86 protein-coding genes and 5 pseudogenes are annotated in these 104,091 nt (G+C 71.4%); 45 read left to right on the plus strand and 46 right to left on the minus strand.

The window, feature by feature from the left end; all coding sequences use genetic code 11:
• The first annotated feature begins 144 nt into the window (after positions 1-144).
• From ACTG9Q_RS26780 to ACTG9Q_RS26790, 3 genes are read left to right on the plus strand one after another with little or no spacing between them, the layout of a single operon-like run.
• A complete protein-coding gene (locus tag ACTG9Q_RS26780; RefSeq protein WP_455575680.1) occupies positions 145-1,146 on the plus strand; it encodes a hypothetical protein in 1,002 nt (333 codons plus the stop codon).
• Between the two features lie 5 nt (positions 1,147-1,151).
• A complete protein-coding gene (locus ACTG9Q_RS26785; RefSeq protein WP_455575681.1) occupies positions 1,152-1,787 on the plus strand; it encodes a hypothetical protein in 636 nt (211 codons plus the stop codon).
• Positions 1,788-1,834: 47 nt separating this feature from the next.
• Positions 1,835-2,503, plus strand: a complete 669-nt coding sequence (locus tag ACTG9Q_RS26790; protein ID WP_455575682.1) for an HD family phosphohydrolase — start codon at positions 1,835-1,837, stop codon at positions 2,501-2,503.
• Positions 2,504-2,544: 41 nt separating this feature from the next.
• On the opposite strand, the gene ACTG9Q_RS26795 is transcribed toward ACTG9Q_RS26790, so the two are convergent.
• Positions 2,545-3,483: a heme o synthase gene (locus ACTG9Q_RS26795; RefSeq protein ID WP_455575683.1), complete on the minus strand. Its 939-nt coding sequence runs from the start codon at positions 3,481-3,483 to the stop codon at positions 2,545-2,547.
• 311 nt (positions 3,484-3,794) lie between these two features.
• Here ACTG9Q_RS26795 and tkt point away from each other — a divergent pair, with 311 nt between their 5' ends.
• The 11 genes from tkt (at position 3,795) to ACTG9Q_RS26850 (ending at position 23,080) form a co-directional block, all read left to right on the plus strand.
• Positions 3,795-5,903 (plus strand): transketolase, encoded by a 2,109-nt coding sequence (tkt, locus tag ACTG9Q_RS26800; protein WP_455575684.1) that lies wholly within the window; start codon positions 3,795-3,797, stop codon positions 5,901-5,903.
• Complete coding sequence (tal, locus tag ACTG9Q_RS26805) at positions 5,900-7,027, plus strand: transaldolase (RefSeq protein WP_455575685.1); 1,128 nt, start codon at positions 5,900-5,902, stop codon at positions 7,025-7,027. Before tkt ends, tal begins: the two co-directional genes overlap by 4 nt.
• Before the next feature lie 52 nt (positions 7,028-7,079).
• Complete coding sequence (locus tag ACTG9Q_RS26810) at positions 7,080-8,696, plus strand: glucose-6-phosphate isomerase (protein ID WP_455575686.1); 1,617 nt, start codon at positions 7,080-7,082, stop codon at positions 8,694-8,696.
• Positions 8,693-10,240: a glucose-6-phosphate dehydrogenase gene (gene zwf, locus ACTG9Q_RS26815; RefSeq protein WP_455575687.1), complete on the plus strand. Its 1,548-nt coding sequence runs from the start codon at positions 8,693-8,695 to the stop codon at positions 10,238-10,240. Before ACTG9Q_RS26810 ends, zwf begins: the two co-directional genes overlap by 4 nt.
• Positions 10,237-11,418 carry a glucose-6-phosphate dehydrogenase assembly protein OpcA gene (gene opcA / locus ACTG9Q_RS26820; RefSeq protein WP_455575688.1) on the plus strand — a complete coding sequence of 394 codons (1,182 nt, stop codon included), beginning with the start codon at positions 10,237-10,239 and terminating at the stop codon, positions 11,416-11,418. The genes zwf and opcA overlap by 4 nt, the downstream gene beginning before the upstream one ends.
• Positions 11,415-12,158: a 6-phosphogluconolactonase gene (pgl, locus tag ACTG9Q_RS26825; protein WP_455575689.1), complete on the plus strand. Its 744-nt coding sequence runs from the start codon at positions 11,415-11,417 to the stop codon at positions 12,156-12,158. The genes opcA and pgl overlap by 4 nt, the downstream gene beginning before the upstream one ends.
• Positions 12,159-12,380: 222 nt before the next feature.
• Positions 12,381-18,602, plus strand: coding sequence for a hypothetical protein (locus ACTG9Q_RS26830; RefSeq protein ID WP_455575690.1), 6,222 nt, complete (start codon positions 12,381-12,383; stop codon positions 18,600-18,602).
• The gene (locus ACTG9Q_RS26835; protein ID WP_455575691.1) at positions 18,599-20,764 is read left to right on the plus strand and encodes an MBL fold metallo-hydrolase; all 2,166 of its coding nucleotides are present in this window, start codon (positions 18,599-18,601) and stop codon (positions 20,762-20,764) included. The genes ACTG9Q_RS26830 and ACTG9Q_RS26835 overlap by 4 nt, the downstream gene beginning before the upstream one ends.
• A 609-nt stretch (positions 20,765-21,373) precedes the next feature.
• Positions 21,374-21,589, plus strand: coding sequence for a hypothetical protein (locus tag ACTG9Q_RS26840; protein WP_455575692.1), 216 nt, complete (start codon positions 21,374-21,376; stop codon positions 21,587-21,589).
• A gap of 275 nt (positions 21,590-21,864) precedes the next feature.
• Positions 21,865-22,764, plus strand: a complete 900-nt coding sequence (locus ACTG9Q_RS26845; RefSeq protein WP_455575762.1) for a serine/threonine-protein kinase — start codon at positions 21,865-21,867, stop codon at positions 22,762-22,764.
• A 106-nt stretch (positions 22,765-22,870) separates the two neighbouring features.
• Positions 22,871-23,080, plus strand: a complete 210-nt coding sequence (locus tag ACTG9Q_RS26850; RefSeq protein ID WP_455575693.1) for a hypothetical protein — start codon at positions 22,871-22,873, stop codon at positions 23,078-23,080.
• 26 nt (positions 23,081-23,106) lie between these two features.
• Here ACTG9Q_RS26850 and ACTG9Q_RS26855 read toward each other — a convergent pair whose 3' ends face one another.
• The 3 genes and pseudogenes from ACTG9Q_RS26855 to ACTG9Q_RS26865 form a co-directional block, all read right to left on the minus strand.
• Positions 23,107-24,090, minus strand: coding sequence for a glycerophosphodiester phosphodiesterase family protein (locus ACTG9Q_RS26855; protein ID WP_455575763.1), 984 nt, complete (start codon positions 24,088-24,090; stop codon positions 23,107-23,109).
• Positions 24,091-24,105: 15 nt separating this feature from the next.
• Positions 24,106-25,143: pseudogene (locus ACTG9Q_RS26860) on the minus strand (glycerophosphodiester phosphodiesterase family protein); the annotation flags it as partial.
• Between the two features lie 83 nt (positions 25,144-25,226).
• On the minus strand, positions 25,227-26,537 hold the full coding sequence (locus tag ACTG9Q_RS26865; RefSeq protein ID WP_455575764.1) for a helix-turn-helix transcriptional regulator: 1,311 nt from the start codon (positions 26,535-26,537) through the stop codon (positions 25,227-25,229).
• 359 nt (positions 26,538-26,896) lie between these two features.
• Here ACTG9Q_RS26865 and ACTG9Q_RS26870 point away from each other — a divergent pair, with 359 nt between their 5' ends.
• Together ACTG9Q_RS26870 and ACTG9Q_RS26875 are read left to right on the plus strand one after the other, a co-directional pair.
• Positions 26,897-27,304, plus strand: coding sequence for a hypothetical protein (locus ACTG9Q_RS26870; RefSeq protein WP_455575694.1), 408 nt, complete (start codon positions 26,897-26,899; stop codon positions 27,302-27,304).
• Positions 27,305-27,358: 54 nt separating this feature from the next.
• Complete coding sequence (locus ACTG9Q_RS26875) at positions 27,359-28,159, plus strand: Scr1 family TA system antitoxin-like transcriptional regulator (RefSeq protein ID WP_455575695.1); 801 nt, start codon at positions 27,359-27,361, stop codon at positions 28,157-28,159.
• Positions 28,160-28,174: 15 nt separating this feature from the next.
• Here the strand turns inward: ACTG9Q_RS26875 and ACTG9Q_RS26880 are convergent, their stop codons facing one another.
• The 3 genes from ACTG9Q_RS26880 to pabB form a co-directional block, all read right to left on the minus strand.
• A complete protein-coding gene (locus ACTG9Q_RS26880) occupies positions 28,175-28,483 on the minus strand; it encodes an MOSC domain-containing protein (RefSeq protein WP_455575765.1) in 309 nt (102 codons plus the stop codon).
• Positions 28,464-28,625, minus strand: coding sequence for a hypothetical protein (locus ACTG9Q_RS26885; protein ID WP_455575696.1), 162 nt, complete (start codon positions 28,623-28,625; stop codon positions 28,464-28,466). Before ACTG9Q_RS26885 ends, ACTG9Q_RS26880 begins: the two co-directional genes overlap by 20 nt.
• Positions 28,626-28,716: 91 nt before the next feature.
• Positions 28,717-30,765: an aminodeoxychorismate synthase component I gene (gene pabB / locus ACTG9Q_RS26890; protein WP_455575697.1), complete on the minus strand. Its 2,049-nt coding sequence runs from the start codon at positions 30,763-30,765 to the stop codon at positions 28,717-28,719.
• Positions 30,766-30,982: 217 nt separating this feature from the next.
• Here pabB and ACTG9Q_RS26895 point away from each other — a divergent pair, with 217 nt between their 5' ends.
• Entirely contained in the window at positions 30,983-32,146 is a 1,164-nt protein-coding gene (locus tag ACTG9Q_RS26895; protein ID WP_455575698.1) for a sensor histidine kinase, read from the plus strand.
• A gap of 81 nt (positions 32,147-32,227) precedes the next feature.
• On the opposite strand, the gene ACTG9Q_RS26900 is transcribed toward ACTG9Q_RS26895, so the two are convergent.
• The 9 genes from ACTG9Q_RS26900 to uvrC all read right to left on the minus strand — a co-directional run bounded on the left by ACTG9Q_RS26900 (position 32,228) and on the right by uvrC (position 41,185).
• Positions 32,228-32,569, minus strand: coding sequence for an RNA polymerase-binding protein RbpA (locus ACTG9Q_RS26900; RefSeq protein ID WP_455575699.1), 342 nt, complete (start codon positions 32,567-32,569; stop codon positions 32,228-32,230).
• Positions 32,570-32,620: 51 nt separating this feature from the next.
• The gene (gene secG, locus ACTG9Q_RS26905) at positions 32,621-32,854 is read right to left on the minus strand and encodes a preprotein translocase subunit SecG (RefSeq protein ID WP_455575700.1); all 234 of its coding nucleotides are present in this window, start codon (positions 32,852-32,854) and stop codon (positions 32,621-32,623) included.
• Between the two features lie 118 nt (positions 32,855-32,972).
• Entirely contained in the window at positions 32,973-33,758 is a 786-nt protein-coding gene (gene tpiA, locus ACTG9Q_RS26910) for a triose-phosphate isomerase (RefSeq protein WP_455575701.1), read from the minus strand.
• Positions 33,758-34,945 carry a phosphoglycerate kinase gene (locus tag ACTG9Q_RS26915; protein WP_455575702.1) on the minus strand — a complete coding sequence of 396 codons (1,188 nt, stop codon included), beginning with the start codon at positions 34,943-34,945 and terminating at the stop codon, positions 33,758-33,760. Before ACTG9Q_RS26915 ends, tpiA begins: the two co-directional genes overlap by 1 nt.
• On the minus strand, positions 34,945-35,949 hold the full coding sequence (gene gap / locus ACTG9Q_RS26920) for a type I glyceraldehyde-3-phosphate dehydrogenase (RefSeq protein ID WP_455575703.1): 1,005 nt from the start codon (positions 35,947-35,949) through the stop codon (positions 34,945-34,947). The genes ACTG9Q_RS26915 and gap overlap by 1 nt, the downstream gene beginning before the upstream one ends.
• Positions 35,950-36,287: 338 nt before the next feature.
• Positions 36,288-37,274 (minus strand): DNA-binding protein WhiA, encoded by a 987-nt coding sequence (gene whiA / locus ACTG9Q_RS26925; RefSeq protein WP_455575704.1) that lies wholly within the window; start codon positions 37,272-37,274, stop codon positions 36,288-36,290.
• A 94-nt stretch (positions 37,275-37,368) separates the two neighbouring features.
• A complete protein-coding gene (locus ACTG9Q_RS26930; protein ID WP_455575766.1) occupies positions 37,369-38,319 on the minus strand; it encodes a gluconeogenesis factor YvcK family protein in 951 nt (316 codons plus the stop codon).
• A gap of 5 nt (positions 38,320-38,324) precedes the next feature.
• Positions 38,325-39,236, minus strand: a complete 912-nt coding sequence (rapZ, locus tag ACTG9Q_RS26935; protein ID WP_455575705.1) for an RNase adapter RapZ — start codon at positions 39,234-39,236, stop codon at positions 38,325-38,327.
• Positions 39,233-41,185, minus strand: coding sequence for an excinuclease ABC subunit UvrC (uvrC, locus tag ACTG9Q_RS26940; RefSeq protein WP_455575706.1), 1,953 nt, complete (start codon positions 41,183-41,185; stop codon positions 39,233-39,235). The genes rapZ and uvrC overlap by 4 nt, the downstream gene beginning before the upstream one ends.
• 141 nt (positions 41,186-41,326) lie before the next feature.
• Here uvrC and ACTG9Q_RS26945 point away from each other — a divergent pair, with 141 nt between their 5' ends.
• Entirely contained in the window at positions 41,327-41,719 is a 393-nt protein-coding gene (locus ACTG9Q_RS26945; protein ID WP_455575707.1) for a hypothetical protein, read from the plus strand.
• Positions 41,720-41,771: 52 nt separating this feature from the next.
• On the opposite strand, the gene ACTG9Q_RS26950 is transcribed toward ACTG9Q_RS26945, so the two are convergent.
• The 7 genes from ACTG9Q_RS26950 to rpe all read right to left on the minus strand — a co-directional run bounded on the left by ACTG9Q_RS26950 (position 41,772) and on the right by rpe (position 46,994).
• The gene (locus tag ACTG9Q_RS26950) at positions 41,772-42,254 is read right to left on the minus strand and encodes a Rieske (2Fe-2S) protein (protein WP_455575708.1); all 483 of its coding nucleotides are present in this window, start codon (positions 42,252-42,254) and stop codon (positions 41,772-41,774) included.
• 89 nt (positions 42,255-42,343) lie between these two features.
• Positions 42,344-42,772 (minus strand): PH domain-containing protein, encoded by a 429-nt coding sequence (locus ACTG9Q_RS26955; RefSeq protein ID WP_455575709.1) that lies wholly within the window; start codon positions 42,770-42,772, stop codon positions 42,344-42,346.
• Entirely contained in the window at positions 42,769-43,266 is a 498-nt protein-coding gene (gene ribH, locus ACTG9Q_RS26960) for a 6,7-dimethyl-8-ribityllumazine synthase (protein ID WP_455575710.1), read from the minus strand. The genes ACTG9Q_RS26955 and ribH overlap by 4 nt, the downstream gene beginning before the upstream one ends.
• Entirely contained in the window at positions 43,263-44,531 is a 1,269-nt protein-coding gene (locus tag ACTG9Q_RS26965) for a bifunctional 3,4-dihydroxy-2-butanone-4-phosphate synthase/GTP cyclohydrolase II (protein WP_455575711.1), read from the minus strand. Before ACTG9Q_RS26965 ends, ribH begins: the two co-directional genes overlap by 4 nt.
• Complete coding sequence (locus ACTG9Q_RS26970; protein WP_455575712.1) at positions 44,528-45,148, minus strand: riboflavin synthase; 621 nt, start codon at positions 45,146-45,148, stop codon at positions 44,528-44,530. Before ACTG9Q_RS26970 ends, ACTG9Q_RS26965 begins: the two co-directional genes overlap by 4 nt.
• 13 nt (positions 45,149-45,161) lie before the next feature.
• A complete protein-coding gene (ribD, locus tag ACTG9Q_RS26975) occupies positions 45,162-46,157 on the minus strand; it encodes a bifunctional diaminohydroxyphosphoribosylaminopyrimidine deaminase/5-amino-6-(5-phosphoribosylamino)uracil reductase RibD (protein WP_455575767.1) in 996 nt (331 codons plus the stop codon).
• Between the two features lie 183 nt (positions 46,158-46,340).
• Complete coding sequence (gene rpe / locus ACTG9Q_RS26980; RefSeq protein ID WP_455575768.1) at positions 46,341-46,994, minus strand: ribulose-phosphate 3-epimerase; 654 nt, start codon at positions 46,992-46,994, stop codon at positions 46,341-46,343.
• Between the two features lie 131 nt (positions 46,995-47,125).
• Here rpe and ACTG9Q_RS26985 point away from each other — a divergent pair, with 131 nt between their 5' ends.
• The 3 genes from ACTG9Q_RS26985 to ACTG9Q_RS26995 are packed head-to-tail and all read left to right on the plus strand — an operon-like array spanning position 47,126 to position 48,863.
• Positions 47,126-47,755 (plus strand): MOSC domain-containing protein, encoded by a 630-nt coding sequence (locus ACTG9Q_RS26985; protein ID WP_455575713.1) that lies wholly within the window; start codon positions 47,126-47,128, stop codon positions 47,753-47,755.
• Positions 47,755-48,186 (plus strand): NUDIX hydrolase, encoded by a 432-nt coding sequence (locus ACTG9Q_RS26990; protein WP_455575714.1) that lies wholly within the window; start codon positions 47,755-47,757, stop codon positions 48,184-48,186. The genes ACTG9Q_RS26985 and ACTG9Q_RS26990 overlap by 1 nt, the downstream gene beginning before the upstream one ends.
• A complete protein-coding gene (locus ACTG9Q_RS26995; protein ID WP_455575715.1) occupies positions 48,183-48,863 on the plus strand; it encodes a DNA alkylation repair protein in 681 nt (226 codons plus the stop codon). The genes ACTG9Q_RS26990 and ACTG9Q_RS26995 overlap by 4 nt, the downstream gene beginning before the upstream one ends.
• Before the next feature lie 45 nt (positions 48,864-48,908).
• Here the strand turns inward: ACTG9Q_RS26995 and pheT are convergent, their stop codons facing one another.
• From pheT to infC, 6 genes and pseudogenes are all read right to left on the minus strand, one after another.
• Positions 48,909-51,449 (minus strand): phenylalanine--tRNA ligase subunit beta, encoded by a 2,541-nt coding sequence (gene pheT, locus ACTG9Q_RS27000; RefSeq protein WP_455575716.1) that lies wholly within the window; start codon positions 51,447-51,449, stop codon positions 48,909-48,911.
• The gene (locus ACTG9Q_RS27005; protein ID WP_455575717.1) at positions 51,450-52,517 is read right to left on the minus strand and encodes a phenylalanine--tRNA ligase subunit alpha; all 1,068 of its coding nucleotides are present in this window, start codon (positions 52,515-52,517) and stop codon (positions 51,450-51,452) included.
• 106 nt (positions 52,518-52,623) lie between these two features.
• Entirely contained in the window at positions 52,624-53,448 is an 825-nt protein-coding gene (locus ACTG9Q_RS27010) for a TrmH family RNA methyltransferase (RefSeq protein WP_455575769.1), read from the minus strand.
• Positions 53,445-53,822, minus strand: coding sequence for a 50S ribosomal protein L20 (gene rplT / locus ACTG9Q_RS27015; protein WP_455575718.1), 378 nt, complete (start codon positions 53,820-53,822; stop codon positions 53,445-53,447). Before rplT ends, ACTG9Q_RS27010 begins: the two co-directional genes overlap by 4 nt.
• 65 nt (positions 53,823-53,887) lie before the next feature.
• On the minus strand, positions 53,888-54,082 hold the full coding sequence (gene rpmI / locus ACTG9Q_RS27020; RefSeq protein WP_455575719.1) for a 50S ribosomal protein L35: 195 nt from the start codon (positions 54,080-54,082) through the stop codon (positions 53,888-53,890).
• A gap of 227 nt (positions 54,083-54,309) precedes the next feature.
• Positions 54,310-54,888 (minus strand): annotated as a pseudogene (gene infC / locus ACTG9Q_RS27025) (translation initiation factor IF-3); the annotation flags it as partial.
• A gap of 284 nt (positions 54,889-55,172) precedes the next feature.
• Here infC and ACTG9Q_RS27030 point away from each other — a divergent pair.
• Entirely contained in the window at positions 55,173-55,436 is a 264-nt protein-coding gene (locus ACTG9Q_RS27030; protein WP_455575770.1) for a DUF1844 domain-containing protein, read from the plus strand.
• Here the strand turns inward: ACTG9Q_RS27030 and ACTG9Q_RS27035 are convergent.
• A complete protein-coding gene (locus tag ACTG9Q_RS27035; RefSeq protein ID WP_455575720.1) occupies positions 55,417-56,094 on the minus strand; it encodes a response regulator in 678 nt (225 codons plus the stop codon). The genes ACTG9Q_RS27030 and ACTG9Q_RS27035 overlap by 20 nt on opposite strands.
• The gene (locus ACTG9Q_RS27040; protein WP_455575721.1) at positions 56,091-57,689 is read right to left on the minus strand and encodes an ATP-binding protein; all 1,599 of its coding nucleotides are present in this window, start codon (positions 57,687-57,689) and stop codon (positions 56,091-56,093) included. Before ACTG9Q_RS27040 ends, ACTG9Q_RS27035 begins: the two co-directional genes overlap by 4 nt.
• Positions 57,690-57,795: 106 nt before the next feature.
• On the opposite strand from ACTG9Q_RS27040, the gene ACTG9Q_RS27045 reads away from it, so the two are divergent.
• Positions 57,796-59,145 (plus strand): cation:dicarboxylate symporter family transporter, encoded by a 1,350-nt coding sequence (locus ACTG9Q_RS27045; protein WP_455575722.1) that lies wholly within the window; start codon positions 57,796-57,798, stop codon positions 59,143-59,145.
• A gap of 100 nt (positions 59,146-59,245) precedes the next feature.
• On the opposite strand, the gene ACTG9Q_RS27050 is transcribed toward ACTG9Q_RS27045, so the two are convergent.
• From ACTG9Q_RS27050 to uvrA, 3 genes are all read right to left on the minus strand, one after another.
• Positions 59,246-61,621: a YcaO-like family protein gene (locus tag ACTG9Q_RS27050; protein WP_455575723.1), complete on the minus strand. Its 2,376-nt coding sequence runs from the start codon at positions 61,619-61,621 to the stop codon at positions 59,246-59,248.
• Positions 61,611-61,832: a hypothetical protein gene (locus tag ACTG9Q_RS27055; protein WP_455575724.1), complete on the minus strand. Its 222-nt coding sequence runs from the start codon at positions 61,830-61,832 to the stop codon at positions 61,611-61,613. The genes ACTG9Q_RS27050 and ACTG9Q_RS27055 overlap by 11 nt, the downstream gene beginning before the upstream one ends.
• A gap of 101 nt (positions 61,833-61,933) precedes the next feature.
• Complete coding sequence (gene uvrA, locus ACTG9Q_RS27060; RefSeq protein WP_455575725.1) at positions 61,934-64,786, minus strand: excinuclease ABC subunit UvrA; 2,853 nt, start codon at positions 64,784-64,786, stop codon at positions 61,934-61,936.
• 262 nt (positions 64,787-65,048) lie between these two features.
• Between uvrA and ACTG9Q_RS27065 the strand changes: the two are divergent.
• A pseudogene (locus tag ACTG9Q_RS27065) lies at positions 65,049-65,675 on the plus strand (maleylpyruvate isomerase N-terminal domain-containing protein); the annotation flags it as partial.
• Here the strand turns inward: ACTG9Q_RS27065 and ACTG9Q_RS27070 are convergent.
• Entirely contained in the window at positions 65,651-66,865 is a 1,215-nt protein-coding gene (locus ACTG9Q_RS27070; protein ID WP_455575726.1) for an acyltransferase family protein, read from the minus strand. The pseudogene ACTG9Q_RS27065 and the gene ACTG9Q_RS27070 overlap by 25 nt on opposite strands.
• Before the next feature lie 157 nt (positions 66,866-67,022).
• On the opposite strand from ACTG9Q_RS27070, the gene ACTG9Q_RS27075 reads away from it, so the two are divergent.
• Both ACTG9Q_RS27075 and ACTG9Q_RS27080 read left to right on the plus strand, forming a co-directional pair.
• A complete protein-coding gene (locus ACTG9Q_RS27075) occupies positions 67,023-67,700 on the plus strand; it encodes an MBL fold metallo-hydrolase (protein WP_455575727.1) in 678 nt (225 codons plus the stop codon).
• On the plus strand, positions 67,697-69,043 hold the full coding sequence (locus ACTG9Q_RS27080; RefSeq protein WP_455575728.1) for a restriction system modified-DNA reader domain-containing protein: 1,347 nt from the start codon (positions 67,697-67,699) through the stop codon (positions 69,041-69,043). Before ACTG9Q_RS27075 ends, ACTG9Q_RS27080 begins: the two co-directional genes overlap by 4 nt.
• Positions 69,044-69,260: 217 nt before the next feature.
• Here ACTG9Q_RS27080 and ACTG9Q_RS27085 read toward each other — a convergent pair whose 3' ends face one another.
• Positions 69,261-69,845, minus strand: a complete 585-nt coding sequence (locus ACTG9Q_RS27085) for a DUF7711 family protein (RefSeq protein WP_455575729.1) — start codon at positions 69,843-69,845, stop codon at positions 69,261-69,263.
• Positions 69,846-69,972: 127 nt separating this feature from the next.
• On the opposite strand from ACTG9Q_RS27085, the gene ACTG9Q_RS27090 reads away from it, so the two are divergent.
• Positions 69,973-72,882, plus strand: a complete 2,910-nt coding sequence (locus ACTG9Q_RS27090) for an NACHT domain-containing protein (protein WP_455575730.1) — start codon at positions 69,973-69,975, stop codon at positions 72,880-72,882.
• 153 nt (positions 72,883-73,035) lie between these two features.
• Entirely contained in the window at positions 73,036-73,410 is a 375-nt protein-coding gene (locus ACTG9Q_RS27095) for an FKBP-type peptidyl-prolyl cis-trans isomerase (RefSeq protein ID WP_455575731.1), read from the plus strand.
• A gap of 36 nt (positions 73,411-73,446) precedes the next feature.
• Here the strand turns inward: ACTG9Q_RS27095 and ACTG9Q_RS27100 are convergent, their stop codons facing one another.
• Positions 73,447-74,190: an alpha/beta fold hydrolase gene (locus ACTG9Q_RS27100; protein WP_455575732.1), complete on the minus strand. Its 744-nt coding sequence runs from the start codon at positions 74,188-74,190 to the stop codon at positions 73,447-73,449.
• Between ACTG9Q_RS27100 and ACTG9Q_RS27105 the strand changes: the two genes are divergently transcribed.
• Positions 74,189-75,445 (plus strand): cytochrome P450, encoded by a 1,257-nt coding sequence (locus tag ACTG9Q_RS27105; protein ID WP_455575733.1) that lies wholly within the window; start codon positions 74,189-74,191, stop codon positions 75,443-75,445. The two genes, ACTG9Q_RS27100 and ACTG9Q_RS27105, sit on opposite strands and share 2 nt — an antisense overlap.
• Positions 75,446-75,477: 32 nt before the next feature.
• Positions 75,478-76,539, plus strand: coding sequence for a hypothetical protein (locus tag ACTG9Q_RS27110; RefSeq protein ID WP_455575734.1), 1,062 nt, complete (start codon positions 75,478-75,480; stop codon positions 76,537-76,539).
• Between the two features lie 179 nt (positions 76,540-76,718).
• Here the strand turns inward: ACTG9Q_RS27110 and ACTG9Q_RS27115 are convergent, their stop codons facing one another.
• Positions 76,719-77,246 carry a hypothetical protein gene (locus tag ACTG9Q_RS27115; RefSeq protein ID WP_455575735.1) on the minus strand — a complete coding sequence of 176 codons (528 nt, stop codon included), beginning with the start codon at positions 77,244-77,246 and terminating at the stop codon, positions 76,719-76,721.
• Positions 77,247-77,441: 195 nt separating this feature from the next.
• A complete protein-coding gene (locus tag ACTG9Q_RS27120; protein ID WP_455575736.1) occupies positions 77,442-78,446 on the minus strand; it encodes a Gfo/Idh/MocA family oxidoreductase in 1,005 nt (334 codons plus the stop codon).
• 177 nt (positions 78,447-78,623) lie between these two features.
• On the opposite strand from ACTG9Q_RS27120, the gene ACTG9Q_RS27125 reads away from it, so the two are divergent.
• Together ACTG9Q_RS27125 and ACTG9Q_RS27130 are read left to right on the plus strand one after the other, a co-directional pair.
• Positions 78,624-79,022: an SSI family serine proteinase inhibitor gene (locus ACTG9Q_RS27125; RefSeq protein WP_455575737.1), complete on the plus strand. Its 399-nt coding sequence runs from the start codon at positions 78,624-78,626 to the stop codon at positions 79,020-79,022.
• Between the two features lie 186 nt (positions 79,023-79,208).
• Positions 79,209-80,459 (plus strand): nitric oxide synthase oxygenase, encoded by a 1,251-nt coding sequence (locus ACTG9Q_RS27130; RefSeq protein WP_455575738.1) that lies wholly within the window; start codon positions 79,209-79,211, stop codon positions 80,457-80,459.
• A 43-nt stretch (positions 80,460-80,502) separates the two neighbouring features.
• On the opposite strand, the gene ACTG9Q_RS27135 is transcribed toward ACTG9Q_RS27130, so the two are convergent.
• Positions 80,503-82,392 (minus strand): beta-propeller domain-containing protein, encoded by a 1,890-nt coding sequence (locus ACTG9Q_RS27135; RefSeq protein WP_455575739.1) that lies wholly within the window; start codon positions 82,390-82,392, stop codon positions 80,503-80,505.
• A 155-nt stretch (positions 82,393-82,547) separates the two neighbouring features.
• Here ACTG9Q_RS27135 and ACTG9Q_RS27140 point away from each other — a divergent pair, with 155 nt between their 5' ends.
• Together ACTG9Q_RS27140 and ACTG9Q_RS27145 are read left to right on the plus strand one after the other, a co-directional pair.
• Positions 82,548-83,132 (plus strand): DNA-binding protein, encoded by a 585-nt coding sequence (locus tag ACTG9Q_RS27140; RefSeq protein WP_455575740.1) that lies wholly within the window; start codon positions 82,548-82,550, stop codon positions 83,130-83,132.
• Between the two features lie 19 nt (positions 83,133-83,151).
• Positions 83,152-83,804: pseudogene (locus tag ACTG9Q_RS27145) on the plus strand (RES family NAD+ phosphorylase).
• Here the strand turns inward: ACTG9Q_RS27145 and ACTG9Q_RS27150 are convergent.
• On the minus strand, positions 83,801-85,732 hold the full coding sequence (locus tag ACTG9Q_RS27150) for a S9 family peptidase (RefSeq protein WP_455575741.1): 1,932 nt from the start codon (positions 85,730-85,732) through the stop codon (positions 83,801-83,803). The pseudogene ACTG9Q_RS27145 and the gene ACTG9Q_RS27150 overlap by 4 nt on opposite strands.
• A gap of 66 nt (positions 85,733-85,798) precedes the next feature.
• Positions 85,799-86,809 (minus strand): TerC family protein, encoded by a 1,011-nt coding sequence (locus tag ACTG9Q_RS27155; RefSeq protein ID WP_455575742.1) that lies wholly within the window; start codon positions 86,807-86,809, stop codon positions 85,799-85,801.
• A 343-nt stretch (positions 86,810-87,152) separates the two neighbouring features.
• Here ACTG9Q_RS27155 and ACTG9Q_RS27160 point away from each other — a divergent pair, with 343 nt between their 5' ends.
• From ACTG9Q_RS27160 to ACTG9Q_RS27195, 8 genes are all read left to right on the plus strand, one after another.
• Positions 87,153-90,020, plus strand: a complete 2,868-nt coding sequence (locus tag ACTG9Q_RS27160) for an alpha/beta fold hydrolase (protein ID WP_455575743.1) — start codon at positions 87,153-87,155, stop codon at positions 90,018-90,020.
• A 119-nt stretch (positions 90,021-90,139) separates the two neighbouring features.
• Positions 90,140-91,021 (plus strand): ABC transporter permease, encoded by an 882-nt coding sequence (locus ACTG9Q_RS27165; protein WP_455575771.1) that lies wholly within the window; start codon positions 90,140-90,142, stop codon positions 91,019-91,021.
• Positions 91,022-91,204: 183 nt separating this feature from the next.
• Positions 91,205-92,281, plus strand: coding sequence for a J domain-containing protein (locus ACTG9Q_RS27170; RefSeq protein ID WP_455575744.1), 1,077 nt, complete (start codon positions 91,205-91,207; stop codon positions 92,279-92,281).
• A gap of 349 nt (positions 92,282-92,630) precedes the next feature.
• Complete coding sequence (locus tag ACTG9Q_RS27175; RefSeq protein WP_455575745.1) at positions 92,631-92,780, plus strand: hypothetical protein; 150 nt, start codon at positions 92,631-92,633, stop codon at positions 92,778-92,780.
• Positions 92,781-93,107: 327 nt separating this feature from the next.
• Positions 93,108-93,293, plus strand: coding sequence for a hypothetical protein (locus ACTG9Q_RS27180; RefSeq protein ID WP_455575746.1), 186 nt, complete (start codon positions 93,108-93,110; stop codon positions 93,291-93,293).
• Entirely contained in the window at positions 93,290-93,598 is a 309-nt protein-coding gene (locus tag ACTG9Q_RS27185) for a hypothetical protein (protein ID WP_455575747.1), read from the plus strand. Before ACTG9Q_RS27180 ends, ACTG9Q_RS27185 begins: the two co-directional genes overlap by 4 nt.
• 77 nt (positions 93,599-93,675) lie before the next feature.
• Positions 93,676-93,849 carry a hypothetical protein gene (locus ACTG9Q_RS27190; protein WP_455575748.1) on the plus strand — a complete coding sequence of 58 codons (174 nt, stop codon included), beginning with the start codon at positions 93,676-93,678 and terminating at the stop codon, positions 93,847-93,849.
• A gap of 106 nt (positions 93,850-93,955) precedes the next feature.
• Entirely contained in the window at positions 93,956-95,170 is a 1,215-nt protein-coding gene (locus tag ACTG9Q_RS27195) for a hypothetical protein (protein WP_455575749.1), read from the plus strand.
• Positions 95,171-96,932: 1,762 nt separating this feature from the next.
• Here the strand turns inward: ACTG9Q_RS27195 and ACTG9Q_RS27200 are convergent.
• Positions 96,933-98,081 carry a DUF3103 family protein gene (locus ACTG9Q_RS27200; protein ID WP_455575750.1) on the minus strand — a complete coding sequence of 383 codons (1,149 nt, stop codon included), beginning with the start codon at positions 98,079-98,081 and terminating at the stop codon, positions 96,933-96,935.
• 755 nt (positions 98,082-98,836) lie between these two features.
• On the opposite strand from ACTG9Q_RS27200, the pseudogene ACTG9Q_RS27205 reads away from it, so the two are divergent.
• A pseudogene (locus tag ACTG9Q_RS27205) lies at positions 98,837-99,857 on the plus strand (IS5 family transposase).
• A 19-nt stretch (positions 99,858-99,876) separates the two neighbouring features.
• Here the strand turns inward: ACTG9Q_RS27205 and ACTG9Q_RS27210 are convergent.
• The 3 genes from ACTG9Q_RS27210 to ACTG9Q_RS27220 are packed head-to-tail and all read right to left on the minus strand — an operon-like array spanning position 99,877 to position 101,278.
• Positions 99,877-100,641 carry a hypothetical protein gene (locus ACTG9Q_RS27210; protein ID WP_455575751.1) on the minus strand — a complete coding sequence of 255 codons (765 nt, stop codon included), beginning with the start codon at positions 100,639-100,641 and terminating at the stop codon, positions 99,877-99,879.
• On the minus strand, positions 100,638-100,838 hold the full coding sequence (locus ACTG9Q_RS27215) for a hypothetical protein (RefSeq protein WP_455575752.1): 201 nt from the start codon (positions 100,836-100,838) through the stop codon (positions 100,638-100,640). Before ACTG9Q_RS27215 ends, ACTG9Q_RS27210 begins: the two co-directional genes overlap by 4 nt.
• A gap of 14 nt (positions 100,839-100,852) precedes the next feature.
• Positions 100,853-101,278, minus strand: a complete 426-nt coding sequence (locus ACTG9Q_RS27220) for a VOC family protein (protein ID WP_455575753.1) — start codon at positions 101,276-101,278, stop codon at positions 100,853-100,855.
• A gap of 149 nt (positions 101,279-101,427) precedes the next feature.
• Between ACTG9Q_RS27220 and ACTG9Q_RS27225 the strand changes: the two genes are divergently transcribed.
• Together ACTG9Q_RS27225 and ACTG9Q_RS27230 are read left to right on the plus strand one after the other, a co-directional pair.
• On the plus strand, positions 101,428-102,666 hold the full coding sequence (locus ACTG9Q_RS27225; RefSeq protein WP_455575754.1) for an Rv0361 family membrane protein: 1,239 nt from the start codon (positions 101,428-101,430) through the stop codon (positions 102,664-102,666).
• A 13-nt stretch (positions 102,667-102,679) separates the two neighbouring features.
• On the plus strand, positions 102,680-103,849 hold the full coding sequence (locus tag ACTG9Q_RS27230; RefSeq protein ID WP_455575755.1) for a TIR domain-containing protein: 1,170 nt from the start codon (positions 102,680-102,682) through the stop codon (positions 103,847-103,849).
• Positions 103,850-104,091: the final 242 nt, after the last annotated feature.

The raw sequence follows: 104,091 nt of genomic DNA on the forward strand, positions 1-104,091 counted from the left end.
TTACACACAGCCTCACCCGTTTTCCGCATATGCCCCCGCGATCGCTACGCGTAAAGTGACAGCTCGCGCCCGTTCGGATACTGAAAGCAGCGAACGCTGCCCGCTCCAGTGCTGCGCGGACGTCCGCAGAGGAGGTGACCTACCTTGCCCGCGGACGGCAAAGCCATCCGCTCCCACCCGATCCAGGAGATCTTCTGGACCAGGACGGGCTTGCTGCTCGCCACGCTCATCGTGGTGTCCGGCCTGGCATTCACGGTGTCCAGCGCACTGGGACCAGGCACCCTGAAGTCCCTGCTGACCGCACTGGGCACCGGAACCATGGTGTCCGCCCTCGTGAGCTTCGGCCAAACCCTGATCACCGCGAAGGCCGCCCGTGAGGCGATGCTCAAGCCGATGGTCGAGGAGAGCCGCCGAGCGCTGCGCGAGCTGTCCGACGAGTACCGCGCGCTGAACCAGGAATTCTTTCCCACGCACGTGTTCGAGGCGAGCGTCGACCCCGACCCGGCCTTCAACGCGCTGATGATGAAAGACCTGCGCCGCGCGCGGCAGTACTGGTTCCGCGGGTTCTCCGGGCGCTACGCCGCGGTGCGGCTGCTCGCCGCGCACGCGGAGTGGGAGGTGCGCGCCGTCGTCGCCGACCCGCGCGAGCGCAGCGCGATCAGCGGCCGGGCGCGGTACCTGGCCCGCAGGGAGGGCTCCGACACCGACCTGGACCAGATCAGGGAATGGCTGCACGAGGAGATCCGCATCGGCCTGGTCGGGCTGTTCCTGGCCCGGTCGAGGTGCACCCGCATCGATGTCACGGTGGTCGCCGACCCGCCGCTCGACCGGGTCGAGATGTTCGACGACAGCGTCTGGATCACGCTGTACAGCGACCCGGCGGCCCCATCGCCCTACCCGCGAACGCTGCGGTTCGCCGAGAGCTCGTTCATCCACGGCATGGAGCGCGCCGACTTCGGCAGGCTGCACGCCACCCGCGACGCCCGCAGGCTGGTCATCACCCCGGACACCAGCCGCGCGGAGTTCGCCGCGCAGTTCGCCCGGATCACGGGAACCCCGCTGACCGACGAGGGCTTCGGAGAACTGGAGGCCGCGTTCCACGGCTTCCGCCGGGACTTCTCCGCCAAGGCCGAACTGGAGAGTTGATACCTTTGCTGACCCGCGTCCACGCGCTGCCCGACCTGGCGGGGGGACTGTGCGCCACCCCCGGTTTGCAGGCGGGCTGGGAGACCGCGCACGCGGTGTTCGAGTCCTGGGTGGACGGTCGAGCGCCCAGAGCCGCCATAAGACGCCACCTGAGCGAGCTGTCCGCCGCCGAGGCCGCGGCGCTGGTGTCGCGCTCGCGGGAGACCACCACGCACTTCGCGTGGTGCCTGCGCGACGAGCCCGAGGAACCGTTCTCGTTCTGGCTGCACGAGTACAAGCCCCAGCGCGACTGGCGCGCGGGCTACGCGGACTCGGTGCACAACCACCGCTACCACTTCTGCACGGTCATCCTCAGCGGCGGCTACCGCCACGAGCGCTTCGACACCGACATCGACCCGGCCACCGGCCTGGTCAACGAGGTGCGGATGACCCGCGGCGCCCACTACGACACCGGCACGGCGGGCTACCTGCTCGCCGAGGAGTTCCACCGCATCCCCACCGCCGCCGACGGCACCATGACGTTCCTGGTCAAGTCCCGGCCAGTGGCCGATTGGAGCCTCTCCTACGACCCGGCGACCCGCGTCGGGCACCGGCACGTGCCGGTTGAATGTCGACTTCAGGAGCTAACGAGGAGTATCTGACACCACTTACCATCACCCCACCCGCACACCCAACGGGAGGGGTTGCTTTGTCCGCGCCAACCATCACGTCCACCGTTTCCCGCTCGATCATCACCGACGTCGAGCACCAGGTCCGTGACCTGTGCGAACGCCACGCCCGCCGCCTGCCGTTCCACGGCTGGCACCACATCGGCTTCGTCAGGGACAAGGCCGTCGAGTTCGCCGCGGCCAACGGCTCCGACGCCGCCGTCGTGGAGACCGCCGCCCTGGTCCACGACGTCAACTACCTGGTGCGCCGCAACTCCACCGCGGCGGCGGGCAGCGGCCTGCGCAGGCACCTGCTCGCCGCCGCGGGCGTGCGCCCGGCCACCGTCGACTGGATCGACGCGGTGGTCGACGAGGCCGAGATGCGCACCCGCCACCGCCACATCACCCTGGAGGCCCAGGCCCTGAGCGACGCCGACACCCTGTTCAAGGCCCTGCCGGTGACCCCGGTCGTCCTCGCCCACCGCTACCTCACCGAGAACGGCATCTCCCTGCGCGACCTGGCGGACAAGATCGTCGGCGAGCAGTGCGACGTCCACGACCAGGGCTTCTACTTCTACTCCCCCACCGCCGCGGACCTGTACTCCCGCTGGGCGGGTGCCAACCTGCAACTGTGGCAGTGCATCAAAGAGTCCCTGGAGGACCCGACCGTCGAGCGACTGCTGGCCGCGGTGGACTCCCCCGCGGGCTGAACCGCGCGCCGCTGCCCGCGACCGCGGCCCCGGGACCTGGTCTAGAAGGGCCAGCCGAGCACCGGCAGGCCGAGTGCCGAGTCGACGGCGAGTGCCAGGAACACCAGGGTCAGGTAGCTGTTCGACAGGTGGAACAGCTTCATCGGGTTGGCGGGCTCGTCCCGGCGGATGGCGGTGTGCAGGCGGTGGGCGTAGACCAGGAACCAGGCCCCGGCCAGCACCGCGAACGCCAGGTACACCCAGCCGGTCGCGGGCAGCAGCAGCATCGTCCACGCCACCATCACCCACGAGTAGATGACGATCTGCTTGGCGACCTGCACCGGGGTGGCCACGACCGGCAGCATCGGCACGCCCGCGGCGGCGTAGTCGTCGCGGAACTTCATCGCCAGGGCCCAGAAGTGCGGGGGGGTCCAGAAGAAGATGACGCCGAACATGACCAGCGCGGGCCAGCCGATGTCGCCGGTCACCGCCGCCCAGCCGATCACCACCGGCATGCACCCGGCGGCGCCGCCCCAGACGATGTTCTGCGCCGTGCGGCGCTTGAGCACCATGGTGTAGACGAGGACGTAGAACAGGATCGCGCCGACGGCCATGGCCGCGGCCAGCAGGTTCGTGGTGGTCCACAGCCAGGCGAAGGACAGCACGCCGAGGACCACGCCGAAGACCAGCGCGTTGCGGGCGGGCACCACGTGCTGGGCCAGCGGGCGGGCGCGGGTGCGCTTCATCAGCGCGTCGATGTCGGCGTCGACCACGCAGTTCAGGGCGTTGGCGCTGCCCGCGGCCATCGTCCCGCCGACCAGCGTGGTCAGCACCAGCCACGGCGAGGGGATGCCGCGCTGGGCGAGCAGCATCGCCGGGACGGTGGTGACCAGGAGGAGTTCGATGATCCGAGGTTTGGTCAGCGCGACGTAGGCGCGGACGGTGGCCCGTCGGGACGGGGCGGCGGGCGCGTCGGTGGGCACGGGGGTCACCGACGGCATCTCACTCCTCGAACGTGGCGGGCACACGATCCTGAGACGCAGGTCACCGGGGTCGCGCGGGGTTTGCGGCCAGCGCCGCTGGGGTAACGCGGCACGGTACGGAATGGTAACCGCGCGGCGTCCGGGTGCCCGTATCGGGTGGCCGGGACACCTCGAGGTCGGACGGAGATCACAGAGATCCCCCTGGCGCACTAGGCTGACCCGCGGACCAGGGATGACCTGCGGGTCGTGGCACACCGGCCGCCCGTGATCGATCAAGGCCGGCAGGGCGACGAGCCGCCAAAGACTATGGAAGTGGGAGCGCGAAGTCCGTGTCCGCCAGCAGTGACGTCCCAGCAGACCTGACCACAGCCTCGGTGCCCGAGGACTGGACCGACCTCGACCGGCGGGCGGTGGACACCGTCAGGGTGCTCGCCGCGGACGCCGTCCAAAACGTCGGCAACGGCCACCCCGGCACCGCCATGAGCCTGGCCCCGCTGGCCTACGGCCTCTACCAGCGGGTGATGCGCCACGACCCCAGCGACCCCGAGTGGATCGGCCGGGACCGCTTCGTGCTCTCCTGCGGCCACTCCAGCCTCACCCTCTACCTGCAGCTGTTCCTCTCCGGCTACGGCCTGGAGATCGAGGACATCAAGGCGCTGCGCACGTGGGGCTCCAAGACCCCGGGCCACCCCGAGCACGGCCACACCGCGGGCGTGGAGATCACCACCGGCCCGCTGGGCCAGGGCCTGGCCTCCGCGGTGGGCATGGCGATGGCCGCCCGCCGCGAGCGCGGCCTGTTCGACCCCGAGGCCGCACCGGGCGAGAGTGTCTTCGACCACTTCGTCTACGTCGTCGCCTCCGACGGCGACATCGAGGAGGGCGTCAGCTCTGAGGCCTCCTCCATCGCCGGTCGCCAGGAGCTGGGCAACCTCGTCCTGTTCTACGACGACAACCAGATCTCCATCGAGGACGACACCGCGATCGCGCTGTCGGAGGACGTGGCCGCGCGCTACGCCGCCTACGGCTGGCACGTGCAGGTCGTCGACGGCGGCGAGAACGTCACCGGCATCCTGGCCGCGGTCGAGGCCGCCAAGGCCGAGACCGCCAAGCCCTCGATCATCGTGCTGCGCACGGTCATCGGCTACCCGGCGCCGAACCTGATGAACACCGGCAAGGCGCACGGCGCCGCGCTCGGCGACGCCGAGGTCGCCGCGGTCAAGGAGATCCTGGGCTTCGACCCGGCCCGCACCTTCGAGGTCGACCCCGAGGTGCTCGCCCACACCCGCCAGGTCGCCGAGCGGGGCAAGGCCGCCCGCGCGCGCTGGGAGGAGAGCTTCGGCGAGTGGGCCGCGGCCAACCCCGAACGCCGCGCGCTGCTGGACCGCGCCACCGAGTACCGGATGCCCGATGGCTTCGCCGAGGCGCTGCCGAGCTGGGAGCCCGACGCCAAGGGCGTCGCCACCCGCAAGGCCTCCGGCGAGGTGCTCAACGCCATCGGCGGGCTGCTGCCGGAGCTGTGGGGCGGCTCGGCCGACCTCGCCGAGTCGAACAACACCACCATCAAGGGCGCGGACTCCTTCGGCCCCGAGTCGGCCTCGACCAAGGCGTGGAGCGCCAACCCGTATGGGCGCACGCTGCACTTCGGCGTCCGCGAGCACGCGATGGGCTCGATCCTCAACGGGATCGTGCTGCACGGCCCGACCCGCCCGTACGGCGGCACGTTCCTGGTGTTCAGCGACTACATGCGCCCGGCGGTGCGGCTGGCCGCGGTGATGGGCCTGCCCGTCACCTACGTCTGGACGCACGACTCCATCGGCCTCGGCGAGGACGGCCCCACGCACCAGCCGATCGAGCACCTGGCCGCGCTGCGGGCCATCCCGAACCTGGTCGTGCTGCGCCCCGGCGACGCCAACGAGACCGCCGCGGCGTGGCGGGCGATCCTGGCCCAGTCCACCCAGCCGGTGGGCCTGTGCCTGACCCGGCAGAACCTGCCGGTCCTGGAGGGCACCCGGGAGAAGGCGGCCGAGGGCGTCGCCCGCGGCGGCTACGTCCTGGAGGACTCCGAGACCGTCCCCAAGGTCGTGCTGATCGCCACCGGCTCCGAGCTGCAGATGGTCGTCGAGGCGCGCAAGGTCCTGGAGGCCGACGGCATCCCGACCCGCGTGGTGTCCATGCCGTCGATTGAGTGGTTCGACGCGCAGGACGAGGCGTACCGCGACACCGTCCTCCCGCCGACCGTGCACGCGCGGGTGGTCGTCGAGGCGGGCATCGCCCAGCCGTGGCACCGCTTCGCCGGGCGCGCGGGCGAGATCGTCTCGATCGAGCACTTCGGCGCGTCGGCGGACTACCAGACGCTGTTCCGCGAGTTCGGCCTCACCACCGAGGCCGTCGTCGCCGCCGCCCGCCGCTCCCTCACCGCGATTGGAGACACCAAGTGAGCGACAAGACCGACCTGCTCGGCAAGCTGTCCGACGCGGGGGTGTCCATCTGGCTGGACGACCTGTCCCGCGAGCGGCTGCAGTCGGGCAACCTCGACGAGCTGATCCGCGACAAGCACGTCGTCGGGGTCACCACCAACCCGACGATCTTCGCCTCCGCCCTGGCCGACGGCGCCGCCTACGACGAGCAGGTGCGCGAGCTGGCCGCCCGCGGCGCGTCGCTTCCGGAGGCCGTCCGCGAGCTGACCACCGCCGACGTGCGCCACGCCTGCGACAAGTTCCGCGACGTCTGGCAGGCCACCGACGGCGTCGACGGCCGGGTGTCCATCGAGGTCGACCCGCGCCACGCCAAGGACGCCGACGCCACCGCCGCCGAGGCGCTCGACCTGTGGAAGGCGGTGGACCGGCCGAACCTGCTGGTCAAGATCCCGGCCACGCACGAGGGCCTGCCCTCGATCAGCCGCACCCTGGGCGAGGGGGTCAGCGTCAACGTCACGCTGATCTTCTCCGTCGAGCGGTACCGGGCGGTCATGGACGCCTACCTCGCCGGGCTCGAGCAGGCCAAGGCCAACGGGCACGACCTGCGCTCGATCCACTCCGTGGCGTCGTTCTTCGTGTCCAGGGTGGACAGTGAGGTCGACAAGCGCCTCGACGCCATCGGCACCGACGACGCCGTCGCCCTCAAGGGCAAGGCCGCGCTGGCCAACGCCCGCCTGGCGTACGCGGCGTTCCAGGAGGTCTTCGGCGGGGAGCGGTTCGCCGCGCTGGCCGCCGACGGCGCCCGCGCGCAGCGTCCACTGTGGGCCTCGACCGGGGTGAAGAGCCCCGACTACCCCGCCACCCTCTACGTCGACCAGCTCGTCGTCGCCAACACGGTGAACACGATGCCGGAAAAGACCCTGCACGCCGTCGCCGAGCACGGCAGGATCTCCGGTGACGCCTTCGCCGACACCGTCACGGGCACCGCCGCCCAGGCGGGCGAGGTCTACGCCGCGCTGGAGCGGGTGGGCATCGACGTCGACGACGTGTACCTGACGCTGGAGAACGAGGGCGTGGAGAAGTTCGAGAAGTCCTGGACCGAGCTGCTGGAGACGGTCCAGGGCCAGCTCGACGCCGCCAAGTAGGAACCGGCAAGTAGAACCGGGCAAGCCGAACAGGAGAGGGCTGACGCCGCAGATGGCAGAGCACCCCGGAGAAGTCGCAGTAACGATCACCGACGAGCGGCTGTCCGAGGAGGCCGCCGCGCTCATCGGGCAACTCGTCTCCGGACGGGTGGCCTCGGCGCTCACCGCGCAGGACCCGACCCTGTGGGGCGAGGCCGCCGAGGCCGAGGCGGCCGTCCGGCTGGCCTGGACGACGCTGCACGAGACCTCGCGGCCCCTGCTGGCCGAGATCGACGCCCTCCGCGCGGAGCTGCGCGCGGAGGGCGTCGACCGGGTCGTGCTGGCGGGCATGGGCGGCTCGTCGCTGGCCCCGGAGGTCATCACCGGCACCGCGGGCGTGCCGCTGACCGTGCTGGACACCACCGACCCCGACCAGGTCGCCGACGCGCTCGCGGGCGACCTGGACCGCACGGTGGTGGTGGTCTCCTCGAAGTCGGGCTCCACTGTGGAGACCGACAGCCACCGGCGGGTCTTCGCCGCGGTGTTCGAGGCCAACGGCATCGACGCCGCGTCGCGGATCGTGGTGGTCACCGACCCCGGCTCGCCGCTGGAGGAGCTGGCCACCGAGGCCGGGTACCGGCGGGTCTTCCAGGCCAACCCGAACGTCGGCGGGCGCTACTCGGCGCTGACCGCGTTCGGCCTGGTGCCCGCGGGCCTGGCGGGCGCGGACGTCGCGGCCCTGCTGGACGAGGCCGCCGCCGCGGCCAAGTCGCTCTCGCGCGACGCCGAGGACAACCCGGCCGTGGTGCTGGCCGCGGCGCTGGCCGCCGCGCACGGGCGCGGCGCGGAGAAGGTGGTGCTGGCCGACACCGGCTCGGGCATCGCGGGCTTCGGTGACTGGGCCGAGCAGCTGGTGGCCGAGTCCACCGGCAAGGGGGGCACCGGCCTGCTGCCGGTGGTCGTCGAGGGCCCGGACGCCCCCGGGTTCGCCGACGCGGGCGAGGACGCGACCGCGGTCGCCATCGGCCCGTCCGGCGGCGGGTCCGCGCTGGCCACCTCGGGCAGCCTCGGCGGGCTCATGCTGCTGTGGGAGTACGCCACCGCGCTGGCCGGGCGGCTGCTGGGCGTCAACCCGTTCGACCAGCCCGACGTCGAGGCGGCGAAGAAGGCCTCCCGCGCGCTGCTGGACAACCCGACCGAGGAGGCGGGCCCCGGCCAGTCCTTCCTGGACGGACCGGTCGAGGTGCACGGCGCACCCTCGGGGGTCAGGACCCTGGTGGAAGCGCTCAAGGTGTTGAGCAGCGCGGCGCCGGAGTTCGGCTACATCTCCATCCAGGCGTACCTGGACCGCATCACCGACGCCTCGGCGATGGTGCTGCGCGCGGAGCTGGCCAGGCGCACCGGCCTGCAGACCACGTTCGGCTGGGGACCGCGGTTCCTGCACTCCACCGGGCAGTACCACAAGGGCGGGCACCAGAACGGGGTGTTCCTGCAGCTGACCGGCGCCGTGGAGAACGACATCGACGTACCCGACCGCCCGTACTCCCTGGGCGTGTTGCAGCGCGCGCAGGCCGTCGGCGACGGGCAGGTGCTCGCCGGGCTGGACCGCCCGGTGCTGCGCCTGCACCTGACCGACCGGGCCGCGGGCTTGGCGCACCTGGTGCACGCGCTGGCCGAGGTGCAGAAGTGACCGCGACGACGGACCGTGGCGGCTGGACCAACCCGCTGCGCGACGAGCGGGACAAGCGGCTGCCGCGCATCGCCGGGCCGTGCGGCCTGGTGATCTTCGGCGTGACCGGCGACCTGTCCCGCAAGAAGCTCATGCCCGCGATCTACGACCTGGCCAACCGCGGCCTGCTGCCGCCGGGCTTCTCGCTGGTCGGCTTCGCCCGGCGGGACTGGGCCGACCAGGACTTCGGGCAGGTCGTCTACGAGGCGGTCCGCAAGTACGCGCGCACCCCGTTCCGGGAGGCGGTCTGGGACCGCCTCGCCGAGGGCTTCCGGTTCGTGGCGGGCACCTTCGACGACGACAACTCCTTCGACAACCTGGCCAAGACGGTGGCCGAGCTGGACCGCGTCCGCGGCACCAGCGGCAACCACGCGTTCTACCTGTCGATCCCGCCCGGGGCGTTCCCGGTCGTGACCAAGCAGCTGGCGCGCAGCGGCCTGGCCTCGCCCGCCTCGCCGGACGAGTGGCGCCGGGTGGTCATCGAGAAGCCGTTCGGGCACGACCTGGCCAGCGCCAAGCAGCTCAACGACATCGTCAACGACGTCTTCCCCGAGGAGGCGGTCTTCCGGATCGACCACTACCTCGGCAAGGAGACGGTGCAGAACCTGCTGGCACTGCGCTTCGCCAACCAGCTGTTCGAGCCGATCTGGAACGCCAACTACGTCGACCACGTGCAGATCACCATGGCCGAGGACATCGGCCTCGGCGGGCGCGCGGGCTACTACGACGGCATCGGCGCCGCGCGTGACGTCATCCAGAACCACCTGCTGCAGCTGCTGGCGCTGACCGCGATGGAGGAGCCGGTCTCCTTCTCGCCGCGGGCGCTGCGCATGGAGAAGATCAAGATCCTGGAGGCGACCCAGGCCACCGGGCCCTTCTCCGAGACCACCGCGCGCGGGCAGTACGCGGGCGCCTGGCAGGGCGGGCAGAAGGTGCCCGGCCTGTTGCAGGAGGAGGGCTTCGCCAAGGACTCGACCACCGAGACCTTCGCCGCGATCACCCTGGAGGTGAACACGCGGCGCTGGGCGGGCGTGCCGTTCTACCTGCGCACCGGCAAGCGCCTGGGCAGGCGGGTGACCGAGATCGCGGTGGTGTTCAAGCGCGCGCCGCACCTGCCCTTCGACCAGACCTCCACCGAGGAGCTGGGGCAGAACGCCCTGGTCGTGCGGGTGCAGCCGGACGAGGGCGTGACGATGCGCTTCGGGTCCAAGGTGCCCGGCACCACCATGGAGGTCCGCGACGTGTCGATGGACTTCAGCTACGGCCACTCGTTCACCGAGTCCTCCCCCGAGGCCTACGAGCGGCTGCTCCTGGACGTGCTGCTCGGCGAGCCCTCCCTGTTCCCGGTGAACAAGGAGGTCGAGCTGAGCTGGGAGATCCTGGAGCCGGTGTTGAAGTACTGGCAGACCGCGGGCAAGCCCGAGGACTACCCGGCGGGCACCTGGGGCCCGCCGTCGGCCGACCAGATGCTGGCCAGGACCAACAGGCATTGGAGGCGGCCGTGATCTTCGACCTGCCCTCGACCACCACGTCGCAGGTCAACCAGAAACTCGTCCAGGTCCGCGAGCAGGGCGGGGCGAACACCCTGGGCCGGGTGCTCACGCTGGTCATCGTCACCGACGACGGCGAGCGCACCGAGGGCGCCATCGACGCGGCCAACGACGCCAGCCGCGAGCACCCGTGCCGGGTGATCGTGGTGGCCCGCGGCGCCAAGCGGGCCGCGGCCCGGCTGGACGCCCAGATCCGCGTCGGCGGTGACGCGGGCGCCAGCGAGGTGGTCGTGCTGCGGCTCTACGGGGCCCTGGCCGACGAAGGCGCCTCGTGCGTGATCCCGCTGCTGCTGCCGGACGCGCCGGTCGTGGCGTGGTGGCCGTTCGAGGGCCCGACCAGGCCGGTCGACGACCCGATCGGGCGGCTGGCCACCCGGCGGATCACCGACTCCGCCGCCGAGCGCAACCCGATCAAGGCCCTGGAGGTGCGCCAGAAGAACTACGCCGAGGGCGACACCGACCTGGCCTGGACCCGGCTGACGCTGTGGCGGGCGCTGCTGGCCGCGTCGCTGGACCTGCCGCCGTACGAGAAGGTGCTGGGCGCGACCGTGACCGGCGAGGCGGACTCCCCGTCGACGGACCTGCTGGCCGCGTGGCTCGCCGCGCGGCTGCGGGTGCCGGTGCGCCGGGTCAAGGCCACCTCCGGCGAGGGCATCGTCTCGGCGACGCTGGAGCGGCGCTCGGGCGTGGTCGAGCTGGAGCGCCCCGACGGCCGGGTCGGCACGCTGACCCAGCCGGGGCAGCCCGCGCGGCGGGTGGCGCTGCAGCGCCGCCAGATCCGCGACTGCCTGGCCGAGGAGCTGCGGCGGCTGGACCCCGACGAGATCTACGAGAGCACGCTCAAGTCGCTGGGCAAGGTCGAGCGCGCCCGCACGGCGCCGAAGACGAAGCCGCCCGCGGCGCCCGAGTCGCCCGCGACCGAGGCGGACAAGCCCACCCCGACGGCCCGCAAGGCCAAGGAGGTGGCCGCCGGGCGCAGCGGCCCGGCGGAGAAGGCGGCGAAGCCGAGCGAGCCCGACAAGAAGTCGAGTGAGCCCGACAAGAAGTCGAGTTCATCGGAGAAGAAGTCGAGCGAGCCGGACGCGAAGCCGGGTCCGTCCGACAAGAAGTCCAGGAAGGTCAAGGCATCGTGACCCACGTCGTGGTGCACCGGACCCCGGAGCTGCTGGCCGCGGCGACCGCGGCGCGGCTGATCACCCGCCTGGCCGACGTCCAGGCCGCGCGCGGCGCGGCGTCGGTGGTGCTGACCGGCGGCGGCACCGGGATCGCGGTGCTCAAGTGCGTCAACGAGTCCGCGGCCCGCGACGCCGTGGACTGGTCTCAAGTGGACGTCTACTGGGGTGACGAGCGGTTCCTGCCCGCGGGCCACCCCAACCGCAACGAGACCCAGGCCAGGGCCGCCCTGCTGGACCACATCCCGGTCGACCCGGCCCGCGTGCACCCGATGGCGCCGTCGGACGGCCCGCACGGCGACGACCCGGACGCGGCGGCGGCCGCGTACGCAGACCTGCTGGGCGGCTCGTACGACTTCGACGTGCTGCTGCTGGGCGTCGGCGAGGAGGGCCACACCCTCTCGGTGTTCCCCACCTCGCCCGCGGTCCACGAGGCCGAGCCCACGGTGGTGGCGGTGCGGGACTGCCCGAAGCCGCCCCCGACCAGGGTCAGCCTGACGCTGGCCGCGGCCCGCCAGGCCGCCGAGGTCTGGCTGGTCACGGCAGGCGCGGGCAAGGCAGCCGCGGTCGCGACGGCCCTGTCCGGCGCGGACGAGGTCGAACTGCCCGCGGCGGGCGCCCACGGCCGGGAGCGCACGCTCTGGCTGCTGGACACCGCCGCCGCGGCGAAGGCGGCAGGCGCAGCTCCACCGGTGGCATAGCCGCTCGTTCCCAATACCCGGGTGCCGTGTGCAGGCACCCGGGTATTGGGCGTCGCTCGGCGACCAGAACCTGATGTCACGATTGAATGAAGATCCACTACGGATACGACTGGTCCGGTAACTCCGCGTTGAAAATGTCGATGTATCCCGCGAACTGGGAGCGACGGTGCCCACTGGTTGATGCCGCTCCCCAGGGGCGCAACCGTGGTGAGGAGCCCGGCATTGAGCGATCTAGGCCACGAATTCCACGTCCGCGATGAAAGCGGCTGCGGCTCGCTGACCGCTGACGAGGTTCGTGTTCTACGAGCGGCAAAGCTGGCCAAGTCGGCTGCGGGTGCCATCGCGCCGGTCGACCTCCAAGCGGAGATCCGGCGACTTCCCCCGCAGACTTCCGCGTTCGTCAGGCAGCAGCTCAAACTCCGCAAGAGCGCTCCGCTCGGAGTTTACTCTCAAACACTGCTGGCCAGGCTGACTCGCGCACCTGACGACCTCACGATCAAGATCCTGCACGACGTGCTCCCCGCGGTGGTGACCTTCACCTGGTTGACCGAGGAGCTTGATCGAGCCGAACTCGTCGCGTTGCTTTCCGGCGATCCTGACCGGCTGCGGTTTCTCGCCGATTCCGAGATCCTTGTCGAACTCCTCGGCCACAACGAAGGCAGTCCGCGGGGGTCCACCTGGGTGGCCGGGTGGGCAGCGATGGCCAGTGCGGGGCACGCGGGCTCCACAGCGGCACTCGCCTGGCTCGTCGCGGACCCACCGGACTTCTGGGGTGCCGACCAGCTTTCGGCGATCGAAACCGCGTGGGGTCGCCTTCGGGAGCGGGAACCAGAACTTCCGGAGCGGCCGATTCCGCTTTACCGGCTGACACAGGTGGTCAAGCAGATGGACGAATCTGGCTCGTTCGCGTTGAATCCCGACTTCGAAGACTGGGCCGATGGCGACGCACCACCCTCGGTCGAGCCGGACAGCACCTGGACCGAAGGCAGACTGGACGAACTGAGCGCTCGTCATGCCGAGATCGGCCAAGCGGTGGCCGCGGTCCAGACCGATGTGCTGCCCGAGTTGAGCGTGAGCCTGGGAACAGGCCGGATTCCCGATCCAGAACGGGTGTCCACCTTGCTCGACGTGATCGGCTTGATGACCGCTCTCTTCGACGACATCGCCTCTGCTGGGCACGGTGAGCCACCGGAATCGCTTGAGCACGCCCGGGCGCTGCTAGACGATCTCGCCGCCACCAGCGCGTCGAATGCCTTGCTCGACCGCATCCGGTTGTTGACCGGACTACGCGCTCCCGACTATTTCGCCGCCGAAGCCGCGGCGATCGCGGACCTCGCGGCCGGAGTCGACCAGGACACCGACCCTGTCCTGCTTACCAGCTTGGACGCTTTCCTCGCGATCGTCGAACTTGCCGGGACCGACCCGCAGCGCGGTGCCGAACTGGCCCGAGTCGTCCAGGTGGGCCTCCCCTCGGCGATGCCGCTGTTGATGTCGGCGAACACCGGAGACCTGGAGGTCGCGAGCCTGCCTCACCAGGAAAGCGACGGGAACGTAAGCGACGGGACTCACCGGGAGGACGTGAACGAGGGGCAGGGTGACCCACGCCCGGTTCTCCTCGACGCCGAAGCGCCGGATGCGTCCGGCGAGCCAGTGCGTGACGCCGCTCCTGCGGCCGAGGTCGCGAACGCGGAAACCGACGTCGCCCAGACCGAGGGCGACGGTGAGCTCTCGCTGGACCACGACGACGACCTGGCAACGGTGATCGCTGATCTCTCGTTCACCATTCCGGCCCCGCAGACCCCCGAACCGGCCGCGGCAGCGAGTCCGAACGCCCCGAACCCGAACTTCGTACCCGGCGCTGATCGCGGTGCGCCGCAGCCGGACCTCGCCGTGGCACCCGAGGACGCGCCAGGCCAGCACACCGAACTGCTGTCCCGACTGCTCCGCGATCGGAAGTTCGCGTTGGCATCCTGGCTCAGCGACGCACTCGACCAGCCTCCCGCCGACAGCGCCGTGTTCCGCCTCACCGCGCACGGGGTCGCGATCCGCTCGTCCCTCGGGTCGAACGCCGCCGCTTTCGCCGACATCGCCAAGGGGCTCGACGCCGACGACCTCCACGACCGGCTCGGGCTCCAGATGCTGGTGTACGCGGCCTCCGTACGCGCGGGCCTGCTGTCCCCGATCGCCAGCGCGGCCACCGTGCTGCGGGACGTCACCACCAGCATCGTGAAGACCGGCCACGCTGTCGAGAACCTCACCGACGCCCTGCTCACCGCGTTCTACAGCGGGGTCTACCTGACTCCGCAAAGCGCGGGCGCGGTGGTTGAGGCCGCGGGTGCCGAGGCCGAGCACGAGAGGCTCGCGGCTACCGCGCGGTCCATGCTGAAAGGGGGGCCGTCCCGGACCATTCGCTACGTCGCCGCGACCGAGCTGTGGCAGTCGTGGATATCTCCCACCGGTTACCTCGGCAGGCCCCTGGCCATCCTCGCGTCCGGCTCCCAGTCGGCCGAGGATGTGAGCATCGTCCGCGCCCAAGTCGCCGAGCTTCGATCGCGCCCGAACGTGGAGGCTGCCCTCGATCGGGACAGCCTGGTGCTGCGGACCACGAAACGTCGCCCGCGCAAGATCGAGGCGCGCGCCAGGGACAAGATCCTCGACTGGACCAATGACGTCACCGAACTGCTCGCCATGTGGGTGGCGGCGACCGACAACCTCAACCGGCCCGCCACCGGAACGTGGATGGCCGATCCGATGGCCGACCTTCGCCGCCGTGTCACCGCGACCCGGGCCACGGCCATCGCCGAACTGGCCACGTTGACCGGAAGCGGGTCGCCAACGCGGGACGCCGCGATTGACATCGGGCTTGCGCTGCTCAGCGAAGCCTTGGACTTGCTGGGAGCACCAGTTGCGCTCAACGAGGTCGAGGTGGCCGCGGATCGCGTCATCGCCGGGCAGCTGGCACTCGCGATGGACCTGCCACTCGACGTGACCCTCGCACCGTTGCGGCCGGTCACGGTTGACGATGTCGCCGCGGCCTCGGAAGCGCTCGCCGCCGCCGAACGCGGCTGGACCGCCAGTTTTGCCGGTCGCCTGGCGCGCCACGATCACGTCGGCGCGCAGATCCTCGTCGAGACGTTGCGCCCGACCGACCCACGCCTGGCACAGCGGTTGTCCGCCGAACGCGACAGCGCGGTGACCCGGTCGATCGAGAAGCTCGACGGAAAGGTCGTCGACCTGCTCCAGCGAATCGACTCCGACCGTCGCTTCGGCCGCCTCAACTACGACCAGTGGACCGATCTGTCCAGTCGTGCGCGTGCCTACGAGGCCGGTTCTCGTGGCACCCGAAGGGATTTCGACACCATGATGGCCGCCCTCGATGAGATCGAGACGGGCCGGGACACCGCTGTCGGCGCCGCCTGCGAAGCCGCCCGAGAAGCACTCGCAGGCCTCAGGATCAGCGCCGACGATCTCGACCGAATCCGCGGCTGTATCGACCAGGGCGACATCACCACGGCCAACGAATTCCGCGAAACGCTCCGCAGCGGCCGCGACCTCCCGGCCCCTAAGGCCGAACTCCAGCACCTGACCCGCTTCTACCCGGCGTTTCCTGAGCTGTTCGCGGGCGCGGGCGGCTCCGGTCGCGCCGGCCGGATGCGCGAGTTGAGCGACGTGATCAAAGCGGGCGTGAACCCGGTGGACACGCCGCTGGCGGATCTGCTCAACAAGGCCGACATCGATGTGTCGACGATTCTGCGACCCACGACCACGGCGCGTCGGCTCGAGAACTGGATCGCGCTGGCCGACGCCAAAACGCTGGCTGAGAGAACCAACCACGTCAAGGCGATTCTCGAACAGCTCGCGTTCTTCGTCGAGACGATGGAACTTCAGCGCAAGCTCACGGGGAAGTCGCAGCGGTCGTCTTGGGCGCACCTCACCGGGGCCCGCGCCACCTCGGGCAAGGCGCTGATTCCCGCCTACGGGTCCCGCATGAGCCCGTCCGGGGACTCGTTGCGGTTGCTCGCGGTATGGGGATCACCCACACCTCCGGAACTCATCGAGTTGTTGCGCTCCGAACCAGTCGATCAGTCGATCATCGTGCTCTACTTCGGGACACTGGACCCAGCAGCGCGCCGTGAGCTGGCCACTCTGTTCCACCGGGGCAGGAAACTGCCGCCCGCTGTCGTGATCGACGACGCGGCGTTCGCCTACCTCGCGGTGCAGCCGGAGGCAGGCCGCGACATCACCATGTCGATCACTCTGCCGTTCACCACGGCGTTCCCGTTCACTCCGGACGTCGCGGGTCTCGTGTCGCCGGAGATGTTCTACGGCCGAACCGAAGAACGCGACAAAGTCGTCGACATGATGGGGCCCTGCATCGTCTACGGCGGCAGGCAGCTGGGAAAGTCCGCACTGCTGCGGGCGGCGGCGAGGGAGTTCGACGACAACAATCTCCGGCACGCCATCTACCAGTCGATTTTCAAGGTCGGGCAGTCCCATCCGGTGGACTCGGTCTGGCTGGAGCTGTGGCCCAGCCTGGCCGACAAGAAGATCTTGCCTGATGACGTCCCCACGAGCGACGTCGCAGCCACGCTCATCAAGGGGATCAGGAGTTGGATCAAGAAAATTCCCGGTCGTCAGCTGCTGTTGTTGCTCGACGAGTCCGACTTCTTCCTCGACGGCGACGCGACCGACAGCGGGTTCACCCATGTCAGCCACTTCAAGGAGCTGATGGAGTCGACGGACCGGGCCGTCAAGGTCGTGTTCGCGGGACTCCACAAGACAGCCCGGTTCGAGCGGTTGGCGAACCACCCGCTCGCGCACTTCGGTGACCCGGTGTGCGTCGGCCCATTGGCGCCGCAGCCCGCCTATGACCTTCTCACCCAGCCGCTTCGCGCGCTCGGCTACCACTTCGAGAGCAACGACGAGCAGGCCGCGCGCGTGATCGCGCTCGCGAACAACCAGCCCGCGCTGATCCAGCTCTTCGGCGACCAGCTGCTGCGCAACCTGTACAAGGTCTCTCTCGCGACCACAGCTCCGCCGCACGTGGTGACCGGTTCGGACATCGTCGCTGTCTGGTCTGACAGTGCCCTGCGCACCTCATTCCGGAAGCGGTTCGAATGGACGCTCAACCTCGACCCGCGCTACAAGATCATCGCCTACAGCGTCGCGTTCCACGCCCACTCCAGCGGTGTCGGCTCGACCCTGACCCCGGCCCGGCTGCGCAGCGAGTGTGAGCAGTGGTGGCCGCAGGGCTTCGCCGCCGGAGCCGTGCGCACCGGTGAATTCCACGCCCTGCTCGATGAGTGCGTCGATCTCGGCGTTCTGTCGTACGCCGATGGCGGTTACCGGCTTCGCACCCCGAACATCCTGGACCTCCTCGGCTCCCGCGACGACGTCGACGAGGTGCTCGAGCAAGCTGAGTCGACGCCACTGCCGGAGAGTTTTGACGGCTCCCTCATGCGGCCGTCGTACTGTGGCGGCCCGACTCGTGGACCGCTGACCTCCCAGCAGATCGCCGACCTGCTTGCGCAGCGAAGCCAGGTGCGCCTCATCGCGGGTTCCCCCGCCCTGACCGTCCAGCGATGCGCGAAAACCCTGCGATACGAGAACCGTGGCACCAACCACCTGATCGACGCTTCCCTCTCACAGCTGCGCAAAACCTGCGACAGGGCGACGCTGCACGCGGCGGGCAGGCATGCGGTCGTCGTGGTCGGTGTTCCAGACTCAGCAACACACCGCGACGTGCTGGCCGCGTGGAACGAGTCACGAGAACTCATCGCGGCGCACTCGGGCGGAACGCTCGGCATCGTCATCATCACCACCGCGGCTCATGTGCCTGCGTGGCTGACGGCGGTGGACCAGTCCGACGCATCGTCGGCGGTAGTCGGCCTGCGTCGGTACGGCAGCACCGACCTGCGCTTGTGGCTCAACGAGTCTTCCTTGCCATTCCAAGATGACGCCTCGCGAAACGAGCTGCTCGCGGTCACCGGCGGGTGGCCCGTCAACGTCAATCGTGTCACCGATGAGCTCACGAACAACCCGGAGTCGCCGACGCGTGATCCGCTGGGCAGGATTCGGTCATATTTGGCCGATCCGGTCCATGCGGACAACCTGGTGGCCCAGTCTGGAATCCGAGCCGACAAGGTGCTTTCCCAAGCCTGGTCGGTCCTGTGTGGTCACTACGTCAACGACCTCGCCGATGCCGCCACTTTCGCCGACTACCTGAGGTTGCACGCTGAGAGCGCTGAACCGGGAACCGAGGCGTTGAGCGCGGACGCGCTGCGCACCTACGGCTACCCCGACACCGATGGCGTCGTCGCCGTGCTGACGACGCTCGGTGTTCTGGCAACCGCGGCGGATGGGCTGCTCCAGATCGAGCCGGTGATGGCACAGGCCACGCTCATCGCCGGGGCCGACAGACCAGGCCAGGTCGGCAGTAGATGAGCGTGGAACAACGGAGATTACTGCGCACCCTCCTACGCGAAGCGGCCGTCGAACTGCTCCACACGCCTGCCTTCGTGGATCGCGACATTGATCCGGCCCGGTTCACCACCGCCAACACCAGCCAGCTCCTCCAGGTGATCGCGCGCTCCGAGCGGCTACGCGCCACGCTCGCCGAAAGACACGATTCCGACCTCGCCAATGCCCATCCCCTGCTTCGGGACCTCGTCGCGCCGGAGCCGCGACTCGCGGAGTCAGCCGCGGTGGCGCTCGCGGCCGATCCGAACCGGGTCGACGCCAAGCCCTGCATCGTCGCAACGGAACGAGCGGAGAAAGCAGGCAAAGAAGAACGAGCGGCACGTCGAGCAGCAAGGGACCTTGCCCAAGCACGGGCCGCTCGTGACCGGGCCCGGGCCCAGTTCGACTACGCCGTGGGTGAGCGCGACGCCGCCCGAGCGGATCTGTCGGCCATGGAATCCGACCTGGCGGACGCGCTGGCCGTGATCCAAGCCCTGCGCGCCGAACTCGTCGTCACGCGGGGCCGAACCGCTGCTCTGGCCACCGACGTCTCCCATGCGGCAAAGGTCCTGATCGAAGCCACCAGTCCCCGGCAGACCAGCAGTGACGCCGCCGACCGCGACCCTCGTGACTCCGAGCTGCTGCCGGAACCAGCCACGGCGTCAGTCGACAACGCCCACCCCGTGGTCAGGGACGCACTGAACCGAGCACTCCTGACGGACGCGCAGTTCCTGGCCGTTCTTGGCGAGATCGTCCACCCGACGCCACCCGTGCCGGAATCACGGCAGCCTGCCGAGGCGGGGCTGCTGACCCGCGACCGCGGAATCACCTTGACCCCATTGGGCGGCGACACCGACATCGGCGGTTCCTGCATGCTTGTCGAGGTCGGCGGCGTGCGCATGTTGGTGGACGCGGGTATGCGCCCCAAGCGCCCGATGAACGACGCGGGCCCGCGCGATATCCACGTGGCCAGAGCGGGCCGGATCGACGCGATCGTCATCACCCACGCCCACAACGACCACGCGGGCTATGTGCCCGCGCTCATGGCTGACCACTCCGACATCGACCTGCTCTGCACACCCGACACAGCCGCGCTCTTGCCGACGATGTGGGCCGACTCGGTCAAGGTGTTCAGCCGGGACGTCGACAACACCTACGGCGAACCCCGCGCGGTTCCTCCATACACAACGGTCCAAGTCCAAGAGGCGCAGCGCCGCATCCGGGAGGTGGTGTGCGGTCGAACGGTCGAGATCGCTCCTGGGGTCACGGTTGAACTGTTCCCCGCGGGACACATTCTGGGCGCCGCGGGGGTCGTCATCTCGGCGGGGCCGGACCGCGTCACGATCACCGGCGACGTCAGCGACCTCACCCAGGCCACCACCCCAGGGCTGGTCGTGCCTGATTCCGCCCGCGACTGCGACCTGCTCGTCATCGAATCCACCAACTGCCGCGACGGTGGCTCGCACCGCAACACCGAGGTCGACAACTTCGTCTCGACCGTGTCGGAGATCGTCGGCTCCGGCGGGCGCGTGCTGGTGCCCGCGTTCGCGCTCGGCCGGGCACAGGAAGTCGCGCTCACCCTGCGGGACAGGCTTCCCGACGTCCCTGTCCTCATCGACGGCATGGCAAAGGAGATAACCCGGATCTACGAGCGGCAAACCGCGGACGGGGACAGGCCGCTCAAGATCTTCGGGGAGAATGTGCGCGAGGTGCCCGTCGAACGGCGAGCAGAACTGATCACCTCATTCCGGCGCGGCGTCATCGTGACGACGTCCGGAATGCTGAACGGCGGACCCGCCGTCCAGTGGGCACGGAAGATCCTGCCCGATCACACGGCCGGGCTGCTGGTCGCGGGCTACCAGGACGCCGAATCGCCGGGGCGGGCGTTGCTCGACCTCACGAACGGATCGAGCCCCGCGTTCGAGCTCGACGGCCGACGTGTCGACGTGAACGCACGGGTAGCGAAGTTCGGCCTGTCGGCGCATGCCGACCGCGCGGGCCTCACCTCGATCATCGACGCCATCGCGCCCGCCGAGGTGATGCTCGTCCACGGCGTGCTCGGCGCGCAGCGGGAGTACGGCGCATACCTCAGAAGCCGCGGCCATCGCGTTGTCCCGACGAAGGCGTGGCGAGCGCGGCGCCTATGATGGCAGGTGACGTATGGGGCTGGCCGCGTTCGACCACACCGTTCACGCCCAGCCACCGTGCCAGGTGTTTGGTGCCAACGCACGAAGCGGAAGCTGGCATGATCGCCGGTGGTGCGGCGGGTGCTCCGGCCCACCACTACCTGCACGACGACCGGCCATGCGGGGCGCGCGTGTGCCCGGAGTTCGCCATTTCGTTCACCTGCCTTAGGTTCTCGATTCGACACGGCTGAGAACGCCCACCGAACACGGAATCCGACTCAGTCTCGCCAGTCGGGCTCGCACCTGGCCGCGATCCTGGATCGCAGCTTCTTCAGCGCCCGATGCTGCGCGACTCGGACGGCGCCGGGAGTCGTGCGCAGCAGGTCTGCGGTCTCCCGCGCGCTCAGGCCCGCGAGCACCCGGCACCCACCTACGGATCGGCAACACCGGCAAGCATGACCTCGCACTCGCCCCGGAGGGCGAGCAGGTGCTTCCAGGGTTCTCCGGCGCAGGCGGCGGGCGGCACGAGCGGCCCTCGCGTCGCTGGCCGAGCTGATCGCCGAACTCAACGAGCGGTTCGGCAGCAACCTCGGGGAAACCGACATCGTGCGCGGGTCGGCGGAGGCGGCGATGGCCGAGCCGCAGGTGCGGGCGGCGGCGTTCGCCAACGACGAGGAGAACTTCGACCACGTCTTCGACGAGGTATTCGAGGACAAGCTCTACGAGCGCATCGAGAACGACACCAAGGCGGTGCAGATGTTCGCCGACGACCCGCAGTTCAACTCGGAGCTGAAGAGCATCGCCCGCCGCTACGCCTACGAGTCGCTGCGCAGGGATGTGGCCTGATCGATGGCGGTGCGACGGACCCTGGCCGGGCGATACGAGCTGACCGCGCCGATCGGGCGCGGCGGGATGGGTGAGGTCTGGTCCGGGTTCGACAAGCGGCTCGACCGGGCGGTGGCCGTCAAGCTGCTACGGGCTGATGCTCTCTCATCCGGCGCGGATCGCACTGCACTGGTGAAGCGATTCATCCGGGAAGCACGGCTCACCGCCCGCGTCGAGCACCCTGGGTGCCTGCGGTCTTCGACGCGGGCACCGATGGCGACGAGCTGTTCCTGGTCATGCAACTGGTTCCTGGGATCGACTTGGTCGACTTCCTCGCCCAGAACGAACCGGTGCCACTGGAGTCGACGGTCGCCGTGGCCGCGCAGATCGCGTCGGTGCTGGCCGCCGCCCACGCGGCGTCCCTGGTGCACCGCGACCTCAAGCCGACCAACGTGATGATCAGACCGGATGGGTCGGTCACCGTGCTCGACTTCGGCGTTGCGGCCCTGCTCCATGCGAATCTGACCCGGCTGACCACCACCGGTGAAGCCATCGGGAGTCCCGCGTACATGTCCCCGGAGCAGGTCCTCGGCGGTATGCCCAGTCCCCGCAGCGACCTGTACTCCCTCGGCTGCATCCTGCACGAACTCCTCGCGGGCACTCGGCCCTTCACGACCGAGGGAACCTTCCCGGCGATGCGACAGCACGTGGAGGACCCGCCCCCGCCGCTACGGGCAGATCGGGCTGACACGCCGGTCGAGATCGAAGAACTCGTGCTGCGACTGCTCGCCAAAGCACCCGATGACCGGTCGGACGACGCGCAGGAGGTGTACGAGCGGCTACTGCCGTTCCTGCCGTCGCCGCGTTCCAGTGCCTCGTTCGAACCATCGCCACCGTCAGACCCCACGCGGCCGTACCGGCATCCGTTCGCCCCTCGCGGCCGGGCCACCTCCCGCGAACCCATGCGAGCCACGCCCGCGCCGGTCGACCTCGCCGGGGTTCGGGACGAAGCCGCCGAGTTGGCCGACGCGGGACGGTTCACGCAGGCGGCGGAGCTGCTGGACGGCCTGCTCCGGCAGCCCGGCGCGGCTCCCGCGCGGCCAGCAGCGCGGCGCCCGGCTGCAACTCGCCAGCACACTGCTGCTCGGCGGCGATTACGCGGGCGCGTTCATCCAGTACGAACGCCTCGTCGATGAAATCGGACCGGAACGGCCCATCGACGACGCGGACCTCCTGCACTGGCGACTGCAGATCGCGGTCTGTCACGCCGCGCTTGGTCGGGCACCAGAAGCCTTGGGCCTGTTGGAACCGGTGCTGGAAATCCGGCGAGCGCAACTCGGCGCGACTCACAGCGAGGTTGTCGAACTCCGGGAGGAAACGGCCAAGTTGCGGGCGTCGGCGGGGGACGTGCGCGGAGCCGCGATCGAGTTGCGCTCGCTGCTCGTCGATCTCGGCCCCGGACACCCGCTGGCAGCCGAGCTGCGCGCGATGTTGACCCGGTTCACCGGGTAACCACGGGCTCGGCTGCCAACGGCACGTCAGCGCAGGCCGGTCAGGACGGCGACGTCGACCAGGAGGTCGGGGTCGTCGGTGATGATGCCGTCGACGCCGAGCGCGATCAGGCGCAGCATGGTGGCGCTGTCGTTCACGGTGTACGGGATCACCTTGATTCCCTTGCGGCGCAGGTCGTCGACGGTCGGGCCGTGGAAGTAGGCCGGGTTCTCCCTGACGTACCAGTCGGCTGAGGTGACGGTGCCCTGGTTCGGGTCGTGCACCTGCCAGTTCGAGGACACAGTGGACGCACCGGCCCTGCGCACGAGCTTGCCGAGGTCCCGGTGACGCCACCAGTCCAGGCCGCCGGTCCACGGGCTCTTGACCGACGGGTCGCCGTAGGCGGCCTGGAGCGAGCACTCGTCGGCGACGGTGGCGCACTCCCGCGGGCCGTACTGCCAGACCAGCGCGACTGTCTCAATGCGACGGTCGAGTTCGCGGGAGAGCATGATGGTGCGCCAGTCGAAGGACTGGATGGTCGCGCGGCGGGCGAACCCGGCGCGCTGGATCTCGCCGACGACCTTGCGGGTGAACACGTCGTAGGGCGCGGTGTCCCCCGCTGTCGGGCTGATCTTCGTCTCGATGTTGAGCCGGACGTCAGCGCGGCCCGAGGCGCGGACCGCGGCGAAGACCTCGGCCAGGGTGGGGACGCGCTCGCCGGGGACGGCGCGCTGGTTCGGGAACTCCGCCAGGGTCTTGACGCCGCAGTCCAGGGTCTTGACCTGCGCCAGGGTCAGCTCGCGCACGCGCTTGCCGACGTAGGGGAACTCGGGGTCGTTCGCCGCGGCGGGCGCGGTGTCGACGCAGTGCGAGCCGTTGACGGTGCGGTCGTGGATGACGACGACCTGGCCGTCGGCGGTGATCCCGGTGTCGAGTTCGAGGGTGGACACGTCGGGGTTGGCCAGGGCGTGGTTGAAGGCGGCGATGGTGTTCTCCGGCAGCACCGCGCGGGCGCCGCGGTGGCCCTGGATGTCGAACGGGGAGGCGTGGCCGCGCGGGAGCCGGTGGCCGCGGGTGGCGAGGAGGTCCCGCAGGCGGTCGGGGTAGTCGGTGATGAGGCCGTCCACGCCGTCGTCGATCAGCTTGGCCATGGTGGGCGCGTCGTTGACGGTCCACGGGATGACCTTGATCCCGTTGCGGTGGGCGTGGCGGACCATGTCGGCGGTGACGTAGGGCCGGTAGCCGGGGTCGGTGACCTTGCCGTTCTGCGGGAAGCCGTGCACCGGGGAGAAGGCGGCGGCGCCGAAGGTCTTGATCGCCGCGATCGGGTCGCCGCCGAAGTCGTCGATGTCCAGCCCGCCGAGCCAGGGCGACCTGCCCGGCTGCCCGGTCTGGAGGAAGTCGTAGTTGGTCAGCGCGACCCGGGGGACGCGCGGCGCGACCTCCCGCCAGCGCATCAGCGTCCCCCAGTCGAAGCTCTGCACGCTGACCCGCCTGGCCATGCCCGCTGCGTTGATCTCCCGGTTGGTGACCTGCACGAACTGCTCACGCGGCGCCGTCTCGTGCGGCGCCCCCGCCTCGACCTTGGTCTCGATGTTGAACCGCACGTCGTGGGCGTCGTAGCGCTTGACAAGGGCGAAGACCTCGCTGAGCAGCGGCATCTTGGAGCCGGGGGCCAAGCGCTGGCCGGGGTGGTCGGCCAGGCGCAGGGAGCCGCAGTCGAGGGTCCGCACCTGGGCGAGGCTGAGAGTGTTGACGTACTTGCCGACGTAGGGGAACTCAGGATCGCCCCCGGTCACGGGAGCGGTGTCCCGGCACTTGCGCGCGTCCACCCGGCGGTCATGGGTGACCACGGCCCGCCCGTCCTCGGTGATCTGCACATCCAGCTCCAGAGTGGACACCCCCAGCCGAATGGCGTTGCCGAACGAACTCAGACTGCTCTCCACCCGCAACCCCAGCCCACCCCGGTGGGCCTGCAGATCAAACTCCCGCTGAGAACGCGCCGCAGCAGGCACGGCCGCCACGGTGCCCACCGACGCGACGACCACCGCCAGCGCTATAAGGGATCGCTTCATGGCAGGCATGCTCGTCCGCCAACCACACCACCCGGTGACCTCCGGATGAACTCAAGCCCCCGTCTCGCGAGCGACCTGCGCCAACGACACCATCAGCTCTGGCCGCGCCGCAAGCTCTCAAAAGCCTCGCGCAGGTCTTTCGCTTCCGGCAACTGCCGCACCTCAACCGCCCGCACGACCTCCGCCGCCCGCCACTGGTTGGACGGGACCACGCGGCCGGATGAGATGGCCTGCTGTGCGGCATGGCAGGCCTCGTCGAGGCGGTCGGAGGCAAGCAGGGCCAAGGCCAGGTCGAGGTTGGCCGATGCCATCCGCCTCGGCCACTTCCCGTCGGCTTCGCTCGGCTTGAGCCGGGCAATGATCTCCCGGGCGAAGCTCTCAGCAGCGGGGTCACCTATCCACGCCAGTGTGGTTGCCATGTAGGCGATCGACTTGTCAGGGTCGTACCGGTAATGATGCTCCGGCCGATCGGGTCGCCGAAGCGGTGCGACCAATTTGCTCACCCGGCCGATGGCATCGTGCGCTTCTCGCGGCTGCTTGAGCCGCGCCCAAGCCCGCCCCTCTTGCGCGGTGGCTTGAATAGCGATACTGCTTCCGGCAGGGGCAAGGTCTTGCGCCGTACGGGACAAGACAACGGCTTGGGAGAAATTCCCTTCAGTCAGCACTCGCCAGGCTTCGGTTTCATAGCACCACGCCCGGATCTCATCATGGCCCGCCTGCTTGGCCAGACTGGCAGCAGTGCGCAGGTGGGCAGTGGCGGCGGCAACATGATTCAAGTCGATATGCACCGTGGCCGCAAGCAATGACAGCCAGGCACCAGCAACAATGAGCCGCTGCCGTTCTTCCAATGTCATGCGCGCATCCATCAGCATACGCACATACGACAAATGACTCCGCAGACGTGACAAGAGTGCTTCCGGCAATGTCACCGGATAGGCGGTCGCCAGGTCATCAACCGCGCATTCAAGTTGTGTCAGCGTCTCATTGCCAACATCACTGGCCGATACCCGCCGCAACAACTCCGCAGCCGCGATCTCGTCATCGTCACCAGTCGCAGGCGACGCCCAAGCGGTGAGCGGCGTTGCACGAACCAAATCGACCTGGCTTTGCGCTGCAACCCGCCCGATGGCTCGTTCCTGACTTGCGTGCGCCAGTCGTGCCGCTTCAAGCTGAAGGTAGTCGGTGATGAGCTGGCTATCGGCCTTGGTCGCCCCATCGACAATACGCCAAAAGCGCTCGTCTGCGCGGCCCCGACCCTTCTCGATATGCGCAACAGTCGTTCGGTCACAGTAGGCCGCAGCCGCGAGTTGACCCTGGGTCACCCCGGCGGCCTTGCGAAAGATGGCCAGGCGTTCGCCCAATGCACGGCGCAACTCCGCGATGGCTGCTGCCTCACGTGCCATGTCATCCACGCTTCCGAGTGTGCCTGCCTACGGCTACTGACAAGCCTAGCCGGTGGTGACAAGCGGTGTGGCAATGCCGCACACGTAGTGACCCACATATCTGAGCTGGTGTTTCATTGGTCTCAGGCCCTTAATGCCCTGACCGGAACGACCACGCAAGCCTGACCCGCCTCCCCCACGACGTTGTCGTCCCCGACTCCGGGTTCAGTCAGCTCCGGGCGGAGTGCTCCCCATGCGCCGATCGAGTTAGAGGCCGCGTCCGCGAGCAAGAAGCAGTCCGTCCGCCAAAGCCTCCTGGGCAAGTCCACTTTGGAGATGTTCATGTCAACGCCGTCATTGGTCATCGAGGTGAGTGCGCTGTGAATGGCACTACCCGTGCGCCGCGCAGCGGTGTCCTCTCCCCGCACAGCGCACAACACTGGACTGTGCCGCCATGGCCGAGGTCGGCGAACGTCCATGACGTTGTCGACCACTTCATCCGCTTCACGCTGCGCGACGGCGCGACGGACCTTGAGCGTCTCACCTACTACGAGACCTACGTCGCGGCACTGGAGACCGCACGCGAGCACAGCGCTGGGCTGGAGCGCTCGGCATTTGTGCAACGCTGGTACCACGACCTCCACGACGCCTTGCTGCGGTGCTTGGAGCAATACCGCTTGCGCTGCGAAGAGAACGAGTGCGTAGAGCAGCGGGGGCGTGTGGTTCGGCTGCGGGACGGTGAGTTGCCCGGCGCAGCGGTCAAACCTCGTGAGCGGCGACCGAAGTGACCGATGCCCCGAACGTGGAACCGTTGGTTCGCCCCGCTTCGTGATTGCTCTCGGGTGCCGCTGGCACCGTCAGTGGCGCGGCGGCTGTTGCGGTTCGAGCTGGAGCGGCTGGTTGCCGAAACGCGAGTAACCCATGCGACGGTGGCGTCGTGGTTGGGAGTGTCCAGGGCATCGGTGACTCTTGCGCTGGCTGGCAAGAACCTCGTGAGCCAGCCGGCCATCGAGGTGCTGTGCAATCGCCTCGACCGGGCAGCGTGGTTCCCGCGATCAAGTTCGTTGTTGGCGGCTGCTCGTCGGAAGACCGAGCCGGATGTCGACGCGGTGAGCGGGCAGCGCGACGTCGAGTTGGTGGTGGGCCTGGAAGCCTTCGCCGAGCAGGTCACGGTGTTCGACCCGTGGTTGGTGCCGGTGCACCTTCAGACGCAGATGTACGCGGCAGCGCTGGCGAAACTGGGCAGCACCGTGCAGAACGTCGCGCGTGAGCAGCGACAGGCGCCGCTCCTCGACGACCGCGATCCACTGGTGTTTCAGTGGATCACCAGCGAATACGCGCTCCGGCGTCGCATCGGCGGCACGCCGGCCATGGACGATCAGCGATCGTTCCTGGTTGAGCTGACAGGCCGAGCCAACATCGAACTCTGGGTCATTCCGGCGAGCGTGGAACTGCCGCCGGTCAGCCCGTTCCAGATCGTGTACGGTACACCTCCGGTCGTAGTGGAGCCGAGTCGGTTGGCCGTGTGCACCGCGCATGATTTGGCAACGGTGGCGTACTTCGAGCGTTTGGCCGAGGGGTTGAGGCGGCGGGCACTGTCGCCAAGAGCGTCGGTGGCGCTCCTCCGGGAGTGGCAGCCGTGAAGGCTGGGCAGCGCGCTAGGCGAGGGTGAGTGGGTCGCCTACGGCGATGTGGCCTGGGGTGAGGACGCGGGCCAGGGCGTCGAGGCGGTTGTCGTGTGCGGTGGCGATTGTCTTGAGCACCAAGGGGGAATGCGGCAGGGCAGGTTGGGCCTCGTTGACCATGACGCAGCGTTCGCTGGAGCGGACGAACTCGATTCGGGTTTCGTCGCCGATCACAGCGGTCTTGCCGAGCCAGTGGTCCTCGACGAAGGGCGTGGTGCCCGGTGGGGTGCGCACCAGGATGTTCGGTCGGAACCGGCGTTCGTCAACGGGTACGCCAGGCAGCGTCCGCCGGACCCAGTCGAGGGGTCGCGGTGGTCAGTACGCTCAGCGGCAACTGGTCGAAGTGGGACACCTCGCCCTCGGGCGCCAGCGCCACGTCGTCACGGCCAAGGTACGCCCGCAGATACGCGTCGCTGTCGGTCACCGGCTCCCCGGCCGGGTTAAGCAGTTGCCAGCAACCCGATCTTCGGTGAGTGGGCCGGTCACCGGTGCTCGGCCGGTCAGTGGGTGGGTCGCTAGCCGCGGTCGGTTGCCGGGGCTCGGCCGGGGAAGGGGACGCCGAGCAGGTCCAGCAGGGCCGACGCCTTCACCACCGTTTCCTCGTGCTCGTCGGCCGGGTCCGACAGCGCCACCACGGCGCCGCCGACGCCGAAGGAGACTTCGCCTGGGCGGACCACCAGGGTTCGGATGACCATGCTCAGGTCCGCGGCGCCCGTCAGTGAGAACCAGCCCAGGGCTCCGGAGTAGACCCCGCGCGCGCCCGCCTCCAGGCGGTCGATGATCTCCATGGTGCGTTCCTTCGGCGCCCCCGTCATCGAGCCGCCCGGGAATGCCGCGCGCAGGCAGCGGACCGTGGAGACGCCTTCGGCCAGGCGGGCGCGGACGGTGCTCACCAGTTGGTGGACGGTCGCGTAGGACTCCACTTGGAACAGCGCGGGCACGTGGACCGAGCCGATTTCGGCGTAGACGCCCAGGTCGTTGCGGACCAGGTCCACGATCATGAGGTTCTCGGCGCGGTCCTTCTCCGCGGTGGCGAGGTCGAGCCGCAGGGCCGCGTCCTCCTCCGGGCCACGGCCGCGCGGTCGCGTTCCCTTGATGGGACGGGATTCCACCATGCCGTCGGCGGAGACGGCGAGGAACCGCTCCGGGGAAGCGCTCAACACGGCGCGGTCGCCCAGGCGGAGCAGGGCGCCGAAAGGGGCGGGGTTCGCCTTGCGGAGACGCCGGTAGGTGGGCCAGACGTCGATCTCGGCCGGGGCGGTGAGCTGGTTGGTCAGGCAGACCTCGTAGGACTCGCCGTCGCGGATGGCCGACAGGCACTCGTCGATCATGGCGAGGTAGTCGGCGCGGTCGTGGCGGGCGCTCAGCGGGCCCACCGGGGGCTGCGGGCCCGGCGGGGGCAGGGGGGCCAGGGCGGCCAGCCGGTCGGCGGTCTCGTCCTGCCAGCGGCGGGCGGCGGCGTCGGTGGCCGGGGTGGACAGGGCCAGCAGGTGGATCTCGCCGCTGCGGTGGTCGAAGGCGATGGCGCGGTCGGCGAAGATCAGGGCGGCGTCGGGGTCCGGGCTGGTGTGGGCGCGGGCGCCGCCGCACTCGGCCTTGAGCTCGTAGCCCAGGTAGCCGACCCAGCCCAGGGCGAACCCGAACGGCAGGTACGGCGCCTCGACCGGCCAGTCGGCCAGGTCGGCGTCGAGCCAGTCGAGGAACGGGGTGTGGTGGACGTCGGTGCCGCTCGCCCCGGTGACCGTGACGGTGCCCGCGGCGACGTCGGCGACGGCGGTCCTCGCCAGCGGCCCGCCCGCGTCGCCGAGGAAGGAGAACCGCCCGCCCGCGGCCGAGTCGAGCCAGAAGGCGTGCGGGGACTCGCGGTAGAGGGCGTCGAAAGCCTCCTCCGCGGTGACCGGGAGGGTGAGGTGGCGGACCAGCACCCGGGCCACGGGCCGGGGCCTGGGCGGCGAGGCGATGGTGATGCGCTCGCGGGGCTGCTCGGCGCGGTGGCGGCGGGTCAGAGCGGTGAAGTTGGCCAGCAGGTCGACGCCGTGTTCGGTGCAGACGGACTCCGGGTGGAACTGCACCCCCCACGCGGGACGGTCACGGTGGCGCACTCCCATGAGGACACCGTCGTCGGCCCAGGCGCTCGCCTCCAGCTCGGCGGGCAGGTCGGTGACGGCCAGGGAGTGGTAGCGGACCACGCGCAGCGGGGAGGGCAGGCCGTCGAACAGGTCCCGGCCGTCGTGGTGGACGCTGGAGAGCCTGCCGTGGCGTGCCTGGGGGGCGTGGCCGACGCGGGCGCCCGCCAGCAGGCAGAGGCCCTGGAAGCCCAGGCAGACCCCGAGCAGCGGCTGGCGGGCGGCGGCCAGCACGGCGGCGCTGAGGCCGACGTCGCGGTGGGTGCCCGGGTGGCCGGGGCCGGGTGAGATGACCACGTTGTCGAAGTCGGCGAGGCCGCCGAGGTCCCAGTCCTCGTCGTTGCGCACCACGGTGGGGCGCGCCCCGTCGATGGCGGCCATGGCCTGGTACAGGTTGTAGGTGAAGGAGTCGTGGTTGTCCACGATCAGCGTCCGCACGGCCCCTCCTCTCGTTTGCGCTCGCACAGATCTTCACGGTCGGGCGTCCCGGAGCGGTGGCGGCAGCGTCTCCTTCAGGTGACGAGGGGGGCGATCCATGCCACAGCGACGGCGCCATCCGGCCCCGAGCCGGGAGAATGCTACCGCCGGCGCGGCGGTCCCCCAGCCCCGCGCCGACGAGCACGACCGGGCTGACCAGCCCCTACCACCGGCGGCGATGGGAGGTGGCACGCTGATCGACGTGCCCCCGGCGACTCCTCCACGCCAAGTTCCCCTGCGCCTCCCCCGCATCCTGGCCGACGCCAAGCCCCGCACCCGCGCGGTGGCGTCCGACGTCGCCGCCGTCGTCGTCGCCGCCCTGGACGTGTGGCTGGTGGTGCCCGACGCGCCGCCGTGGTATTCGCCGTGGTTCAGCTGGCTGTCGGTGGCGGCCCTGCTGCTGCGCCGCCACCTGCCCTTCGCCACGGTGCTGCTGTGCATCCCCGGGTTCTTCGTCGGGTGGGCGCAGCTGGCCGCGATGATCGCCCTGGGCTCCCTGGCCAAGCGCGAGCTGTTCTCCTGGAAGACCGCGCTCGGCGCCCTGCTGGTCGGCCTGTCCCGGTTCGTCCTGTGGCCGTGGGCCGATTTCCTGGAGCTGACCTGGCGAGACCACGTCCTGGACGCGATCTACGGCGTCCTGGTGGCGGGAATGCCGGTCGCCATCGGCATGCTGATCACCGTCAGGGGGCAGCTCTCCGCCAGAATCCGCGACCTCGCCCGCAGCCGCGACCGCGAACAGCGCCTCCAGGCCGCCACCGTCCGCGCCGCCGAACGCGCCAAACTCGCCCGGGAGATGCACGACGTGGTGTCCCACCAGGTCACGCTGATCGCCATGCAGGCGGGCGCCCTCCAAGTCGGCACCGCCGACCCCGAATCCCGCGAGGCCGCCGCGACCATCCGCGCCCTGAGCACCCGCACCCTGGAGGAACTGCGCGAACTGGTCGGCGTGCTGCGGTCCGGCGGCGACGAGGAGGAGATCCAGCCGGGCCTGGACGAGGTCGACGCCCTGGTCCACGAGGGTGTCGCCATGACCATCTCCATCGACCCGGTCACCGTCCCCGCGCCCGTCTCCCGCGCGGCGTACCGGACCGTCCAGGAGGCGTTGACCAACGTCCGCAAGCACGCGGGCGGCGCCCGGACGTCGGTCCTGGTCACCGAGGCCGACGGCCACCTGGAGATCGAGGTCCGCAACGGCCGCCCGCGCAGGCGTCCCCCCGCGTTCCCCTCCGGCGGCCACGGCCTCCTGGGCCTGCGCGAACGCGCCAGCCTGCTGTCCGGCACCCTGGACGCGGGCCCGACCGCCGACGGCGGCTACCGGCTCGTCGCCCGCTACCCCCTCTGACCCCACGCCGGGCACGGACCCGGGGCACAGCACGACGGCAGGCCCTGACCGGTGGTGGTCAGGGCCTGCCGTCGGCACTGTCTACAGTTCGCGCTTGGCCTTCAGCTTGGCCAGGGCCTCGGCCAGGATGGCCTCGCCGTCGGCGTCCGAGCGGCGTTCCTTCACGTAGGCCAGGTGGGTCTTGTACGGCTCGTTCCGCGGGGCCTTTGGCGGGGCCTGTTCGTCCAGTCCGGCCGGGAGCCCGCACCGGGGGCAGTCCCAGGAGTCGGGCTTCTCGGCGTCTACGGCGAAGGCGGGACGGGACTCGTGGCCGTTGGCGCACCAGTACGAGACCCGCTGCCGAGGGGCGGATTCGCCACGCTCGGATTCGCCCATGGGACCAGCACCGACCCGGGTTCCCCGGATCGCATTACCACCGGCCATCGGATTTCACACCCCCACAAGAAATGGCGTCGTCAGACGCCCTGTCCAGAATCACGCGATCTTGACCAGCAGGCCCAGGCCGACGATGCAGATGACCCAGATCGAGCCGATGAACAAGGTCGCCCGATCCAGGTTCTTCTCCACCACGCTGGAGCCCGACAGGCTGGACTGCATGCCACCGCCGAAGAGCGACGACAAGCCGCCACCGCGGCCGCGGTGGAGCAGGACCAACAGGATGAGCAGAAGGCTGGTGACGATCAGCGCGATCTGCAGGGCAATGATCATGTCATCCTCGCTGTCGAACGGTGGAAGCCAAGGCTACCCGGTGTGGTCATCCGGTACGACCATCGGCCCGGCGGTCCGGGAAACTTCCCGCACCGCCGGACCGGACAAAGGTCGCAATCTAGGGCAGCGGGCCGCCCGCGGCCATGGCGCAGAGCTTGGTGAACTCCTCGCCCTTCAGGCTCGCGCCGCCGACCAGTGCCCCGTCGACGTCGTCCTGGGCGACCAGGTCACCGATGCTGCCGGACTTCACCGAGCCGCCGTAGAGCACGCGCACCCCGGCCGCCACCTCGTCGCCGAAGGACGCGGCGAGCTGCTTGCGCAGGGCCGCGCACACTTCCTGCGCGTCGGCGGGCGTGGCCACCTTGCCGGTGCCGATCGCCCAGACCGGCTCGTAGGCGATGACCACGGAGGCGACCTGCGCGGCCTTGAGCCCCGCGAGCCCGGCGACGAGCTGCGCCGTGCAGTGCTCGACGTGCTCGCCCGCCTCGCGGACCTCCAGCCGCTCGCCCAGGCACAGGATCGGCGTGATGCCGTGCTTGAGCGCCGCCTTGACCTTCTTGTTGACCAGCTCGTCGGTCTCGCCGTGGTACTCGCGGCGCTCGGAGTGCCCGACGGTCACGAACGAGCAGCCCAGCTTGGCCAGCATCAGCCCGGAGATGTCGCCGGTGTAGGCCCCGGAGTCGTGCGGGGAGATGTCCTGGGCGCCGTAGCGCAGCAGGAGCTTGTCCCCGTCGACCAGGGTCTGCACGGACCGGATGTCGGTGAACGGCGGCAGCACGGCCACCTCGACCTTGGCGTAGTACTTCTCGGGCAGTGCGAAGGCGATCTTCTGCACCAGGGCGATGGCCTCAAGGTGGTTGAGGTTCATCTTCCAGTTGCCCGCGATGAGCGTCTGCCGCGCCACTAGCCCTCCAGCACTGACACGCCGGGGAGGTCTTTGCCCTCCAGGAACTCCAGCGACGCGCCGCCGCCGGTGGAGATGTGCGAGAAGCCGTCCTCGGGCAGGCCGAGCAGGCGCACGGCCGCGGCCGAGTCGCCGCCGCCGACGACCGAGAACGCCGCGGAGTCGACGATCGCCCGCGCCACGCCCCGGGTGCCCTCGGCGAACGGCGCCAGCTCGAACACGCCCATCGGGCCGTTCCAGAAGACGGTGCCCGCGCCGCTCAGCACCTCGCTGTAGCGCTCGACGGTGATCGGGCCGATGTCCAGCCCCTTCCAGCCCTCGCGGATCTGCGCGGCCAGCACGGTCTGGGTGCTCGCCTCGGCGGAGAACTCGTCGGCGATGACCACGTCGGCGGGCAGCATGATCTTGCCGGGGTGCTCGGCGAGCAGCCGCTTGCACGTGTCGATCATGTCCGCTTCCAGCAGCGAGTCGCCCACGCCGAGGCCCTCGGCGGCCAAGAAGGTGAAGCACATCCCGCCGCCGACGAGCAGCGCGTCCACCTTCGGCAGCAGCGTCTCGATGACGGCGAGCTTGTCCGACACCTTCGAGCCGCCCAGCGCCACCACGTACGGCCGCTTGGGTTCGCTGGTCAGCGTCCGCAGCACGTCGACCTCGGCCAGCACCAGGCCACCGGCGTACGCGGGCAGCCTGGTGGCCACCTCGTACACCGAGGCCTGCTTGCGGTGCACGACACCGAAGCCGTCGGAGACGAACACCTCGGCCAGCGCGGCGTACTCATCGGCCAGCGCGCCGCGCTCGGCGGCGTCCTTGCTGGTCTCGCGGGCGTCGAAGCGCACGTTCTCCAGCAGCGCGACGCCGCCCTCGGCCAGCCCGGCGACGGTCTCGACCGCCGAGGGCCCGGTGACGTCGTTGGCCAGCGCGACCGGCGCGCCCAGCAGCTCGCCGAGCCGCAGCGCGACCGGCGCCAGGGAGTACTTCGCCTCGGGCGTGCCCTTCGGGCGGCCGAGGTGCGCGGCCACGACCACCCGCGCGCCCGCCGAGGCGAGCGCGGAGATGGTCGGCAGCGAGGCGCGGACCCGGCCGTCGTCGGTGATCTCGGTGCCGTCGAGGGGGACGTTGAGGTCGGCGCGCACCAGCACGCGCCGACCGGCCACCCCCTCGGCGAGCAGGTCGTCCAGCGTCCGCATCAGAGCTTCGACGCCACGAGCGCGGTCAGGTCGGCGAGGCGGTTGGAGTAGCCCCACTCGTTGTCGTACCAGCCGACGACCTTGACCTGGTTGCCGTTGACCTTGGTCAGCGGCGCGTCGTAGATGCACGACGCCGGGTCGGTGACGATGTCGGAGGAGACGATCGGGTCGTCGTTGTAGCGCAGGATGCCCGCCAGCGGGCCGTCGGCGGCGGCCTTGTACGCGGCGTTGACCTCGTCCAGGGTGACCTCGCGGCCCAGGGTGACGGTCAGGTCGGTGGCCGAGCCGGTCGGCACCGGCACGCGCAGGGCGTAGCCGTCGAGCTTGCCCTTGAGCTCGGGCAGGACCAAGCCGATCGCCTTGGCGGCGCCGGTCGAGGTGGGCACGATGTTCAGCGCGGCGGCGCGAGCGCGGCGCAGGTCGCCGTGCGGGGCGTCCTGCAGGTTCTGGTCCTGGGTGTAGGCGTGGATCGTGGTCATCAGGCCGCGCTCGACGGTGAAGCTGTCGTGCAGGACCTTCGCCAGCGGCGCCAGGCAGTTGGTGGTGCAGGAGGCGTTGGAGATCACCGTCTGCGAGCCGTCGTACTTGTCCTCGTTGGCCCCGAGCACGATGGTCAGGTCCTCGCCCTTGGCGGGCGCGGAGATGATGACCTTCTTGGCGCCGCCCTCGTCGACGTGCTTGCGCGCGTCGGCGGCGTTGGTGAAGAAGCCGGTGGACTCGACCACGACGTCGACGCCGAGGTCCTTCCAGGGCAGCTTGCCCGGGTCGCGCTCGGCGAGGGCCTTGATGGTCTGGTCGCCGACCTTGATGCCCTCGGCCGTGACCGACACGTCCTGCGGCAGCCTGCCGAGGATGCTGTCGTACTTGAGGAGGTGCGCCATGGTGGCCACGTCGCCGAGGTCGTTGAAGGCCACGATCTCGATGTCGTGGTCACCGGCCGCCACGGCCCGGAAGAAGTTGCGACCGATACGACCGAAACCGTTGACGCCTACTCGCACCGTCACCGTCTTGTCTCCTCGTCAATGGGGCCTTGTGTCCGAACCGAAACCCTAGTCGCCGCACGTGGGCGCGCGGGAACGCAGGTCGGCTGTGTCTCTTTATCGAATCAGACCAGGGCTGGTCCCGCCAACCCCTGACCGCATCGTGGACGTGATCGGCCCAGTGATCAGCCCGTGATCGGCCAGAACGAAAAAACGAAGCGGAGTCCGCCTGCCCCCACGTCGGGCGGACTCCGCTTCGTTCACCCCCCGCGGGTGCTCCTCCCCCAAGCAGCACCCGCGCTCCCGGTAGACAGGAGTGCGGGCCGCGGCCGGGAGATACTGACTGTGGTCCAGATCACACCTCAGGCGTCGACTTCGAGCATTTCCAGAGTCACGACGGACTCGGTGTCCGGGATGCCGAGGTCCTTGGCCTTCTTGTCCGCCATGGCCAGCAGCCTGCGGATTCGCCCGGCCACCGCGTCCTTGGTCATCGGCGGCTCGGCGAGCTGGCCCAGTTCCTCAAGGGAAGCCTGCTTGTTCTTCAGCCGCAGCTCCCCGGCCGCCGCCAGGTGGTCCGGCGCTTCGACGCCCAGAATCTCCATCGCCCGGTGCACGCGCGCGGCGGCGGCGACGGCCGCCCTGGCGCTGCGGCGCAGGTTGGCGTCGTCGAAGTTGGCCAGGCGGTTGGCCGTCGCGCGGACCTCGCGGCGCATCCGGCGCTCCTCCCAGGCCAGCACGCTGGAGTGCGCGCCGAGGCGGGTGAGCATCGCGCCGATGGCGTCGCCGTCGCGCACGACCACCCGGTCGGCGCCGCGGACCTCGCGGGACTTGGCCTGGATGCCCAGGCGCCGGGCGGCCCCGACGATCGCCAGCGCCGCCTCCGGCCCGGGGCAGGTGATCTCCAGCGCCGACGAGCGGCCGGGCTCGGTCAGCGAGCCGTGCGCCAGGAACGCGCCGCGCCAGGCGGCCTCCGCGTCGCACAGACCACCGGCGACGACCGGGGCGGGCAGACCGCGCACGGGACGCCCGCGCGGGTCGAGCAGGCCGGTCTGGCGGGCGAGGCCGTCGCCGTCCTTGACCACGCGCACCACGTACCGGGTGCCCTTGCGCAGGCCGCCGGAGCTGATGACGTGGACGTCGGCGTGGTGGCCGTAGAGGTCGTGGATCTCCTTGCGCAGCCGCCGGGCCGCCGAGCCGGTGTCCAGTTCGGCCTCGACGACCACCCGCCCGGCGACGATGTGCAGGCCACCGGCGAACCGCAGCAGGGAGGACACTTCCGCGCGCCTGCAACAGGTCTTGGACACCGCCAGACGACTCAGCTCGTCCTTGACGGCAGCGGTCATCGCCACGGCCGGTCTCCTCTCCCACGTTCCCCCGGCGTACATCCCACCACGGCGTGTCGGGAACGGCGTGTCGGCCCTGGATATCGGCGATCGTCCGCGGTTATCCGCGGTTGGCGCGCACGGCGGCGATGGCGCGGGCCAGGGTCGCGCCGAGGGCGGCCGGGTCGTGGCGGTCCGGGATGTCGCCCTCGGTGACCGAGTCCAGCCAGGCCGTCGCGCCCAGGGCTCCTGCGGCGCGGCGCAGCCGGTCGGGGGTGGGGACGGAGTCGGCGTCGGCGATCACGGCGTCCACGCGCAGGCGCGGGGCGTGCTCGCAGAGCACGTCGAGGTGGGCTTCCGGGGAGAAGCCCGCGGTCTCCCCCGCCTGCGGGACCAGGTTGAGCACCACGACCCGGGTGGCGGCGGTGCTCACCAGGGCCTCGTGCAGCTCCGGGACCAGCAGGTGCGGCAGCACGCTGGTGAACCACGAACCGGGGCCGAGCAGCACGAGGTCGGCGCCGAGCACGGCGGCCACGGCGTCCGGGCAGGCTGACGGCGCCGCGTCGCGGCGCAGGGCGCTGCGCAGCCGGATGCGGTGCACCCTGCCGGGCGTGGTGGCCACGGCGACCTGGCCGCGGATGCGCCGCACGGTGCTGGGGTCCTCGTCGAGCCCGGTCACGTCCGCCTCGATGTCCAGCGGCTCGGTGGACATCGGCAGGACCCGGCCGGTGCACCCGAGCAGGCGCGCGGCCTCGGCCAGCGCGGCGACCGGGTCGCCGAGGACCTCCAGGAGCCCGGCGAGGACCAGGTTGCCCACCGCGTGCCCGGCGAGCGCGCCGGTGCCGCCGAAGCGGTGCTCGAAGACCGTGTGCCAGGCATCGGGACAGGCCAGCGCGGTGAGCGCCTTGCGGAGGTCGCCGGGGGGCAGCAGGCCCAGCTCGCGGCGCAGGCGCCCGGACGAGCCGCCGTCGTCGGCGACGGTCACCACGGCGGTGATGTCGTCGGTGATCGAGCGCAGCGCACCCAGGGTGGCCTGCAGGCCGTGCCCGCCACCCAGCGCCACGGCGCGCAGAGCGGTCACTCGCGCCCCAGGTCGCGGTGCACGACCTTGACCGCCATGCCGTCGTTGTCGCTGAGCCTGCGGGCCAGCTCCTCGGAGATGGCGACGCTGCGGTGCTTGCCGCCGGTGCAGCCCACCGCCAGGGTCAGGTAGCGCTTGCCCTCGCGGCGAAACCCGGCGCCGATCAGGCGCAGCAGCTCGTGGTAGCGGTCGAGGAACTCCTCGGCGCCCTCCTGGCTGAGCACGTAGTTGCGCACGTCGCCGTCGCGGCCGGTGAGGTCCTTGAGCTCGGGAATCCAGAACGGGTTCGGCAGGAAGCGCACGTCCATGACCAGGTCGGCGTCCATGGGCAGGCCGTACTTGTAGCCGAAGCTGAGCACGGTCACGCGGGTGCTGACGTCGGTCTCGGTGCCGAAGGCGTCCTCGATCTTGGCGCGCAGCTGGTGCACCGAGAGCGTGGAGGTGTCCAGGATCAGGTCGGCGTCCTCGCGCAGCGGCATGAGCACCGAGCGCTCGGTGGTGATGCCGTCGCTCAGCCTGCCCTCGCCCTGCAGCGGGTGGCCGCGGCGGACCTGCTCGAAGCGGCGGACCAGCACGTCGTCGGTGGCCTCCAGGAACAGCACGCGGGGCTTGTAGCCGCGGGCGTCGAGGTCCTTGATGATCGCGTCGAGGTCGTCGGTGAACGCGCGGCTGCGCACGTCCATGACCACCGCGATGCGGGTGATCGCGCCCCGGGCCTGCGAGCCCAGCTCGACCATGGTGGCGATCAGCTCGGGGGGGAGGTTGTCCACGACGAACCAGCCCAGGTCCTCCAGGCACTTCGCCGCGGTGCTGCGGCCCGCGCCGGAAAGCCCGGTGACGACCGCGACGGCGACCCCCGGGCTGCTGGTCCCCGCCGGGTGGGTCCCGGCGGCCTTCGGATCGGTCATGGCGTCCCCTCGTCCACTGTGGTGCGCTTATTGTCCGCCAAGGCGCTGCGCACGGCCTCGGCGGTGGCCTTGCCGATGCCCGGCACGCCGCTGATCTCCTCGACGCTGGCCTCGCGCAGCCGTTTCACCGACCCGAAGTGCTTGATCAGCACGGCCCGGCGGTGCTGGCCGAGCCCGGGGACGTCGTCCAGCGCGGACGCGGTCATCCGCTTGGTCCGCTTCTGCCGGTGGTAGGCGATGGCGAAGCGGTGCGCCTCGTCGCGCACCCGCTGCAGCAGGTAGAGGGCCTCGCTCGTGCGCGGCAGGATCGCCGGTTCCGGGTCGGCGGGCAGCCACACCTCCTCGAGGCGCTTGGCCAGCCCGATCACCGCGACGTCGGTGACGCCGAGGTCGGCGAGCACGTCGGCGGCCGCGTTGGCCTGCGGACCGGCGCCGTCGACGACGAGCAGGTTGGGCGGGTAGGCGAAGCGCCGCGGGCGCCCGGTGTCCGGGTCGACGGCCGGGGTCGGGTCCTGGCCGCCGGTCTCCCCGGCGTAGCGGGCGAAGCGGCGCCGGACCACCTCGGCGATGGCGGCGACGTCGCCCTCGGTCGCGGCCTCCCTGAGGGCGAAGCGGCGGTACTCGGACTTGCGCGCCAGGCCGTCCTCGAAGACCACGAGGGAGGCCACGACGTCGGAGCCCTGGATGTGGCTGATGTCGACGCACTCGATGCGCAGCGGCGCGGTGTCCAGGCCCAGGTTGTCCTGCAGCTCCTGCAGCGCGGCGGAGCGGGCGGTCAGGTCGCCCGCGCGGCGGAGCTTGTGCTGGGTGAAGGCTTCCTTGGCGTTGCGCTCGACGGTCTCCATGAGCGCGCGCTTGTCGCCCCGCTGGGGGACGCGCAGGCTCACGCGGGAGCCGCGCAGGCCGCTGAGCCAGTCGGCGAGGACCTCGGCGTCGGCGGGCAGTTCGGGGACGAGCACCTCGCGCGGGACCGGGCTGGCCTCGGTCTGCTCGGTCTGGTCGGCCTGGTCGCCGTAGAAGGCGACGATGAACTGCTCGGCCAGGTCGGCCAGCGGGTTGCCGTGGGTGTCCTCGACCCGGTCGTTGACCCAGCCGCGCTGCCCCCTGACCCGGCCGCCGCGCACGTGGAAGACCTGCACGGAGGCTTCGAGGTCGTCGTGGGCGAAGGCGACGACGTCGGCGTCGGTGCCGTCGCCGAGCACCACGGCCTGCTTCTCCATGGCCCGCTTGAGCGCGGCGATGTCGTCGCGCAGCCGGGCGGCCCGCTCGAACTCCAGGGTCGTGGCGGCGTCGGCCATCTCCCGTTCGAGCCTGCGCACCATGGCGTCGGTCTTGCCGGAGAGGAAGTCGTTGAAGTCGGTGACGATCTCGCGGTGCCGCTGCGCGTCGACCTTGCCGACGCAGGGGGCCGAGCACTTGTCGATGTAGCCGAGCAGGCAGGAGCGCCCGATCTGGCCGTGCCGCTTGAAGACACCGTTGGAGCAGGTGCGGGCGGGGAAGACGCGCAGCAGCAGGTCGAGGGTCTCCCGGATGGCCCACGCGTGGGCGTAGGGGCCGAAGTACCGCACGCCCTTCTTGCGGGCGCCCCGGTAGACGTGCAGGCGGGGGTACTCCTCGTGCATCGTGACGGCGAGCACGGGATAGGACTTGTCGTCGCGGTAGCGGACGTTGAAGCGGGGGTCGAACTCCTTGATCCAGTTGTACTCCAGCTGGAGGGCCTCGACCTCGGTGGAGACGACCGTCCACTCGACGCCGCCCGCGGTGGTCACCATCTGGCGGGTGCGCGGGTGCAGGGAGGAGAGGTCGGCGAAGTAGGAGTTGAGCCTGCCGCGCAGGCTCTTGGCCTTCCCGACGTAGATCACCCGGCCGCCCGGGTCGCGGAACTTGTACACCCCGGGCGCGTCGGGGATGGTCCCGGCGGAGGGCCGGTAGGTGGACGGGTCGGGCACGACCCAACCCTACGACCGAGCCCCGACAACCCTCACGCGAGCCGCGGGGATCTCGGTGAATCCCCACTATCGCGACGCCCCGTGCGGGACACTCGGTGGGTGCTTCACGACTTGGGCCTTATTGTCACTGTGTCCGTTGCTGTGGCCACAGTCCTGATTGCCGTGCAGCTGGTCGTGGCGTTCAGCAGGACGGGTTCGGTGACCGCCGTCCGGATGACCAAGCGGCGAATCGTGCTGTACACCGAGGTACCGCCGGGAGTGGTGTATTCCTGGCTTGTCCAGCACTGCCCGGCCGGGTACTCCGTCGACGATCACGACCCGACCCGCGGCGTCGTGATCCTTTCGTCCCGACCAACGGCTTTCACCTGGGGTTTCTTCTACCCGGCCGTGGTCTACGCGAACGGCACCGGAACCCGTGTGGACTTCGGGATCAAGTCGAAGGTGTTCCAGTACGGGCCGTTGGTGACACGGGCCCACCGGAAAGCCGCGCACGCCCTGGCAGTCCTGACCCACGGCCGCGTCCACGGCGGCTGACCCACGATCACGCGGTGCCGGTCCAGCCCGCGGGGGTGGACCGGCACCGGGCTCAGGCGAGGACGACGTTTCCGCCGTCGACCTTGACCGGGATCTCGCTGAGCCCTGCGGTCGCCGGGCCCTTGGTGACGGCGCCGGTGGTGGCGTCGAAGGTGCTGCCGTGGTTCGGGCAGGTGATGACGCCGCTTGAGGGCGTGCTGACCGGGGTGCCCTGGTGGGGGCAGGCCGGGTTGAACGCCTTGACCGCGTCCCCGGTGCGGACCAGCAGGATCTGGGTGTCCGGGCCCTCGACGAGCACGCCGCCGCCGTCGGGGATGTCGGCCACGGCGGCCAGGGCCCCACCAGTGGCCCCGCCAGGCGCGCCGCCGGTCGGGGCGCCGCCGGTGGGGGCCGGGGAGCCGCCGGGGGTGTTCGCGGGCGCGGGGGTCTCGGTGGAGCACGCGGCGAGGGCGCCGGGGGCCAGTAGGGCGAGCATCAGCCCGCACAGGACCTGCCTGCGGGGGCGGACGGCATCGATGGTGGGTTCTGCGGTCACGCGGGAGCCTCCTCGGACGGGCACTGAGGACAGGAGAACACCCGGGCATACGGGTGTGCCCGCCGAACCGTTCAATCCGAGCGCGGCCCTCAGTGCGGCTGGTGCGCGGCCTTGTGCAGTTTCCGCAGCTCACGGATGGCGCTGACGGCCCGGTCGCCGTCGATGGCCTGCACGGCCATCACCACGATGTACTCGTCGTCGGGCAGTTCCAGCCGCGCGTACGCGGCGCCGTCGGGGAAGGTCACCGCGACGATGTCGGACCAGGCGAGGAACTTGCCGCCCAGCATGTTGCGCACGACCACGCCGGAGGAGTCCGCCGTCACCTTGGGCCAGGTGAACCACAGCGCGCCCACGGCCAGCAGCACGCCGATGCCGACCATCGCCACCTGGTCGGCGGTCTGGAAGTACACCCCGGTCGTCGACTCCTTCAACAGCACCGCGACCACGGTGAACACCGCGATGAACACCAGCGCGAACGCCCCGGAGACGAACCGGATCTTGCGGGGGCGGGCGGTCACCGGAACCCCTGCTCCGTCCACGGCTGCCGCAGCCCGCGCAGCACCAGCGCCGACTCCAGCGCCGCCAGGCACGCCTCGAACCCCTTGTCCTCCGCCGAGCCGGGCAGCCCGCACCGGTCCAGGGCCTGCTCCTCGGAGTTCACCGTCAGCACCCCGTTGCCCACCGGCGTCGACTCGTCCAGCGAGACCCGGGTCAGGCCCGCGGTCACCGCGTCGCAGACGTACTCGAAGTGCGGGGTGCCGCCGCGGATGACCACGCCCAGGGCGACGACCGCGTCGTGGTGGCGCGCCAGCTCCTGGCACACCACCGGCAACTCCACCGCCCCTGGAACGCGGACGATGGTCGGCTCGGCGATGCCCGCCTGCTCGGCCGCGGCGAGCGCGCGCTCCAGCAGCTTGTCGGTGATCGCCGGGTGCCACCGGGTGGCCGCGACCGCCAGCTGGATGCCCTCGCACCGCGGCACGACCGCCTCTGGCCTGCCTGCTCCGCTCACACCGAACCCTCCCCGCCCAGGCCCGGACGTGCCTGGGTGGAGTCGAATTGTTCCAGGTTCGCCAGGTCGTGGCCCATCCGGTCCCGCTTGGTGCGCAGGTAGTGCAGGTTCTCCGGGTTCGGCCACACCGACAGCGGGACCCGGTCGACCACGGTCAGGCCGTAGCCGTCCAGGCCGACGCGCTTGGCCGGGTTGTTCGTCAGCAGCCGCATGGTGCGCACGCCCAGGTCGACCAGGATCTGCGCGCCGGTCCCGTAGTCGCGGGCGTCGGCGGGCACGCCGAGGGCGAGGTTCGCGTCGACGGTGTCGGCGCCCGCGTCCTGCAGCTGGTACGCCTGCAGCTTGTGGATCAGCCCGATCCCGCGGCCCTCGTGCCCGCGCATGTAGAGCACGATGCCGCGGCCCTCGGTGGCCACCGCCTCCAGCGCGGCGTCCAGCTGCGGGCCGCAGTCGCAGCGCAGCGAGCCGAACACGTCGCCGGTCAGGCACTCGGAGTGCACGCGCACCAGGATGTCGGCGCCGTCGCCGACGTCGCCGTAGACCAGGGCGACGTGCTCGATGCCGTCGAGCAGGCTGTCGTAGCCGACGGCGCGGAACGTGCCGTGCGTGGTCGGGATGCGCGCCTCGGCGACCCGCGCGACCTGCTTCTCGGTGCGCCGCCGGTAGGCGATCAGGTCGGCGATGGTGATGATCTCCAGCTCGTGCTCGGCCGCGAAGACCTCGAGCTCGTCGCGCCGGGCCATGTCGCCGGTGTCCTTCTGGGACACGATCTCGCACAGCACGCCCGCGGGCCGCAGCCCCGCCATCCGTGCCAGGTCCACCGCGGCCTCGGTGTGCCCGGGACGGCGCAGCACACCGCCCTCCTTGGCCCGCAGCGGCACGACGTGGCCGGGCCGGTTGAAGTCGCCGGATGTGGCCTTCTCGTCGGCCAGCAGGCGGATGGTGTGGGCGCGGTCGGACGCGGAGATGCCGGTGGAGACACCTTCCTTCGCGTCCACGGTGACGGTGTACGCGGTGCCGCGCGCGTCCTGGTTGGTGTGGAACATCGGCGGCAGGTCCAGCCGGTCGCAGTCGGACTCGGTCAGCGGGACGCAGACGTAGCCGGAGGTGTAGCGGACCATGAAGGCCAGCGTCTCCGCGGTCGCCTTCTCCGCGGCGAAGATCAGGTCGCCCTCGTTCTCGCGGTCCTCGTCGTCCACGACGACGACCGGCTTGCCCGCTGCGATGGCCTCGATGGCCCGCTCGATGGCGGCGAAGTCACTCACCCTCGACCTCCCTCTGCTACGGCGCCCAGGTGTGGTGCGGCCAGTCTCTCCACGTACTTGGCGATGACGTCCACTTCGAGGTTGACTTTGTGGCCGCGCCCCCGGGCGCCGAGCGTGGTCGCGCGCAGCGTCTCGGGGATCAGGCTCACGGTGAACCAGTCGTCCCCGACCTCCACGACGGTCAGCGAGACCCCGTCGACGGTGATCGAGCCCTTCTCCACCACATAACGCGCCAGCCGGGCGGGCATTCCGACCCGCACCAGCTCCCAGTGCGCGGAGGGCTCGCGGGAGACGATCTCGCCGGTGCCGTCGACGTGGCCCTGCACGATGTGGCCCCCGAAGCGGGCCCCGACGGCGGCGGCGCGCTCCAGGTTGACCTCGTCGCCCGCGGCCACCTTGTCCAGGCTGGTGCGGGTCAGCGTCTCGCGCATGACGTCGGCGGTGAACCTGGCGCCGTCGAGTTCCACGACGGTCAGACAGACGCCGTTGACCGCGATCGAGTCGCCGATGCGCGCGTCGGCGGTGACCAGGGGCCCGGCGATGGTCAGCCGCGCGGCTTCGGCGAGGTCGGTGACGGCGACGACCTCACCGCGCTCCTCCACGATCCCGGTGAACACCGGCGTTCCTCCTTCAGTCCGACGCCGGGACAGCGCTGATGCGCACGTCCGGCCCACTCATGGTGACCTGTTCCACGGCCATGCGGTGCGCCCCGGTGATGGTCGACACGCCGGATGCGCCCAACGCCACAGGCCCGGCGCCGAGCAGCACGGGCGCGACGTAGGCCAGCAGCCGGTCGACCAGCCCGGCGGCGGTGAACGCGCCCGCCAGGGTCGGGCCGCCCTCCAGCAGGACGTCGACCACGCCGCGCTCGTCCAGGGCGGCCAGCACCTCGCGCGGGTCGCGGGTGCGCAGGTGCACGGTGGGGGCGGTCTCGTCCAGCACCTTCGCCCCGGCGGGCAGCTCGCCGGTCCCGACGACGACGCGCAGCGGCTGGCGGGCGGCGAGCGCGCCGTCGGCGGCGCGGGCGGTCAGGGCGGGGTCGTCGGCCAGCACGGTGCCGCGGCCGACGACGATCGCGTCGACCCGGGTGCGCAGGTCGTGGACCTCGGCGCGGGAGACAGCGGAGCTGATCCACCGGCTGGTGCCGTCCGCCGCGGCGACGCGGCCGTCGAGGGAGGCGGCGTACTTCCAGGTCACGTGCGGGCGCCCGGCGCGCTGGCGGTGCAGCCAGGCCCGCAGCGCGCCCCGCTCGGCGTCCTCGGCCAGCAGGCCCGCCTCCACGCGCAGGCCCGCGGCGCTGAGCAGCGCCCCGCCGCCCGCGGCCCGCGGGTTCGGGTCGCGCACGGCGTAGACGACCTGGGCGACCCCGGCGGCGAGCAGCGCGTCGGTGCACGGCGGGGTGCGGCCCTGGTGGGCGCACGGCTCCAGGGTGACCACGGCGGTGCCGCCGCGGGCCCGCTCCCCCGCCACGCGAAGGGCCATGACCTCGGCGTGCGGCCCGCCGGGCGGCTCGGTCGCGCCCAGGCCGACCAGGTCACCGCCCGCGTCGAGGACGGCGCAGCCCACCGGGGGGTTCGGGCTGGTCGTGCCGTGCACGCCCGAGCCCCGCGCCAGGGCCGCGCGCATCGCCGCGACCAGCCTGTCCTCCACGCTGATCAGTGTTTCAGGTCCGGCTGACACGGCGCACCCGCCCAGGTGCGCCGTCGGGGGCCTGGGCCCAGTAGAGGATCAGGCAGGCAGGAAATCAGGCCAGTAGAAGATCAGGCAGGCAGGAGATCAGGCCCGGTACGAGATCGAGCGGGCAAGGGATCAGGGCCGGCAGGCGGCGGCCCGCGCGCGCAGCGCGGCGATGGCGCGGGCCGGGTCGTCGGCGCCGTAGACGGCCGAGCCCGCGACGAAGCAGTCCACCCCGGCCTCGGCGGCGGCCTCGATGGTGTCGTCGTTGATGCCGCCGTCGATCTCGACGATGACCTTCAGGTGTCCGGTGTCGACCAGGCGGCGGGCGGTGCGGACCTTGTCGAGCACCTCGGGCATGAACTTCTGCCCGCCGAAACCGGGCTCCACTGACATGATCAGCAGCGTGTCGTAGTCGCGCAGGACCTCCAGCCACGGGTCCAGCGGCGTGCCCGGCTTGAGCGACAGGCCCGCCTTGGCCCCGGCGGCGCGCAGGTCGCGGGCCACGGCGCGGGCGTCGCGGGCGGCCTCGGCGTGGATGGTGACGTTGTGCGCGCCCGCCTCGGCGTACCCGATCGCCCAGCGGTCCGGGTCCTCGATCATGAGGTGGCAGTCCAACGGGATGGCCGTCGCCTTGCGCAGGGACTCGACCACCGGCAGGCCGAGGGTCAGGTTGGGCACGAAATGGGCGTCCATCACGTCAACGTGCAGCCAGTCCGCGCCGTCGACGGCGGCCATCTCCTCGGCGAGACGGGCGAAGTCGGCGGACAGGATGCTGGGCGCGATCATCGGGGCACTCGACACGGCGGCAGCATAGGCAGGTCCACGCAACGCCGTCGCAACCAGCGCGGCCTCAGGTGAGCCACGTCTCGGAAAGCGTTGGCGGGATTAGTTAGGTTCGTGGGGTGGACAACGCGCGCGTGCTCTCTGTCAATCTCGGGTCACCCCGCCCGACCGCCGCCAAGTCCGGGCGCACCGGCATCGACAAGCGGCCTGCCGACGGCCCGGTCGAGGTCTCGGTCCCCGGGCACGCCGAGTCCGGGTTCGCCGGTGACGCGATCTGCGACGTGGACCATCACGGCGGCCCCGACCAGGCGGTGTACGCCTACGCCAGGGAGGACCTCGACCGCTGGGAGTCTGAACTCGGCCGGGAGCTGCCCGGCGGTGTGTTCGGCGAGAACCTGACCACCGCCGGGGTGGACGTCACCGGCGCGCTGATCGGGGAGCGCTGGCGGGTCGGCGGGGCGCTGCTCGAGGTGAGCTGCCCGCGCAACCCGTGCCGCGCGTTCGCGCTCTGGATGCGGCGGGAGCAGTGGCAGCGCGTCTTCATCCAGCGCGCCCGGCCCGGGGCCTACCTGCGGGTCATCACCCCGGGCCTGATCGCCGCGGGCGACGCCGTTGAGGTCGTCCACCGCCCCGACCACGGCGTGACCATCGGCGTGACCTTCCGCGCGACCACCCTGGAGCCGGAGCTGCTGCCCCGCCTGATCGACGTCGACGCCCTGCCCGGCCACATCCGGGCCCGCGCGCGGAAGCGGGTGCACGTCTGATGCGCAAGACCGGGCCGCGGATCGGCGCGTACGTGTTGTGCGTGGACGACGGGAAGGTGCTGCTGAGCCGCTGGACCGGTTTCGGCGACCCCCGCTGGAACCTGCCCGGCGGCGGCGTCGACCACGGTGAGGACCCGCTGGACGCCGCCGTGCGGGAGGTCTTCGAGGAGACCGGCTACACCGTGGAGATCGACGAGCTGATCGGCCTGCACAGCCACGTCCGCACGGAGCGGCGCGTCGCCCACCACTCCCTGCGCGTGCTCTACTCGGGCCGGGTCACCGGCGGCGAGCTGACCTACGAGGTGGGCGGCAGCTCCGACATGGCGGCGTGGTTCGACCTGGCCGAGATCCCCGACCTGCCCCGCGTCTCCCTGGTCGAGGTCGCCCTGCGCATGGCCGCCGACCGCCCGCGCACCGGCAGACTCGGGTGACCCCCCTGGCCGAGGCCGTCCGCGCCCGCCTCGCCGCGGCGGGTGACCCGGCCAGGGCGGCGGAGATGCGCCGCTACATGAAGTCCGAGATGCCGATGCACGGCGTGCAGAAGCCCACGCGGGCGGCGGTGGTCAAGGCCCTGGTCGCCGAGCACCCGTTCACCAGTCGTCCGGAGTGGACGGCGGCCGTCGCCGACCTCTGGCGGGGGGCGACGCACCGCGAGGAGCGCTACGTCGCCCTGGACTTGGCGGGCGAGCGCCGCTACGCCCGCTGGCAGGCGCCGGACCTGCTGCCGCTGTACGAGGAGTTCGTGGTGACGGGCGCGTGGTGGGACTTCGTCGACGAGCTGGCGAGCAAGCGGATCGGGTCGCTGCTGCTGGACCACCGCGCGGAACTGACCCCGGTCATGTGGACGTGGGCGAGCGACCCGGACCGCTGGAAACGCCGGACGGCGGTGATCTGCCAGCTCCACCACAAGACCGCCACCGACACCAACCTGCTGACCCACGCCGTCGAGTCCAACGTGGATGACCAGGACTTCTTCCTGCGCAAGGGGATCGGCTGGGCCCTGCGCCAGCACGCCCGCGTGGACCCGGGGTGGGTCCGCGACTTCGTCGACACCCACCCGGCCCTCTCGCCGCTGTCCCGCAGGGAAGCCCTCAAACACCTCACCTGACACGCCGGGGCGGACGAGCCCTGCCCGTCCGCCCCGGCGTCGTGCTCAGGCGCGCAGGACGGCCCCGTGCCTGCTCGCGGCCAGCTCCACCGCCGCGTCGCGGGCGGTGGTGGCCTCCTCCACCGTCAGCGTCCGGTCGGCGGCCCGGAAGCGCAGGGCGTAGGCCAGGGACCGCTTGCCCGCCTCGACCTGGGCGCCGGTGTAGACGTCGAACAGGCTCAGGTCCTCCAGCAGGTCCCCGCCGCCCGCCCGCAGCGTGGCCGCGACATCGGCGGCGGGCACCTCGGCGTCGACCACCAGGGCCACGTCCAGCAGCACCGGCGGGTAGGGCGAGACCTGCGGCGCCGGGCGCCCCTCGGTCAGCGGCAGGGCGTCGAGGTCCAGCTCCATCGCGCACGTCCGCGCGGGCAGCCCGAGCGCCTCGACCACCTTCGGGTGCAGCTCCCCGGCGTGCCCGACCGGGAACCCGCCCATCCGCAGCTCGGCACAGCGGCCGGGGTGCCACGGCAGCAGGTCGGACTTGCGCACCGTCAGCTCGACGCCCGCGGCCGACGCCACCAGGTGGGCCGCCCGCACGGCGTCCGCCCACCCGGCGGGCTCGCCCGCGCCCCACCAGCCCGGTCGGACCCGGTTGCCGGTGAGGACCGCCGCCACGTGCACCGGCTGGTGCGGCAGCGCCGCCCGCAGCGCGGCCAGCTCGTCGTCCGAGGGCCGCCCGCCCACCCCGACCGACGGCATCGGCACCGCCCGGTGGCGGGGCAGCACGACCTGTCCGATGTGGAACAGCGACAGGTCCCGCGCCCCCCGGGAGACGTTGCGCGAGACCATGTCCAGCAACCCGGGCAGCAGCGTCGTCGGCAGCAGGGGCCGGTCGGCCTCCAGGGGGTTCAGCACCGACATCGCCCGACGGCGCACGTCGTCGGCGGCGAGCCCGAAGGCGTCGAACGCCGAGGGGGCGATGAACGGGAACGGCAGCACCTCGACGTAGCCGTGCTCGGCCAGCGTCCGCCCCACCGCGCGCTTGCGGCGCTGCGCCGCGGTCAGCCCGCGGCCCGCGGGCGCGGCGGGGAGCTCGGTCGGGATGGTGTCGTAGCCCTGCAGCCGCAGGACCTCCTCCACCAGGTCGGCCGGTTCGAGCAGGTCCGCGCGCCAGGTCGGCGGGATCGCGGTGACCATGGGCCTGCCGTCGCCGTCCGCGCCGACGTCCACGGTGCAGCCGATCTGCTGCAGCCGGGTCACGGTGACGCCGCGGGCGTAGTTGACGCCCGCCACCTGGTCCGGCAGGTCCATCGCCATCGCGATGGGACCGGGGCCGGTCGGGTGCCCGGCGTCGGTGCGGCCGGGCTGGACGCGCCCCTCGCCGTACTCGCGCAGCAGGCGGGCGGCCCGCTCCAGGGCCGAGGGGGGCAGCGCGGGGTCGACCGTGCGCTCGAAGCGCTTGGCGGCCTCGCTGGGGAGCTTGTGCCTGCGGACGGCGCGGGCGATCGACGGCGGGTCCCAGATCGCGGCTTCCAGGACGATGTCGGTGCTGTCCGGGGTGATCTCGGTGCTCAGCCCGCCCATCACGCCCGCGAGCGAGATCGGGCCGGTGGTGTCGCAGACGACGAGGTCGTCGGGGTCGAGGTCGCGCTCGACGCCGTCGAGGGTGACCAGCTTCTCCCCCGCCCGCGCCCGCCGGACCGTGATCCCGCCTGCGAGGCGGGTGGTGTCGAAGGCGTGCATGGGCTGGCCGGTCTCGAGCATCACGTAGTTCGTCACGTCGACGGCCAGCGAGATCGACCGGATGCCCGCCAGCGCGAGCCTGCCGCGGATGAACCACGGCGTCGGCGCGGTCGGGTCGATGCCGCTGACCCTGCGCACGACGAACCGCGCGCAGCCGTCGAAGTCCTCGATGGACACCGGGACGGACTCGCCCTCGGCGGGCGGCACCTCGACCGCGGCCGGGTCGATGACCCGCAGGTCGAGCGCGCACGCCAGTTCCCTGGCCAGGCCGCGCACCGAGAAGCAGTAGCCGCGGTCGGGGGTCGGGGCCAGCTCGATGACGGTGTCGGTCAGGCCGAGCAGCTCCACCGCGTCGTCGCCGGGGGCGGCCTCGCCGCTGGGCAGCACGAGGATGCCGCTGTGGTCGTCGCCGAGGCCCAGCTCGCTCAGCGAGCAGATCATGCCGTTGCTGACCCGCCCGTAGGTCTTGCGCGAGGCGATGGCGAACCCGCCGGGCAGGACCGCGCCGGGCAGCGCCACGACGACCAGGTCGCCCTCGACGAAGTTCCGCGCGCCGCACACGACCTGGGTCGTCGCCGGGGCGTGCGGGTCGACGGGGTCGGGCTCGTCGTCCAGCGGGTCGGTGATCAGGGGATCGCCGATCTCGACGGTGCAGAAGCGGATGGGCTTCTTGAACTCCGTGAGCTCCTGGATCTCGGCGACCCGGCCCACGACGAGCGGCCCGGTCACCGGGCCGAGCGGGGTCAGGCCCTCGACCTCGATCCCGATGCGGGTGAACGCCTCAGCGACCTGCTCTGGGGTGAGGTCCTTGGTGTCATCGTCGAGTTCGAGCTGCTGGATCAGCCAGCTCACCGGGAGCCTCAACTACGCCTCCGTGCCGAAGGGAAGGGTGAACCGGACGTCGCCCTCGACCATGTCGCGCATGTCCGGGATGCCGTTGCGGAACTGCAGGGTCCGCTCCAGCCCCATGCCGAACGCGAAGCCGGAGTAGACGTCGGGGTCGACACCGCACGCGCGCAGCACGTTCGGGTGGACCATCCCGCAGCCGCCCCACTCCACCCAGCCCGCGCCGCCCTTCTTCTCGGCGAACCACACGTCGGGCTCGGCGGAGGGCTCGGTGAACGGGAAGTACGACGGGCGCAGCCGCACGCGGGCCTCGTCGCCGAACATGGCGCGGGCGAAGGCGTCCAGCGTGCCCTTGAGGTGGGCCATGGTCAGGCCCTTGTCGATGGCCAGCCCCTCCACCTGGTGGAACACCGGGGTGTGGGTGGCGTCGAGCTCGTCGGTGCGGAACGTCCGGCCGGGACAGACGACGTAGACCGGCAGGTCGCGCTCCAGCAGGGCGCGGATCTGCACCGGGGAGGTGTGCGTGCGCAGGACCAGCCCGCTGCCCTCGGGGGCGACGTAGAAGGAGTCCTGCATGGTGCGCGCGGGGTGGTCCTTCTTGAAGTTGAGGGCGTCGAAGTTGAACCACTCGCCCTCCAGCTCCGGGCCCTCGGCGACCTCGTAGCCCATGCCCGCGAAGACGTCGGCGATGCGGTCGGACAGCGTGGTCAGCGGGTGGCGGGCGCCGCGCGGCACGCGGTCCCACGGCAGGGTGACGTCCACGCCCTCCTCGCGCAGCACCCGCTCGTCGCGCTCGGCCTGCAGGCGCGCGCGGTGCTCGTCGAAGGCGGCCTTGATGGCGGACTGCGCCTCGTTGACCCGCTTGCCCGCCTCGGAGCGGGCCTTGGGCGGCAGCGCGCCGATCTCGCGGCGGGCCAGCAGCAGTGGTGAGCGGTCCCCTAGGTGCGACGGTTTGACCGCGGCCAGCGCGTCGAGGTCGGCCGCGGCGGTGAACTCCGCGCGGGCCTTGTCGACGGCGGCCTGGAGGGTCTGCGGCCGCAAGGCCGCGACCTCCTTCGGGTCGTACGGGTCGTTGGCTCCGGACATGGTTGGTGGACAGCTCCCGGTAGTCCTTTTGACGGCCACTTGAGCGGCGGCCGGGTGAGCAGCCCGATCCTAAGTGATCGCACCGCGGCGGCCGCAGCGAGTTACCTCATCGGGTGGGTCTGCGCTGGGCACGGGCCGTTTCATAAAGGCACAGCGCGGCGGCGGTGGCGAGGTTGAGGCTCTCGGCGGGGCCGTAGAGGGGAATGCGCAGCGCGGTGTCGCAGGCCGCGATGACCTCCGGGGGCAGCCCGTGGGCCTCGTTGCCGAACACCCACGCGGTGGGTCCGGTCAGGTCAGCACTGGCGCCGTCGGTCCCGTGGAGGTCGTGTTCGGCGTGGCCGTCGGCGGCGATGAGGCGCAGCCCGGCGGCGCGGCAGGCGGCCAGCGCAGCGCCGACCTCGCGGGTGCGGGCGATCGGCAGGTGGAAGACGCTGCCGGTGGAGGCGCGCACGCACTTGCCGTTGTGCGGGTCGACGGTGTCCCCGGCGAAGACGACGGCGTCGGCGCCCGCGGCGTCGGCGGCCCGGGTGACGGTGCCCGCGTTGCCGGGGTCGGCGACCCCGACCAGCACGGCGACCATGGTGCCCGACACCACCGACTCCAGTGGACGGTCGAGGAGGTCGCACACGGCGACGAGCCCTTGCGGGGTAACGGTCTCGGAGAGCCCGGCGGCGGCCTTGTCGGTGACCTCGGAAACCCGGATGCCCGCGGCCTCGGCCGCGCTGATCAAGTCGGGTTCACGCTCCGCGGCCCACGCGGTGGCGAAGATCTCGTGCACCCGGCCGTGGGTGACGGCCTCGCGGACGGCCTGGGCGCCCTCGGCGAGGAAGCGGCCCGCCTTGTCCCGGCCCGCGCGGCGGGTCAGGTGCCGGGCGGCGGCGACCCGGGGCGTGCGTTCTGTGTACGCCCCGGGTCGCTGCTGGGTGCTCAGGAAGCGGCCTTGCCCTGGGCGTCGGCGTTGGCCTTGGCCACCTCGACCAGCGCGGTGAAGGCGACCGGGTCGCTGACGGCGAGCTCGGCGAGGATCTTGCGGTCGACCTCGACACCGGCGACGCGCAGTCCCTGGATGAGGCGGTTGTACGTCATGCCGTTCTGCCGCGCGGCGGCGTTGATCCGCTGGATCCACAGCTTGCGGAAGTCGCCCTTGCGGGCGCGGCGGTCACGGTAGGCGTAGTTGAGCGAGTGGAGCACCTGCTCCTTGGCCTTGCGGTACAGCCGGGAGCGCTGGCCGCGGTAGCCGCTGGCCAGTTCCAGGGTGGTGCGGCGCTTCTTCTGGGCGTTGACCGCCCGCTTCACGCGTGCCACGGTTGTCGTCCTGTCGATCTAGTGGGCGGCGGTACCCGCCCGGGTGGGCATGTGCGAGTGGGAGATCAACGGCCGAGCAGGCGCTTGAGGCGCGAGACGTCGGACTTGGCGACGGGCTCGGTGCCGGCCAGGCGGCGGGTGAGCTTGCTCGACTTCTTCTCCAGCAGGTGGCGCGTGCCTGCCTTCTGGCGGCGCAGCTTGCCCGAGCCGGTGACCCGCACTCGCTTGGAGGTCCCGGAGTGCGTCTTCATCTTGGGCATGTTCGATCCTCGGTTCGGCGCCGCCCGCGCCTTGGGGGGTGCGGGCGGCAGTCGGGGTGGACGTGGCCGGGAAGGCCCCGGCGTCACTCCGTTGTGGAGCCGTTGGCCACCGCGGTGTTCTCGGCGACCTCGCTGGTCTCGTCCGACTCGGTGGTGTCCACCGTGTCGATGGCGTCCTCGGAGTCGGCAATCTCGTCGGATTCCCGGTCCGGGCGCCCGGACGGGCCCTTCGGCTTGGGCTTGATGTGCTTGTGCGGGGCCAGCACCATGATCATGTTGCGGCCGTCCTGCTTGGCCGACGACTCGACGAAGCCAAGCTCGTGCACGTCCTCTGCGAGTCGCTGGAGCAGCCGGAAGCCCAGCTCGGGCCGGGACTGCTCACGCCCGCGGAACATGATGGTGACCTTGACCTTGTTCCCGCCTTCGAGGAAGCGCACGACGTTGCGCTTCTTGGTCTCGTAGTCGTGGGAGTCGATCTTCGGCCGGAGCTTCTGCTCCTTGATGACCGTGAGCACCTGGTTCCGCCGGGACTCGCGGGCCTTCTGCGCGCTCTCGTACTTGAACTTTCCGAAGTCCATGAGCTTGCAGACCGGCGGGCGAGCCTGGGGTGCGACCTCGACGAGGTCAAGGTCCGCCTCCTGCGCCAGGCGGAGCGCGTCTTCTATGCGCACGATCCCGACCTGTTCGCCGTTGGGTCCGACAAGTCGGACCTCCGGCACGCGGATGCGGTCGTTGATGCGTGTCTCCGTGCTGATGGGGCCTCCTCGGTACGACCAGTGCGTGCGACTGCGCCGTGAGGTCCCCAAATCATCGAGCCCCGTCGCCGTGATGGCGCGGGGCCCGCTTCCGACCGATCAGTGCTGACAGCACTGGCGCCCCGGTGAAGGGGCTGACCGGACCCGGCACCTGTGGTGACGCGGGTGGGAGCGGGGGCTCCACTTTGCCGCCCCCAAGGTTCGGAGGCTGGTCGCACGTGGAATGGTAGCAGACCGTGAACGACACCTCCGCCGAGCACCCGCCCGCCGACGACGACAACGCCCGCGACCTCGCCGAGATCCCCAGCGTCGAGGTGATCAGCCGGGCCGCGGTGATGCTGATGTCGGCCGCGGCCGAGCGGCTCGGCCTCTCGCACGCGGACCCCTCGTCCAGCCCGCACCGCGACCTGGACGAGGCGCGGCGGCTGATCACCGCGCTCGCGGGCCTGGTCACCGCGTCGGCGGAGTACCTGGGCCCGCACGCCGCGCCGATCCGCGACGGGCTCCAGTCGCTGCAGAAGGCGTTCCGGGAGGAGTCGGCGTTCCCCGACGAGCCCGGCCAGGGGCCCGGGGAGAAGTTCACCGGTCCGGTGTACTGAGCCGGTAGCGGACCTCCGGGCGTCCGACGGTTCCGTAGCGGGGCTGGCGGGCGGCCAGCCCGTGGTCGGCGAGGTATTCCAGGTACCGCCGCGCGGTGACCCGGGAGACGCCCACGGCTTGCGCCGTCGCGGCGGCGGACAGCTCGCCCGCGGCCCGGACCACGGCGAGGACCGCGTCCAGCGTCTCCCCGCTCATCCCCTTGGGCAGCGCGGTGTGGTCGGTGCTGCGCAGCGCGCCGAACGCCTGGTCCACTTCGGACTGGCCGAGCGCGGCTCCCCCGCCGAGCCGGTCGCGGTAGCGGGCGTAGCCCTGCAGCTTGTCGCGCAGCCCGGCGAAGGTGAACGGCTTGAGCAGGTACTGCACCACGCCGACGGACACCGCCGCGCGCACCACGGCCAGGTCGCGCGCCGAGGTCACCGCGATGACGTCGGCGGACCCGCCCCCGGCCCGCAGCGCCCGGACGACGTCGAGGCCGTGGGTGTCGGGCAGGTAGAAGTCCAGCAGGACGAGGTCCACCGCGGTGCCCGCCAGGAACCGCAGGGCGTCGCGGCCGGAGTGCACGACGCCCGCGACGCCGAAGCCGGGCACGCGCTCGACGTAGGTCCGGTGCGCCTCGGCGGAGACCTGGTCGTCCTCCACGACCAGCACGGTGATCACGTCCGCGCTCCCAGCGGCAGCCGCACGGTGAACACCGCGCCCACCTCGCCGCCCACCTCGACGGCGCCCCCGCACCGCCGCACGGCCTGCCCGACGAGGGCGAGCCCGATCCCCCTGCCCTCGTCCTTTGTGGACCACCCACGGCGGAACGCGGCCGCCACGGCGTCGGGGGGCAGGCCGCGGCCGGTGTCGGACACCCGCAGGAGCAGGTCCCCACCGGAGACACCCGCGTGGACCCGCACGCACGGCCTGCGCCGGTCAGCGGCCTCGACGGCGGCGTCCACCGCGTTGTCGATGAGGTTGCCGAGGATGGTCACCAGGTCCCGCGCGGTCACCGGGCCATCATGGCCCAGCGCGGCGGCCGGGATGGCCGAGTCCGGCTCGACGACCAGCTCGACGCCCCGCTCCCCCGCCTCGGCTGCCTTGCCCAGCAGCAGGGCGGCCAGGACCGGCTCGGACACCGCGCCCACCACCTGGTCGGTCAGGCGCTGGGCCAGGGCCAGCTCGCCGGTGGCGAAGTCCACGGCCTCGGCGGTGCGGCCCAGCTCGACCAGGGACACCACGGTGTGCAGGCGGTTGGCCGCCTCGTGCGCCTGGGCCCGCAGGGACTCGGTGAAGCCGCGGACGGTGTCCAACTCCCCCGTGAGGGCCTGCAGGTCGGTCCGGTCGCGCAGGGTCACCACGGTGCCCAGCGGCCGTCCGTCGACGCGCACGGTGGAGGAGTTCACGACGAGCACGCGGGTGTCGGTGAGGTGCAGTTCGTCGCGCATCTCCACGCCGCCGAGCAGGTGCCCGGCCAGCGCGGGCGGCAGGCCCAGCTCGTCGACGCGGCGGCCGTCGGCGTCGGGGGGCAGGTCGAGCAGCGCGCGGACACCGTCGTTGCAGAGGGTCACCCGGTGGTCGCGGTCGAGCAGCACCAGGCCCTCGCGGACCGCGTGCAGGATCGACTCGTGGTAGGTGATCACCCGGCGCAGCTCGGCCGGGGCGAGGCCGCCGGTCTGCCTGCGCAGGCGGCGGCTGACCAGGTAGCTGCCCGCCGCGCCGACGAGCAGCGCCGCGCCCGCCACCGCCAGCAGCGCCAGCACCCGGCCCGCGACCTGGTCGCTGATCGCCGCCAGGGTGATGCCCGCCGAGACCAGCGCGACCACCGCCCGGTCCGGCCCGAAGACCGGGACCACGGCGCGCACGGACGGGCCGAGCGTGCCGGTGTAGGTCTCGGTGAAGGCGCGCCCGGCCAGCGCCTGCGCGGTGTTGCCGAGGAACCGGCCGCCGATCATCCGCGGGTTCGGGTGGGTGAACCGCACGCCCGCCGGGTCCATGACCGTGATGAAGTCGATCCCGGTGTCGGCGAGCACGGCCTCGGTGTAGGGCTGCAGGACGGCGGTGGGGTCCGGCCCGGTGACGGCGTCGGCGACCATGGGCGCGTCGGCGACGGCGCGGGCCAGCGCGGTGACCGTCGCCGCGCTGGACTCCTCGGCCCGGTCGGCCACGTCGGCCCAGGCCAGCGCCGCTCCCCCGGTCACGATCACGGCCACGATCACGCCCTGGAGCAGGAGCAACTGTCGGGCCAGGCTCCATTGCCCGCGCTGGTTCATGGGCCCAGTCTGAACCGCGGGCCGTGAACGCAATGAACGCAATGGTGACCGCGACCACACCGCGGCCGCAGGGTCTTGGGCAACCCGAATGCCCTTGGAGGCCCCCGTGTCAGCTCCCCCGCGGCAACGCCGAGACCGCGCGCACTGGCTCTACATCGCCGTCATCGCCGCCGTCGTGCTCGGGGTCGGCGTCGGCTTCCTCGCCCCGGACCTCGCCAAGGAGCTCAAGCCGCTGGGCACCGGGTTCGTCGCGCTGATCAAGATGATGATCAGCCCGATCATCTTCTGCACGATCGTGCTGGGCATCGGGTCGGTGGCCAAGGCGGCCAGCGTCGGGCGGGTCGGCGGGCTGGCCCTGGGCTACTTCCTGGTCATGTCGACCGTCGCGCTGGCCATCGGCCTGCTCGTGGGCAACCTCCTGCACCCCGGCGACGGGCTGCGGGTGACCGCGGAGACCGCCGCCGCGGGCGCCTCCCAGGTCAAGGAGTCGGAGACGACGACGGAGTTCATCCTCGGCGTCATCCCCGCGACCCTGGTGTCGTCGCTGACCGAGGGCGAGGTGCTGCAGACGCTGTTGGTCGCCCTGCTGGTCGGCTTCGCGCTCCAGCGGCTCGGTCGGGCCGGTGAACCGGTCCTGCGGGGGATCGGGCACCTGCAGAAGCTGGTGTTCCGCGTCCTGGCCATGATCATGTGGGTCGCGCCGGTCGGCGCGTTCGGCGCGATCGCCGCCGTGGTCGGGGAGACCGGGCTGGCCGCGATCAAGAGCCTCGCGGTGATCATGCTCGGCTTCTACGCGACCTGCCTGCTGTTCGTCGTGGCCGTGCTGGGCACGCTGCTATGGCTGGTGGCGCGGGTGAACCTGTTCTCGCTGCTGCGCTACCTGGGCCGGGAGTTCCTGCTGATCCTGTCGACGTCCTCCTCGGAGGTGGCGCTGCCCCGGCTGATCGCCAAGATGGAGCACCTGGGCGTGAGCCGCCCGGTCGTCGGCATCACCGTGCCCACCGGCTACTCGTTCAACCTCGACGGCACCGCGATCTACCTGACCATGGCCACCCTGTTCGTGGCCAACGCCACCGGCGCGCCGCTGGCGGCGGGCGAGCAGATCTCGCTGCTGGTGTTCATGGTCATCGCCTCGAAGGGCGCCGCCGGGGTCACCGGCGCGGGCCTGGCCACGCTGGCGGGCGGGCTGCAGTCACACCGCCCCGACCTGGTCGAGGGGGTGGGCCTGATCGTGGGCATCGACCGGTTCATGTCCGAAGCGCGGGCGCTGACCAACTTCGCGGGCAACGCCGTCGCCACGGTCCTGGTCGGCACCTGGACCCGGGAGTTCGACCGGGACCAGGCGCGCGCGGTCCTCACCGGCGACGACCCCTTCGACGAGACCACGATGAGCGACGACCACGGCACCGTGGAGGTGGCGCCGCAGCGCACGCCGGTGGCGGCGGGAACGCCGTAGCCTGCGCGCCCCTGCCTCGTTGTACCGATCGAACCGCCCGCCGCCCGATGCCCCCGGGACCGGGCGGTTCAGTCGTCCCCGGCACGTCATCCCCTGGGCGTCACCAGACCGGGTGCACGGGTCTGCGGTGGTCGGGCAGCAGCCGGGGCCGCAGGCGCGGGACGACCGCCCGGTCGTTGCCGTGGCCGTAGCTCAGCGGCTGCAGGCGGGCGCTGACGGCGCGGACCACGCGGAACGGGCCGGTGGCGACGTCGGAGCTGGTCACGTCGACCAGGGCGACCTTGATGCCGGTGGCGCCGAGGACCCCGGCCAGGTCGTCGGTGGACGCCGGGGCGCCGGTCTCGGGCAGGTCGGCGAGGCGGGTGGTGCCGCCGCAGCGCAGCCGGTCGAAGGCGACGACGCGGTCGGGGCGGAAGTAGTAGGCGGCGTGGTCGAGCATCCCGCGCACGTCCTCGGGGCGCTCGGGCACGGGGTGCGCCTTCTCCCGCAGCAGCATGGTCAGGTGCGGGGCGCTCTGGGCCAGTTCCATGATCGCCGCGCGGATGGCGGCGCGCGGGTCGCGGTCGGCCCCCAGGCCCAGCACCGCGCCGGGCAGCTTCTTGCCGTCGCCGAGGGCGAGCGCGACGGCGGTGGCGCCGTAGGTGCTGGTGGGCAGGAGGTGGACCTCGACGATGTGGCCCTCGTCGGTCAGGGCGTCGACGGCGTCGGCGAGGTCGGCGTCGAGGGTGTCGTCCAGGTCGAGGAAGCGCCCCTTGGCGCCGGTGAGCCAGGCGGCGAGCATGGCGTCGCGCTCGACGAGCTCGAGGACGGCGGGCACGGCGGCGGACTCCGCGTCCTGCCCCGCGGCCAGGCCGTTGGAGGTGCCCTGGCAGATGAGGTGCTCGGGCAGCAGGGACAGCTGCAGGTAGGCCAGGACGGCGGGCACCCAGACGGGTCGGCCGTCGTGCAGCCAGGTGCCGCGCACCCAGGGGTGGTCGACGCGGCGGTCGAAGGGGACGAAGTCGAACCCCTCGGCGGCGTACTGGGCCGGGTCGTAGAGGGGCAGCTCGCGCGGGTCGAGGACGTCGCCGTCGAGGTCGGCCGGGCGGGCCCAGTGCAGGCGGGCGGGGTCGGGCAGGCTGGCGGCGTAGCGCTCGACGGCCTCGCCGACGGCGGAGCGGATGGCGGCGGCCTCGTCCATGCCCTTGCCCCAGCCGATCGGCAGGGGGTGCGCGCGGCCCGCCTGGTCCAGGTGGTGCGGTGGGGCGGCGGTGGCGACGTGGATGCCGCCGGGCAGGGGCTGGCGGACGCTCAGCCACGGGATGACGCCGGTCAGCGGGTCGACCCAGCCCGCCAGGGACTCCAGGAGTTCGGCCGGGTCGTCGGTGTCGGGCAGCTTGACGGTGGCGATGCCGTCGGCGCCGCCGCAGACCGGGCAGTCGGGCAGCGGGATCACCCGGTGCCACAGCGTCGTGCCGTCGCGGATCTCGGCGACGTGGTCGCGCAGCTCCAGCCGCTCGCGCAGGAGCGCGACCACGGCCGCGTCCCGGGGCGCGTCCGCCGCGGCCACCACCGACCCGGCGACCACGGCCGTCCTGTCGTCCACCCCGGCGATCACCGCCCCGGAGACCCGCGTGGTCGCCTCGCCGTCGGGCGCCTGCGCGAGGCGGGCCAGCGCGTGGCCGGTTACCCGGGTGGTCACCTCGCCGTCGTCCAGGGCCCGGCCGGTCGTCCGCGCGCCGTCCAACCGGGCCAGCTGCCCGCCGGTCACGCGGGAGGTCGCCTCGCCATCGCCGACGGGCCACTCCGCGGTCGTGCGCGCACCGCCCGGCCTGGCCGACTGCCCGCCGGTCACCCGAGAAGTCGCCTCACCCCCGGACCACTCGGCGGTCGTCCGCACACCACCCGGCCGGACCGGCTGCCCGCCGCTCACCCGGGAGATCGCCTCACCATCACTCCCGGCGGTTCGCGCACCGCCCGGCCGGGCCGACTGCCCGCCGGTGACCCGGGAGGTCGCCTCGCTGTCGCCGACGGTCCGGTCGGCGGTCGTTCGGGCGCCGCCCGGCCTGGGCGACTGCCCGCCGGTCACCCGGGAGGTCGCCTCGCCGTCGGCGGACCAGCCCGGGGACACCGGGGCGGTGCGGGTGGTCAGCTCCGGGTCGACCGCGGCGGCGCCCGACATCCCGGCCGCGGCGGCGACGCGGCGCACGCGGGCGCACTCCGCGCAGCCCGGGCGCCCCGGCTCCGACAGCGGGCCCGCGTACACCGTCTCGCCGTCCACCTCGACCACCACCGCGGGCAGCCGGGCCTGCCTGGCCCACCGGCCGAAGGCCCTGGTGTCCACCCGCGAGCCGGGGACCACGCACACCGCCAGCCGGGCGCCCGGTCGGCTCGCCCGGTCGAACACCACCTCGGGACCCAGTTCCCGGCGCAGGCGCGCCGAGAGCCCGGCCGCGTCCGTCGGCCGGGCTGGGTCCACGCGCGGTTCAGCAGGCACGAACGGCCATCTCCTTGGCCGTCCGGCCGGGTGCCCCGGCCGGGGTGCGGCGCCGGGCGACGAGCCGGAACTCGGCGGGGGCGGTGATGCCCTTCATGACTTCCCAGCGGCGCAGCCGAGCGTCGTCACCGCCGCCGAGCAGGGACAGCGGGGCGGCGGTGCCGCGCGTCATCGTGGCGACCCTGGCTTCCAGGTCTCGCGGGTTGGTCATGGCGGGGCCTCCTCGTGGTCTTCGTACACAGAGGAGCGCCGCCGACCTGTCCGGATACATCCTGGCCGGTCATCGTGGCCCGGAATGCCCCGGCAGGCAACTCACAGCACCTTGGAGAGGAACCTCCCGGTGTGGCTCTCCCGCACCTCGGCGACGTCCTCGGGGGTGCCCGTGGCGACGACGCCGCCACCACCGGAGCCGCCCTCGGGCCCGAGGTCGATCACCCAGTCCGAGGTCTTGATCACGTCGAGGTTGTGCTCGATGACGATGACGGTGTTGCCCTTGTCGACCAGGCCGTTGATCACGCCGAGCAGCTTGCGGATGTCCTCGAAGTGCAGGCCGGTGGTCGGCTCGTCGAGGATGTAGACCGTCTTGCCGGTGGAGCGCTTCTGCAGCTCACTGGCCAGTTTCACGCGCTGGGCCTCGCCGCCGGAGAGCGTCGGCGCCGGCTGGCCGAGGCGCACGTAGCCCAGGCCGACGTCCACCAGCGTCTTCAGGTAGCGGTGGATGACCTTGATCGGCTCGAAGAAGTCGGCGGCCTCCTCGATGGGCATGTCCAGCACCTCGGCGATGGTCTTGCCCTTGTAGTGCACCTCCAGGGTCTCCCGGTTGTACCGGGCGCCCTTGCACACCTCGCACGGGACGTAGACGTCCGGCAGGAAATTCATCTCGATCTTGATGGTGCCGTCGCCCGCGCACGCCTCGCAGCGCCCGCCCTTGACGTTGAAGGAGAAGCGGCCCGGCTGGTAGCCCCGCACCTTGGCCTCGGTCGTCGAGGCGAAGAGCTTGCGGATGTTGTCGAACACCCCGGTGTAGGTCGCCGGGTTGGACCGCGGCGTGCGCCCGATCGGCGACTGGTCGACCTGCACCAGCTTGTCGAGGTGCTCCAGGCCCTTGACCCTGGTGTGCCTGCCGGGCACCTGGCGGGCGCCGTTGAGCTTGTTGGCCAGGACGGTGGCCAGGATGTCGTTGACCAGGGTGGACTTGCCGGAGCCGGAGACGCCGGTCACCGAGACCAGGCAGCCCAGCGGGAACGACACGTCGACGCCGCGCAGGTTGTGCTCGCGCGCGCCGACCACGGTGAGCTGGCGCTTGCGGTCGATGGGCCTGCGCAGGTCGGGCTTGGGGATCTCCGCCCGGCCGGAGAGGTAGGCCCCGGTCAGCGACTTCTTGTTCTTCAGCAGGTCCTTGAACGTGCCGCTGTGCACCACCTGGCCGCCGTGCTCGCCCGCGCCGGGCCCGATGTCGACGATCCAGTCCGACGAGCGGATGGTGTCCTCGTCGTGCTCGACGACGATCAGCGTGTTGCCGAGGTTGCGCAGCCGGGTCAGCGTCTCGATGAGCCGGTGGTTGTCGCGCTGGTGCAGCCCGATCGACGGCTCGTCCAGCACGTACAGCACGCCCACCAGGCCGGAGCCGATCTGGGTGGCCAGCCGGATGCGCTGCGCCTCGCCGCCGGAGAGCGTGCCCGCGGCGCGGTCGAGGGAGAGGTAGTCCAGGCCGACGTCGAGCAGGAACCGCAGCCGGGCCTGGATCTCCTTGAGCACCGCGCCTGCGATCATCGTCTCGCGCTTGCCGAGGGTCAGCCCGTCGAGGAAGCGCGCGCACTCGCTGATCGACATGGCCGCGACCTCGGCGATCGAGCGGTCGCCCTGGTCGGCGTGGGCCAGGGTGACGGCCAGGATCTCGGGCTTGAGCCGGGTGCCCTGGCACGCGGGGCAGGGCACCTCCCGCATGTAGCCCTCGTACTTCTCGCGCATGTAGTCGGACTCGGTCTGCTCCTGGCGGCGCTCCAGGAACGGGATCACGCCCTCGTAGCTGGCGTAGTAGGAGCGCTCGCGTCCGTAGCGGTTCTTGTAGCGCACGTGCACCTGGTCGCTGACCCCGTGCAGGACGGCCTTCTGCGCCTTCGCGGGCAGCCGGCGCCACGGGGTGTCCATGCGGAAGCCGATGGACTCCCCCAGCGCGCCGAGCAGGCGGGTGAAGTACTCCGCGGTCTGCCCGCCCGCCCACGGGGCGATGGCGCCCTCGCCCAGGGACAGCTCGTCGTCGGGCACGACCAGCTCCGGGTCGACCTCCTGCTTGACGCCCAGGCCGGTGCACTGGGGGCACGCGCCGTAGGGGGAGTTGAAGGAGAACGAGCGCGGCTCCAGGTCCTCCACGCCGAGCGGGTGGCCGTTGGGGCAGGCCAGGTGCTCGGAGAAGCCGCGCCTGCGCTGCGCGTCGTGCTCGTCGAGGTCGACGAAGTCCAGCTCGATCAGCCCGTCGGCCAGGCGCAGCGCGGTCTCCACCGAGTCGGTGAGCCGCTGCTTGGCGCTGGGCTTGACGGTCAGCCGGTCGATGACGACCGCGATCTCGTGCTTCTCCTGCTTCTTCAGCTTCGGCGGGTCGTTGAGCTGGTGCAGCACCCCGTCGACCAGCGCGCGGGCGTAGCCCTGGGTCTGCAGCTGGGAGAACAGGTCGACGTACTCGCCCTTGCGGCCGCGGATGACCGGGGCCAGCACCTGGAACTTGGTGCCCTCGGGCATGGCGAGCACCTGGTCGACGATCTGCTGGGGTGTCTGCCTGCTGATCGCCTCACCGCACGCCGGGCAGTGCGGCTTGCCCGCACGCGCGTAGAGCAGGCGCAGGTAGTCGAAGACCTCGGTGATCGTGCCGACGGTGGAGCGGGGGTTGCGGCTGGTGGACTTCTGGTCGATCGACACCGCGGGCGAGAGGCCCTCGATGAAGTCGACGTCGGGCTTGTCCATCTGGCCGAGGAACTGCCGCGCGTAAGCCGACAGCGACTCCACGTAGCGGCGCTGGCCCTCGGCGAAGATCGTGTCGAACGCCAGGCTGGACTTGCCCGAACCGGACAGGCCGGTGAAGACGATCAGACTGTCCCGGGGCAGGTCGATGTCGACGCCGCGCAGGTTGTGCTCCCGGGCGCCGCGAACAACGAGGCGGTCGGCCACTGAGGTCCCTTCGGTTCGTGCTGTAGAGCCCGTCACACGGCTGGACGCGCGGAACACCGCTGGTACCTGCTCAAACGCGACGGGGGTTCTCGGCCACGGAAGCGGCCAGCGTCCATGCTAAGCGGGGGGTCCGACAATTCTGCCCCGCGAGGGCTCCCGATGCACCCGCGGAGCGGTACCCGCCGGTAACGGGGCTCGCCTAACCTGGGTGGCGGGCGCTGCTGCGCCATTCACCCGACACCCACGCCGAAGGTAAGTACCCATGACGGGATCGACAACGACTTCCGTACAGGCCGACCGGGCGGCGAACGCGCTGGTCGCCGTGCGCGAGGCGACCACGACGCTGCTGGGCGCGGTGGCCGGGCTGGACCAGCGCGCGCTGGCCGCGCCGAGCCTGCTGCCGGGCTGGACGCGCGGGCACGTGGTGACCCACCTGGCCCGCAACGCGGACGCTTTGGTGAACCTGCTCACGTGGGCGCGGACCGGGATCGAACACCCCGCGTACCCGAGCAGGGCCGACCGCGACGCCGACATCGCCGACGGTTCCGACCGGATCGCCCAAGTGCAGCGCGAGGATCTGATCGCCGCGGGCGAGCGGTTCCTGTTCGCCGCCGAGCGGCTCGACTCCGACGCGTGGTCGACCATGCTCGCGCACCCCTCCGGCAGGCCGATGGCCGCCGCGGAGATCCCCGAGCTGCGCCTGTTCGAGATCTGGACGCACCTGGTCGACCTCGACTCCGGGATCGACTTCACCGCCGTGCACCCCGGCCACCTCGACCTGATGCTGGACATCGCCGTGCGGGGCAGGCTCGCGGACGACGGGGCGGCGGCGGTGCGCCTGACCGTGGACTTCCCCGACGGGCGTCAGGCGGAGTTCGCCCTGGCGGGCGCGCTCAGCTGCGCGGTCAGCGGCACCACGGCGGCCGTCTTGGGCTGGCTGACCGGCCGCGGCCCCGCCGACGCGCTGACCGGCGAGCCGCCGACGCTGGGGCCCTGGGGCTGAGGCGTCTGCGGCACCTCGCGCAGCGCGGCGGCCAGGGCGGCGACGCCCGCGCGGGCCCTCGCGGCGAACTCGGTGAACCCCGCGCCGGTCAGCCAGGCGTGCACGGGCCGCTCGACCGCCCGGGTCAGGGCCCAGCCGAGCAGCACGGCCATCGCCAGGCAGAGGACGAAGCGGCCCACGGGGCCGACACCGGCGTCGACCAGGAGCCGGGCGAGGACGTAGCCGAGTTCCTGGTGGACGAGGTAGACGCCGAAGGAGATGCCCGCCAGCCAGGTGATCGGCCGGGCCAGCGGGCCGACCTTCCAGTCCGGCCCGCCCGCGGCCATGGCCAGCGCGATCAGGGCGAACCCGAACGCGATCGTGGAGGCGGTATCCACGAACTGGGTGTGCAGCTCCAGTGCGATGAGCACGGCGGCGCCGTAGGCGGCCAGGTGCTGGCCGGACATCCGCTCACGGGTCCACAGCCACACCGCGACGCCCACGCCGAACAGCGCGGCCCTGTGCAGCGTCAGACCGTCGAAAGTGGACCGCATCCACTGTGGGGAGTCGGCGTGGATCACGAGGAAGCGCAGCAGGAGCGGGACGACGACCAGCGCCCACAGCAGCGTCGCCATGGCGACGGGCCCGCGCAGCCATTCCCGCGGCCACAGGAGGGCGGCGCAGAGGAAGGCGAGCACCTGGGCCGGGAGCGTCCAGTACGAGCCGTCGACCCAGTGGAAGTCCGGTGACCACGCCTGCACGAGCAGCAGGTTCGACGCCAGGTCGGTGAGATCGGCCGCGTACCACCCGAACTTCGGCGCGAACCACCGCAGCACGGCGAAGGTGACCAGCAGGGCGGCGAAGTAGGGCGGCAGCAACCGCGCCAGCCGGTGCCCCAGCCACCGCGCGGTCCGCCCGCGCCGCACCGTCACGCAGACGAAGAAGGCGGACACGACCAGGAGGGTGTTGGCGCCGAACAGGACGGGCAGGTGGATCGGGAAGGGCCCGAGTTCGGGGTGGTTGAGCGGAGCCTGCCGGGTGATGTGGCCCACAACCACACCGAGCACGGCGACGACGCGCACAACGTCCCAGCTCACTTTGCGCACGGACTTGACGGGTTCTGTCTGCGGTTTCGGCACGGCTCACAGGGGTGGTCGGCGACAGGTCACGGCGTGGTAACACCTTAGTCGGTGCGGGCGGGCCAGTGCGGATGGGGTGGCACCTATCGTTGCCTTCGGACTACCGTCTGCCACCGTGGAGCTTGTCGATGAGTACACCGGTCACGTGGCCCCCAGCGGCCCTGCCGCCCGCCGCACCCTTGAGGCCCTGACGATCACCAAGGTCTCGGTGGGCCCGATGGACAACAACGCCTACCTGCTGACCTGCCGGTCGACACACCAGGCACTGCTGATCGACGCCGCCAACGACCCGGCCCGCCTCTCCGACCTCATCGGCCACGGCCCCGACCGGCCAACCCTGCGCACGATCGTCACGACGCACCAGCACGACGACCACTGGCAGGCCCTCGGCGCCACCGCGGGCGCCTTCGGCGCGGAAACGATCGCCCACCCCGCCGACGCCGACCCACTCCCCGTCCCACCGGACCACCTGGTCACCCACGGCGACATCATCACCGTCGGCGCCTGCGCCCTCGAAGTGATCCACCTCCGCGGCCACACCCCCGGCTCCATCGCCCTGCTCTACCGCGACCCCACCGGCCACCCCCACCTCTTCACCGGCGACTCCCTCTTCCCCGGCGGCGTCGGCCGGACCACCTCCCCAGAGGACTTCACCAGCCTCCTCGACGACGTCGAACACCGCGTCTTCGCCGACCTACCGGACGAGACCTGGTTCTACCCAGGCCACGGCGACGACTCCACCCTCGGAACCGAACGCCCCAACCTCACCGACTGGCGCGAGCGCGGCTGGTGAGCCAGCGAGACCCCGAGAACCGCCGCGAAAGCATCCGCGATCTCCTCGACGCGGGCCTGCTCCGCGCGGGCGAACGACTGCGATTCACCCGTCCCAAATCGGGCGAAGAAGATGTCGCCACGGTGTCATCCGAAGGGCGCATCGTCCTGGCGAATGGCGCCGAGTTCGCCACTCCCTCAGACGCGGCCAAAGCAGTCACCAATACTCAGGTGAACGGTTGGACCGTGTGGCGCACCGACGCGAATCGAACCCTCGCATCCCTACGCGACCAGCTTCGCGACGCGACGGCAGGTATCACCGTGTCGTCCACGCCGCATGAATACTTGAGCGAAGTCGGCGAACAACTCCGAGCGGACGAGGCCGCCTCGATCACAGTGCGCGAACTGCTACGACACTGGAACGCGCGGAACCGTGGGACTAGGATCACCCGCCGCATCGAGAAGGATCTCGCAAGCCATGGCGTCAAGACGTTCCCGCATTTTCGTGATGTAGCGCTCGATACACCGATCCGGTTCGCACTACTGGATGACGAAAGAACAGAAAATTCGCCGGATAGTTCCGCAATTAATGCGCACCCTTCATCCAGCTCCGACATCGAGCCAGACGACAGCGACCCACCGCAGATCGGTCTCAAGGTCGGTAATCTGCCATCGGCGATGGACGGAGTCGTTTCCATAACGCCAGACAGCACCGTCGAGCAGGCGATCACGATGATGCAGCTCGATGACTACTCCCAGTTGGCCGTACTATCCACCAATAAGCGTAAACTCGCTGGCGCGGTAACATGGAAATCGATAGCTACTGCTCGGCATACGAACCCGGATGCCGCTCTACGCGACTGCTTGATCGACGCGCCAGAGATCCCCTACAATAAGGAACTGGTTGATGTCTTGGACGTCCTCCAGAGTGTCGGGTTCGTCTTCGTGCGAAACGAGATCGCCGAAATCAATGGTATTGTCACAGCGGCTGACCTTGCACACGCGTACGGGGATATGGCAACACCGTTCTTCCTGATCGGAGAACTGGATCAATTGTTGCGACACATCGTCAGCACGCGCATCCCTCTCGCAGAAGTTGTTGCGCTGTGCGATTCCTCGGAATCTCGCGGAATCACGTCATTCGACCAACTGACCATGGGCGACTACGAACGCACTTTGCAGAATCCTAACTCATGGAAACGCCTAGACACCAAGCTGGACCGCGCTCTCTTCTGCGAGAGACTGGGGATGATTCGCGAGATTCGGAACGACATCACGCACTTCAACCCTGAGGACATTCCTCCGAACACCGTCGACATGCTTCGGAATCTCATGCGCGTGATCCGCTTGAACATGACGGTCTAATCCGGTCGCGGCCGCCCATAGCTGCGATCCACCTGTCACCCGTCATGCACGATCGTTCATCGTGGACCACTGCTGCGCCCATGCCGGTCGAGGTGACCCGGTTGGGAGGAACGAACTAGCCGCGCTGTGGGGGGCCGCCCCCGGCACGTCCGTGGTTGCCACCCGACTGGGCGAACCGGTGCAGATCCGGTATGGCTCGGTGTCCCGAACACCGGGGTCAGGTTGTCAGGTGGGTTGTGGCGTCGAGGAGGTCCAGGTAGCCGGCGGTGGCTTCCCAGAGGGCGTCCGCCTGGGGGTCGAGTTTGCCGGGCTGCCAGCGTTTCTCGGCGTACTCCGCTGAGCGGCGGCGTAGGGCGGTGAGGCTGGTGGCGGTTTCCCGGGCGATGCGCTCCACCAGTTCGTGGGGTTCGGGGGCGGGGGCGCGGACGGAGTCGCCGTGGCCGTTGGCGATGGCGTCCAGTGTGGATTGGTGGGTTTCGCCCGCCCAGATCAGGGCGGGGCGGGTGAGGCGGTGGTTCCAGACGGGTCTGGTGCGCCAGTACGGGGTGAAGGGGCCGCGGGACAGGCGGGAGGCGGCGGACCAGTGCTGGGCGCCGGGGGGCGTGGTGAGCCACGGGACCTCCGGCTGGTCGACCACCAGCGCGACGGTGACCGAGTCGAGGTCGTTGGGCTCGCCGAGGATGTCGCCCGCCGCCCACAGCTCGGTGACCCGCAGCGGGTGGATCGAGGTGGGCGCGCTCGCCAGGCGGGTGCAGGCGTCGGCCAGTTCGGTCAGGTGGTGTATCGCCCGGGTCCACTTCACCGACCCATCCTGCCCGCAGGCCAACCGGTCCACGATCTCGGCTGGCGCACCCGCCACAACATCCCGTTTCCGGTCAGGGACAAGACGTACTCCCCGCCCCACCGGGACAGCTGTACCGTGATCATCCGTGCGACGAGACCCGCCGATCACCTTCCGGGGCGCCCTCAAGATCCTCGGTCACCACGACCGGCCCTGGCTGGATCGGCTGAACAAGCTGGTGGGTGGGGTCATCCTCGGGTCCGGCGGGATTCCGCCCGTCTCCGCGCTGTGGGGGTGGGTGGATCAGAAGAACGAAGCGGTCGGTCTGGTCCGCTCGGCGCTCGACAAGGTGTCCGACCGCCTGGCAGGCACGAACGGCCTCCTCCGCCAGGACCTCGTCGTCGCCGCCCACTCCACGATCGTGCTGACCGCCTACTTCGACGCCATCCAGGCGTACCTTGACGAGCACCACGGTCAGGCGAAGATCACCGAGGCCGAGAAGGTCCTCCTGGCCGCGGGCGCGATCCCCGACGGCGGCGATTCGCTCGTGCGGGCGCTCTACTCAGGGTCAGTCCCCACCCCGTCCGCGACCTGCGACTTCGAGTCGAACGTCGCCGTCGTCCACGGCTGGGCGATCCAGTTGACCGGCGACCTCGCCGCCCCGTTCAGCGGGACAGGCGTGGCCTTCGCCGACCCGGAGGGCATCGGACGGGACGTCCGGGACCGCTACCGCTCGCACTTCCTGTCCCTCGCCGCGACCGTGCCCGAGTTCGCGATCTGGGCGAACATGACCGGGCAGGCCGCGATCGGGACCGCCTTGGCCGCACTGACCGCCCTGCTCACCAACGGCCCGCGCACCGACCCTCCCGACCACCGGTCGCTGCTGGATCAGGCCAACCAGGCCGAACTGGACCGTCCTGTGGTCGAGACGGCGAGCGCTCCACCGGTCTTCCCCACCGTGCGCGGCGTCTTCCAGACCCCGCGCTACCGCATCGAATGCGTCGACTCCCAGCACTCGATCGCCAACGAGGACTGGTGGTCGGAGACCCCCATCGCCGACGACCTGCCCCACACCCTCGCCCGGCACTTCAGCTCACCGGAGTCCACCGAAGGGCCGCTCCTGCTGCTCGGGCACCCCGGCGCGGGCAAGTCCCTGCTGATGAAGGTGCTCGCGGCCAGTCTGCCCGCCGCGGACTACACCGTCGTGCGGGTGCCCCTGCGGCACGTGGACGCCAGCGCGTCGATCGCCGCCCAGGTGGAACAGGCGCTCCAGCGGACGACCAACGGCCGGGTGTCCTGGACCGCCCTCGACGGGAACGGCGACACGATCCGCGTCGTGCTGCTCGACGGCCTTGACGAACTGCTGCAGGCCACCCCGCACGACCGCACCGCCTACCTGCGCGACGTGGTGGAGTTCCAGCAGCGCGAGGCGACGATGGACCAGCCGGTCGCGGTCGTCGTCACCTCCCGCACCCTGGTCGCCGAGCGGGTCACGGTACCCAGTGGCACCACCGTCGTGAAGCTGGAGGAGTTCGACGACACCCAGATCAGCGCGTGGATCACCGAGTGGAACCGGGTCAACGCGGGCACCGGCGCGCGACCACTGTCGACGGGGATCGCGCTGGCCCGGCCCGAACTCGCCAGGCAACCGCTTCTCCTGATGATGCTCGCGGTCTACTTCGCCGACCCGGACGCGGTGTCCCCCGCCGCTGACATGTCCCTGACGGACCTGTACGAGCGGCTGTTCGACGCCTTCGCCCGCCGGGAGGTCGCCAGGAACCCGGTGACGGACGTCGAGCACGCCGTCGCCCACCACGTGCGCAGGCTGTCGATCGCCGCGCTCGGGATGCTCAACCGCGGGGCGCAGCAGATCAGCGAGGCCGACCTCAGCGCCGACCTCGCCGCCCTGGGCGACCCGGCGCCGTCGGGCAAGCGGTTGCTGGGCGAGTTCTTCTTCATCCACGCCGCGCAGGCCACGACCGACACCGTCGTGCGGACCTATGAGTTCCTCCACGCCACTTTCGGCGAGTACCTGGTCGCCGACCGGGTCGTGGAGGTGCTGCGCGACGTCGCCGAGAGCGCCTACGGCAGGCGGAACCCGCACGAGCCGGACGACGACCTGCTGTTCGCCCTGCTCTCCCACGAGACGCTGGCGACGCAGCCGCCCGCCCTCGGCTTCATCAAGGCGAAAATCGCCTGTCTGGACACTGTGGAGCAGGATCGGATCATCCGCACGCTGGTGCGGTTGCTCAGGACCTACCACCGCCGCACGTCACTGGGCCGCTACGAGCGGTACGCGCCCACTGAGATCGACACCGTGCGCAGGCTCGCGTCCTACTCGGCGAACCTCACGCTCCTCCTGACCCGCGCCAAAGAAGGCGGCTTCGAACTCTGGACCACCCGAGTGGGCGAAGCACAATTCTGGATTGATCTCCCACGATGGGAGTCGACTGTCCAGCTGTGGACCGCGGGCCTCAGCCTCCAGAACTTGAAGGCGATGCTGCTCACCATCCACTTGGTCAACGGCCGCCGTGTCGTCGCGGGCCACTCCGCCGCCGAATGGCTGGACGAGAGCCTGCGCATCGCCCAACTGGGGAACAACTACGCGTTGGAGAAAACCCTCCGGATGGGAGTCGCCATCGACAGAGGTGTCTACTACGACAAACCAGACCGTCCGGATTGGCAGAACGCCTGTCTTCCCTGGCTCACGGGAATGCTGGCAGGCCGATCTCCTGGGCTGTACTTCCCACAGCGTCCCTCTCCCCGTGTGCCCGCCGACGTGGTGCAATCCGTCGCTGAACTCGCCACTCGGGTCATGGTCACCATGTTCACCAACTGGTCCCCCGAGTTCCTTGACAGGTTCCTGCGGTGGCTCATCGCATTGCCCGGGGTCACCCACAACCCCGTGGCATTCTTCGTCGTCACCTGGAGGCATCCTGAGTACCAGCGGGTCCCCGGCGTGGTTGAGCTGATAGCCAGGGCTGAGCGCCAACTGCACTTCATGGACGAGGCCGACCTGGAGGTCGTCGAGTACATCCTGGCGAGCTTGCTCCAGTAAGAAGGAGCGGCCCCGCCGTCGGGGGGTGACGGGGCCGCTGCCTGGGTGTCGTTCAAGCCGTCCCCGGTGTTACCGGCGGGTCGTCGGGCGGGCTCCCGGGCCTCAGGAGAGGATGGCGGCGGCAATCGCAGTCGAGGAGAACGAGGTACGGGTATGGCCGCGCAGAAGCCCGAGGTCGAGCCGATCGAGGGGGCGCCGCCCGCTGACCTGGACCAGACGGACATCACCGTCGGGGACGGGCCCGAGGCCCAGCCCGGCCAGCTGGTCAGCGTGCACTACGTCGGTGTCGCCCACTCCACCGGCGAGGAGTTCGACTCGTCCTGGAGCCGCGGGGAGGCCTTCGAGTTCCCGCTGGGCGCGGGCCGGGTCATCGCCGGGTGGGACCGCGGCGTGGCGGGGATGAAGGTCGGCGGCAGGCGCAGGCTGGTCATCCCGCCGCACCTGGGTTACGGCGAGCGCGGCGCGGGCGCGGTGATCAAGCCCGGGGAGACGCTGATCTTCGTGGTCGACCTGCTGGGCGTGGGCTGAGCAAACGGGGCCGCCCAGCACCTGGGCGGCCCCACCTCAGCGCAGGCGCTCCAGCAACGGCGCGAGGGCCGCCGGGTCCTCGACGTGCGGGCTGTGGCCGAGACCGGGCAGGATCACCGGCTCCGCCAGGGTCCGCAGGTGATCGACCGGGCTGAGCGGGTCGTCGGAGCCCGCGGCGAACACGACCGGCGCGCGGGAGGCGGCGAGCAGGCCGGGCAGGTCCGGGCGGCCGACGGCGAACGCGGCCGGGTCGAGCGCGAGCCGCCAGCCGTCCTCGACGGGCACGACCAGCCGATCGGCAGACGCCCAGGCGGGCAGACCGGCCACCTTGCGCGCCCGGTCCAGCGCCTCCTCCTCGGAGGCGAACACCCGGGACGGCCGCGCGGCGAGGTCGGCGGCCTTCGCCAGCTCCTCCGGCGACCAGCTGACCTTCACCCCCAGCGCGCACACCGCGGTGACCCGCGCCCCGAACCAGCCACTGGCCAGCGCGAGCCCGACCACGCCGCCGAGCGAGTGCCCCAGGACCGCCACCGGCCCCGGCGCCACGCGCGCGACCGCGGCCGCCAGCGTGCCGAAGGAGTACGCGGGCAACGGCACCGACTGGCCGTGCCCGGGCAGGTCCAGCGCGATCCACGAGCCCGGCCAGTGGTCGATCACGCCCGACCACACCGCCGCCGAGCCGCCGAGGCCGTGCAGGAGCAGCAGGGCGGGGCCGTCACCGCCGCGTTCGACATGGAGTTCTTCCACGCCGCCGATCATGCCGTACGACAATGCCCCCATGGACACCGCCGCGCTGCTGGACCCCGACACCTACGTCCGCGGCGTTCCGCACGCCCTGCTCGCCGACCTGCGGGAAGACGCCGCCGTCCAGCGCGTCGGGGACTTCTGGGCCGTCCTGCGCCACGCCGAGGCACGCCACGTCCTGCGCACCCCGAAGACCTACTCCTCCCACCTCGGCGGCACCCAGGTCCGCGACCCCGCCACCCCGGAGGACCTGCGCTACGTCCGCAGGATGATGCTGAACCAGGACCCGCCCGAGCACGGCAGGCTCCGCGGCCTGCTGGCCAAGGCGTTCACCCCGCGCGCGGTGGCCAGGATCACCGACCGGATCGAGGAATGGGCCCGCGAGCTGATCGGCGGCGCCGTGCGCGAGGGCGGGTTCGACTTCGCCAAGGGGATCGCCGACCTGCCGCTGCTCACCCTGGCCGAGGTGTTCGGCGTGCCCGCCGAGGACCGGATGCTGCTGTTCGACTGGAGCAACCGGGTCATCGGGTACGAGGACGCCGAGTACGCCGACAGCCGGGTGGCCACCGGCGGCACCGCCATCGCCCGCCGCGCCCTCGCCCTGCGCCCCCGGCCGGGCCCGGACGGCGAGCTGCCCGACCCGCGCACCCGCGAGGGCATGCCCGACCTCTACGCCTACGCCCACGGTCTCGGCGAGCTCAAGCGCGCCAACCCCGGCGACGACGTCATGAGCACCCTGATGTCGGCAGAGGACAGGGTCTCGATCGAGGAGTTCGAGAACCTGTTCTGGCTGTTCTCCGTCGCGGGCAACGAGACCCTGCGCAACGGCATCCCGGGCGGGATGATCGCCCTGATGTCCAATCCGGACTCCTACGACGCCCTCATGGGCGACGCCGCGCTCCTCGACACCGCCGTCGAGGAGATGCTGCGCTGGTGGTCGCCGGTGATGAACTTCCGCCGCACCGCCACCGAGGACACCGAGCTGGCGGGCACGGCCATCCGCGCGGGCGAGAAGGTGGTCGTCTGGTTCACCGCGGCCAACCGGGACCCGAGAGCGTTCCCGGCGCCCGACACCTTCGACATCGCCCGCACCCCCAACGACCACCTCACCTTCGGCCACGGCCCGCACTTCTGCCTGGGCGCCGAACTCGCCCGCGCCCAGCTGCGGGCGGTCTTCCGCGCCGTGCTCGCCCTCCCGGGCAGGCTGAGGCCCGCGGGTCCGCCGGTGCGGCTGCGGTCGACCTTCCAGAACGGGATCAAGAGCCTGCCGGTGCGCCTGGCTCCCCGGTAGCGTGATGCGGAGCGACGACTGGGGGAACGCCGATGAGGGACCTGCTGCTGCTGGCCGACGAACCCGCCGAGTCCGCCGCGGCCTTCGGCACCCTCGGCCTGGCCGTGGGCTGGGTGCGCCACCGCGGCACCGGGGCGCCCGCGGCCGAGTTCGTCCTCGACGACCCCAGCGGCACCCTGGAACCGCTGTCCCGCCTGCGCGCGCTCTGCCGTGAACGCGACCTGCGCCCGGTGTACGCCGCGGGCACGACCGACGCCTCGGTCGTCTACGCGACCCTGTGGGCCGAGGCCCTGGGCGTGCGCTGCGCCTGCCCGAGCGAGTGCGTCGACTTCTTCTACGACCGCCTCGTCCAGCGCCGCGAACTGGGCGGCCATCCCTGGAACGTCCCCGCCGTCGCGGGCGACGAGCTCGACGCCCTGCCCGGCCCCGGCCCCTGGGTGGTCAAGGCCCGCGGCGGGCCGGGCAACTCCCTGCGCTGCGCCACCCCGGCCGACGTGGCCGCCGCCGTGGGCGCCGAGGGGGCCGACCGGGTGGTCGAGCCGTGGCTGCCTGGTGTGGACGTGGCCATGGACGCCTTCTACGTCCACGGCGCCATCCGCATCACCGCGCTCGGCGAGTCCACTGTGGACAAGAACGTGACCGCGTGGCTGGCCGGTCCGGTGCTGCCCGAGGAACTCGTCGCCGACCTGCTCGCCGACCTCGCCGACCTGCTCACCGCGCGCGGTTTCGAGGAGGGCCCGGTGCACGCCCGCTTCCGCGTGCGCGGCAGCACCCCGACCCTGGTCTCGCTGCGCCCGCGCCCCGGCGGCGACGGGCTCTCGGCCCTCGGCGCCGCGACCGGCTCGGCGGGCCTGATGGACTGCTACCGCCGGATGCTGCACGGCGACGACCTGCCCGCCTACGCCTTCCCGGACAGCTGGGCCTACCAGGTCCGCGCCGCGGCGGGCGTCTCCCCCGCACCCGCCCGCGCCGCCGTCCCGGCCGCGGAGTTCACCGACCACGGCGCCCGCGGCTGGTCCCTGCGCCTGCGTACCGCCCACGAGACGGCCGCGCGCGCGGCGAGGAGCCGGATCGAGCAGGCGCTCGGCCTTTAGAACCGTGGTGTGCCAACACTTTCGGACACCAATGGCATTGCGACGCCGCGCGCCGAGGCGAAGACCGCGGGGACCTCGCGGCAGCACAGCCGCGGCGCCGACTCCTGAGAGTCGGACACGCGGACTCCGCTTCGGCGCGCGCCTTCACTCCCGTGATCAGGAGCGCGGGTGGCGGTGGATCAGCAGCCGCCGCAGTTGTAGTACGTCACGTCCCAGTGGTTGCTCTCTTTGTAGTAGATGTTGCCCGAGCCCGCGCGCCACTGGTTGCCGCCGATGTAGGTGAAGTTGCCCTGCACGTAGTTGTTGAGGCACGTGCTGAGGGAGAAGTCGAGCTTGTAGCCGTTCCAGTGGCTGTAGGTGCCGCTGGCGTGGCCGACCTCGGTGCCGCCGGTGACGTTCAGCGCGCACCCGCTCGCCGACTTCAGGGTCTGCGCGCCCTGGATGGACATCAGGTTGACCTGCTCGAAGGAGGTGCAGGTGGAGTTGTAGCGGTTGCTGCAGTTGCCACTGGACGACCAGGTGATGTTGGACGAGCGCAGGCGGGTGGTGGCCTGGCTGTGCGTCAGCTTGGTGACGAGCACGCCCACCTCCCCGTTCGCCGGGGTGAAGACCGGGTCGACCTCAGCGGCGGCGGTGCCCGCCCCCATCCACACGCCGATGGCGGCGACGGCGGTGACGAGGGCGCCGCGTAAGAGACTGGTGCGCAAGGGTTTCTCCTTTTCCCGGGCAGCACTCACCAGGCCAGGGGGACGCCGGGCCGGACGAGGTGCGTGCGGACTGTGGAGCGCAGCGCGCCGGTTTGTCGGCAGGGGTGCCGGGCGCGTCTCCACCCCGAGGGTAAATGCCGGACAACCGGCTAGCCCAGAGTCCGCTCAGGGATTTTCCAACCAATCGTTCCCTGTTTACCGACCGGGAACGACCGGGCGGCCCTCGGCGACCGAGCGCAGCGCGGCGTCGATGGTGTGGGCCAGCTCGATCGACGACTCCGGCGAGACCGGCGCCTGGGCGCCCTCGCGCAGCCAGGCGGCGACCGCGCGGTAGTAGCCGAGGTAGTCGCCGTCGTGGAGCGCGACGGCCTCGACGGTGTCGGTCACGAGTTCACCCGCCAGCGGGTAGGTGCCGAAGCCCGCCGTCGTGGGGACGATCCCGGAGCGGGCGGCGGTCTCCTGGGGGTCCAGTCCCCAGGTGCGGAACCCGGCCTCGGCGCCCGCGACCACGAACCGCGGGGCGACGGGCACCGTCGAGTCGCTCATGCGCAGCACGGACCGGACGCCGGAGGCGTGGGTCAGCAGGATCGTGGCGTCGCGTGGGCCGCGGGACTCGGCGTGGACGGAGGCGGGCGGGCCGAAGAGCACCTGCGCCTGGTCGGCGAGGTGGGTGCCGAGGTCGTAGATGATGTCGGTCATGTCCGCCGGGTCGGTGCTGGCCTTCCACGCGGTGCGGCTGGAGCGCGCGGCGCGCTCGAAGCGAGACTCGAACCGGCCGACCTCGCCGAGCCTGCCCGCCTCGACCAGCTCGCGCACGGTGCGGAAGTCGCCGTCCCAGCGCCGGTTCTGGAACACCGTGACCCGCCCGTCGGCGAGGAGGTCGCCGACCTGCGCGGCGGTCGCGGCGGCGGGCTTGTCGACCACGACGGCCTTGCCCGCGGCCACGGCGGCGGCGGCGTGCTCGACGTGGAAGCGGTTGGGCGAGGCCACGACCACCAGGTCCACGTCCGCGGCCAGCAACTCCTCCACCGAGGACAGGACGGCGACGTCCGGGTAGCGGGCGCCGACGGCGGCGGCGCGGGTCGGGTCGCCGGTCACCACCGCCGCGAGCCGCAGTTCCGGGACGGCGTCGATGTACGGCGCGTGGAACGCGCTGCCCGCCAGGCCATAACCGATGACACCCACCGCGATGCGGTCCACACCTGTTCCCTCCGCCGACACCCGAACGTGTACAGCATCTCACCCTTGGCCCGCGATAGTCTGCGATAGCCCGCCCTGACGAAATTCGCCCGCCGCGTGTGGCTTATTCTCGCCAAACCGCCCGCGGCCACGGCGCAGCGCCACCGCGGCATTCCCTGATCGCACCATAGGAGAGCCATGCCCATCAGCAGAAAAGCCATCGCCGCATTCACCGCCCTCGCCGCGGTGCTCGTCGCGGGTCCGGTGGCCATCGCGTCGCAGCACCCGGAGGAGGAGCACGCGGTGCTCGCGCTCACCGTCACCGGCCGTCACGGCGGGATGAAGGCAGGCACCCTGCGCTGCGGGCCGGACGGCGGCTCGCACCCGAACGCCTCGGCGGCCTGCGAGGCGTTGACGCAGGTGGAGGGCAACCTGCGGCTGCTCAACACCGAGCCGAACATGGTCTGCACCCTGGAGTACGACCCGGTGACCGCCACCGCCCGGGGCTTCTGGAACGGGGAGATGATCGATTACCGCGAGGTCTTCCCGAACGCGTGTGCCATGAAGTCCTACACCGGCCCGGTATTCACCATCTGAGGCCGCGCGGAAACGGGCTCACCGCGACAGCGGATGGGCCCGTTTCGCCATTTCCGGAATTGTCACCCCATCGAGTTGTCATCATATCGAGCGATGCTCGACAATTCCCGTCACCCTCCGCCGCAACTTTCCGCCATTCGGGTGAGGATTTCGCCCAACTCGGGGAAGCAGGGTATGTTCCCGCGGGTGACCGGCCAGATCTGGACGCTTCCCCATCACTTAACCGACACCGAGCCCGAGCCCGCGCGCGACGGCGTGGCCGACGCCGAGCAGGCCGCGGAGTTCATCGAGCGCTTCCACGCCGAGCACCCCGACACGGGTCCGGCCGAGCCCCGCCTGCGCTGGGTGCGCGCGGAGATCGAGCTGACCGGCACCTACCGGCACACCTCCGCCGAGCTGGCCTTCGGCGCCCGCATCGCCTGGCGCAACAGCGCGCGCTGCATCGGCAGGCTGTACTGGCAGAGCCTGCGCGTGCGCGACCTCCGCGCGGTGCACCGCGCCGCCGAGGTCGCCGAGCAGTGCGTCGAGCACCTGCGCCTGGCCACCAACGCGGGCCGCGTCCGCCCGACCATCACCATCTTCGCCCCGGACGCGCCCGGCCGCCCCGGCCCGCGGATCTGGAACGAACAGCTCATCCGCTACGCGGGCCACCGCCGCGACGACGGCACGGTCCTCGGCGACCCCCGCTACACCGCCTTCACCGACGCCGTCCGCGACCTGGGCTGGGTGCCGCCCGCCCGCCTCGGCGCCTTCGACGTGCTGCCCCTGGTCGTGTCCACCCCCGAGGACCCGGTGCACCTGCGCGGCCTGCCCCAGGACGCGGTGCTCGAGGTCCCGATCGCGCACCCCGACCACGCCTGGTTCGCCGACCTCGGCCTGCGCTGGCACGCCGTCCCGGCCATCAGCGCCATGCGCATGTCCATCGGCGGCGTCGACTACCCGGCCGCCCCGTTCAACGGCTGGTACATGGGCACCGAGATCGGCGCCCGCAACCTCGCCGACCGCGACCGCTACGACCTGCTGCCCGTCGTCGCCGAGCGGATGGGCCTGGACACCTCGTCGCAGGCCACCCTGTGGCAGGACCGCGCCCTGGTCGAGCTGAACGTCGCCGTCCTGCACTCATTCGCCGCCGCGGGCGTGACGATCTCCGACCACCACACCGAGTCCGAGCGGTTCATCAAGCACCTGGCCAAGGAGGAGCGTGCGGGCAGGCGCTGCCCGGCCGACTGGAGCTGGATCGTCCCCCCGGTCTCCGGCGGCCTGACCCCGGTCTTCCACCGGTACTACGACACCGAGCACCTGCGCCCGGAGTTCGTCACCGACCCCAGCAGCGTGGCCGCGGCGATCCACGGCACGCCGCCGGAGTTCCCGGTGCGCTCCCCTGACGCCGAGCACGTGCCCTGGGCGTACCTCGGGCCCGCGCGGACGGCCAGCTAACGAGACAGGCAGCTAAAGAGACAGGCAGCCAGCGGACGGGCAGCTAGCCGAAGGGCAGCCAGGCCAGCTTGTCGAGGCTGTCGAGCCCGCTGGCCTGCACACCGCCGTGGGAGAACGTCCACAGCGCGTCGCCCGCGATCACCGTGCGGCTCACGTAGTCGTGCTGGCCCGGGTTCACGACCGTGCCGATCTTCGTGAGCTTGTCCGGGGTCACCCGCAGCAGCACCGCGCCACCGCCGTTCGCACCGCTGACCGGCAGGACCACCAAGTCGCGCTCGGCGTAGTACAGGAACGCGTGCGGGTCGTGCTCGACCACCGAGTAGGTGTCCGGCTCGTGGTGCTGGGCGATGCGGCTCGGCACGGGCCCGGAGACGTCGAACAGCGAGACCTGGCTGCCGGTGGTGCGGCCCTCCTCGGTCGCCTCCTGGCCGACGCCGAGCAGGCGGCCGTCCCCGATCGGGTGCAGGTACGCCGAGAAGCCGGTGATCTTGAGTTCGCCGGTGACCTTCGGCGCGGCCGGGTCCGAGAGGTCCACCGCGTAGAGCGGGTCCGTGCGGCGGAAGGTGACGACGTAGGCGGTGTCGCCCAGGTAGCGCACCGACTGGATCTGCTCGCCCTTGCCGAGCCCGCCGACCCGGCCCACCTGGGCCAGCTTCTGGTCCCGGCGCTCCAGCACCGCGACCGCGCTCTCGGACTTGCGCGCCTCCTCTTCCGATGCGGGGCCCCAGCCCATCGCGCTGCCGGTGGTGGTGGCGACGCGCAGCCTGCCGTCGTGCTCGGAGAGCGAGTACTGGTTGAGCAGCCACCCGTCGACCTCCCCGGAGGCCAGGTAGGCGGGCTTGCCGGGCTGGGCGACGTCGAACTGGTGGATCGCGGTCTTGGCCGGGCCGGGCGGGGTGGACGGCCTGCTGGTGTCGGCCGTGCTGAAGATCACGTTGCTGCGCGGGGTGCGGTCGTCGGCGACGTAGAGCGAGGTGCCGTTGCCGTAGATGGTGTCGCCGTCGGCGGCGATGGCGATGGTGTCCTGCGTGGTCAGGTCGGCGCGCAGGTCGACCGACAGCACGCTGAGCAGCGCGGTGCCGGTGTAGTCGGCGGGACGGCTCAGCGCGGCGCAGTCGACGAGCCTGCCCCCGCCGCCGGGCTCCAGGGTGTAGCGGGGCAGCCAGTCGTCGATGGTGGAGCGCTGGATGACCCCGCGGTTGCGCTGGGTCGCCTTGTCCTCCTCGCCTGCCTCGTCGGGGAAGCTGAACTCAAGCCGCGGTGCGGAGCGCACGACGATCCGGGCGACGGAGCCGACCATGCGGGCGTCGAGGGTGGCGCCGTCGACGGTGAGCGTGCGCAGGACGCGGCGCTCGGCCAGGTCGACCAGGGCCAGCCCGCCGCGCTCGATGTAGGCATCGGGCGCGTGCTCCGGCATGAACGACACCAGCGCGCGGTCGCCGTCGATGAGCACGGAGTCCGCGTGGCCCGGCAGCGCGATGCCCGCCTCCAGCCTGCGGGCGGCGACGTCGACCACCCGCAGCTTGCCGTCGACCACGCTGACGATCCGCCTGCCGTCGGTCTTGACCACGTCGGGCTCGTCGGCGGCGGCCTCGTGCACGTTGGTGCTGGAGAAGCCCTTGTCCGGAGCCGATCCCGCCGCCGCGGAGTCCTCCACGGCCATCGCGCCGCGGCCGAACACCATGGCCGAGCCCTCCAGCCCCCACGGCCCGACCTTCGCCAGCCCCGCCCGTTTGAGGTCGGCGAGGGCGGCGTCGCAGGTGTCGTAGGCGACCAGGCGGATCTGGCCGCCGAGGTCGGCAGGCGGGGTGGGCGCCGCGGTGGTGTCGGTGTCGCCCACGTACCACGCGGCGCCGATCACGACCGCCCCCAGAGCGGCGATGGCGGCCGTGGCCGTGCCGATCGATGGCCAGCGGCGGGACTCGGTTCTCATGCCGCACAGACGGACAGGCGAATGGATGGGGTTGCACCGGGGTAGTCAGCTATCATTGGGGACACAGCGTGTTCGAGTATGTGCGATCCGTGTTTATTCAGGTGAGTTCCCCCACAAAGGCGCACGAACCCGCACATCCGGGATACTCTAGGCGCATGACGATGGCGCTGGAGACCGTGCTCGCGAAGGCGGGGCTGCGGATCGACCCGAACGAGTTCCTCGGACTCGTGGAGGACGCCGCCCGGCGGCTCTCGCCCGCGGCGGCCGACCCGGCCGACTACTTCACCCCGGAGCAGCGCGCCACCCTCGCCGACGTCGGCCTGGACCTGACCCCCCGCAGGCCCGCCGAGGTCGACTCGCGCGCCCGCGCCGTCGCCGCCGAGGCCGTCCTGCGCGACTCCGCCCTCACCGTGACCGCCGCCGCGAGCGTGGTCGGCGTGGACACCAGCCGCATCCGGCACCGGCTCTCCGCGGGCAGGCTCGCGGGCTGGAAGGACCGCGGCGGCTGGCGGCTGCCCGCGTGGCAGTTCGTCAACGGCGGCGTGCTGCCCGGCCTGGAGACCGTGCTCGCCACTGTGCCCGACGACCAGCCGCCCCTGGTGGTCGCCGCCTTCATGACCACCCCCCAACCGGAGCTGCGGGTCGAGGACCGCCCCGCGACGCCGCGCCAGTGGCTGCTCGCGGGCGGGGCGCCCGACCGGGTCGCCGCCCTGGCCGCCACCCTGGGCATCCCGGCCTGACGAAGGAACCCATAACCGCATGTCCCGGCTACCACAGCCGCCTGCCCCCGCCGACCTGAAGACCCTGCTGCGCATCGACGAGGACGTCGTCGCCGTGCACAGCGGCACCCACCTGGTGCGGGTCTTCGCCGCGGCGGGCGCGCACCGGCAGCGCTGGAATTCCTTCAGGTTCACCGGTCCCCTGCCGCACGCCCGGTTCGACCCGCACCCCCTGGGCCGCGACGCCGGCCCCGCGCACGACCCGGAGCACGGCGTGCTCTACTTCGGGCTCACCGTGCGCACGAGCGTCGCCGAGGTGTTCCAGCAGACCTCGGTGGTCGACCGCGGCACCCGGCGCCCCCACCTGGTGATCATCCGCCCCCGCCGCACCTGCGCCTGCTCGACCTGACCGGCCTGTGGCCGACCAGGGTCGGGGCGTCGCAGGAGATCAACAGCGGGAACAAGTCGATCACCCAGGCCTGGTCCCGCGCCATCCGCGCCGCCCACCCCGACCTGGACGGGGTGTGGTACCGGTCCTCCATGGACGGTGGTGAACCGGCGGTGTGCCTGTGGGAGCCGCCCTCGGGCGGCGCCATGCCCGCGGCGCCGGACCTGCTGCTCCCGCTGGACTACCCCGGCCTCGACCTGCCCCTGGCCCGCATCTGCGACGAGCTGAACTACACGCTTCTCTAATCTTTTACTGGCAGGTGGCGGTGCCACCAGTCCAGAACGGCGTCGAAGCGCTGTTTGCGGTGCCGCGGCTTGCCCGATCGGGTCAGCTCGTGGCCCTCGCCGGGGAACAGCAGCAGCTCGGCCTCCACGCCGTTGCGCTTGAGCTTGGTGTACATGCGCTGGGCCTGCTCGACCGGGCAGCGCCAGTCGTGCTCGGAGTGGACGACGGCGAACGGAATCGTGATCTTGTCGGCGTGGGTCAGCGGGCTCTTCTCGAGCAGGGCGCCCGGATCGGTGCCGCAGTACGCCTCGGCGAACCACCAGCCGATGTCCGAGGTGCCCGCGAAGGAGTCCCACGCGTTGACCGCGCGCTCGCTCCACGCGGCGGTGAAGCGCTCGCCGTGGTGGGCGGCCAGCCAGCCGGTCATCCAGCCGCCGTAGGAGCCGCCCATGACGCCGACGCGGGTCGAGTCCAGGTCGGGGCGCTCCAGGGCGGCGTCCAACACCGACAGCACGTCGTCGACGTCGAGGGTGCCCATCGCCTCGATGATGGCGCGGCCGTGCGATTCCCCGTACCCCGCCGAACCGCGCGGGTTGGGCAGCACCACGGCGTAGCCCGCTGCCGCGTACACCTGGGCCTCGTCGAACAGGCCCCAGCCGTAGTACATGAACGGTCCACCGTGGACGGACAGCAGCACCGGGTGCGGCCCGTCGCCCTCGGGCAGCACCACCCACCCGTGGGTGGCGTACCCGTCCGGCGCCGAACCCTTGATCTCCAAAGGCTGGCGGATGCCCCGCGCGCGCAGCGGCGCGGAGAAGTCCGTGAGCCGCAGGGTCTCGTCCGCCGACACCAGCACCAGCTCGCCCGCGCTGTCCCAAGTGGACAGCGTGCACACGACGCGGTCGCCGTCGGCGGCGAAGCCCTTCACCATGGCCTGCCCGCCCGCCACCAGCGCCAGCTCCGAGAGCACGGCCCGGTCGGCGTCGAAGGCCACCCTGCGCAGTTCCACCGCGCCGCGGTTGCGCACCCCGACCAGCACGCCGTCGGCGGTGAGGACCGGGCGGCCCGCGCCGCGCTCGCAGTCCACGGTCTCCGGGTCGGTCAGCCTGCGCGGCTCGGCCGCCCCGTCCAGGCGCAGCGGGACCGCCCACAGGCCGATGTTGCGGGCCACCGAGGTGTTGCCGGTGAACTCCTCGCCCACGAAGACGACGATGTCGTCCTGGCTCACCACGAGCATGTCCGCCGCGCCCGCCGAGCGGGCCACCAGCGCGGGCGCGCCGCCGTCGGCGGGGATGGCGTAGATGTCGGTGTGCAGGGTGTCGGCCGTGCCCCAGTCGCGCTTGGCCGAGACCAGCACGTGCCCACCGTCGGAGGTCCACGCGGGGTCGGCGGGCTCGGCGGCGCCGGTGGTCAGGGCGCGCGGCGGCTCGCCGTCGGCGACGTCCACGACGAACAGCTGCGCGGGGCGGTCGGTGAGGAACCCGATGTCGTCGAGGCGGAAGTCCAGGTTGGTGATGCGCCGCGGCGCCTCCGACCCGGCGTCCGGGGCGTCATCGACGCCGTAGCGCCCCGGCTCGGGCACGCGGGCGGTGAACGCGAGCCGCCTGGAGTCCGGGGCCCACACGGGCGTGCCCGCGCCCAGCGGCAGGTCGGTCAGCTGACGGGCCTCGCCGCCGTCGACCGGCATCACCCATAACTGAGGACTACTCCCCTTTTGGGTCACGCGCAGGAAAGCGACGTGGGTCCCGTCCGGGGAGAAAGCGGGCTGCAGGTCGCGGTAGCCGCGGGTGAACTCCCGCGCGGGACCGCCGTCCAGCGGTACCCGCCGCAGGCCGCCGCGATAGGCGTCCGCGTCCAGGTCGGGGGTCGAGACCCCGACCAGCAGCAGGTCGCCGTGCAAGGCGGGCGCTCCGGGCGCCGCCAGCAATTCGATGTCCTCTGGGCGCACCCGACGACCGTACCCGACAGTTAGCAAACCTCATGACCGTCGTTTATTACCAGACTTCCACAGTTCTCAGTGGTGATGGCCTGCGGTTTCGATGTTGAGCTTCGCGTTCTCGTCGCGCTTGGTCTTCACCAGGCTGGCGATGGTGGTGATGGCCAGCACCCCGACGATGACCGACAGCGAGATGAGGATGTTCGGCGTCCACACGTTCAGCGGCTCACCGCCGTTGAGGAACCCGAGCGAGTTGGTGTGCAGGGCTTCCAGGATCAGCTTCACGCCGATGAAGCCGAGGATGACCGCCAGGCCGGTGGACAGGTACACCAGGCGGGTCAGCAGGCCGCCGAGCAGGAAGTACAGCTGGCGCAGGCCCATCAGGGCGAACGCGTTGGCGGCGAAGACCAGGAACGGCTCCTTGGTCAGGCCGAAGATCGCCGGGATCGAGTCGACGGCGAAGAGCAGGTCGGCGGTGCCGATGGCGATCATCACGATGAACATCGGGGTGACGAAGCGCCTGCCGTTGATCTTCACGAACGACTTGCTGCCGTGGTACTCGTTGGTGACCGGGAAGAGCTTGCGGGCCACGCGGGTCAGGACGTTCTCGTGGTACTCGTCGTCCTCGTGGCCGATGCCCTGGCGGGCCAGGCCCCAGGCCGTGTAGATCAGGAACGCGCCGAACAAGTAGAACACCCAGCTGAACCGGGCGATCGCCACCGCGCCGACGGCGATGAAGATGCCGCGCATGATCAGCGCCAGCACGATGCCGATGAGCAGCACCCGGTGCTGGTGGATCTTCGGCACCTTGAAGGCGGCCATGATGATCAGGAAGATGAACAGGTTGTCGACCGAGAGGCTGTACTCGGTGATGTAGCCCGCGAAGTACTCACCGGCGTACTGACCACCCGAGAAGGCCCAGATCGCGCAACCGAAGGCGATGGCGCAGGCGACGTAGAAGGCGACCCACCGGCCCGCCTCGCCCACCGTCACCTCGTGCGGCTTGCGGTCGACGATGAACAGGTCGATCGCCAGCAGCAGCACCAGACCGCCGATCGTGGCGGCCCAAGCCCAGGCGGGGACGAGCATTTGCGATACCTCCGGTGTTCGGGCACACGCGAACAACCGGAGGTCTCTTCCGCCGGGCCGAAACCCGACCGCCGACCCCGGAGCCGTCCAGCGGCCCGTGCTGACGAGATCGACGCGAAGGAATACTCCCCTCCGACAGCCCCGGGCACGGGGCCACGTCGATTGTGGCTTGTCGGATCACAACGCACCAGTCGAGTCCGTTCCCTCTTGGGTTGTCGTTGGTCACACACGCGCCCGCGGGCCTGGTCAACCCCCGCGTGACCCGTCGCCCGAGGTCACCCGTCCGTGAGCGAGCCGCCACCCGCTGGGAGGTCTCTCAGCAAAGTTCGCATAACGTCGCCCCGTGCCCTCCATTTCACGCCCACGACTCCGCCAGGTGGTCGCCGGTGCGCTGGTCGCCGCGGTGGCGGCGGCCGGTGTCGTCTGGCTGAACACCGGCGACGACCCACCCCCGGTGACCACGGCCGACCAGCGCATCGAGGTGCCCGGCGGACCAGGCGAAGCCGCCCCGGTCACCCTCGACACCCGGCTGTACCTGCCGGAGACCACGCCCGCGCCCGCCGTGCTCGTCGCGCACGGCTTCGGCGGCTCCAAGGAGAGCGTCGACTCCGACGCGCGCGAGCTGGCCCAGCGCGGCTTCACCGTGCTGACGTGGTCGGCGCGCGGCTTCGGCCGCAGCACCGGCCGCATCGGCCTGAACTCCCCCGACCACGAGGTCGCCGACGCCCGCGCCCTGGTCGACTGGCTGGCGCAGCACCCGGAGGTGGTCACCGACGCGCCGGGCGACCCGCGCGTCGGGGTCACCGGCGGGTCCTACGGCGGCGCGCTGTCGCTGCTGCTGGCAGGCACCGACCAGCGGGTGGACACCCTCGTCCCGCTGATCACCTACAACGACCTCGGCCAGGCGCTGGTGCCCAACTCGGCGGGGCGGGCCGAGGCGGCGACGCCCGCGGCGAACCCCTTCGCCGACGACGGGGTGTTCAAGCGGTCCTGGGCGGGCATCTTCTTCGCCGCGGGCATGGGCGGCGCCGGTCTGGCCGACCCGGCCGGTGACGCCGTCGAGGAGGGCACCGACGACGACTCCGCCGACGCCGCGGGCGGCATCCCCGGCGGCGCCCCCGCCGAGGCGCTGCCCGGTGGCGGCCCGCCCGCGGGCATGGCCGGTCCGAGCGACCCGTGCGGCCGCTTCACCGCGACGGTGTGCGCGGCGTACGCGCAGGTCGCAGGCTCCGGGCAGGCCGACGCCGCGACCATGGCGCTGCTGCGCTCGGTCTCCCCCGCGGCGGTCACCGACCGCATCACCCAGCCGACGATGCTGGTGCAGGGCGAGCAGGACACCCTGTTCGGCCTCGACCAGTCCGACGCGACCGCCCGGCAGATCGCCGCGGCGGGCGGGGAGGTGAAGGTCGTCTGGTACACCGGCGGCCACGACGGCGGGCGGCCGGGACCCGAGCTGCGCGCCGAGATCGCCGACTGGTTCGACTACCACCTGCGCGGCGCGGGCGCCGACCCGGGCACCGGGTTCGAGTACGCGGTGCAGGGCGCGCTGCGGGCCCAGGGCGCGCCGTCGGTGCGCACCGTGACCGCCCCGGCGTACCCGGGGCTGGCGGGCGCGACGCCGGTGGAGCGGCGGCCGGTGCCGCTGGCCGGGCGGGAGCAGACCATCGTCAACCCGCCGGGCGGCAACCCGGCCTCGATCAGCAGCATGCCGGGGCTCGGCTCGGCGATCGGCAGCTCGTCGCGGCTGGCCGGGCGGCTGGCCATCGACCTGCCGGGGCAGGCCGCGCGGTTCCGCAGCGAGCCGATGACCTCCCAGCTGCTCATCGCGGGCGCCTCGACCGCGCGGCTGCGGATCGCGGCCCTGCCGGGCACGCCGCCGCCCCCGGGCGGCGCGGTGATGTTCGCGAAGCTGTACGACCTCGACGCCAACGGCGTGCGGACGCTGCCCGCCTCGGCGGTCTCGGCGTTCCGGGTACCCGACCTGCCCGCCGACGGCACGCCGGTCGAGGTGACGGTGGCGCTGCCGGGCATCGTGCGGCCGGTGGAGACCGACCACACCGTCGAGCTGGTCGTGACCACGACGGACCAGGCATACCAGGTGCCCACGCAGGCCGCGGCGTACCGCGTGGCGCTGGCGGAGGCCGCCATCGCGGTGCCGCTGGTGGCGGGCGTGGGGTCGAGCACGGCGCCGCCCGCCGGGCCGCTCATCGGCATCGCCGTGGTCATCGGGCTGGTGCTGCTGGTGGCCGTGGTGGCGTACGTCAGGCGTCGGCGAGCGGACAAGTTCGACCCGGAGCTGGCCGAGGTGCCGCTGGTGATCGAGGACCTCGCCAAGGAGTACCCGGGTGGGCTCAAGGCGGTCAGCGACCTGTCCTTCCGGGTGGAGCGCGGCCAGGTGCTAGGCCTGCTCGGGCCCAACGGCGCGGGCAAGACCACCACGCTGCGGATGCTGATGGGCCTGATCCAGCCGACCGGCGGCACGATCAGGGTGTTCGGCCACGGCATCCGCCCCGGCGCGCCGGTGCTGAGCCGGATCGGGTCGTTCGTGGAGGGCGCGGGCTTCCTGCCGCACCTGTCCGGGCGGCAGAACATGGAGCTGTACTGGGCCGCGACCGGGCGGCCGCTGGATGAGGCGCACTTCGCCGAGGCGCTGGAGATCGCCGGTCTCGGCGGCGCGGTGGACCGCAAGGTCCGCACGTACAGCCAGGGCATGCGCCAGCGACTGGCGATCGCCCAGGCGATGCTCGGCTTCCCGGACCTGATGGTCCTCGACGAGCCGACCAACGGCCTCGACCCGCCGCAGATCCACCAGATGCGCGAGGTCCTGCGCCGCTACGCCTCGACCGGGCGCACGGTGCTGGTGTCGAGCCACCTGCTGGCCGAGGTCGAGCAGACCTGCGACCACGTCGTGGTGATGCACCGCGGCAGGCTCGTGGCCGCGGGCACCGTGGAGGACATCGTGGCGGGCGGCGGCGAGGCCACCTTCCGCGTCGACGACCCGCTGGCGGCCGCCGAGGCCCTGCGCGGGGTCGGCGGCGTGGACGGGGTCACCGTCGACGGCGACCTCGTCCACGCCGACCTCGACGGGATGCCCCGCTCCCAGGCCCTCAAGGTCCTGGTGAACGCGGGCGTCGCCGTCGAGCAGGCCGGGCCGCGGCGCAAGCTCGAAGACGCCTTCCTCCAACTAGTCGGAGAGGAACCGCAGGCATGAGCGGGGACAACAACGGCCGCACCCCGGACTGGGGCGTGCCCCGCACGGCCTCCAGCGACCGGCGCTCCGGCCGGGAGACGCTGACCACGGTGCACACCGATCCCGAGGCCATCGAGGACATGGTGGCCTCGGCGAGCCGGGAGCACGTCGGGCACGGCAGCGACGGCTCCGTCGACGGGTTCGTCTCGACGAAGACGCTGCCGCTGCGGGTGGAGCTGCTGCGGCAGCTGCGCCGCAGGCGGACCCAGGGGCTGCTCGGCTTCCTGGTGCTGCTGCCGCTGATCCTGTGGGCGGCCTTCGAGTTCGGCTCGGACGAGTCCGGGCGGCGCTCGGGCGGGTTCGTCGACCTGGCCACGGCCAGCGCGCCGAACTTCGTGGTGTTCGTGCTGTTCGCCTCGGGCAGCTTCCTGCTGCCGATGATCGTGGCGCTGTTCTTCGGCGACACGGTGGCCTCGGAGTCCTCGTGGTCGAGCCTGAAGTACCTGCTGTCCATGCCGATCCCCCGGCTGCGGCTGCTGCGGCAGAAGGCGATCACCTCCGGGCTGCTGTCGCTGCTGGCGCTGGTGCTGCTGCCCGCGGTGGCGCTGCTGGTCGGGATGGTCTTCTACGGCGCGGGCGAGGCGGTCAGCCCGACCGGCGACGCCGTGCCGTTCGCCGACTCGCTGCTGGCGATGGTGTTCGCCGTGCTGTACCTCGCGGTGAACCTGATGTGGGTGGCGGCGCTGGCGCTGTTCCTGTCGGTGAGCACCGACGCGCCGCTGGGCGCGGTCGGCGGCGCGGTGCTGGTGTCGATCCTGTCGCAGATCCTCGACCAGATCACCGCCCTCGGCGACCTGCGCGACTACCTGCCGACGCACTACGCCTTCGCCTGGTCGGACCTGATCTCCACCGACATCGACTGGACGCAGATGACCGAGGGCGCCTTCTCCTCGATCTGCTACGCGGCGGTGTTCGGCCTTTTGGCGGCAAGGAGGTTCGCCCGCAAGGACATCACCAGCTAGGTCGTGGTCCCGACCCAGAACCTTCACCGTGTCTCGACACGCCCACGACGCGCCTGGCCGCGTTGCCGCAACACCTCCGAACAACCAGTACGACGCTGTCCCGGCGCCTTGCCAGCCACGCCGTGGACACGCCGATACACGGCCAAGGTTCTGGGTCGGGGCACTAGTGGGATGATCTCGCCCGTGGACGACGTCGACTTCTACGAACTCCTCGGCGTCCCGCGCACCGCCACCGCGGGGGAGATCAAGGCGGCGTACCGGGCGCTGGCGAAGGTCCTGCACCCGGACGCGGGCGGGACAGCGGGCACCTTCCGCCTCCTGACCACCGCCTACGAGACCCTGTCCCACCCGGCGCGGCGGGCCGACTACGACATCGAGTCGGCCCCGCCGCCGCCCCCGCCGGTGCGCGCGCGCCGCCGCATGTTCCGCGACGAGCCCGCCTGGGTGCCGCCCGCCTGCCAGGTGCCGCCCGCGTCGCTGCCGTGGTGGCACCTGACCAAGCACCAGCCGCGCATCGGCTACGTCCGCGCTCCCGGCCACGCCCCGGCGGTGGCCACCATCCTGGCCGCGGTCCTGCTCGCGGTGCCGCCGCTGCTGCCCGGGAACCTGCCCACGGCCGTCCTCATCGTCTGGCTGACCCTCGTGGCCGCCGCCGTGGCCGCCGCGATCCACCTGGCCCGCGCCTACCTCGCCGCCGCGCGCGGGCACCGGGCCGCCCTGGCGGAGTTCGGCGAGCGCACGGTCTTCGGCGTCGCCGACGCCGAGCCCGCGGGCGAGCGCCTGACCGCCGACCTCCTGCAGCGCTACCTCGGCCGCCTGCCCGGCGCCCGGGTCTTCCACGGCCTGTCCCGCCCGGGGTCGGTCTTCGCCGACATCGAACACGCCGTCCTCTGTGGACAGCGCCTGGTCCTGGTGGAGTCGAAGCTGTGGCTGCCGGGCCACTACGAGTTCGACGACGACGGCGCGCTCTGGCGCAACGGCCACCCCTTCCGCGGCGGGGAGACCTCCCTGCCCGACGCCGTGGCCGCCTTCACCGACCTGCTGCCCGGCGTCGAGATCCGCGGCGCGCTCATCCTCTACCCCAACCGCCGCGGCCCCCTGACCACCGACGACACCCCCGCCCGCGGCGTCTCCCCGGTGGACCCGGACACCTTCGTCCACGAGGTCGGCGCCTGGCTGGCCGCCGACTGCGGCCACGTCGACCACCACCTGCTCCGCGCCGTCCGCGCCCGCGTCGTCACCACCTCCGACGCGGCCTGACCCGCTGGCCGACCGATCGCAGGCCAGTCCGGTCGCAGACGGCACGGCCGGATACGCCCGAATACAACACCGGTATGAGGACGATCCCGCCGCACCGCCAGCGACCGGACTGATCACGACTCTGCCGCCCCTCACATCTGAAACACGGCCTAGTCTTGCGGGCATGCCCTGCCCGTCATGCGCCGAACCACGGCAAGCAGTAGCCGGGTCCCCGCCTGCCGACAGCGTGGGCGGGCACCTGCTCGCTGCTCATCGGCTGCGCGAGTGCGGGCGAACAGACCTGGCGACGGCTGTGCTGACGTGTCCTTCGCTGGCACAGGCGAGTGGAACGAGCCGGATCTTGGTCTCGGTGCGGCTGGCCGAGTTGCACGTCGAGCGCGGTGACCCGACGCGGGCGCGTCTGCTGCTGGCCGCGTGCCTGGACGGGGCCGAGGACCTGGAGGATCGGGCGGCCGTCTCCGCCGCTATCCGCGCTTTGCCGAACGGGTCGTCCGACTGACCAAGAGCAGGGTCACCGCGACTTTGGCCGTGCCGTTGTGGCGGACGCCGAAACCGGTTGAGCAGACGCGGTGCCGCTGACGGTCACTGCGACGCCGTCCACGGCCGTGGCCACCCGTGCCTCCCGGGCACTCGCCACCAGGCCGCTGCCGCTCGGCTTTGTCCTCGACGTGATCCTCGTCGCAGCGCGCGGTATGGATCTCGGCGACTGCGCTGGTCAGCGGCGGCGGGCCAGGTGGCAGGACCACGCGCGTGGCCTTCCGCGTGATCCACACTTCGGGCGGCCACCGTATTCGCGGGGGCCATGACCCCGACCGTGGAGAGTCCCTTGCGAATCAAGGCCCTCGTCTTCTCCCTGCTCGCGCTCGCCTCGCTGGCCGCGGCACCCCGTGCTGCCGCGGCAGGCGAATGGATCACGTACGCCTCGGCCAAGGGAGCGCAGGTGCACGAGTTCCAGGGAACGCGGACCGCCTCGGGCCGCTGCGAGATCCCCGTGACGCTCACGCTGGGGTGAATGAGACCGTGGTCAGCGCCGAGGAGGTCTCACACCATCCCGCTTCCTGCCGCAGCCGGGTGGCCCTGCGCCGCGAGATCACCGCCGAGCCCTCGGCGGGTGCGGACAGGGAGAGTGCGGACACCGAGCTCGCGGGGCCCCAGGTCTCGACCGCCGCCGTACGCCACTCCTCCGCGCAGATGCGTTCCTGGCTGGAGGACCCGATCATGCTGGAGGTCAATGCGGTGACCAACCGGATCAGCTGGGGCTGGTCGGGCTCGGGCTGCGTCACGCCCGGCACGGGGGCAAGACCTACGAATGGCTGACCGCGAGCGGCTGGGACCTGGTCACCAGCAGCTGGCAGAACACCTACACCTGCTCCAGCCAGCTCTCCAGCTCCACAGTGCACTTCCTCAACGATGTCTTCTGCGCGGGCACGGACACGAACGCCCGCTACAAGCCGAACGTCGTTCGCGGCTTCAACGACGGCACCTTCTCCGGCTCCTACGTCATCACGAAGGACGGCAACTGCGAGGGCCTCCTCTCGCGCCACTCGGAACTGCGACGCACATCGTGAGGCCGGGTCCACCCGGAATCCCAGGTTGTGAAACTCGAAAAGAACCGGGGTCCACCGCCACCGCGTATCCACGGTCACAAAGGACCGAACAATCGCGGGAGCGGATATGACCGACAAGATGGGGCGTCGACCAGCACTGGTCGCCGCGTCGACGATGTGTGCGGCAGCACTGTGGGCCTTGGTCCCCATCGGCGTGGCGGAAGCCCTGCCCACCGGTTCGGTCTGGGTCGACGGGGACACCCTCACCTTCCGGGCGGCCACGGGCACGGAGAACCGGGTGCGGGTGAGCAAGGCGGGCACAGACCTGGTGGTCCTGGACGTCGTGCCGATGGCACCGGGGACGGGGTGCCGCACGGTCACCGCGTACAAGATCGCCTGTGCGGCGAGCACGATCACCGGCATCGACGTGGACCTGGGTTCCCTGGATGACGACTTCGCCATCTCCGCGCCCGGTCTGGGCGGGGCGGTCATCGGGTCGACGGGCAACGACTTCTTCAGCGTCGAGGGTGACTACTTCTCCGGCGGCCGGACGTCCGTCGTCTACCTGGGCGGCGCGGGACACGACCGGATCAGCTACGCGCTGTCCCCCGTCGGCGTCGAGGTGAGCAAGGGCGCGGGCCGGGGCGACGGCAGGCGGGTCTCCGAGATCGATCCGATCGGTTGCCACTACACGAGGGACGAGTGGAAGACGCCGGTGGACGGCGACGATGTCCGCGATGACATCGAGGAGATCCAGGGCAGCGACCACGGCGACATCATCGAGGGATCGCGGTCGGCCTACAACGGTGACCACCTCGCCGGTGGCGGCGGGCGGGACTGCCTGCTCGGCCATGACGGCAACGACCGCTTCCTCGAGGGATCAGGCGCCAACGGCTCGGACGGCCTTGAGGGCGGCAAGGGCTACGACACCGTCGACTACTCCAAGCGAACCCTCAAGGTGCGGGGCTGGTTCTCCAACTACCCCAAGAACCAGTACACCGGTGAAGTGGGCGAGAGCGACGCGCCCTACTCGATCGAACGCCTCTACGGCGGCTCTGGCCCGGACAACATAACCTTCGGCATGGGCCCGGTGGAGATCCACGGCGGTCCCGGAGACGACGACCTGAACGTCCTCGGCTACTACAACGCCAACTACGGCCGCTTCACTGACACCAATGACCGCCTCTTCGGCGGCGACGGCACCGACCACCTGATCGGCGGCGGGGGCGATGACCACCTCGACGGCGGTCCGGCAGCCGATATCCTGGAGTGCGGCCTGGGCACCGACTCCGCCGTCCGCACCCCGGGAGACGACCTTTCCCGGTGCGAGACCATCTCCTGACTCGCGCCCGCAGTGCCCGTCCCTGACAAGGGCGCTGTTGGCGAATCCGTCCCGCCGTCAGGCGGCGGGACGGAGGGCTGCGAAGTGGGAGGGGCGAACTGCAACACGACACCAGCGTCGACGGCCCGGCAACACCGCAGGCCGTCCGTGCGCGGAGAACAACCCGGCGAACTCGGCCTCATCGAACAACGAGCACAGCACATCCCGCACCCGCATCACCAGACACCCCTTCGGGAACTCCACCCTGGCCGGCTTCGCTGTCTCCGCCGGACCCCACCCCTACCAGCCGGACGCAACACCCCGTACTTCCCACGCTGTCGTGCCCCGCATGACCCGATGATCATGCGGGCCAGCGAACCCTCGCAGGTGTAGGCACCTCAGGTTCCCGTCGTGACGGCGACGGAGACCCCGCGTGTGCCGAGGTGAGTGGGCGCAAGCGGGTCCGGCTGGGCCGTGGCGCACGGCGAAGGGCCGCAGAGCAGCAGCGGAGGAAGCCGCGGCCGGCGCCGCGACGAGCAGGAACGCCCGCAGGCACATCGCCGGGGCGAGCGCGAAGCCGAGCGAGGACCCGGCCACGCCTTCTCGCCTTTCCTCTGCTGCGAGTAGCGGGATCAGGGCTGGCGCGGTTCCGTCGCCAGCGGATCAGGGGTAGGAGCCGCTGCGGCAGACCACGGTCCAGGTGAGCGGGGCGGTCCCCGCGGGTTCACATGCGCTCGTTCTGGTTGCCCGCGGCAGCCGCATAGACCGCCCCGGCGTTGATCGAGGCGCGGACGGCGCTTCGTGGACGCTGGACCCAGATTCATGTTCGCCACCGCGGACTTGACGTGATTGAGGGTCGCCCAGTCGATGCCCTGGAAACAGGTCGCTGTTGGTGCCGCCCGAGCAGACGAGCACCCGGACGGAGACCGGTCGGGTGCTCTTGGCGACGCCGTACTCCTCGCCGCCGACAGTGCCCGCGACGTGGGTCCCGCGCCCGGTGCAGTCTCGGTCCCCGCGGGGTCCACCGCGTCGATGCGAGCGTGGCCCGGCCTTGGAAGGTCTGGTGGGTGAGACGGATGCCGCTGTCGATGATGTAGGCGTGGACGCCACTGCTCTCGGCGTCGTAGGTGTACAGGGTCGTCGGTCGGGGCTGGAGCGCTCGTCGATCCGGTCGAGTCCCCGGACAGCGGCGCGAACCGGCCCTTGGACGAATGGCTCGACGACCTGATCCCTGCTCGACGTAGTCGACCGCGGGATCGGCCGCCAGCCGCCGGGCGTTGGTGTCGTCCATGCGCACCGAGAACGCGAGTACGGCGGGAGTGCGCACTTTCCCTGTCAACAAGTCAGCACCCTTGCTGGAAACAGACGCTGAGTCCATTATAGATGATTCAAGAGCCTCGCCAATTCGATGGACACATCATGGCGAACCACGGTGGCATCTCGCTTCACCATCATGCCTCCACCGCACGGCGACGTAGGTCACCGAAAGACCGGCGGGCGCGGCCTTCAACGACGCGCTCGGCCTGCTGCCGGTCCGGGCGGTCACAGGACCCGCGCGCGGGATCTGATGGCCACGCCCGGTCGGTCCACTTGGCCGTGGAGCTGATCACCAGCGCCGTCTACGTCCGCGAGGCCGCTGGTCTGCCGATCCGGCCGACCAACGGCCCCTGCGGACCGACCACGGGATCGGCGCGGTCCTGCTCGGGTAGCCGACGTCCTGGCCACCGCGCACCTACCGACCCGGGTATGGCGGACCACAATGGACCGCCATACCCTCATGTCGCTAAAGCTCGTCCACGACGAACGGGACGACCTCCATCCAGCCGTTGCCGCTGGCGCCGTTGAGGCGGCCGTTGGACTGCTTCTGGATGGTGTACCACTGCTCGACGTGGTCGGGGTCGTCGGTCCACCACTTGCCGGGAATGGCCTGGATGATGCCCTCGACCACCGGGACATAGGCGGCGTACTTCTTGGACATGGCCCCGAGGGCCGTGTTCAGCGCGCTGGCGAGCTTCTGGTAGTTGGTGTCGCCGTCGTCCTCCATCATCACCGCGTCGGCGGCGTTGAACTTGTACTGGTTCCACCAGATGAGGATCTGGTTCGGGTAGTAGGTCTTCTTCTCGGTGTTGAGGTAGGGCATCTTGACGACCGTCGCGATCACCGTGTCGTCCTTCGTCGGGTCCGGGTTCTTCTTGATCCCGCCGACGATGGTGAAGATCTCGGAGTCGCCCTTGAACCACGGTTCGCGGTCGTTGCTGACCCGAACGGCGGTGATCTTGGTGGTGTCCACGGACGCTGCGGTGGTGGGGGCGGACGACACGGCGGCCCGGCCCGACAGCGCCAGAGTCTGGTTGATCAGCGTGGAGCCCGCGTCCAGTGCCTTGCGGACGTCGATGTCCACCACCAGCACCGGCAGGCTCGGGACAGTGCCCGTGGCCAGGGTGTGCACGCGGCCCGAGGTGTCGTAGGCGGTGACGCCGGTGGGGGTGTCGTCGTCGGCGGGGACGGCCACCAGCGGCTCGGCACCCGCCTTGAGCGCGGCGGACATCGCCGGGTCGGCGAGGCGCACGGTGAGCAGGTCCCCGGTGGCAGACGGAAGCCCCTTGGCTGCCAGCACCTTGGTGTTGGCGTCGACCACCGCCGCGCGCAGGTCGGCCGGGGCGGCGGACCCGGCGACGGCCTCCAGGTCCAGTGCCCGCCCGGAGGCGACCGCGTCCACGAGGGCCATGCGCCACCGCTGGGTGCCCAGCGACAGCGCGGTCTGGCGGGCCACGGTGTCCTGGATGGCGTGGGTGGTGACGGCGTCCTCGGCCTGGACCGAGTTCTGGGCGCTGCCCAGTGGGGCAGTGGTGAGGACCGCGGCCGCCGAGAGCGTCGTGGCGATTCCCGCCAGCACCACCTTGCGCCGGGCACGTGTTCCGTTCTGGAGCATCCGGAGCTTCCCCTTGTCTCTCTCCTGCGTGGTCTGCGAGGACCACTACCAGGCAGTACGGGAAGCTCGGGACCGTGGTTCGGTATTTCCCAATAGTGCTCTGCGGTGAACCATCTCCCCCTCGGCCACCGTATTCGCGGGCGAGCCGCACCACAGAAGACAGGCGAGCCGGACTGGCGGTACCAGGTCCGGCGACGGCGCAGGGCGGTCAGCGGCGTCGGTGACGCCGCCGGGCGGATGAACTCAACGAACGACCTCACTGTGGTTGAGGCCCAAGCAATTCCGCGCCATCGCCACCCGCTACGACAAGACCACCACCTCCTACCGAGGCATGCTCGACCTGGCCACCCTCGCACTCTGGCTTTGCGGACAGGCCCTAGTAGGGCTTCGTTAGGTCGCTCCGACCTGCGGAGATGCGACGGCCTGCCGGGCAACGCCGAGAGACGTCTCCGCGCATCGCCCCAGGTCATGGCCTCAACGTCAGCGCCCGACGGCCGGTGGTGTCGCTTCTGGCTCCGACCTAACGAAGCCCTACTAGCGCCCCGACCCAGAACCTTGGCCGGGTGTCGGCGTGGCTGGCAAGGCGCCGGGGCGTCGTCGTACTGGTTGTTCGGAGGTGTTGCGGCAACGCGGCCAGGCGCGTCGTGGGCGTGTCGAGACACGGTGAAGGTGCTGGGTCGGGGCACTAGGAGCTGTTTGGAGTTCGGATCTAGGTGGTCCGGTGGTGTGTTGTTGGGGCTGGTAGAACTCGGGGTGTGGCGCGTTTTGATCTGACCGATGCCGAGTGGGCGCTGATCGAGCCGCACGTGCCGGTGGCGGCCACCGGGCCGTTGCCGCGGCGGGTGCGGGAGCAGTTCAACGGGGTCCTGTGGCGGTTCCGCACCGGGTCGGGCTGGCGTGATGTGCCCGAACGGTACGGGCCCTGGTCCACCGTCTACTCCCGGTTCAACGCCTGGGTGAAGGCCGGGGTGTTCCAGGCGTTGATGGAGGCGCTGATCGCCGAGGCCGCCTCCCGCGGGCAGGTCGGGCTGGAATTGGTCGGTGTGGATTCCACGATCGTGCGGGCGCATCACGAATCGGCCGGGCTGGCAATCGCGGGGGAGACCCTCGACGCGCTGGAACAGGCGCTGACCGAGAAAAAGGGGCTCCCTTGTCCACGCAGCGGCGGGTGCTGCGGGTGATCCGGCGCGGTCAGCGCCGAACACCGCCGAGGCGGGCACGTCTGCCGATCGGGATCGTGCCGCCCTCCGGCGCCGTCGGAGGGCGCGGGCGAAGGCGGCCGGGCTCGGCCGGTCCCGAGGCGGGCTGAGCAGCAAGATCCACGCCGCGGTCGACGCCGCCGGGCTTCCGCTGGCCTTCGTGCTCACACCTGGCCAGGCCGCGGACAGCCCGCAATTTCAGACCGTGCTCGACCTGGTCCGGGTTCCCGGCCCGTCCGGACGGCTCCGCACCCGTCCGGACGCGGTGGCCGCGGACAAGGCGTACTCCTCCAAGGCCAACCGGGCTTATCTGCGTCGCCGCCGGATCACGGCGGTGATCCCGGAGAAGGCCGACCAACAGACCAACCGGAGGAAGAAGGGCTCCGCCGGAGGGCGGCCGGTGTCGTTCGATCCCGTGCGCTACAGGCGACGCAACACCGTCGAGCGCTGCTTTCAGAAGATCAAGACATGGCGTGGCCTGGCCACCCGCTACGACAAATCACCGGAAAGCTACGAGGCCGGACTGCATCTACGAGGAGCGATCATATGGCTGAAAACCCTGACCTCAACCACATGATCCCAACCCCAAAAAGCTCCTAGAACCGGCCCGCCAGCCCGACCTCGACCGCCCGGCGCGCCACTCGTTCCCGGTCGGCATCGGGCAGGCGGGCGACCTCGGCCTCCACCCGCTTCAGGCCCGCGGCGTCCAGGTGCGCCAGCACGGCGAAGAGGTCGGCGGCGAACGGCTCCTCGGCGGCGACGGCCACCGCGACCACCTCCGGCACCAGCGCGTCGGGCACCAGCGCGAAGATCTCGGCGAAGCGCGAGTCGTCGTCGCTGAACACCGCCGTGTGCAGCATGTCCTCCACCGACAGCTCCCCGACCAGCACCCGCAGGGCCGGGCCGGGCAGCTCACCGAGGAAGCGGCCCATGGTCACGTGGTCCCCGCGCCTGGCCAGCTCCGCGGCGACGGCGCGCATCCGGTCCACCGGCAGCGCCGCCAGGATCGGCGCGACCCGGCGCGGGTCGAGGTCGGCTGCGACGTCGGCCAGGAAGTCGGCCGGGACCCGGCCCGCCAGCTCGACGGCGCGCTCGGGCTCGAGCACCCCGGCCACCCGCGCGCACAGCAGCGGCCCGAACGCCCGCTGGGCGATCACCGCCGTCACCGCGTTCGGCACCAGCCTGCTGGCCGCCGCGATCCGCTCGAAGACCGCGCCGTTGGCCCCGAACAGCACGTCGGTCGCCCGCTCCCGGACCGCCCGGACGTCGGCGGCGGGCAGGTCGGCCAGGTACGCGAACCGCGACGGCGGGGCCTCCAGCAGGCGGGCCAGCTTGATGATCTCGGCCCGGGTGCCGCTCACAGGCCGAGCACCTTCCGCACCAGGGGCCGGATGAGCCGGGGCACCTGGCTGAGCGACTCCTCGGTCGCGGCCACCAGGTGCTCGGTCTGCCTGCGCCGGGCCTCGCGCAGCGCGGCGGCGAGATCGTCGGCCGCCTCGGCGGGCAGCGCCTCGACCGAGTCGGGCAGCGGCGCCCGGAACTGCCTGCGCAACTCCATCAACCGATCCTATTTCACTGGACGCAGAACTCGTTGCCCTCCGGGTCCCGCAGGATCATGCACCGACCGGTCTGGTCGTGCTGTTCCCTCAGGACCGCGGCCCCGGCGGCGACCAGCGTGCCGACGTGGACGAGCACGCGGTCCCAGCGGGCGTCGTCGTGCTCGCCGCCGACGTTGACGTCGAGGTGCACGCGGTTCTTCGCCGTCTTGCCCTCGGGAACCCGCTGGAACAGCAGGCGCGGGCGGACCCCCTCGGGGTCGACGACGGCGGCCAGGTCGTCCCACCGCTCGCGGGGCAGGGCGATCCGCTCGGCGAACTCCGCCCAGCTGCCGAACCCGGCGGGCGGCGGTTGCCGCTGGTAACCGAGAGCGACGGCCCAGAAGTCGGCCAGGCCCGCCGGATCGGCTGCGTCGAAGGTCACCTGAAAGTCGAGCGCCATGTCAGTAACACCTCCAGCCAGCGACCTTACGACCACAGACCGACAAATCGGGAACTCACCAGGGTCATTGGTCCCTTCCGGTTACCCCGCCCTTTACATAGCGTCGCGGGCACCTCGATATGTACTGCCAGTGAACGCGAGTCGCCCGCATGCACGTTTTCCTCAGCTACGCCCGCCGGGATCAAGCCTCGATCACCCAGCTGCGGGCTGATTTCGAGCGACTCGGTCACCCTGTGTGGTACGACCGTGACAGCCATGGTGGGCAGCAGTGGTGGGACCAGGTGCTGCGCCGCGTCCGCGAGTGCCGGGCCCTGGTGTTCGCCCTGTCGCCGGACTCGCTGCGCTCGGCGGCCTGCCTGGCCGAGCTGCGCTACGCCATCGCCCTGCGCAGGCCCGTGCTGGCGGTGCGGGTGCGCCCGGTGGACAGCGAGGCGCTGCCGCCCGAGCTGCGCCGCGGCGAGGTGGTCGAGTACGTCGACCGCACCCCGGAGTCGGTGATCTCCCTGCTCAAGGCGTTCAACGCGCTGCCGATGGCCAAGCCGCTGACCGGCAGGCTGCCCGCCCCGCCGGAGATCCCCGCCACCTACCTCGACGCCTACCTGGCCCGCATCGACGCCGACGACCTCGCCCCGGCCGAGCAGGTCGAGCTGCTGATCCAGCTCGCCACCCGCCTGAACGACCCGCACGAACGCCCGGCCGTGTGGGAGCTGCTGGTGCGGATGCGGGCGCGACCCGAGCTGAGCGAGCAGGTCGCGGCCGAGATGGAGCACCTGCTCGGGCCGGGCTGGCAGCCGGACCCGCGCGGGCGCTTCGACGCCCGCTACTGGGACGGCCAGAGCTGGACGACGCTGGTCCGCCAGGGCGGGCGGGAGTTCAACGACCGCAACTCGCCGCCGTCGTCCTCGGCGCACCTGCAGACCGCGCTGGAGGACACCGGCACCCACGAGCTGCCCTTGGCGGGCGGCAGGCACGCCGACCCCGAGCAGCGACCGCGCCGGGGCCTGCCCCTGCTCGTCGGCGCCGGGGTGCTGGTGCTGGCCTGCGGGGTCACCGGCGGGGTCCTCCTGTTCGGCGCCGGTCCAGACCAGGGGGCGGCGATCCAGGTCGCCCGCAAGTTCGTCGACGCGGTCAACACCCGCGACGAGGCGGCGCTGCGGCAGTTCGTGTGCGACCGGGACGGCACCGAGGACTCCCACCTCTACCGGGGCTTCCTGGAGACGGCCAACGTCACACTCGAAAGCGTGGACGTGTCCGGGTCAGACCCCCGGTTCACCGTGCTCGCGGCGCGCACGATAGGCAACTCGTCGGTAAAGTTGAACATCCCGCTCACCGAAGAGGACGGCGAGTGGCGGGTGTGCGACATCAGCAAGGCGCTGTCGGGGCGCTGATTGCGGAGTGAACATGCACGTGTTCGTCTGCCACGCGGCACCGGATCGGGACGCCGCGGCCCGGTTGCGCGCTGATCTGGCGCAGACCGGCAGGCAGGTAGCGCTGGACAGAGGCGAGCCCAACGGTCCCCAGTGGTGGGACACCGTGCTCGCCCGCATCCGGGGCTGCGCGGTCTTCGTGTTCGTCGTCTCGCCGGAGTCGGCGCGCTCGCCGGGCTGCCTGGCCGAGTTGCGCTACGCGGCCGCCATCGGCAAGCCGCTGGCCGCGGCGCGGCCACGGCCGGGGCCGCTGCCCGCGGAGCTGGCCGACGCCGCGGTGATCGACCTCGGGGGCGCCACCGCCGAGCGCGTCTCGCGCCTGCGCGCCGTGCTCGACGCCATCCCCGACCCCGGCCCGCTGCCGCAGCCGCTGCCGCCGGAGCCCCCCGTGCCGTACCTGGACGTGTACCGGACGCGGCTGGAGGAGCAGTCCCTCGACCAGCAGTCCCAGCTGTCGATCATGACCGACCTGCGCTCCCGCCTCCTCGACCCGGCCCAGCGCGCCGCGGCGTGGGGCCTGCTGGTCCGCCTGCGCGAGCGCGAGGACATCGCGGGCCCGGTGGCGGCCACGCTGGAGGCCGTCCTGGCCCCCGGCTGGCAGCCCGACCCCGAGCGCCGCGTCGACCGCCGCTACTGGGACGGCCAGGCCTGGACCACCCTGGTCCGCCACGAGGGCCGCGAGTTCAACGAACGCCGCGTGCCGCCGCCGGAGGCCACCTGGTCGGGAAGGCCGGTCCAGCAGCCCGCCGGGCGCGCGGCGCGGCCCCCACGCAACCGCAAGTGGCTGCTGATCGCCGCGGCCGCCGCCGCCGTGGTGGTCGCGGTGGGCGTCGCGCTGACGGTGCTCCTTCCCCAGATCACCGACTCCGACGACGACCCCGTGCTGACCGCCAGGACCTTTGTGGACGCCGTGAACGTGGCCGACGTCGCCACGCTGCGGGCCGTGACCTGCGAACGCAGGCGCCCCAACGCCTCGGACCTGTTCCTCGGCGGCGGCTTCCGCCTGACCCTGGAACGCGTGCAGGCCGACGCCCAGCCGCCGACGTTCACCGTCCTGGCCACCGACACCCGCAGCGGCTCGGTGGACAGGCGCACGTTCCCCCTGGTCCGCGAGTCGGGCAACTGGCTGGTGTGCGCTCCCTAGCCTGGTGGAGCGGACTGGGTCGTGTTCCAGGGGTGGGCGTGATCAGTCCGCCCGCAGGCGGTGCGGACGGATCGCCCTCGTATCGGTGTTGTATTCGGGCGTATCCGACCCGCCAGCGGGCGGACAGGCCCTAGATGATTAATGCGTAAGTCGGTCAGTGGTCGTAGGCGGTCAGGGATCGGGTGATGGGTTGTCCGGTGGTGCGGTTGTGCCAGATGGCGGCGGTCAGGGCGAGGAGTCGT

The organism is Actinokineospora lacus (assembly GCF_053813445.1).

What these genes read in the sequence shown, in the direction of transcription:
- ACTG9Q_RS26795 (WP_455575683.1), bottom strand. Translation starts at nt 3,483, where the DNA reads ATGCCGTCGGTGACCCCCGTGCCCACCGACGCGCCCGCCGCCCCGTCC.
- ACTG9Q_RS26810 (WP_455575686.1), top strand. Translation starts at nt 7,080, where the DNA reads ATGGCAGAGCACCCCGGAGAAGTCGCAGTAACGATCACCGACGAGCGG.
- ACTG9Q_RS26835 (WP_455575691.1), top strand. Translation starts at nt 18,599, where the DNA reads ATGAGCGTGGAACAACGGAGATTACTGCGCACCCTCCTACGCGAAGCG.
- ACTG9Q_RS26840 (WP_455575692.1), top strand. Translation starts at nt 21,374, where the DNA reads ATGGCCGAGCCGCAGGTGCGGGCGGCGGCGTTCGCCAACGACGAGGAG.
- ACTG9Q_RS26845 (WP_455575762.1), top strand. Translation starts at nt 21,865, where the DNA reads ATGCAACTGGTTCCTGGGATCGACTTGGTCGACTTCCTCGCCCAGAAC.
- ACTG9Q_RS26865 (WP_455575764.1), bottom strand. Translation starts at nt 26,537, where the DNA reads ATGGCACGTGAGGCAGCAGCCATCGCGGAGTTGCGCCGTGCATTGGGC.
- ACTG9Q_RS26895 (WP_455575698.1), top strand. Translation starts at nt 30,983, where the DNA reads ATGGGAGGTGGCACGCTGATCGACGTGCCCCCGGCGACTCCTCCACGC.
- ACTG9Q_RS26900 (WP_455575699.1), bottom strand. Translation starts at nt 32,569, where the DNA reads ATGGCCGGTGGTAATGCGATCCGGGGAACCCGGGTCGGTGCTGGTCCC.
- secG (WP_455575700.1), bottom strand. Translation starts at nt 32,854, where the DNA reads ATGATCATTGCCCTGCAGATCGCGCTGATCGTCACCAGCCTTCTGCTC.
- ACTG9Q_RS26915 (WP_455575702.1), bottom strand. Translation starts at nt 34,945, where the DNA reads ATGCGGACGCTGGACGACCTGCTCGCCGAGGGGGTGGCCGGTCGGCGC.
- rapZ (WP_455575705.1), bottom strand. Translation starts at nt 39,236, where the DNA reads ATGACCGATCCGAAGGCCGCCGGGACCCACCCGGCGGGGACCAGCAGC.
- ribD (WP_455575767.1), bottom strand. Translation starts at nt 46,157, where the DNA reads ATGCGCGCGGCCCTGGCGCGGGGCTCGGGCGTGCACGGCACGACCAGC.
- rpe (WP_455575768.1), bottom strand. Translation starts at nt 46,994, where the DNA reads ATGATCGCGCCCAGCATCCTGTCCGCCGACTTCGCCCGTCTCGCCGAG.
- ACTG9Q_RS26990 (WP_455575714.1), top strand. Translation starts at nt 47,755, where the DNA reads ATGCGCAAGACCGGGCCGCGGATCGGCGCGTACGTGTTGTGCGTGGAC.
- ACTG9Q_RS27005 (WP_455575717.1), bottom strand. Translation starts at nt 52,517, where the DNA reads ATGTCCGGAGCCAACGACCCGTACGACCCGAAGGAGGTCGCGGCCTTG.
- rpmI (WP_455575719.1), bottom strand. Translation starts at nt 54,082, where the DNA reads ATGCCCAAGATGAAGACGCACTCCGGGACCTCCAAGCGAGTGCGGGTC.
- ACTG9Q_RS27030 (WP_455575770.1), top strand. Translation starts at nt 55,173, where the DNA reads ATGCTGATGTCGGCCGCGGCCGAGCGGCTCGGCCTCTCGCACGCGGAC.
- ACTG9Q_RS27040 (WP_455575721.1), bottom strand. Translation starts at nt 57,689, where the DNA reads ATGAACCAGCGCGGGCAATGGAGCCTGGCCCGACAGTTGCTCCTGCTC.
- ACTG9Q_RS27055 (WP_455575724.1), bottom strand. Translation starts at nt 61,832, where the DNA reads ATGACCAACCCGCGAGACCTGGAAGCCAGGGTCGCCACGATGACGCGC.
- ACTG9Q_RS27095 (WP_455575731.1), top strand. Translation starts at nt 73,036, where the DNA reads ATGGCCGCGCAGAAGCCCGAGGTCGAGCCGATCGAGGGGGCGCCGCCC.
- ACTG9Q_RS27105 (WP_455575733.1), top strand. Translation starts at nt 74,189, where the DNA reads ATGGACACCGCCGCGCTGCTGGACCCCGACACCTACGTCCGCGGCGTT.
- ACTG9Q_RS27100 (WP_455575732.1), bottom strand. Translation starts at nt 74,190, where the DNA reads ATGGGGGCATTGTCGTACGGCATGATCGGCGGCGTGGAAGAACTCCAT.
- ACTG9Q_RS27110 (WP_455575734.1), top strand. Translation starts at nt 75,478, where the DNA reads ATGAGGGACCTGCTGCTGCTGGCCGACGAACCCGCCGAGTCCGCCGCG.
- ACTG9Q_RS27125 (WP_455575737.1), top strand. Translation starts at nt 78,624, where the DNA reads ATGCCCATCAGCAGAAAAGCCATCGCCGCATTCACCGCCCTCGCCGCG.
- ACTG9Q_RS27135 (WP_455575739.1), bottom strand. Translation starts at nt 82,392, where the DNA reads ATGAGAACCGAGTCCCGCCGCTGGCCATCGATCGGCACGGCCACGGCC.
- ACTG9Q_RS27140 (WP_455575740.1), top strand. Translation starts at nt 82,548, where the DNA reads ATGACGATGGCGCTGGAGACCGTGCTCGCGAAGGCGGGGCTGCGGATC.
- ACTG9Q_RS27155 (WP_455575742.1), bottom strand. Translation starts at nt 86,809, where the DNA reads ATGCTCGTCCCCGCCTGGGCTTGGGCCGCCACGATCGGCGGTCTGGTG.
- ACTG9Q_RS27165 (WP_455575771.1), top strand. Translation starts at nt 90,140, where the DNA reads ATGGTGGCCTCGGCGAGCCGGGAGCACGTCGGGCACGGCAGCGACGGC.
- ACTG9Q_RS27195 (WP_455575749.1), top strand. Translation starts at nt 93,956, where the DNA reads ATGACCGACAAGATGGGGCGTCGACCAGCACTGGTCGCCGCGTCGACG.
- ACTG9Q_RS27200 (WP_455575750.1), bottom strand. Translation starts at nt 98,081, where the DNA reads ATGCTCCAGAACGGAACACGTGCCCGGCGCAAGGTGGTGCTGGCGGGA.
- ACTG9Q_RS27215 (WP_455575752.1), bottom strand. Translation starts at nt 100,838, where the DNA reads ATGGAGTTGCGCAGGCAGTTCCGGGCGCCGCTGCCCGACTCGGTCGAG.
- ACTG9Q_RS27220 (WP_455575753.1), bottom strand. Translation starts at nt 101,278, where the DNA reads ATGGCGCTCGACTTTCAGGTGACCTTCGACGCAGCCGATCCGGCGGGC.
- ACTG9Q_RS27225 (WP_455575754.1), top strand. Translation starts at nt 101,428, where the DNA reads ATGCACGTTTTCCTCAGCTACGCCCGCCGGGATCAAGCCTCGATCACC.
- ACTG9Q_RS27230 (WP_455575755.1), top strand. Translation starts at nt 102,680, where the DNA reads ATGCACGTGTTCGTCTGCCACGCGGCACCGGATCGGGACGCCGCGGCC.